We start from the raw sequence: 110000 nt of genomic DNA, 5'->3' as shown, positions 1-110000 counted from the left end.
TGAAGGAATGGCTTTCATTGTAGCCGAGTTCGCCCAGGATCGGCGTCAGTTCCATGGCGCGCTCGAGCGGTGCCAGGATCTGCTCCATGTCGAGGTCGCGCTGCGATGGCGATAGCCGGGCCTGGTCCTTCTCAAGCAGGTCGCGCGGATGGCAGAGGCGCGGATTGTTTTCTTCGTAATAGCCCCACTCGATCTGGCCGCCCTCGGCGGTCTTGGGATCGCCGGTGTCGCGCATGTAGGCCGAGTTGCCCTGGTCGCGCAGCAGCGGCCAGCCGATCTCCTTGCCGGTGCCGGCGAACTCATTATAGGGACCGAAGAAGGTCAGCGGATGGTCGATTGGCATGACCGGCAGATCCTCGCCGACCATTTCCGCGATCAGACGGCCCCAGATACCGGCGCAGACGATGACATAATCGGCTTCGATGGTGCCGCGATCGGTCACCACGGCGCTGATCCGGCCGTCCTTGACGACGAGCGACCTGGCCGGCGTGTTGGCGAAGGATTTGAGCTTGCCCGAAGCTTCCGCCTGGTCGACCAGCTTGCCGGCGACAGTCTGCGAACGCGGGATCACCAGGCCCGCATCGGGATCCCAGAGCCCGCCCTGCACCATCCCTTCTTCGATCAGCGGGAATTTTTCCTTGATCTCGGCCGGTTCGATCAGGCGTGCACGTGTGCCAAAAGCCTTCGCAGAAGCGATCTTGCGCTTGATCTCGCCCATGCGGCCGTCGTCGCCGACGCGCGCGACTTCAAGGCCGCCGATGCGCGCATAGTGGCCCATCTTCTCGTAGAAATCGATGGAATAAAGCGTCGTCCAGCAGGACAGGAAGTCGTGGCTGGTCGTGTAGCAGAAGTCGGAGGCATGCGCGGTGGAACCGATATCGGTCGGGATGCCCGACTTGTCGATGCCGACGATGTCGTCCCATCCACGCTCGATCAGATGATGGGCGATCGACGCGCCGACGATGCCGCCGAGGCCTATGATGACGACCTTCGCCTTTTTCGGAAACTCTGCCATTGCCCGCGACTCCAAAAGCGTTTGCGGGCAGCGTCGGCGCCCGTTTGATCGGCGCACAATATGCAGGCGACAGCGACCACGCTACCGCCTGTTTGCGACACGCCGCTGGTGCGGCGCGACCCCTACATGATCTGGAGAATCGTGATCCTCAGGCGAAGGCCCAGACATCCTCGGCCTGGAACCCGACCTGGTAGCCCGCCGTCTTCAGCTTGACCACGACCTGGCCGATCTCCGAGGCCGGCAGTGCGCCGACCTCGACCTTGATCATGCCCGGACGATAGCGCTTGAGATCGAGCTGTTCGAAGACGACCCAGTCGGCGCCTTCGCAATCGACGAGGAAGGCGTCGATATGGCTGATGCCGTTGCGATCGAGCAGCGTCTGCAGCGTTTCCGACGGCACCTCGATATCCCGAAGGTGCGGTGCGAACTTGTTGAAGTTGGCGTCGGCCTCGCCCCAGGCATTCTTGCCCGACATCAGATTGGTGTCGGTGACCGACGAGCAGCCGATGAACTCGATCGGCAGCGTGCCGGCTTCGAGCGCCGCGGCATCGAAAGTGTGAACGGTGATCGTGCCCTTGGCTTTTGTGACAGCCACGGGCTCGATGATGAAGCGGCCCGTGTCGGGATAGTTGGCGCGCAGCCGCTTCTGATTGTACGGGATCGGCTCGACCAGCATGGCGCGCGCGCCGGCAATCCTGTGCAGCCAAGGCGTCACGTCATCGAACAGCGCGCCGTCGCAGGCGCCGACATTGACCATCTGGAACGGCCGTCCTGCCCCGCCGAAGCGTGCTTTCAGCGCCGCCTTGGCGAGGAATTTCGTGCCGCGCAGCGACGGTCCGCGATCGAGCAGACCTGCCGGAAGACCGAGCGACAGCGCGATGCGTACCAGGCTGGATAGCGAACTCATGGCTTGTCTCCGGGAACGATTTGCAGCGCCTCGCGATGCTGGCTGCGGGCAATAGCTGCCCACAGTGCCATGAACGGCGTTGCCAGCAGCAGGAATGGCGGGATCAGATGCGGGAAATAGATCCGCGTGTCGTGGATCGGGAAGACGGTGAACTTCGCCAGCGCGCCAAGCACCAGTGCGGCGAACAGGATGCCGGCACGGCGGTCGAGTTGGAAGCCGGCACGGCTCGCCGCATACCAGCCCGCCAGCGCCAGCACCGAAACGCCGACCCAGCTGTTCAAATTGACGGCGCGCAGCAGCGACGCGGCGAACGCCCTGAGATAGGCGATGACCGAGAAGGCCGGCTCGAACCCGTCCATATTATAGTGCTGTTCGATGCTGGAGAACCAAAGATGCGGCCACCAGCCGGGATGATGGGCCCAGTGCGAAATGGCGAAATAGGCAACGAAAGACGCGGCGAAGCCGGCCAGCGCGCCCCATGCCTTCTGCCGGAAGACGACCAGCAGCACCGCGAAAACAGCAAGGAAAACAATATTGTCCGGCCGCACAATGAAGGCGAGAAAGAGCAGGACCGCCGTCGCCGCCTCGCGGCCCCTGATGTAGGCGTAGAGCCCACCGAGCAGCAGCGCCGACGTCAGCAGGTCCGGCGTCGAGGCACGCGCCGCATCGCCGAAATCGGCCATGATCAGCACCGCGCCGACCACCGGCGCCAGGGCCAACGCGTTTTGCGAACGCAGCCAGAGCAGCGTGATCGCGCCGAACAGCAGCACCGAGAACACTTGCACCAGGCGCATCGCCTCGACCGGCGACATCACCGAGCTCAGCGTCGACAGGATCTCGGCATAGAGGAACTTGATCCGGTACATGCCGAGCAGCGAATGGAAGTCGGCGGCATTCTCCGTCATGTGGCTGCGGAAGCCGCCGCCATCGTCGGTCAGCGTCTTGTAGTCGCCGGCCGATACGCCGGATTTGACGGTGCTATAGGCATAGTCATGCAACGCCTGCGCATCGGGATAGGTGCCTTCCTCCGATATTGCGAGATAGGGCAGCATGTCCCAATTGGCGTCGGGCATCACCCATGCCGTGAACGCGGTCAAAAGGATGTAGAGCGCGAAGGCCGCCGCGCCGATCGGGGCTGCGAGCCTTGCATAGGTCCCCTCGCCCCACGCCAGGCCGGCCTCGGTGAGCCGGTCGAGCTGGTTTTGCGGAGCGGGCGACTTGGTCAGCATGGTCTACTCAGCGCGCTTCGTTTTAACGGACTTGGCTTTTGACGAAATCCTTCACGATTCCGGCGATGCCACGCGACAACAGGCTGTCGAAGGCATCGACGAAGCGGTCGACATGCTCGCGCTGGCAGATCAGCGGCGGCTCGAGCCGGATGACGTTACGGTTGTATTCGGTGAAGGCGACGAGCACGTCGTAGTCGCGCAGCAACAGCGCCCCAACGAAACCGGACAGCGAGCCCTTCAGCTTGTCGTCGAGCACGCTGACGATCGGGCGCAGCACCATCGGCAGGGTCTGGGAGAAGTCGTGGAACTCAAGCCCGACCATGAAGCCCTTGCCACGCACATCCTTGATGATCTTGGGATATTTGTCCTTGAGCGCTTGCAGGCGCGTGAGCAAATAATCGCCGGTGATGGCGGCGTTATCGATCAGCCCCTCGTCATAGAGCACGTTGAGGCCCTCGATCGAGGTGACGCAGGCTTCACCCATGCCGCCGAAGGTGGCCATGGCATGGATCATTGCCGTCTTCGGCGTGCCGTAGGCCTTCATGTAAACCTCGCGGCGCGCGATCATGGCGCCGACCGCGGCCTTGCCGCCACCGAGCGACTTGGCCAGTGCCGTCACGTCGGGCACCACGCCGTAATGCTCGAAGGCGTAGAACCGGCCCGAGCGGCCATAGCCGCACTGCACTTCGTCGGCAACCCACAGCACGCCGTACTGGTCGCACAGCGCGCGCAGCTTCTGCCAGTACTCGGCAGGTGCCTGAATGATGCCGCCGCCACCCTGGATGGTTTCGAGCACGATGACGCCGACCTCCGGATCGGAGCGGAACAGGCGCTCGACCGCATCGATGTCGGCAAAGGGAATGCGTACCGTATTGTCCGCCATCTTGAAGTCGGCGCGGTAGAGCTGCCCGTCGGTGATGCCGAGCACGCCCTTGGTCTTGCCGTGGAAGGAATTCTCGGCATAGACGATCTTCGGCCTCTTGGGGCCGGCGGCGCGCTCGGCGAGTTTCACCGCCGCTTCCATGGCCTCCGAGCCGGACGAGCCCAGGAACACCATGTCGAGATCGCCGGGCGAGCATTTGGCGAGGTTGTGCGCCAATGCCGCCGCATACTGCGACATGAAGGCGATGGCGATTTCCTGGCGCTTCTCCTCCTGGAATTTTTTGCGCGCCTCCAGGATGCGCGGATGGTTGTGGCCGAAGGCCAGCGACCCGAAGCCGCCGAAGAAATCGAGAATCTTGCGGCCGTTCTGGTCGATGTAGAACATGCCCTCGGCGCGCTCGATCTTGATCTTGTGGAAGCCGAGCAGCTTCATGAAATGCAGTTGGCCGGGATTGAGATGCGCCTTGAACAGGTCGGTCATTGCCGCGACGTCCATCGCCTTGGCCTGCTCGACGCTGATCAGGTCGGGCTTGGCGATGGTGGCGGGCGACAGCGCCGGCGCGTTGACCATGGTACGCGTGTTCGTCTGTTCGGGCTTGGCCATGACGGTCATTTCAATCTCCTGTCCGCGCTGACGACCATTGTCGTGCGCCATAAAACTGTTCGGCTATTCGGCGGGCACATGGTTGGTGGCGACGGCATGCCCGGCCTTCTTGGCGCGGTACTCGCTGTAGGCGGCGATCAGCATGTCTTCGTCGCGATATTGCGGCACCCAACCGAGTTGCCGCTCGGCCTTGGACACGTCGAGCACGCACTCCTCGTCCGCGATCAGATACTGCTCCGGATCCATGATCGGCATATTCATGAGATCGAGCAGATCGAGCGTGCGCTTGACCGCCCACCCCGGCGTCGGGATCAGGATCGATTTGGAGCCTGCATGCCTGATCAGGTCGCCAAGCAGCTTCTTGACCGGCGGCGGATTGAGCGAGCCGAGATTATAGGCCTCGTTCGGCACGCCGGCTTTCCAGGCCGCGCGGGCAGCTTCCGCGCAATCGAAAACTGAAATGAACTGATAGGGGTTCCTGCCCGAGCCGATCATCGGCACCGGAAAATTCCAGTCGATCAGCTTGAACAGTTTTTCCAGGATGCCGAGCCGGCCAGGCCCGATGATCAGGCGGGGGCGAAACAGCGAGATCGACATGCCGCGCATGCGCCAAACGGCTGCCAGTTCCTCGGTCTTCTGCTTCGACCAGCCATATTCGCCGAGCGGCGCGACCGGATGGTCCTCGGTCATCGGCTGGGTGACCGTGTGGCCGTAGATCATGTCGGTCGTGTAGTGGACGAGCTTGGGCGCGCCGGCTCTGTCCATGGCCTGCATGATGTGTTCGGTGCCGTTGAAATTCACCGGAAAGAAGAAATCGTGCCGCTTGGCGCGCACCTGGATCGGCGACAGCATCTTGGCCGACAGATTGTAGACCATGTCGCCGGCCTTGAGCCCGACAGCAGCGACCGACGCCGGATCGGTGACGTCGCACGTGACGAAGCGGACGTTGCGGTAATGCGCAAGGTCGCTTTTGACGATGTCGGCAACGACAACCTCTTCGCCATCGGCCACAAGCTTGGGCGCAAGGTGGCGGCCAACGAATCCGTCACCACCAAAGATAACATGTCTCATCGAACGGTCTCGCTGTGAATCCTGTCGGACGAAAGGGAAGCCGTTTCCTCTTCGTGCCCGCGACCACTTTGCGCGATCAGCACAGTGCCGACGCAGATGAAGGCGATGCCGGCGATGCGCCAGCCGTTGAGGTCCTCGCGGAAGACGAAATAGGCGAAGATGGCGACGGCGACATAGGCGAGGCTGAGGAAGGGATAAGCAAAGGAAAGCTCGACCTTGGACAGCACATAAAGATGCGAGGCCATGGAAATCACGAAGGTGCAGAGCCCCAGGAACACCCATGGGCTGAAGACGATCTGCAGCAGCTTGACCAGCGGGTTGGCACCCTCGAACGAGATCGGCCCAAGCGACATCATGCCCTGCTTCAGCATGAGCTGCGCAGCGGCATTGGTCATGACCGTAAATAGAATGAAGACGATATATTTCATGTCAGCGCGCCCGCCCCGTGACGTGGAGTAATACAAACCCCAAAAGATTTCGTGAACTCACAAGCATGTTTTGAGTAAATCTTGTCGTTAAGCACTCGATAACCATGAATCATTTCAATTTTAGCTATTCGGCAGCCTCGGCGCCACGCCGCCGCAGGTCGATGCTCCCAGCCGTGCGCGCCCAGAAGTCAGACATGAAGACAGGGTCGCGCAGCGCGTCCAGGCGCGGCCAGTCCGGGAAGGAGGCGGCGAAGGTCGCAGCCGCCATGCGCGCATCCTTGTAAGGATTGACCGCCCCTCCGGCCGCGACGGTGATGCGGTCGAGCTCGCCGAGCAGGGCAAACGTCGCCGCCCCCCTGTTGGGGAAATCCAGCGTCAGCGTATAGCCCGGCCGCGGAAACGACAGCAGTGCCGGCGAGCGGACCGCGCCGAAGCGCTTCAGTACGGTCAGGAAAGATCCCTGCCCGGCCCGCCTGGCGGCGGCGAGCAGTTCCGGCACGACGATGCGCGCAGCCTCCTCCGGCACCACGCTCTGGTGCTGGAACAGTCCATTGGGGCCATAGAGCCGGTTCCAGTCGCGCACGCCGTCGAGGGGGAAGAAGAAACCCTGGTAACCGCTCTGGCGCGGCACTGTCGTCCGACCCTTCTTCCACCGGTAGGCGGCGTTGAAAACGGTCAGGAACGGGCGGTTGAGCACGTTGAAGGGCGGCTGGAACGGCACCGACAGATTGCCGCCGGCCCGCGCGGCCGTATGCGAGCCATGCTCGGCGTGGTTGCCTGTAAACAAAAGGCCGCGCCCGCTGTGGCGACCGCCCGCGAGCTGATCGATCCAGGCCACGGCATATTCATTGGCCTGGTCCGCCGCCTCGGCGATATCGAAGAATTCGCCGAGGTCGCGAAATGGCGTTGCCTTCTCGACGATGTCGAGCGAAGGAACCCGCATCAGCCGGATCGAGGCCGACAGGATCAGGCCGGTCAGCCCCATGCCGCCGAGGGTCGCCGCAAACAGGCGCGGATTGTCGGTGGCCGAGCAGCGATAGGTCTTTCCATCGGACCGCAGCAGCGTGAAACTCTCAACATGGCAGCCGAACGTGCCGCGCCCATGATGGTTCTTGCCATGCACGTCATTGGCGATGGCGCCGCCAAGCGTGACGAATTGCGTTCCCGGAACCACCGCCGGAAAGAAGCCGTGGGGTGCTGCGTGTGCGATAACGTCGGACAACAACACGCCGGCATCCGCTTCGAGCACACCGGTCATGGCATCGAAGCCGCGAATGCGGTTCAGGGATCGCATGTCGACCACCGCGCCGGCCTGGTTCTGGCAGGAATCGCCATAGGAACGGCCATTGCCATAGGCAAGCAACGAGGCTTCCCCGGCCTGACCAGCCTTCAGCAACGCGATAGCATCGTCGGCCTGGATCGCCCTTGGCGCCGGCGGCGTGGCAAGGCCAAAGCTGCGGAAGCGTTCAGCCATGCCTACCAGCCCCCGACGACCAGCAGCACCGCGCCGATCAGCACCACGATCTGGCTGCGCCAGTCGCGGATGATGAAGACGACCGGATCGTCATGCATTTCGTCGCGGCGCGCCAGGATCCAGACCCGCATGGTGAGGTAGAGCACGATCGGCGGCAGCGGCCAGATCAGCCATGGGTGCGGATAGAGTTCGCGCACCGCGACACTGTCCATGTAGAGCGCCAGCACGAGAGCAGAGGAGAAGGCCGAAGCCATGCCGGCCTGGGCGATGATCTCCTGGTCCTCGGTGCGATAACCCCGTCCTGCGATGCGCTCGCCGGGCGGAATGGCGGTGGTGCGCAATTCGACAAAACGCTTCACCAGCGCCAGCGATAGGAAGAAGAAGATCGAGAACGCGAGCAGCCAGAACGAGACGTCGACGCCGGTCGCGGCCGCGCCGGCGAGCACGCGGATCGTGTAGAGGCCGGCAAGCGTCAGCACGTCGACAAGCAGCATGCGTTTGAACGACAGCGAATAGGCCGTCGTGACCACCATGTAGCCGCCAAGCACGGCCAGGAATTCGAGCGACAGAAAGAGCCCGGTGCCGATGCCGATCGCCAGCAGCACCGCGATAGCCCCAAGGCCGAAGGGGATCGACAGCGCGCCGCTGGCGAACGGCCTGTTGCGTTTGGTGACGTGCTTGCGGTCGAGCGCCAGATCGAAGAAATCGTTGAGGATGTAGATCGCCGACGCCACGGCGCTGAACGACACGAACGCCAGCAGGCATTCCCAGATCATGTTGGAATTGAAATATTCGTGCGAGAGCACCATCGGTACGGCGATCAGCGAGTTCTTCAGCCACTGGTGCACGCGCAGCATCTTGACGACGGTCCGCAATGTCGGCTTCGGCGCCGGCATCGTTTCGGCGCCACGCGCCGCCTGCCAGCGCGCGGCATGGCGGTCGGGTGCGACGACAATCGCATTGCGGGCAGCGTCGAAGACCTGGAGGTCATGGCGGCTGTTGCCGGCATAGTCGAAACCGCCGTCGCCATAGGCTGCTATCAGCGAGGCGCGCTTCCTGCCCGCGGTGAGATTGTCGAAACCGTCGGTGGCCAGCACCCGGTCGAAAATGCCGAGATGAGCCGATATGGCGTCGGCGAATTTGCGCGGCGTGCCGGTCGCCAGCACGATCTTGCGGCCCTCGGCATGTTCGGCGCGAAGACGGTTGAGCAATAGCTCGCGATAAGGCAGCGACGCGGGATCGATGTCGATGCGCTGCGCGATCGCCTGCTTCAGCCGCGCCGGTCCGCCAGCCGCCCAGAACGGCACGAGGAAGATATAGAGCGGGTTCTTCTTAAGAAGGATGAATAGTCCTTCCCACAACAGGTCGGTTGCGATCAGCGTGCCGTCGAGATCGACCGCAAGCGGTATTGCGTTCCTGTCCGACCGCGCATCCATGTACGTCCTGCCCCTGCCGCCATTTGATCCGGGAAACCGGAATCTCGTTGAGCGCCGTGTTCCGGCGTCTTGGGGCTGGTATAGCGGGGTATGGCGTAGCGAACGTTAAAACGCACGGTTGTGGGCGGCTGTCGCGGTGGTATTTCCGGCGTCATTGTTAAGCAACCGCTACCGGAAACGATAAAAGGCCGGACAAATGCCCGGCCTCTCCAATCACGCCGCCAGGATTACTTGATGCGGGCGACGCCGCCGGAGATCTCGACGGTTTCCGAACCCGTCAGCGCTTCGAGGTCGCCATTGGGCAAGGTGACGAAGCAGCCATTCTGGCAGAATTCGACGGTTTCACCGCCGGCCAGCGCAAGGTCGGTCTTGCTGCCGCCTTCCGTCACGATCAGCGTGCGGGTCTCGGCGTCCTTGTTGACCGCGCTTGCGGCATGGGCCCAGCCGCTCACGGCGAACAGGGCGACGGCAGCGACGAGAGACTTCCACATTTGCAATATCGGTGTTCCCACCGCCTCTGTTGCATTACGCAAGGCATTTTCGCCTTTGCATGGGAGCTTATATGAGATGGAAGCTGAACCGCAACTGAATGCCGCATTCATGCCGCAATTGGCTTCGGCTTCGCCGGCTTCCGGTCTAATCGGGATCCGGCTTGCGCAGCTTGCGTCCTGATTTGGCGAGCTTTTTCGCCTCGGCCGCGGCCTCCACCTTGGCCTGTTCCTGCTCGGCGAAGTCGGCCTCGATCTTGTCGTCGTCGGTCGGCCAGGCCTTGGGCTTGTGGGCCTCGACGACCGCACGCGGTGTCGAGGGGATTTCGATATGCTCGCCGTTGAATTTTTCCAGCACGGCGAAACGAATGTCGTTCTGCACGGCGCTGCCGTTCATGATATCGGCCAGGAACACCCGGATTTCGAACTCCAGCGCGGCGGCACCGAAGTTGGAAAACAGCACGAAGGGCTCGGGATTCTTGAGCACCAGCGGATGGCTGCGCGCGATTTCCAGCAGGACGGCATGCACCTGCTTGACGTCGCTGCCATAGGCGACACCGACCTTGACCTCGACACGGCCGAGCTTGTTGCGGTGCGTCCAGTTGCCGACGGCGTTGTTGATCAGGTTGGAATTGGGCAGGATCACCGACTGCCGCTGGAAGGTCTCGATCTCGGTGGCGCGCACGCTGATCTTCTTGACGGTGCCGCTGACATCGCCGGCGACGATCCAGTCGCCGACCTTGAACGGCCGCTCGGCCAGCAGGATCAGGCCGGAGACGAAATTGGACACCACATTCTGCAGGCCAAAGCCGATACCGAGGGAAAGCGCACCCGCGACCAGCGCCAGGCTTGAGAGATCGATGCCGGCGGCGGAGATACCGACCAGCGCCGCCAGCGCGACGCCGGCATAGCCGACCGCCAGCCGGATCGAGTTGCGCACCCCGGTATCGACCTTGCCGCGCGCCATGACCGAGCCGTCGAGCCAGCCCTGGAACCAGCGCGTCAGGAAATAGCCGATGACGAAGACGACGATGCCCGAAAGGATGCCGGTGACCGAAATCGTCACCGAGCCGATGTTGATCCCTGTCGCGAGCTTGTAGGCCCAGGCCTGGATGTCGCCGGGCTGGAACCCCCACATCAACAGGATCAGCGGCAGGAACACCAGCACGATCAACAGGTTGATGGCGATGCTGACAACGAGACCGAGCTGGTCGAGCGCGGTGTCGTCGTAGCTGGAATTGGCCGACAGCCAGCGGCCGACGAAGGTGTTGGCGAAAGCGCCTTCCTCGCCGATCGCCTGCGCCGACAGGAAACCGATATAGGCGGTGATCAAGGCTGTGCCGGTGACCACCACCTGCAGTGAGACGAACAGCGCAAGGCCAATATAGCCGAGCAAGGCGGCTATGATGGTGAACAGGCCAAGGCCCAGCGACAGGTAACGCAGCCATGCCGGCCACGGCCGCCAGCTTCCGTCGCGCGCCTTGAACGGCCGCAGCATCGCCATCAGGATCAGGATGATGCCGACGACAATGGTGGCGACAAAACTGCGGGCGATGGTCAGCGACAGCGGCGAGCCCATCTTGTCGTTGATCACCGACAGGAAGGTGTTGACGCTGATGACCACGGCCATGGCGGTGGCCAAGCGCACCAGCCAGCGCGCCGGCCCGGTTTCGACCGGGATCAGGCGCCAGTTCGGCAGCCGCGGCTCCAGCGCCGCGTTGGTCAGGCGGTTGACGCAGAACACCACGCCGATGACGGTCGCCAGCGCGTTGAGGAAGAGCCCAATGTCGCCGCGCAACACATTGTAATAATTGAAAAAGAAAATTGTCGATCCAAGAAAGGCGGCGACCGCCAGCGTCGGCAGCAAGGTCGACCAGAAGGCCACCGACAAGCGACTGAGATAGGATGGGTCCTCATTGGTGGGGTCGGCTTCGAACACCCGCCCGAAAAGACGCCTGCCGCCGACCAGCAGCACCAGCGCCAGGCCGAGCGCCACGAAGGTTGCCGCCAGGATCGCCTGGAACTTGAACTTGAAGGCAAAGCTCAGCCAGGACGACACCGCCTTGTAGAAATTGCCGAACTCGTCGCGGGCGTCGGAAAACACCTGCGGGCTCAGCGCGTCCGACAGCACGTAGCGCTTGGTCAAAAGATTGCGGAACAGCTCGCTGCGCATGTTGCCGATCTTGTCGATCAGCCCGCTGATGCGGATAGACAGGGCCTGGGCCTGCGAGATGACAGCGTTGATCTCGGCCTTTTCGGATGTCAGCGCCTGGCGTTCGGCACTGACGATATCGGGCTCTTCCGGCTGCCCGGCGGCCGGTGCCGGGCCAAGCTGCTCCAGACGGGCGTTGATCTCGCCAAGACGTGTGCGGAAGGCCAGCGCGCTGTTAAGCGATTGCCGTGACAATTCCTCCAGCTGCAGGCGGATATCGACTAGGCTGCTATCGTCCTCGCCATCCTGCTGGGTCTGCTTTTCGAAATTGTCGGCCTTGGTGGTCAGACCCTGGATGATCTTCTGCTGGTCGGCGACCAATCCGGCGGGCGCCTGGCCGACGCCCTGCGCCATCGCCTCAAACGAAGGCGGCGCCGAAACGACCAGCGTGAAGACCATAATGAGGCGAAGCAATCGGAAAAGCATGGTTTGTGGGCGACTCATGGACGGCAAAGGCAATTTGAAAGCCTGTCCTTGATAAAGACGGCCATATCATGGGGCAAGCCGTCGCGTCGGGGCGTTGACAAAGGCGTCGGCCAGTCGAAAGGCCATGGCGCAATATTGGCTTTGCACGTGCGGCCTGCTCTATAGTCTGCCGCATCGCCCGAACCGGACAACTTGCACATGGCAGAGTACTCGGCCCTTTCGCTGCTCGCGAACGCGCTCAAGGGAAACAAGGACTGGAAACCGGCCTGGCGCAAGCCGGACCCGAAGGCGTCCTATGATGTCATCATCATCGGCGGCGGCGGCCATGGGCTGGCAACCGCCTACTACCTTGCCAAGGAGCACGGCATCACCAATGTCGCGGTGCTGGAAAAGGGCTGGCTCGGCTCCGGCAATGTCGGCCGCAACACGACTGCCGTGCGCTCGAACTATCTGCTGCCGGCCAACACCCGTTTCTACGAACATTCGATGAAGCTGTGGGAGAACCTCTCGCACGAACTCAACTACAACGTCATGTTCTCGCAGCGCGGCTGCCTGAACCTGGCGCACACGCCGGCCCAGTTCGACGACTACGCAAGGCGCGGTAACGCCATGCGCCATCTCGGCGTCGATGCGGAGCTGATGACGCCGGCCGAGATCAAGCGCCTGATCCCGGCGCTCGACATCTCCGGCGATGCGCGCTTCCCCGTGGTTGGCGGCCTGATGCAACGGCGCGCCGGCACCGCCCGCCACGATGCCGTCGCCTGGGGCTACGCGCGCGGCGCCGACCGGCGCGGTGTCGACATCATTGAGAATTGCGAGGTCACCGGCTTCCTGCGCGATGGAGACCGCATCATCGGCGTCGCCACCTCGCGCGGCGACATCCGCGCCAAGAAGGTGGCGGTCGCGGTGGCCGGCAGCACGGGCCGGGTCATGCAACTGGCCGGCGTCGAGACGATGCCGATCGAAAGCCATGTGCTGCAGGCCTTCGTCACGGAATCGCTAAAACCCTTTATCGACACCGTCGTGACCTTCGGCATGGGGCATTTCTACATGTCGCAGTCCGACAAGGGCGGCCTTGTCTATGGCGGCGACATCGACGGCTACAACAGCTACGCCCAGCGTGGCAACCTGCCCATCGTCGACGAGGTGATGAGCGAGATGCTGGCGCTGTTCCCGGGCCTTGCGCGCGTGCGCATGCTGCGCTCCTGGGGCGGCGTCTGCGACATGTCGATGGACGGCTCGCCGATCATCACCATCGGCCCGCTGCCCGGCATGTATCTCAACTGCGGCTGGTGCTATGGCGGCTTCAAGGCGACGCCGGCCTCTGGCTGGACCTTTGCCTGGACCATCGCCAAGGATGAGCCGCACGACTTCAACGCGCCGTTCACGCTCGACCGTTTCCATCGTGGCCTCGTCATCGACGACAAGGGCCAGGGCGCGAACCCCAGGCTTCATTGAGCAAGGCTGCATTAGGTAGAATTGAATGCTGATCACCTGCCCCTATTGCGGCCCGCGCGACGTCATCGAGTTCACCTACCAGGGTGATGGCAACCGCGAGCGCCCCGATCCCGCCTCGCAGAATTTCGAGGCGTGGAACGCCTATGTCTACGACCGGCTGAACCCGGCCGGCGACCACAATGAGATCTGGCAGCATTCCGGCGGTTGCCGTGCGCATCTGCGCGTCGTGCGCAACACGCTGACGCATGAGATTTCGAGTGTCGCCTTCGTGCGCGGCGACCACGGCTCGGCCGCCCGCCACAAGGCGGAGGACAAGGCATGAGCCCGCGCCGCACCGACACTGGCGGCCGCATCGACCGGCTGAAGACCATCCGTTTCACCTTCGACGGCGTTGCCTATACCGGCCATGCCGGCGATACGCTGGCTTCCGCACTGCTGGCCAAGGGCGTCACTCTTTTCGGGCGTTCGTTCAAGTATCACCGCCCGCGCGGCCTACTGACCGCCGGTGTCGAGGAGCCCAATGCGCTGGTGACGGTGCTGAAGGGCGAGGTGCGCGAGCCCAACATCCCGGCCACCATGGTCGAGATCCATGACGGCCTGGTCGCCGTCAGCCAGAACCGCTTCCCCTCGCTTGCCTGGGACATCAACGCCGTCAACCAGCTCGGCGGCAAGATCCTGTCGGCCGGCTTCTACTACAAGACCTTCATGGGACCGGTGGTCGGCCCCCTCAAGGGCACGCGCTTCTGGATGTTCTGCGAGCACTTCATCCGCCGTGCCGCCGGCCTCGGCAGCGCCGGATCAGCGAAGGACCCGGCCCGCTACGAACGCATGAACGCCTTTTGCGATGTGCTGGTGGTCGGCTCCGGCCCTGCCGGCCTGATGGCCGCCAAGGCAGCCGCCGATCAGGGCGCCCGTGTCATGCTGGCCGATCTCGAACCACGTTTCGGCGGTTCGGCCAACTGGTCCGACGAAACCGTCGATGGCGCGCCCGCCGCCGATTGGGCGCGCCGCACCGTCGCCCAGCTCGCAGGCCGCGACAATGTCCGGCTTCTGCCGCGCACCACGGTCTGGGGCTATTACGATAACAACACGCTTGCCGCACTCGAACGGGTCAGCGACCACAAGGAGCAGCCCGCCAAGGGCGAGCCGCGCCATCGCTATTGGGCGATCCGCGCCAGGTCCGTCGTGCTGGCCACGGGTTCCTTCGAACGGCCGCTTGTCTTCCCGGGCAATGACAGGCCGGGCGTCATGCTGGCGCATGCGGCCGAGCGCTATGCCAATGAGTTCGGCGTTCTGCCGGGCGAACGGGTCGCCCTGTTCACCAACAATGACAGCGCCTATCGCGCGGCGGTCGCCTTGAAGAAAGCGGGCGCCGCCATCATCGCCATCGCCGACGTCAGGCCCGAGCTTTCGGCCGAGATGCGCAAGCTCGCCGCGGAAGCCGAGGCCGAACTGTTAACGGGCCATGCCGTCGTCGCCACCGAAGGCGGCAAGGCGCTCTCGGGCATCAAGGTTCAACGTTTCGACATGATCACGGGCACGCTGAGCGACGATGCGCGCTCGATCCACGCCGACTGCCTGCTGATGTCGGGCGGCTGGTCGCCGACCATCCATCTCGCCAGCCAAGCCGGCGCCAGGGCGGAATGGAACGCAGCCCGGCAGGCCTTCCTGCCGCCGAAGCCCACACAGAAGGGGCCGGCACAACAATGGCCAACACAACAATGGATCGGTGCCGGCGCCTTTACCGGCAGTTTTTCGACGGCCGAAGCCATCGCCGAAGGCCGCGCTGCCGGGCTCACGGCGGCCGGTGGAACAGCCACGCCGCCGCCGTTGCCCACTGTTGAGGCCGCACCTGGCGATCCCGATCCGGCGCCTGTTTTCGAGATCAGGGCCAAGGGCAAGAGTTTTGTCGACTTCCAGCACGACGTGACCGCGGAGGATGTGCGGCTGGCGCATCGCGAAGGCTTTGTCTCGGTCGAGCACCTCAAGCGCTACACCACGCTTGGCATGGCGACCGACCAGGGCAAGAGCTCCAACGTCCCCGGGCTCGCCATCATGGCCGAGGCGCTGGGCAAGCCGATCCCGGAGGTCGGCACGACACGCTTCCGGCCGCCCTTCGCGCCGGTGTCGATCGGCTCGCTGGCGGCCGAGCGTTTCGGCGACCTGAAGCCTGAACGGCTGACGCCGATGCATGACTGGCACCTCGCCAACGGCGCGACCATGTATTCCGCCGGTCTCTGGTACCGGCCGATGATCTACGGCCATGCCGGCGAGACGGTCGAGCAGGCCTATGTGCGCGAGGCCAAGGCGACGCGCGAAAGCGCCGGCATCGTCGATGTCTCGACGCTGGGCAAGATCGCAGTGCAGGGCCCGGATGCCGCCGCATTCCTCGACCGTGTCTACACCAACATGTTTTCGACGCTCGCCGTCGGCAAGGCCCGCTACGGGCTGATGCTGCGCGAGGACGGCTTTGCCTTCGACGACGGCACCACCTGGCGGCTTGGCGAGCAGGATTTCCTGATGACCACCACCACGGCCAATGCCGGCAAGGTGATGCAGCATCTGGAATATTTCCTCGACATGGTCTGGCCGGAGCTGAAAGTGCACGTCACCTCGGTGACCGATGAATGGGCCGGCGCCGCGATCGGAGGGCCGAAGGCCAGGCAGATCCTTGCCGCTTGCGTCACCGGCACCGCTGTCGACAATGCGACGCTGCCCTTCATGGGCATCGTGCGTGGCGAGGTCGCCGGCGTCCCGGTGATGATCTGCCGGCTGTCCTTCTCCGGCGAAATGGCCTTCGAGGTCTATTCCGGCGCCGGCCATGGCACGCATGTCTGGGAAGCGCTGATCGAGGCTGGCAAGCCGTTCGGGCTGGTCACCTACGGGCTCGAGGCGCTGGGCACAATGCGCATCGAAAAGGGCCATGTCACCGGCGCCGAGATCGACGGCCGCACCACGGCACGCGATCTGCATCTCGACTGGATGCTGTCGAAGAAGAAGCCGTTCATCGGCTCGGCGATGATGGACCGCGAAGGCCTGATCGCGGCCGACCGGCTGGAACTGGTCGGCTTGATCGCGCTGGACAATCGGCCGCTCAATGGCGGTGCGCACATCGTCGAGGAGGTTGACGAGGCCAATCCGCACGGCTCGATCGGCCACATCACCGCCTGCTGCTACTCGCCGGCGCTCGGCAAGCATATCGCGCTGGCGCTGGTCAAGGGCGGCAAGGCAAGGCACGGCACGCGTGCCCATGTCTCCGATCCGCTGCGCAATCGCTTCGGACCGGTCGAGATCGTCTCCAACCATTTCTACGATCCGGAAGGGACCCGCATGCATGGTTGAGCGCCAATCCCCCCTTGAGCCGGAGTTTCACACCGGCTCGCATGGCAATTTCGAGCACGGCGTCGAGATCCTCCTGACCGAGACAAGGCCGGGCTCGATCGTGCAGCTCGCCGCATGGCCAGGCGAGGAGAAGAAGCTGATCGCTGCCATCCGCACGGTCACCGGCCTTGCACTGCCTGACGGTGCCGGCGGCGGCTTGAGCGACGGCGTGAAGTCGGTGTTCGGCTTCGCGCCGGGAAAGTTCACCGTGGCCGACGAAGCCGAAGGGCTGGCCGACGCCTTCGCCAAGGCGGTGACACCGGTCATCGGCACGGTGACGGACCTGTCGCATGGCCGCACCGCCATCCGCATCGCCGGGCCGAAAGCCGAATGGGTGCTGGCGAAATTCTTCGCCATCGACTTCGCGCTGCCGGCCTTTCCCATAGGCGCCGGCCGCTCGACCGCACATCACGATGTCTTCGCCCAGATCCAGCGCACCGGCGCCGACGAGTTCGACATCTATGTCTTTCGCTCGTTCGCCCGCTCGTTCTGGAAGGCGCTCTGCCACGCCAGCGAGGAAGTAGGCTACGAGGTGCAGTAGAGCAATTGCTTCTGGCATCAACGCCAGCCGGTTCTGCCGCTAGAGAATCGCGCCGCCAGCGGCCATGGTAGGAAAAACGTGGTCGCCAGATCGACCCAAGGGATAAAAATCCCGTCTCAGACTCGGCGCATTCGTTTGGTTCGAACATCCCCATGACCGCAGAACTATCCGCCGGCGCCACGGATCGCGCCGATGTGTCGGCCCGGGCCTTGCTCCTGCTACCGCTGACGGTCGCCTGCGGCGTGTTCATGACCAGCCTCGACCAGAATGTCGTGGTGACGGCACTGCCCGGCATCGGCGAAAGCCTCGGTCGTCCACCGAGCCAGCTCGGCCTGCTGATCACCGTCTATGTCGCCAGCCTGATCATCTCCATGCCGCTCGGCGGCTGGGCCGCCGACCGCTTCGGCCTGCGCAACGTCTACTGCTTTGCCTTGCTGGTGTTCGCCACCTCGTCGGCGCTCTGCGGCCTGTCCGATGATATCTGGACACTGGTCGGCGCCCGCGCGCTGCAGGGCTTCGGCGGTGCGCTGATGGGCACGCTCGGCCAGGTCGTCATCCTGTCGAGCTTTCCGCGCAGCCGCACGCTCAAGATCAACATGTACATCTCGCTGGCCAGTCAGTCCGGGCCATTGGTCGGTCCGCTCGTCGGCGGCGCGCTGACCACCTACATTTCCTGGCGCTGGATTTTCTTCATCAATGTGCCGTTCGCGCTGGCGGCGACAATCCTTGCCGCCTCGCTGTTCCCGACAGTGACCAAGCCCGTTCGCACGCGGTTCGATTTTCCCGGCCTTCTGCTGGTCGGCAGCGGCATGATCCTGCTTGTCTTCGGCATGGATGCGCTTGCCGCCAAGGATGCCGCCGGCGGCATGATTGCCGGCGGACTGGCACTGGCGGTCATCATCCTGTCGATCGCCTCGCTCTACTGCCTGCGCGTGCCCAATCCCCTGCTCGACCTCAAGCTGCTGCGCATCCGCACCTTCCGCATCTCGTTTCTCACCGGCGGCGGCCTGGACACGATCGGCCTCAGTTCCGTCGCCTTCCTGCTGCCGCTGATGTTCCAGCTCGGCTTCGGCATGAGCGCTGTGGAGGCGGGATCGCTGACCTTCGTTGCCGCGCTCGGCTCGGTGGTCATGCGTTTCTTCATGCCTCGTGTCCTCAACCGCTTCGGCTTCCGCCGCGTGCTGGTCGTCAACACGCCGATCGTCGCCGCGATGGTTGCGGGCTTCGCCCTGATGCAGGCGGCGACGCCGGTCTGGATCGTGCTTAGCTACATCTTCGTTTTCGGTGTCTTCCGCTCGGTGCAATGGGCCTCGACCGGAAACCTCGCCTATTCCGACATCGCTCCCGACCAACTCGCCCGCTTCAGCGCGCTCTATTACATCCTCTGGCAGTTGGCGGTGGCGATCAGCGTCGGTCTTGCGGCGGCCATGCTATCGTTCCTGGCCGGCGGCGGGTCTGCCGTGACCAGCGATTTCCGGATCCTGTTCGTGATCGAGGGCGTCATCACGCTCTGCGCACTATCAGCCTATCTCAAGCTGACGCCACAGGACGGCGCCCATGTCAGCGGACATGGCGCGCAGATGAATACGGAATAGTGCCGCAGCCCGTCGCGGCCGGCTATTCGCTGAACGTAACCCATTCCTCGAGCGGCACGCGGTCGGTGCGGAAGGCGTTCTCGGGCTTGGAAATGTCCTCATAGCCCAGCGCCATGCCGCAGACGACGATCTCCTCGTCGGGAATGTTGAGCACCGGCCGGATCTGCCGGTGATAGGGCGCGAAGGCCGCCTGCGGACACGTGTGCAGACCCCTGCCCCGCGCCGCGACCATGATGTTCTGCAGGAACATGCCGTAATCGATCCACGAGCCCTGGTTGAGCCGGCGGTCAATGGTGAAGATCATACCGACCGGCGCGTCGAAGAAGACGAAGTTGCGGTCGTGCTGGGCACGCATCTTGTCGACCTCGCGGCGACCGATCCCGAGCGCGCCATAGAGGCCGAACCCGTTGGCGCGCCGGCGGGTGAGATACGGTTCGAAGAACTGCGTGGGATAGTAACGGTACTCGTCCCAATCGGCCTTCTCGGCACGGATGCCGGAATTCAGGATGGCATCCGATATCTGTTGCTTGGTCTTGCCCTTGGTGACGTAGACCCGCCATGGCTGCATGTTGGTGCCGGATGGAGCGCGTGCCGCAACCGTCAGAATGTCCCTGATCGTCTCGTCGTCGATCATGTCGGGCAAAAATGCGCGCACCGAACGGCGCGATAGGATCGCATCGTCGACGATCTCGGCCTCAACCGCGATTCGAGCCTTACTTTCCAGCATGGGCCGTCCCTTAGCCTGTATCTCGATCGGACGTCCCCACTCGCCGCTCGCGGCGGAGCCTTTGCATGAACCGTCAAAGTCCTGCAAGCAAATCTTGAGCATTGGTGAAAATCTACTTGATTTTTTCATGAGCTTGATTTCTCATGAAATTCGGATGGGAATTTTCATGAAGAGCGCTTTGCCCGCCACGGCCGCACGAATATTTCAGGGGTCCGACGAACGCGTGCTGGCCAGCGACATCAGAGCCTTGCGTCGCGTTCGCGGGCTGACGCTGGCCGAGATCGCGCTGAAACTCGGCCGTTCGGTTGGATGGCTCAGCCAGGTCGAACGTGGCCTCTCGACGCCATCGGTCGGCGACCTCAGGGCTTTCGCCGAATTGTTCGGCGTGCCGATCAGCCTGTTCTTCAGCCATGAGGTGCCTGTCGAGAGCGAGCGCGGCGTGGTGGTGCGTGCCGGCAGGCGCCGCTCGCTTGGCACCAGCGAATCCGGCTTGGTGGAAGAACTCCTGTCGCCCGATCTCAGTGGTAGTTTTGAAATGGTGCGCTCGATCTTCGCGGCGGGCGCGGAGATGAAGACCGAGCAGCTGCGGCCGACCGAGGAAGCCGGCTATATCGCCTCGGGCATTTTCGAGATCGAGATAGCGGGCGTCTGGCACCGGCTCGGCGAAGGCGATTCCTTCCGCTTCGAAGGCAAGCCCTATCGCTGGCGCAATCCAGGCACCGAGCCGGCGGTTGTCATCTGGGTGGTTTCGCCACCGGTCTATTAAGTTTCAAGTCGGGAGAAGAACATGGCGGGTTTGCCAAGCACGGCGCGCGTGGTGATCATCGGAGGTGGCGTGGTCGGTACTTCCGCGCTCTATCATCTCGCCAAGGCTGGCTGGACCGACTGCGTGCTCGTGGAGAAGAACGAGCTGACCTCCGGCTCGACATGGCACGCAGCCGGCAATGTGCCGACCTTCTCCTCGTCCTGGTCGCTGATGAACATGCAGCGCTATTCGACCGAGCTTTACCGGGGCCTGGCCGACGCCGTCGACTATCCCATGAACTATCACGTCACCGGCTCGCTGCGGCTCGCCCATTCGAAGGAGCGCATGCAGGAGTTCCAGCGCGCCAAGGGCATGGGCCGCTACCAGGGCATGGACATCGACGTGGTCGGCGTCGACGAGATCAAGCGCCGCTATCCCTTTATCGAAACGCATGACCTGGAAGGCGCGCTCTACGACCCCAGCGACGGCGACATCGACCCGGCGCAGCTGACCCAGGCGTTGGCCAAGGGCGCGCGCGACATGGGGGCCAAAATCATCCGCTTCTGCCCCGTCACCGGCGTGCGCCGCGAGAACGATGAATGGGTGGTCCAGACGGCGCAAGGCGAAATCCGCTGCGAAATCGTCGTCAATGCCGCCGGTTATCGTGCCGCCGAAGTGGGCCGGATGTTCGGCCGCGAGGTGCCGATGATGGTGATGAGCCACCAGTACATCCTGTTCGAGGAAATCCCCGAACTCGCCGCATGGTCCAAGGAACAGGGCAAGAAGCTGCCGCTGCTGCGCGATGTCGACACGTCCTACTATCTGCGCCAGGAAAAGGCCGGCATGAATCTCGGCCCCTATGAGCGCAATTGCCGCGCGCATTGGGCTGATCACAACGATCCGATGCCGGACGATTTCTCTTTCCAGCTTTTCCCCGACGATCTCGACCGGCTGGAACATTATCTGGCCGATGCCGTCGCCCGCGTGCCGATCCTGGGCACCGCCGGCCTGTCCAAGGTCATCAACGGACCGATCCCCTACGCGCCGGACGGCAACCCGCTGATCGGCCCGATGCCAGGCGTTCCCAATGCCTTCGAAGCCTGCGTCTTCACCTTCGGCATTGCCCAGGGCGGCGGCGCCGGCAAGGTGCTCGCCGAATGGGTTACGCAAGGCCAGACCGAATGGGACATGTGGTCGTGCGACCCGCGCCGCTTCACCTCTTTCGCCGCCGCACCCGACTATTGCGTCGCCAAGGGCATGGAAATCTATGGCAATGAATACGCCATCCAGTTTCCGCGCCACGCCTGGCCTGTAGGGCGCGATCGCAAGCTGTCGCCGATCCACGATCGCATCAAGGCGCTGGGTGCCCGCTTCGACGCTTATAATGGCTGGGAGCGCGCCACATGGTACGCGCAGGACGGCGACGACATCTCCGAGGAAGCCACGCTGACCTTCCGCCGCGACGGGCCGTGGCAGCATCGCGTGCGCGAGGAATGTCTCGCCGTGCGCGACGCCGCCGGCATTCTGGACCTGCCCGGTTTCTCCCGCTTCAACCTTGAAGGCCCAGGCGCGGCCGAATGGCTGAGCCTGCAGGTCACCGGACTGGTGCCGAAGCCCGGCCGCATCGGCCTCGTCTATTTCGCCGACGATAAGGGCCGCATCGTCACCGAAATGTCCGTGGTCCGCCACGACGAGAATCTGATGACGCTGATCACCGCAGCGGTGGCGCAGTGGCACGATTTCGAGTGGCTGAAATCGCGTATGCCGGGAGATGCGACCTTCAAGCTGATCGACCGAACCGAGGAATTCTCCACGCAGATCCTGGCCGGACCCAATTCGCGAAAAATCCTCGCAGAAGTTTGCGACGCCGACCTGACGCTGCCATGGCTGACGCATCAGGAAACGAAAATCGCCGGCCGTTGGGCGAAGCTCGTGCGCGTCTCCTTCGCCGGCGAACTCGGCTGGGAAATCCACACCAGGGTCGACGACACGGCCGCCATCTTCGATGCCATCTGCGCGGCAGGACAAAACCATGGGCTGAAACCGTTCGGCATGTACGCGCTGGATTCGCTCAGGCTCGAAAAAGGCTACCGCACCTGGAAAGGTGACCTGTCGACCGACTATTCCATCCTGCAGGGCGGGCTTGAGCGCTTCGTCAAATGGGAAAAGCCAGACTTCCGCGGCAAGGCCGCACTGCAGAACGAGAAGCAGCAAGGCGTGAAGAAGCGCTTCGTCACGCTGGTCGTCGAAAATCCCGGCGATTGCGACGCACCCTACATGTCGACGCTGTGGCACGATGGCCAGATCGTTGGCGAGACCACGTCGGGCGGCTGGGGCCATCGCATCGACAAATCGATCGCGCTCGGCATGCTGCGCGCCGATTTGACCGAACCCGGCACCGCCGTCGAAGTCGAAATCTTCGGTGATCGCGTCAAGGCGATCGTACAGAAGGACGAACCCCTGTGGGATCCGAAGAACGAGAGGCTGCGCGCATGAAGACGGTCATTCTCACCGATGGCGGCATGGGCCAGGAACTGGTGCGGCGCAGCAAGTCCGAGCCGACGCCGCTATGGTCGGCAAGGGTGCTGATCGACGAACCGGACCTCGTGCGCGGCCTGCACGCGGAATTCATCCGCGCCGGCGCGCGCGTCATCACAATCAACACCTATTCGGCGACGCCCGAACGCCTGGCGCGGGAGGGTGCCGAAGACCTGTTCAAGCCACTGCAGAAGCGCGGCATCGAATTGGCCAGGCAGGCCCGCGATGCAGCCGGCGATGCGACCATCGCCGGCTGCCTGTCACCGCTTTTCGGCAGCTACGCCCCGGCGCTGACCATTTCCTATCAGGAAACGCTCGACATCTACCGCCGCATCGTTGCCGAGCAGGCGGATGGCGTCGACCTCTTCCTGTGCGAGACGATGGCCTCGTCCGACGAAGCGCGCGCGGCGGTTACCGCTGCATCGGAAAGCGGCAAGCCCGTGTGGGTGTCATGGACACTTGCCGACCATGGCGCGCCGCGTTTGCGCAGCGGCGAGACGATAGCCGGCGCGTCCAGCGCGCTTGATGGCCTGACCGTCGCGGCGCGGCTGCTCAATTGCTGCCGGCCGGAAGCGATCGCCGCCGCCTTGCCTGAACTGATCGACCTCGGCGGCCCGGTCGGCGCCTATGCCAATGGCTTCACCTCCACCGAAGCGCTCAAGCACGGCGGCACGGTGGATGTTCTGCACGCCCGCCATGACCTTGGCCCTGATGCTTACGCCGACCAAGCGACCGGCTGGGTCGAAGCCGGCGCTACTATCGTCGGCGGTTGCTGCGAAGTCGGGCCACCGCATATCGCCGCCCTGCGCGACCGGCTCGAGCAGGCCGGCTATGAGATTTCGGGAGTTCAATAATGCCAAGACCATCATCGCGCATTTCCGGTATCGTACCTTCCGGCAAGGATGGCTGGGAGGTTCATTTCGCCGCCTGGACACGCAAGGAAGCTGGCGAAGACATCATCATGCTGTCGGTCGGCGATCATGATTTCGACACGCCCTCGGAAACGATCGAAGCCTGCGTGACCGCGGTTCGCGGCAGCAATCACCACTATACCCCGCTGCCCGGCCTGCCGCGCCTGCGCAAGGCGATGGCCGTGGCATCGAGCGCCTGCACGGGCGTGGAGACGGTGCCGGATCAGGTGATCGCCACGCCGGGCGGCCAGGCCGCCCTTTACGCGGCCGTGCAGGCCGTGCTCGACCAGGGCGACCACGCCATCGTCGTGGCGCCTTACTACGCCACCTATCCCAACACATTCAGCGCCGCCGGCGCCAGTTTCACCGTCGTCGAGACGCCGGCCGAGGATGGCTTCCAGCCCCGCGCCGACATGATCCGCGCGGCGATCAGGCCCAACACGCGCGCCATCCTGATCAACACGCCGAACAACCCGACAGGCGCCGTCTATTCGCGCGAACGGTTGGAACAGCTGGCCGAGATTTGCCGCGAGCACGACCTCTGGCTGCTGTCGGACGAGGTCTACTGGACGCTCGGCGGCGGCGAGCACGTCTCGCCGCGCTCGCTGCCCGGTATGGCCGAGCGCACGCTGGTCATCAATTCCATGTCCAAGAGCCATGGCATGACCGGCTGGCGCATGGGCTGGCTGACCGGTCCCAGCGAGATGATCACGCTGCTGATCAACCTCAACCTGGTGACGACCTACGGCCTGCCGGCCTTCATCTCGATCGCTTGCGCAGAGGCGCTGGAGAACCGCTATGGCGTCAAGGACATCGCCGAGCGCTACGCGGCGCGCCGCACCGTCTTCATCGAGGCCGTGCGCGGCATGAACGATGTCACCGTGCGCGGTTCAGAGGGCGGCATGTATGTCATGCTCGACATATCCAATGTCGAACCCGACGACGAGAAATTCGCCTGGGCCTTGCTCGACAAGGAGAATGTCGGCGTGATGCCCGGCTCCAGCTTCGGCGAGGCCGCCGCCGGCCACATCCGCATCAGCCTCTGCCAGCCTGAGCCCGTGCTGCGGGAAGCAGCGCTGCGGCTGCGCCGTTTTGCTTCCAGCTATCGCCGCGAGGCCGCATGACGACCATCCTCACCAAGGCCATCCCTGCCAAGGCAAGGGCGGTCATCATCGGCGGCGGCGTCTCCGGCTGTTCGGTCGCCTATCACCTCGCCAAGCTCGGCTGGACCGATATCGTGCTGCTCGAGCGCAAGCAGTTGACGTCGGGTACGACATGGCACGCCGCTGGCCTGATCGGCCAGTTGCGCGGCTCGCAGAACATGACGCGGCTGGCGAAATATTCGGCCGACCTCTACGTCAAGCTGGAAGCCGAGACCGAGGTCGGCACCGGCATGCGCCAGGTCGGCTCGATCACCGTGGCGCTGACCGAGGAGCGCAAGCACGAGATCTATCGGCAGGCCTCGCTGGCCCGCGCCTTCGATGTCGACGTGCGCGAGATTTCGCCCAGCGAAGTCAGTGAGATGTATCCGCATCTCAATGTCTCCGACGTCGTCGGCGCCGTGCATCTGCCGCTCGACGGCCAGTGCGACCCCGCCAACATCGCCATGGCGCTTGCCAAGGGCGCGCGCCAGCGCGGCGCCACCATCGTTGAGAATGTGAAGGTGACGAAGGTCCACACCAGGGACGGTCGCGTCACCGGCGTATCCTGGGCGCAAGGTGACGAAACAGGCATGATCGAGGCCGACATCGTCGTCAACTGCGCCGGCATGTGGGCGCGTGAACTCGGCGCCCAGAACGGCGTCACCATCCCGCTGCACGCCTGCGAGCATTTTTACCTTGTCACCGAACCCATCCCCGGTCTCGGCCGCCTGCCGGTGCTGCGCGTGCCGGACGAGTGCGCCTACTACAAGGAAGACGCCGGCAAGATGATGCTCGGCGCCTTCGAGCCGATGGCCAAGCCCTGGGGCATGGACGGCATCCGCGAGGATTTCTGCTTCGACCAATTGCCCGAGGACATGGACCATTTCGAACCCATCCTCGAAATGGGCGTCAACCGCATGCCGATGCTGGCCACCGCCGGCATCCACACCTTCTTCAACGGACCCGAGAGTTTTACCCCCGACGACCGCTATTATCTCGGCGAGGCGCCGGAACTGCGCGGCTATTGGATGGCGACCGGCTACAATTCGATCGGCATCGTCTCGTCCGGTGGCGCCGGCATGGCGCTGGCGCAGTGGATCAACGACGGCGAGGCGCCCTTCGACCTGTGGGAAGTCGACATCCGCCGTGCCCAGCCGTTCCAGAAGAACCGCCGCTATCTCAAGGAGCGCGTCTCCGAAACGCTCGGCCTGCTCTACGCCGATCACTTCCCCTATCGGCAGATGGCAACGTCGAGGAATGTCCGGCGCTCGCCGCTGCATGAACACCTGAAGGCGCGCGGCGCGGTGTTCGGCGAGGTCGCGGGCTGGGAGCGGGCCAACTGGTTCGCCCGCGAAGGTCAGGAGCGCGAATACCACTATTCCTGGAAGCGGCAGAACTGGTTCGACAACCAGCGCGAGGAACATCTGGCGGTCCGCGACAAGGTCGGCCTGTTCGACATGACCTCGTTCGGCAAGATCCGCGTCGAGGGCCGCGACGCCTGCGCTTTCCTGCAAAGGCTCTGCGCCAACGACATGGACGTGGCGCCCGGCAAGATCGTCTACACCCAGATGCTCAACAAGCGCGGCGGCATCGAAAGCGATCTCACGGTCTCGCGCCTGTCGGATACCGCCTACTTCCTCGTCGTGCCGGGCGCCACGCTGCAACGCGATCTCGCCTGGCTGCGCCGGCATGTCGGCGAGGAATTCGTCGTCATCACCGATGTGACCGCGGCCGAAAGCGTACTTTGCCTGATGGGTCCGAACGCCCGAAAGCTGATCCAGAACGTCAGCCCCAACGACTTTTCCAACGAGAACAATCCGTTCGGCACGTTCCAGGAGATCGAGATCGGCATGGGCCTCGCCCGCGCCCACCGCGTCACCTATGTCGGCGAACTCGGCTGGGAGCTCTATGTCTCGACCGACCAGGCCGCCCATGTCTTCGAGGCGATCGAGGAGGCCGGTACCGATGTCGGACTGAAACTCTGCGGCCTGCACACGCTGGATTCCTGCCGCATCGAAAAGGCCTTCCGCCATTTCGGCCACGACATCACCGACGAGGACCACGTGCTGGAGGCAGGGCTCGGCTTCGCGGTGAAGACGGCCAAGGGCGACTTCATCGGCCGTGATGCGGTGCTGCGCAAGAAGGAGGCCGGACTCTCACGCCGGCTCGTCCAATTCCGCCTGAAAGACCCGCAGCCGCTGCTCTTCCACAACGAGGCGATCCTGCGCGACGGCAAGATCGTCGGCCCGATCACCTCGGGCAATTACGGCCATCATCTCGGCGGTGCGATCGGGCTCGGCTATGTACCCTGTCCCGGCGAGAGCGAGGCCGATGTGCTGGCCTCGTCCTACGAGATCGAGATCGCCGGCGAACGTTTTGCAGCAGAGGCGTCGTTGAAGCCGATGTATGATCCCAAGGCCGAGCGAACGAAGATGTAGCGCCCTCTTCCTTCTCCCCGTTCCACGGGGAGAAGGTGGCCCGAAGGGCCGGATGAGGGGCGGCGCCAGCATTCGAAAGTTCGCGCTGCCCCTCATCTGCCTGCCGGCATCTTCTCCCCGTGGAACGGGGAGAAGGACGCTAATTCCCTCAAAACCTTTCCAGCTTCGCCCTCACCTTCCCCAGAAACGCCGCCCTCGATTGTGGCGTCGAGGCATCCATCAGATAATGCGCCAGGAAGAACGTCCGGCAGCGCGTCGCGCAGAGCGCCCGCATGCCGCGCAGCAGGGTCTTGCGCCCGGGTTGGCCGACTACGACGCTCCACCAGGTCGGCGCGCCGCAGGTGGTGATGACGCCGACCTTGGTTACATGCGTCATCAGCGATTTGATCCGCCCCTTGCCCACCGGCAGCTTGAAGGCGACATCGGTCGCCCAAACCCGGTCGAGCCAGCCCTTCAGCATCGCCGGCAGCCCGTACCACCAGGTCGGATAGACGAAGAGGATCGCCTCGGCCCAGTTGAGCAGCTCGAAATGCGGCTTCAGCGCCGGGTCCCGCGGCGCCTGGTTATTGTAGCCGCGCCGCTCGTCGCAGCCCATCACCGGATCGAATTTCTCGGCATAGAGGTCGAGCAACCGCACCTCCCAGCCTCTTTGCGTCAACACCTCGACAGCGGCATCGCGGATCGCGGCGCAAAAACTCTCCGGCACCGGATGGCAATAGACGACCAGCGCGCGCATCAGAAGGCATCCATGCTGGCCGCGGTCTTGGCCATGAAGGCCTTGCGGCTGTCGTCGGTCGACAGGTTCATCGCGTAATGCGCGAGGTATGTCACCGGCGCACCAGGTTTCACGGTGGCGCGCAGCATGCGCTTGATCAGCTTGCGCGGCGGATCGCCCATCAGCATGGCGCGGAAGCGGCTGCCGCCATAGGTGGTGACGGCGGCGACCTTCTTGATGTTGTGCAATGACGGCTGCACCTTGCCGTCGACCAGCTTGAACGACACGCCGGGCAGAAAGACGCGATCGAAGAAGCCCTTCAGGATCGCGGGAAAGCCGTAGTTCCAGACCGGATAGGAAAGCACCAGCGCATCGGCCCGCAACAGGCGCTCGACATACGGCGCCACCGCGTCTTCGGGGCCGCGCTGATTGTGATAATCCAGCCTCTCCTGGTGCGTCAGCCGCGGGTCGAAATCCTCGGCGTAGAGATCGCAGTCATCGACCGCATGACCCGCCGCCGTCAGCCGCTCGACGATCACCCGGTGCAGGCCGGCATTGAAGCTGGTCTCGACCGGATGGGCGTAGAGGACGAGGATGTTCACGGTGAAACATCCCCTATGTTAGCGCGAGGCGCCGCCCTCTGCCCTGCCGGGCATCTCCCCCGCAAGGAGGGAGATTGGCAGCTTGGCCGCTGCGGCCAACCTGCCACGCTGCCAATTAGCGAAAGCGTTGCGGCAGCCCGATCTCCCCCCTTGCGGGGGGTGAGGAGTGGTCCGCGCAGCGGACGGGAAGCCAATTGCTTGGCTTTCCTAGCGACGAACGCCCGGAGCGACAGCGAAGGGCCCGGTCCGGCAGGCCAGAGGGGGGTGTTCAAGCGCGAACCTCTCCTCATCCCACCCTCTGCAGCCCCCTGAACAAAAAAGTCCGCCCCGAACGATAGTCATAATCCGGATTTTCCCAGGCGATCATCTTGCCGGGATTGAGCAGCCCCTGTGGGTCGGTCTCGCGCTTGAAGGCGAGCTGCACCGCGTCGGTCTGCTTCATGCCGCCCTCTTCCAGCGTATAGCGGTGCGGGTTGAAGATCGGGCAGCCATTCTCCTCATGCAGGCGGATGATCCCGTCGAGCCGCGCTTCGGTGGTGAACTTGACCAGCGGCAGGCCGAAACAGGTGATGTTGCCGTCCAGCCGCACGAATTCGAGATGCGAAAACACCTCGCCGGGAAACATCGCATCCATTTTCTCGACCAGCGCCAGCTGCTTTGGAAAAGGATAGAGCGATTGCAGATAGGTGATCGAAGGGTCAACCCGCAGCGCTCTCAGCGTGGTGTGGTTCCAAGCCAGCTCATAGGCCGGCGGCAGACCCTTTTTCTCCTCCAGCGTTGCCGTCGCGGCATTGAAGATCAACTCGCCGCCGGCGCGGCGGGTGAAGGCGAGGAAAGCATCCAACCCATGCCGTGCCACCATGACGACGCAGATGCTCTGCCCTTCCCGTAGGAATTTCTGGTGCCGCTTGAAATAGAGCTGCGGCACGGGCGCGGCGATCGGCGTGATCAGCTTGGTCAGGATGCCGTCCTGGCACGCCAGGGCATTGCCGTAGCGCGCCGCGTCCATGAACTTGTCGAAGCCGACGATGACATCGACCCACTCATAGGCAGCGGTCAGCGGCATCTCGACTTCCGAGATGATGCCGTTGGTGCCATAGGCGTGGGTCACCTTGTGCAAATCCTCGCCGGTGAGTTCGAGCGCCTTCGGTTCGGCCTCCATGGTCACCACGCGCAGGCGCAGCACATTGCCGAAATCACGCAGGCCGCCGAAATTGATCGAGCCGACACCGCCCGAGCCTCCGGCGATGAAGCCGCCGATCGAGGCAGTGTTGTAGGTGGAGGGCGACAGCCGCAACTCCTGGCCGGAATGCGCCCGCGTCGCCTTGTCGATATCGGCCAGGATTGCACCCGGTCCCGTCACGACACGGCCCGGCGCGATCGACTTGATCTCGTTCATCTCGGCAAGATTGAGCACCACGCCGCCGGACAGCGGCATCGCCTGGCCGTAATTGCCGGTGCCGCTGCCGCGTGGCGTCACCGGCACGCCATGCCGGTGACAGGCGGCCAGCACGCGGATCAGTTCGGCCTCGTTCTTCGGCGTCACGATGAGATCGCCGGTGACATGGTCGAGCTGCCGCTTGAGCACCGGGCTGTACCAGTAGAAATCGCGGCTCTTCTGCTGGACGATGGCCGGATTGTCGTCGATCTTCAGCCCTACGAGATCGCGTTTGAGCGCCGAGACGTCCATCATTCCACCATCAGTCCATCAAGTTCGGCATAGTCGGGCAACTGCCGGTCGATCGCGCGCCCGCCGCGCACGACGATGCGATCCGATTCGGGCCGCGACAGCAATTCGGTCCAGCTCCTACCTTTGAACAGGATGAAGTCGGCATCGCCACCGTCGGCAAGCGTGCCGAACCCGTCGAGCCGCATCACGTCGGCCGGCGTTGCAGTGACCGTCCGCGGCCAATCCGCGACCGGGTGATCGAAATGCAGGATGCGCGTCGCCATGCGGTAGACCTCCAGCATGTCGAGGTCGCCATAGGCATAGAAGGGATCACGCGTGTTGTCTGAGGCGACGGCCACCGGAATGCCCCTCGCCTTCATCTCGTGCAGCAGCGTCACGCCACGCCAGCGCGGCGTGGTTTGATCCGTGCGTCGATCCTGCAGATAGAGATTGCACATCGGCAGCGACACGACGGCTAAGCCGGCCTTCGCCACCTTGTCCAACGTGTCCAGCACGTCGAGATCGAGCTGCCGCGCCAGCGAACAGCAATGGCCGACAAGGATCTTGCCCTCGAAGCCGTTCCACAGTGCCGCCTCGGCGATCTTCTTCAGCGAGATCGCGGCGGCATCGTCCGTCTCGTCGGCATGGAAATCGAGGTCGAGGCCATGCTTGATCGCTTGCGCGAAGACCTGGTCGAGCAGCTCTTCCAGGTCCGGCACCATATAGGTGACGACGCCAAGCACCCCCTTGGCCGCTGCAACCCGTTTCGCCAGCCTGTCGAACCATTTTCTGTCGCGCACGCCCTCGATGCCGAGCAGGCAGGCGCCCTGCAATTCGATGCGGCCACGCCATGTCTCGCGCATCGTCTCGAATACCGGCCAGGAAATCTCCTCCTGCGGCGCGACGCTGTCGATGTGGGTGCGCAGCGCCCTTGTGCCATGCGCGTAGGCAGAGCGCAGCGAGAAATCCATCCGGCGCGCCACGTCCTCGGCGCTCCAGCGGGCTGTGCGGTCGGCGCCGGTGGCGTTCAGCGCGCCCATGAAGGTGCCATCCGGATTGGGTTTTCGCGGCCAGATATGGCCCTTGTCGATATGAGTATGGCAGTCGACGAAACAGGGCAGGATGATGCGACCGCCGAGATCGACGCCATCGGCTGGTGCCGCTGCCTGGTCATGCGCGGCAATGCCCGCGATCTTGCCATCGGCGACAGTGATGTCGGCCAGCGCAAAGCCATCGCTGTCGAAGACGGCGGCGAAGCCGGGCGTAACAGACTGATGAACACGTGCTTTGGCAAGGTGGTAGGAACCAGAGGCTGGTATCAAGGCCCGCCCCCCTGTGCCCTGCCGGGCATCTCCCCCTCAAGGGGGGAGATTGGCAGCGTCGGCGCCGGCTCATTTTTTTCAATATTGGAGATTGGCGAAGATCGTGACAGCGGCCAATCTCCCCCCTTGAAGGGGAGATGTCCGGTCCACCCTCCGCAGCTGCAGCGCAGCTGCTGCGGAGGACGGGCAGGATAGAGGGGGGCGCCTCGCACCAACATATCAATCACGTCACACACCCTACCGCTCCTGCTTCAGTGCGCTCTCATGCCAGCGCCGCAGAATGAGGTGCGAAATCAGCGACAGCACGAGGAAGATCAGGATGCCGGTCAGCGAGATCAGGAACAGCGCCGCGAACAGCCGCGGCGCGTTGAGCCGGTAGCCGGCCTCGATGATGCGCGAGGCAAGCCCCGACGACTGGCCGGTGGTGCCGGCGACGAACTCGGCCACCACGGCGCCGATCAGCGACAGGCCGCCGGCGATCTTCAGCCCGCCGAGGAAATACGGCATCGCCGCCGGCAGCCTGAGATAGCGCAATTGCTGCCAGCGCGTCGCGCCGTTGAGCTTGAACAGGTCGCGCAGATTGCGGTCGACGGAGTTGAGGCCGAGCGTGGTGTTGGACAGGATCGGGAAGAAGGCGACGATCCAGGCGCACAGCAGAAGCTTGGTCGTCTGGTTGTCGACGTAGATGTTGATCAGCGGAAAGATCGCCACGATCGGCGTCACCTGCAGCACGATGGCGAACGGAAAGAAAGACATCTCGACCCATTTCGACTGCGCGAACAGCACCGACAGGCCGACACCGCCGATAACGGCCAAGGCCAGGCTGAGGAAGGTGATGCGCAAGGTGACCAGCAGCGACGAGAACAGCAGGCCGGCATCGTTGTAGAGCGTCCACAGCACCACGCCGGGACGTGGCAGGATATATTGCGGGATACCGTTCCAGACGCAGATGCGGTCCCAGAGCCAGATCGCCAGGATCATGATCGCCAGCGGCAGCACCCAGCGGCCGATCCGCTCGAACCGCTCCTGGCGCACGCGCCGCGCTTCCTCGGGGTCAAGTTTGAGCTCGTCAATGGCCGTCATGATGCGCGCCTGCTGTTGAATTGATGGCATTGACCAGCACATCGGATGCTTGTCGGCACAGGGCTGCGTAGTCTGGAGAGGTCCGAAACACCTCGTCGCGCGGATAGGCGGCCTCGATGGCGAGTTCGTCGAACACCCTGCCCGGACGTGCCGCCATGACGACGACCCGGTTGGAAAGGAACACGCTCTCAAAGACGCTGTGGGTGACGAAGACGACGGTGAAGCGTTCGTCCTGCCACAGCTCCAGGAGGTCGTTGTTGAGCTTGAAACGTGTGATCTCGTCGAGCGCGGCGAACGGCTCGTCCATCAAAAGCACACGCGGCTTGGTCACCATGGCCCGCGCGATCGAGACGCGCATCTTCATGCCGCCCGACAGTTCGCGCGGCACCGCGTCCTCGAAGCCGGTCAGGTGCACCCGCGCCAGCATCTCCGTTATGGCCGGCGCCGCCTTGCCGCGGGAAATGCCCTTCAGCCTGAGCGGCAGCCAGACATTGTCGAAAACGCTGGCCCAGGGCAGCAATGTCGGCTCCTGAAAGACGAAGCCGATGTTGGCGCGGTCGAGCGAGCCACCGCCACGCCAATCGAGCACGCCGGAAGTCGGCGTCGAGAGGCCAGCGATCAGCCGGAGCGCCGTCGACTTGCCGCAGCCGGACGGTCCGAGCAGGCTGAGAAAATCGCCTTCCCGGATCGTCAGGTCGACATCGCTCAACGCCGTCACGCCGTTGGAAAAGACCTTGCCGACGCCGCGCAGCGCCAGCAAGGTCGGAGCGACGTCCAAGGCCGGCGCTTTCGCCACCTTTTCCCTCATCATTGCCGGGACCGGCCTATTTCTTCAGCTCGAGCCCGACGCCCTTGTTGATGAAGGTCAGCGTATAGGCTTTCGTGATGTCGATGCCGCCGGGCGTGACCTTGGCCTTGACCATCTTGTCGTAGAAACTCTTGATCCGCGCGTCGGTCATGGCGCCGATGCCCAGCTTCTCGGTGTCGCCGGAATCGGCAAGGCCGAACTTCTTCATCTGTTCGATCGAGAAGGCGATCTGCTCGTCGCTCATGTCAGGATTGTCTTTCTTGATCATGTCGTTGGCGGCCTTGTTGTCGCCGTAGAGATATTTGTACCAGCCCTTGGCCGAGCCATCGACGAAGCACTGGACCACCTCCGGCTTCTTGTCGATCGTGTCCTGCATCACCTCGATCGTCGTCGAATACGTATCCCAGCCATAGTCGGCCAGCAGGAACTGGTTCGGCACGAAGCCGCCTTCCTTCTTGACCGCGAACGGTTCCGACGTGACGTAGCCCTGCTGGATCGACTTCTTGTTGGCGAGGAACGGAGCGGTGTTGTAGGTATAAGGCGCGCGCTTGGCGGCGTCGAAGCCGAGCGCCGTGACCATCCACTGGAAGAAGGTCTGCACGCCTTCGTCGCCCAGAATGTACTGGTCGGCGTTCTTCAGATCCTCCCATTTGTCGAGCCCCTCGCCGGGGTGGGACATGATGACCTGCGGATCCTTCTGGAAGTCGGCGGCCACCACGCGCATCGGAATGCCCTGCTGGACGGCATCGAAGGCCGACAGCAGGTTGCCGCCCATGTAGAAATCGATCTTGCCGGCCAGCAGCATCGGCCGGCCGCTGACCTGCGGGCCGCCCTGCATGATGGTGACGTCGAGGCCGCAGGCGGCATAGGTGCCGTCCGCCACGGCCTGGTAGTAGCCGCCATGTTCCGGCTCGGCCAACCAGTTGGTGCCGAAGGTGACTTTTTCATTCGCCGCCGCCCCAAGCGTGCCGGCGGCAAGCAAGGCCACCACCGCCACCGAGATCTTCTGTTTTGCGTACATCGACACCACCCTTTGTTTGCTCCGGCGCGACACGCGCCAGGCTCGACACCGAAGATTCAAGAAGCAAGACACATGCCACCAGCGCCTCGCGCCGAGACCCGCCCGCCTGCACCACAGCCATCTGCGAAAGCCGGAAAGGTCGTGCTGCACTGGAGGCATCGTGCCTATTTTTTGAACGCCTGTCCACAATCGCACCGGCAACATGCACCGCCATCTTGATGCTGCAATGCATCCCGCCTTACGCTGGCGGTATCCAGGAGATTGCCATGTTCAAATTCCTCACCCCGAAGTCGATCAAGCCTCCCTTTGCCCGCTACAGCCACGGCGTCGAGGTGCCCTCGGGCAAGCGGTTGGTGCTGTGCTCGGGCCAGGTTGCGATCACCGCGGATGACCAGATACCCGAAGACGCCGGCGCCCAGGCCGAGCTCTGCTTCCGCAACATCGCGGCGATCCTCGGCGAGGCGGGGCTTGGACTTGGGGATATCGTGCGCATCAACGCCTATGTGACCGACCGCGCGCATCTGCGGCCCTATATGGACGTCCGCGACCGGCTGTTTTCCAGCCCGGCGCCGGCCTCGACGCTGATGATCGTCAGCGGATTTGCGCGGCCCGAATTCAAGGTCGAGATCGAAGCCATCGCGGCCGGGTGATCGACAGGCCGCCCGTCCCGCGCTAGGTCTGGCCGGTTCATCGAAGAGGCATGACATGACCGTTGCAAAAAGACGCGTGTGGTGGGGCGATTACCGGACCACCGAATACGCTTCGATCGATCCCGAGGCGACCATCGCCGTGCTGCCGGTGGCGGCGATCGAGCAGCATGGACCGCATCTGCCTGTGTCGACCGACACCTCGATCATGAACGGCATGCTGGACACCGTCATTTCGCGCCTGCCCGACGATCTCGACATCCGCATACTGCCGGTCCAGGCGGTGGGCAAGTCGAACGAGCATCTGCATGCGCCGGGCACCCTTACGCTGCCGGCAACGACGCTAGTCGAGGCCTGGACCGAGCTTGGCCTGTCGATCGCGCGGGCCGGCGTGCGCAAGCTCATCGTCGTCAACTCGCATGGCGGCAATGAAGAGATCATGGGCATCATCACACGCGAATTGCGGGTGCGCGAGAAGATGCTGGCGGTGAAGACCAGCTGGCAGCGTTTCGGCCGCCCGGCCGGCATGTACACTGAGCTCGAGGACCGCCACGGCATCCACGGCGGCGATGTCGAGACCTCGCTGATGCTGCATTTCCGACCGGATCTCGTCGACATGGGCAAGGCCGACAATTTCGTGTCCAACGTCGCCAAGGCCGAGCAGGAGTTTTCGCTGCTGCGCCACACCGGCACTCACGCCTTCGCCTGGATCGCCAGTGATCTCAACCCGAACGGCGTGGTCGGCGACGCCAGCATCGCAACGGCGGAGAAAGGCCGGCTGACGGCTGAATATCAGGCCGATGGCTTCATCAGCCTGCTCAAGGACGTGCGCAAGGCGAAGTTGGCCGAGTGGCTGAAATAGCCGCCTAAACGTCGATCTTCAGCGCGAATGGCGTGCCTTCGAACGCATCCGCACCGCGCCCGATCGATTCGATCGCCTCGATCATACGGCCATTGCGGTTAAGCAGCGCATCGGCCACCGCGATCAGCCGCGGGTTGGGCGTCGCCGATGGCGACAGGGCACGCAGCGTCTGCGCCAGTTCGGCCTCGTCGCGTTTCGGCGCCAGTGCGGCGGTGATGATGTAGGCCGACGCCGTCGAGCGGCTGATGCCTGCATAACAATGCACGAGCATCGGCCTGGCCCGATCCCAGCAGCGCGCGAAGTCGAGCAGGCTGCGCACATGCTCCTCGCCCGGCATGGTCATGCCGTCCTGCGCCACCGCGATGTCGTGCATGACCAGATGCAGATGGTTTTCCCGCGATATCGAGGACGGCCGAACAACCTCGGTTCCCGCTGCCAACAAGGACAGCATGCGGTCGGCGCCGGTTCTAGCCACAGTTTCCTCGATCTTCGCCAGTGAACAGACATGGATCATCGCGCGATCTCCCTGGCGCCATCGTCGCGCCGCATCGCCCAGCCGGCAAGAGTCGATTCGAGCCGCCGCCACTCTTCCTCGCTTCCCGGCAGGCCGGCACGCAGGACATGCGGCCGGTCGGAGAAATGCCGGAGCAGGATGCCGTGCTCGCCAAGTGCCGAAAACAGGCCGGCGGCATCCGCCAGGCTGAAATAGCGAAACAGCGTGGTGCCGCCGGCGACGGCAACGCCGAAGCGGCCGAACAGGGCGTCCAGCCGCGCGGATGCCTCTATAAGGGAAGCCCGCATATCCTCCTGCCAGCCGATATCGGCAAGCGCGCGAATGCCGTACTCCAGCGCCGGGCCGGCGACAGCCCATGGCCCGAATTGCGTCTCCAGCAATTCCACCGTCAGCGCATCGGAAAGCGCAAACCCGAGCCGTAGGCCGGCCAGGCCAAAGAACTTGCCGAACGAGCGCAAGACGACGATGCCGCCCTGTCCGACATCGCCGGCAAGACTATGTTCGCGCGGACCGACATCCATGAATGCCTCGTCGACGACCAGCAGCCCGCCCTTGGCGCGCAATTGCACTGCCAACGCCAGCAACCGATCGCGCTCGATGATGCGCCCGTCCGGGTTGTTCGGATTGACGATGATGGCAAGGTCAGCTTCGGCCAGCATGGCAAAATCGCTGACTTCGGTCACCTGATGCCCGGCGATCGCTGCTGCGCGGGCATGTTCGGCGTAGGTCGGCCCCAGCACCAAAGCCTTGCCGGGCCTGGCCAGCGCCGCCACCCGCGGCAGCAGGATCTGCGTGCCCGGTGCCGCCATGACATGGGCTGGCGACGGCGCGCCGTAAGTGCTGGCCGCGATCGCTGCCAGTTCGCGCCCGCGCGCGGCCTCCGGCAATCGCGACAGCGAGGTGGCGGGCAGATCGAAAAGCGGGTAGGAGTGCGGATTGATACCGGTCGAGAGGTCGACGAAAGGCAGTACGGCGTTGGGGAAAAGCACCCTCGCCCGGCCAAGACTTCCACCATGGTCCACCGCTCCATCAAGAAGCTTCATGTCAGTCCTGATCGCTTTCCTGTCATTGGTCATCGAATTTTTTCTGGGTTATCCAGACTGGTTGTTTCGCGCCATCGGTCATCCGGTGACGTGGTTCGGCAGGCTGATATCCTTTCTCGACCTAAGGCTCAACCGCGCTACTGATCCCGACGCGCTGCGTCGCCAACGCGGTGTCCAGGCGCTGCTGGTCATCGTGCTGGTGCCGGCGGTGATCGGTCTCTGCGTTCAGATCCTGCTCTGGTTCGTTCCCTTAGGGCTGTTCGTCACCGCGCTCCTGGCGACATCGCTCCTGTCGCAGAAGAGCCTTTACGAACATGTCGAAGCCGTCGCCGATGCGCTGGACTCAGGCGGTCTCGCCATGGGTCGCGTCGCCGTCTCGCGCATCGTCGGCCGCGATCCGGAAACGCTGGACAGGGCCGGTGTCTGCCGTGCGGCGATCGAGAGCCTGGCCGAGAATTTTTCCGATGGCATCGTCGCCCCCGCCTTCTGGACCGGTGTTGGCGGACTCGCCGGCGGCGCCGCCTACAAGGCCGCCAACACCGCCGATTCGATGATTGGCCACCGCACCCCGCGCCACGAAGCCTTCGGCTGGGCGGCGGCGCGCTTCGACGACTGGATCAACTTGCCGGCGTCGCGGCTGACCGCTCTGCTGATCGTGCTGGCGGCTTTCCTGGTCAAGGGAGCCGACCACCGCAATGCCTGGCGCGCTGTGCGGCGCGATGCGAAAAAGCACCGCTCGCCCAATGCCGGCTGGCCGGAAGCGGCTATGGCCGGCGCGCTTGGTCTGGCACTCGCGGGACCGCGCAGCTATGGCGGCGTGCTGGTCGACGATGTCTTCATGGGAGAAGGCGGCCGCCGCGAAGCCGACAGCCTCGACATCAGGCGGGCGCTGAAACTCTACCGCGTCGCCGATTATCTGCTGATCGGGCTGTTCGGGTCGGTCGCGGCGATCGCAATTGTGGCGTGATCTCACCCTCCCCCTTGTGGGGAGGGTAAGGAACATCAGAACTCGATCCCCTGCTGCGCCTTCACACCTGCCGAAAAATGGTGCTTGGTCACGCCCATCTCGGTGACGAGGTCGGCTGCTTCGACAAGCGCCGGCTTGGCGTTACGGCCGGTGACGACGACATGCAGGTCCTCGCGGCGGGCCTTCAGCGCCGCAACCACCTTGCCGAGATCGAGATAGTCGTAGCGCAGCGCGATATTGAGTTCGTCGAGCACGACGAGGCTGATCGACGGATCGGCGAGCAATTCAAGCGCCTTGGCCCAGGCGGCCTCGGCGGCCGCGATATCGCGCTTCAAATCCTGTGTCTCCCAGGTGAACCCTTCACCCATCGCGTGCCAGACGACGCGGTCGCCGAAAGCGGCGAAAGCGTCTTTCTCGCCGGTGTGCCATTTGCCCTTGATGAACTGGACGACGCCGACACGTTTGCCATAGCCGAGCATTCTAAGCGCCAGGCCGAAAGCGGCCGTGGTCTTGCCCTTGCCGGGGCCGGTGTTGACGATCAGCAGGCCCTTCTCGACCGTCTTGCTTGCCACCTCGGCGTCCTGCACCGCCTTGCGCTTGGCCATCTTGGCGCGGTGGCGCTCTTCATTCTTGTCGTCGATGTCAGTCATCTCACTTCACCTTGAGCGGCAGCCCGGCCACCATCAAAAGCACCGTATCGGAAATCGCCGCGACCTGCTGGTTGAGCCGGCCGGCGGCATCGCGGAACCGACGTGCCAGGGCATTGTCCGGCACGATGCCTTGCCCGACTTCGTTGGACACCACGAACCAAGACCCGCGCGGTCGCAACAGCACGTCAGTCAGCCGCCGGCATTCCTGCTCGATATCGTGTTCGGCCAGCATGTGATTGGTCAGCCACAGAGTGAGGCAGTCGACAAGCACCGGCTGATTGTCCGGCAGGGCCTCGAGCGCGCCCGCGAGGTCCAGCGGCGCATCGATGGTCGACCAGCCCTCGCCGCGCCGCGTCCGGTGCAGCGCGATGCGCTCACGCATCTCGTCGTCATAGGCTTCAGCCGTGGCGATATAGGTCCATGGCGAGGGCAATGCCGTCGCCAGGATTTCGGCGTGCGCGCTCTTGCCGGAGCGCGCACCACCAATGATGAAAGTCAGCTTGCCTTGATCAGGCAAAGCTGTCGCGCAGGCTGGTCGCGGTGCCGGTGAAGCGGCCGCGCACCACGCCGACGACCGCGCCGAGCACCAGCCAGAACACCAGATTGGTTACGGTCACCGCCACCACGAACTGATGATGCAGGCCTTCCGGGATCGGCGTCTCGAAACTGTCGGGCTGCGGCGCGCCGACAATATGCGGGGCGACGATCAAAGCCACGCCGAGGATCGCGAGCGGCAGCGATTTGCGGAAGGCGATCAGCCCAAGACCGATCGCCGTGGCCGCCACCGTCGAGACCCACCAAATCTGGCGCGGCAGCAACTCGGCCGCCGGCATCGCCGGCAGTTCCGGCGGCAGGCCGAGGCCAGGCGCCAGCGTGAACACGGCAAAACCTGCCAGGCCCCAGAACACGCCCTGGCGCCAATTGCCGATGCCGCCCGCGAATTCCGAGACCGCGACCAGGACCAGCGCGAAGCCGATGCCGGTGACGATGTTGGCAAGCACGCTGAAGCCGAAACGCTCGAAACCATCGGCCGGCGCCCAGCCTTCGTCTTCCGCCGGAGCGGCGGCTTCGGCCGGTGCAGGCGCGGCGGAACTCATGGCATTCCCCGCCGGTGCGGCGGTGCTCATGGCATTGGTATCCGCGGCAGTGGGCGCGGCATGGTCATGATGATGGCCGCCACCGGCCTGCTCGTAGACTTCGGCCTTGAGGATAAGCGGCACGGTGGCATAGGCCTGCATGCAGGCGAGAACGACGCCGGCCACGAGCCCTGCGATCGCCGCGATGAACACGACGTTGCGAAACAGGTTCATGATGTCAAATCCTCGTCAGTGGCAGGGAAACGCCATCGAATGACGATAGTCGTGGGCGGCATTGTGGACCGCATCGATATGCGAGAAGCCGACAAAGCCGACAACGAAGATGCCGAGCAGCGCGGCGAGCGCGAGCTGCATGAAGCGCGACTGCGAGGAGACCGAGGTGCCGAGGGAGACGGAAGCGGTATTCATGTCTTGTCCTTTCACCCTCCACCCGAGGGCATCGAAGTCAGTTTCCTGTCGCCGGCAGGTCTCCTGGCTCGCGGATAAGCGCCCTTCTCCACCTTCCCGAAGAAAAATCTTCAGTGGCATATGGAGAGGACTACCGCACACAGTTGCGGGGGCAGCCACGGCATTGGGCGACAATTGAGCCCGCACCGCATTCCCTCTTGGCTCCAAAACGGAACCGACGACAGCGTGACTATACGGAAAATCACGACACGCGGCAAACCAAATTCCGCCGGCAACCAGCGCGATTGCGCCATGCCGGCGGCATCGGCCGTTCTCGGCACTACAATTGACAATTATCCCGGCCGGGTGTCGGCTGGCCACTTCACAGGAAGCCAGCCATGCAGCCCCCAGCCCTGCAGCCATCAGTCCTGCAGCCCAATGCCAGCGAGCGCGATCGCTACAACGGCCTGACCCGGGCTGAAGCGACGTTGCCGTCATCGGCCTATTGGGACGGCGAGAGCTATCAGCGCGACCTCGATGCGATCTGGTATCGAAGCTGGCTGCTCGTCTGCCGGGAAGCCGATCTTGCCCAACCGCTGGCTTTCCGCACGTTCCGCGTCGGCACGCAGGAAATCGTCGTGCTGCGCGACGAGACCGGCGAACTGCGCGCCTTCCACAACACCTGCCGGCATCGCGGCTCGCAGCTGTGCCAGGAAAGCGAAGGTCGGCTGAAGGCGCGGCTCATCACCTGCCCCTATCATGCCTGGTCGTATTCGCTGCGCGGCGACCTCGTGCGCGTGCCGTCGAAATCGCTGCCCGAAGGCTTCGACAAGGCCGACCATCCGCTCTACCGCATCGCATTGTCGGTATGGCGCGGCTTCGTGTTCGTCAATTTGCAGGAGGACGCGAATTTGCAGGAGGACGCGGCCGGCTCGGCGCAGGCCTCCTTCGACCCCGCCTCCGGCAATCTCGACAATTGCCGCTGGAAACGCTGGTATCAGGCCATGTGCTGCGCAAGGTGATGAACTGCAACTGGAAGATTTTTTGGGAAAACTTCAACGAATGCCTGCACTGCCCCGGCGTTCACAAGGACCTGTCGCGGCTGGTGCCGATCTATGGCCGCGGCCTGATGAGCCGGCATGACGACCCCGAATGGGTGCGGCACGCCGACAATGACGCGCCGGAATTTTCGGGTAGTTTGCGCGTCGGCGCCGAAACCTGGTCGCGCGACGGCAAGACCCATGCACCGGTCTTCGCGGGCTTGACGCCAGCCGAGCGCGCCGCCGGCCAGACCTACGCCACCAGCATGCCCTCGATGTTCATCGTCGGTCATGTCGACTATGTCAGGACCGTGCGGCTGGTGCCGCTCGGCCCCGAACAGACCGGGCTGGTCGCGGAATGGCTGTTCGCGCCCGAAGCGCTCGATGCCCCGTCGGCCGACATCGACAACATAGTCGCCTTCGGCACGCAGGTGCTGGAGGAGGACGCGGCGATCTGCGAGGTCAACCAGAAGGGCCTGCGCTCCATGCGCCACAAAGCCGGCGTGCTGATGCCCGAGGAATATGATCTGCACCGCTTCCACAACTGGGTGCGCGAGCGCCACTCGGCGCTTTCGCCATGACGTCACAGTGACTTCGGCAGATAGCGCCAGGTCACGAAGCCGCAAACCGCGGCCAGCAGGCTCAGCGTGACGAACACCGAGCCGAGCCCGAAGAAGATCAGCACCACGGAATAGACCAGCGGCGGCGTCAGCTCGGAAAAATCGAGATAGGTGCGGTAGACGGCTGCCATCTGCGCGCGCTCGTAGGAGCGTACCGAGCGCATGAAGGCCGTCGAGCCCAGCGCATCGAGCGCGATGGTGAAGAACGCGCCGCCAAGCAGGAAAGCGCCGGTCACCAGCGGAGCGGTCGCTCCCACCGTGCCCGCGGCCAGCAGCATCGCCGACATGGCGAAATAGGCAAACGTCATGGTGCGCCGGCCGCCAAAGCGTTTTCCAGCCTTGCCCCAGAAGATGGCCATGAACAACAGCGCGTTGCCGGCCGAGACGAGCAGGCCGCCGGCGATATCGCCCTGCCCGGTGATGACCATGAACAGTGGGCCGTACACGAAGAAGGTCGTCCAGAAGCAGGAGCGTCCGAAAGCGATCAGCCAGGCCAGCCTCAGCCTCGGCTGCGCGACGAAGCGGCCGATATTGGCGAGTGGGTTGACCGGTCGTGTCTTGCCCGGCTGGATCGACTGGTTGTCACCAAGCCGATAGAACCAGAACAGCGCCAGCAAGGCCACTGCGAACACCGCCACCGCACCATGCGCGGCCCAGATGCCGAAATGCGCGTAGAGGAAGATGCCGAGCGTCGGCCCGCCGGTCCAGGCAAACATCGACCACGCCATGCGCAGCGATTCGGCCTGCATGAAGTCGGTCTTGCGGATGTGGTCCATGATGTAGAGGTTGAGCGTGATCGACAGCGCACTGGCGCCCATCACCCGGCACAGCATCCCCGCTACTTGTCCGGCAAGCGTGTGGGTGACGAAGAACAGCGAGCCGATGGCGAGCAGGCAAGCCCCTGCGGTATAGACCCAGCGCCGCGCAAAGCGGCGGATCAGCATCGGCATGAACAAGGTCACCGACAGGCCGAGCAGCGCCACGATGGTGTAGAGGATCGAGACCATCTGCTCGTTGTGGAGGATCTCGTATGCCTGGATCGGGATGACGCTCGACACCGTGGCGCGCGCGAAGGATTCGACCGCATAGAGCGAGGCGAAGGTGCGTGCATCCGCGGCCTTGAGGGCCGGGAGCCAGATCGGATGGCGCACATGGGTCGACATTGCTTCCCCAAAGCAGAATCACCGGTCAAATCTGCCTTGGCCGTTTCCAGGCCATTAAGAGGAAACCGACGCGCAGGCGGCGAAAAGCGGGTTGGTCAAAGCCTTTCCGGCGCTGGCCCAAAGCGGCATCCGACGAGGCCTGCGCCCACGCGGCGCCGTGCCGAGGAACCCGGCCTTCTTCTGTCCCGGCCAACCGTGATAGTCCTCTGGTGGGGCTGAATCAGATCGCGAGACCATGACCATCGAAACGCCGACCGCACCCGTCCAGGATCAGCCCAAGCGCATCGTCGCCATAGACATCCTGCGCGGCATCGCGCTGCTGGCCATGGCGAGCTACCACTTCACCTGGGATCTGGAATTCTTCGGCTACACCGACCCCGGCCTCACCGCCTTCGGCTGGTGGAAGATCTACGCACGCTGCATCGCTTCGACCTTCCTGTTCCTGGTCGGCGTCAGCCTGTACCTCGCCCATGGCCGGCAAATCCGCTGGAACGGTTTCTGGAAGCGGTTCGCCATGGTTGCCGGCGCCGCGGTCGCCATCTCGGTCGTCACCCGCATCGCCACGCCGGACGGCTTCATCTTTTTCGGCATCCTGCACGAGATCGCGCTCGCCAGCTTGCTCGGCCTCGCCTTCCTGCGCCTGCCGGCGTTGCTGACCCTGCTTGTGGCGGCACTGGTTATCGCGGCGCCCGTCTATCAGCGCTTCGAGGCCCTGGATCATCCCTGGCTGTGGTGGATAGGCCTGTCGGCGATCAATCCTCGTTCCAACGACTATGTGCCGCTGTTTCCATGGTTCGGCGCGGTGCTTGTCGGCATCGGTGTCGCGAAACTTGCCTCCGCTTCCGGCATGCGGGCGCGCCTGGCAAGCCTGGCGGCCGGCCGCTGGGCCAATCCGCTGGTCTTCATCGGCCGACACAGCCTCGCCTTCTACCTGATCCACCAGCCGCTGCTGATCGGTTGCGTCTGGCTGTTCTCGCAGGTGATGCCAGCCAAGGTCGAAACCCCTCAGGTGAATTTCCTGAAAACCTGCCAGATCTCGTGCGAGCAGTCGCGCGACGCCAAGTTCTGTTCGAGCTATTGTAGCTGCATGCTCGACACGCTGGAGGGTGAATCCTCGCTTGATCGGCTCTACAACAACGATCAGACTGCGCAATGGAAGGCACATCTGGGCGATCTGGCCGGCACCTGCACCGCCCAGACCGACGACAAGATGACCGAGGGGGGACAGCAATGACCGACGCCCAACCGAAGCCAGGGAGGATACCGTGGCCGCCGGTGATCTACACCGCCGCCATCGCCATCAGCATCACTCTCGGCATGCTCTATCCCCTGCCCTGGATCGGCGACCTCCTGGGCGACATCCTGTTCGCCGCCGGCTGGGTGGCGCTGTTCGGCGTCGCGGCACTCTGGTTCACGGCGATCCGCACGATGGTCCGGGCCAAGACGACGCTCAATCCCAACGCGGTGCCCGACCATCTCGTCACGTCAGGCCCCTTCGGCATCACCCGCAACCCGATGTATCTGGCCAACACGCTGCTGTTGATCGGCGTCGCCTTCGTCACAGGCATCGTCTGGTTTCTGCCGATGGCGTTCATCGCGGCTTTCGCCACGCAGAAGGTCGCCATCGAGGGCGAGGAAAAGGTGCTGGCCGCGAAGTTCGGCAAGAAATACCGGGATTACGCAAAGAGAGTGCGACGCTGGATTTGAGCCGGGGCCTGTATTCCGCGGCGCATAGATTTTGACAGCTCTTGTCCGATGGGCGGCATACCTCGGCGATTGGCCGAACGCCTATCCCGTCGTCATTCGCGGGCGGAGCAAGGAGCGCAGCGACGCAGCGCAGACCCGAGGATGACGAAGTTCGAAACGCTCCGGCCAATCACGAACGTTTGTCGCTCAAACGCGCGATAGAATCTGGCCCCTCAGGTATTGACCCCAAGTTCCACCAGCCGCTCCACACAGGACTCCTCGGCCTGGTCGAGTTCGGCCAGCGTCTCCTCGAGATCGCGGCGCTTTTGCCGGAGATCCTCGCGCTTTTCCTCGATCCGCTTGATCATCAGCTTGAGTTGCCCGACCTCGCCTGGTGGCTCCTTGTACATCTGGATGATTTCGCGGATCTCGTTGATCGAGAAGCCGAGCCGTTTTCCCCGCATGATCTGCCGGATGAGGTGGCGGTCGGAGGGACGAAACAGCCGCGTGCGGCCACGCCGCACCGGCTGCACCAGCCCTTCGTCTTCATAGAAACGCAGTGTCCGCGTCGACACGTCGAATTCGCGGGTCAGTTCGGTGATCGAATAATATTCCCGCATTGTCACTCCGTGCCGGAACCCCAGGCGATCGCCGTGCGTCGCCTTTCGTCCGAACCAAACCCTTGCCGCGCCGGAATCGACACGGCACCCCGCGCGAGCGTCGCATGGCATTTACGTAAAAGTCAATTGAGGCCGCCCGGAGCAGTAACGATCCCTCGCCACGCGCAAGCCTCCTTGCTGCACCGTGAAGAGTTCGAAAAACCGGGCATCCGGGCCAGGCACTACAATGCCCGGAACTGCTCCCGGGATCGTTTATTCTTCGTTAGTCACAATTCTAAGTGAGACAAAAACATAACCGGTAAAAAACGATTCCATGGCACCGTGATCTGTGAGACGTGACGGCGGGGGGCCTTTTACCTTGACTGACAATTCTTTCTCTCCGTCCCGCGCCAGCGGCGATGGTTCGGCAACGTCAGTCGGACAGGTTCTGTCCGTGCGCGGATCCGAAGCGCGCATTGGCCTGCCGGTTCCCGCGACGAAGGTCGACAAGCGGACAACCGTCGGCAAGTTTCTCACGATCGATGCCGGATCGAACACGATTGTCGGCATGATTACGGAAGGTTTCGGGAGGTTCGGCCGAACAGACGCATCCGTCGAACCACAAGTCCGTCGCGCGAATTGATCTGGTGGGCGAAATCTGCCGCAACGCCGATGGCATATCGCAATTCAAGCGCGGCGTCCGAGAATACCCGGCAATCGGGGATGCTGCCAGGATTGTATCCAATGAGGAGCTGCGACTGATCTATGCGCCGTCGGATTTGCGCGCGATTTGCATTGGCCAGCTCAACCAGGACCCGACTATCCCCGCCTATGTCGATGTCGACAGCCTCCTGACCAAACATTTCGCGGTTCTCGGATCGACCGGTGTTGGTAAGTCGAGTGGTGTTGCCGTAATTCTCGGCGAGCTCATGAAAGCACGGCCGAATATGCGGGTACTGCTGCTCGACGGTCACAACGAATATAGCAAGTGTTTTGGCGACAAGGCCAACGTGGTCAGTGCCCGGACTCTGAGACTGCCGTTCTGGTTGTTCAATTTTGAAGAGATCACCGACGTTGTCTTTGGCGGCCGGCCGGTTGTTCCCGAACAGGCCGAGATACTCGCCGAACTCATCCCGATGGCAAAGGGCGCATACTCCAACTCCAGAGCGGCCGCGACCCGGTCGACCTTGAAGAGGAAGGATTCGAGGATCTCGGGTTTCACCGTCGATACGCCGGTTCCCTATCTCCTGCAGGATCTCTTGTCGCTCATCGACGAGCGGATGGGAAAGCTGGAGAACCGCTCCTCGCGCATGACCTACAACCGCCTGATGCTGCGCATCGAGAGTATCAGGAATGATCCGCGCTACGCCTTCATGTTCGAGAGAGCGAATGTCGGCGGCGATACGATGGCGGCTTTGCTCAGCGACTTGTTCGGTTTGGAATCACACGACCGTCCGATCACCATCCTTCAGCTTGCGAGTCTTCCGGTGGAGGTCGTGGACGCGGTGGTATGCGTGGTATCCCGGCTGGCTTTCGATTTCGGCTTGTGGAGCGATGGCACGATGCCGTTGCTTTTGGTTTGCGAGGAGGCCCATCGTTACGCATCGGCCGACCATTCGCTGGGTTTTGGTCCGGCACGGCGAGCCTTGTCACGCATTGCCAAGGAAGGGCGCAAATATGGTGTGTGTCTCGGACTCGTGACGCAACGCCCCGCCGAGCTCGATCCGACGATCATCTCCCAGTGCAGCACCTTGTTTGCGATGCGCATGGCGAACGACCAGGACCAAACCTTGCTGCGCTCGGCCGTTTCGGACGCCGCGGCCGATCTGCTTGCTTTCGTTCCGTCTCTGGGAACTGGTGAGGTCGTCGGCTTTGGAGAAGCCGTACCGCTGCCGACCCGTCTGACTTTCAAGGAATTGCCGGAGAGGCTGGTACCGCGCAGCGATTCGGCCAACCCCCTGCGGGACGAAAAATCGAATATGAGCCGTTTCGATTTCGTCAGGTCGGTTGTCGATCGCTGGCGCGAAGCGACGACGAACCGGTCGGCCTGGATGGATGATGCTCCAGCAGCTCTCGAAACGCCCCAACTGCAGTCGGAGTATCCGAACGAACCCCCTCCCGAAGCGCACGCCGCGGGGGAAGCGCACGAGACGCCAGCCTCTGCCGGCTCCCGCCGGATCGAAGAGGCACGCTATCGACTCCTGCGACGCTAGTGCATGGCATCCAAAGCCAAACGGCGGTTTTTGGAAAAACACGTGCATGAAAACGAAGGCTTGAAGTGCATCGACCAATCCCTTGGACGCAACGCACCTTGGAACTACGGACAAGCTATGTCTTCGCCGCGATATTCAAATCGAATTGAAGTGGACTGATTGATGACCGTCGCCGAAAAACAGCCACTGCTCGCCGACCTTCTTCAAGCTGCACCTTTCGGATTGACTGTCCTGTCGCAGGCTGGCGACGTTGTCTACGCAAACCGGGCGGGAACGATCGCGGCGGGCAATATCACGCCGGCAAAGGACCTGATCGTAGATGGCCGGGTTATCCGCACGTTGCGTTTCGACGTTGCCGATCAGGAAGCGCCCCTGACCGTAGCCCTGTCGCTTGACGTTACCGACCAGTGCGAACTTGAGAATGACCTGTTCCAGCAGGCCTTTTTCGACGAGCTGACCGGTCTGCCGAACCGCGCCCTCATGGAGCGCAGTTTTACCGACTTGATCGGCGCGGACAGTGCTCCGTTTGCCTTGGCTTTCATCGATCTCGACGGCTTCAAGCACATCAACGACTATTATGGCCATACGGTTGGAGACTTGCTTCTCGGTAAGATTGCAACGCGTCTCTCGGGATACCTACGCCCGACCGATATGCTCGTGCGCATCGGCGGCGACGAGTTTGTGCTGCTGATATCTCCAGTCGGGGCGATGGAAGAACTGGCGAGCGACATCGAGCGGGTATCGCAGAGCCTCAAGGAACCGTTCTATGCGGATGGCTTCGAAATCTTTTCATCGGCGTCGATCGGCGTCAGCCTTTATCCGAAGGACGGAACGACCTTTGACCTTCTGCGCACGAATGCCGATAGCGCGATGTACCGGAGCAAGGGCAGCGCCAAGGGCAGCGTGAAATTCTTCGATCGGAGCATGGAGCACGCCATTGCCGAGAGAACGCGGCTCGAACAGCGTCTGCGCTTCGCCATTCGCGACAAGCGCCTGTGCTGCGCCTATCAGCCGAAAGTCGATTTCCGTTCTGGAACGACCGTCGGTGTCGAGGTTCTGTTGAGATGGCGCGACGAGGACGGAGTTATCCAGGCGCCGGGAGATTTCATCGAGCTTGCGCTTGAACTGGGGCTCATGAACGAGGTGACGCATCTGATCCTGACCGAGACCATCGACTCGGTCGATCGGATCAATGATGCATTCGGGCATGAGGCGTCGATCAGCATCAACGTAGCGGCAAAACAGGCAGGCGATCCGCGATTCATGCGCTCGCTTATCGATTCCATCGATGCAATCGGATATCCCGATCGCTTCATGCTGGAACTGACCGAGGAAGCCTTTCTCGCAAAGAGCAACTTCCAGGATCGTATCCTGCCGATGATTCGCGAGATAGGCGCCCGGGTTTCGATCGACGATTTCGGCGTCGGCTATTCCTCACTGTCGGCGCTAGCCGACATCACGGCCGACGAAATCAAGGTGGATCGCTCCTTTATTACGGACGTTCATAGGCGCCCGCGAAGCCAATCCATTCTCAAAGCGATTGAATCGCTTGGCCAGTTGCTCGGCATGTCTGTCATAGTGGAGGGGGTCGAGACCTTTGAGGAACTCACCTATCTGCTGGCCGCAACCCGGATAAGCTGCGCGCAAGGCTATTATTTCGGCAAACCGCTGCTGCTGGAGGATTTGAAGCCGGCGTATGGCCTAGGAAACGATTCCAGAGCGATACTTCCTACGCGCGGCACGCCAGTCACGCGAATTGCCAGCGCACGGGCAAGCCATTCGCGATAGGAGGAGATCGGCCGACAGGTCTGCAAGCTGACAGTGCCGGCTGCCTTCTGTTTCGTGGCGACGCGCTTTTAGCGGACGCCGAACCACCAAGTGGCAAGGCCGAGGAAGGCAAAAAAACCAACGACATCGGTGACCGTGGTGACGAAGACCGCCGACGCCACCGCAGGATCGATCTTGAACCGGTCGAGCAGCAGCGGGATCAGGATGCCGGCGAGTGCGGCGACGAACATGTTGATGATCATCGCCGCAGCGATGATGCCGCCCAGATTGGCATCGTGGAACCAGGCGGCCGCGACGATGCCGATCAGGATGGCGAAAACGATGCCGTTGATGAAGCCCACCCCCATTTCGCGGCGGATGATGCGGCCGGCATTGTAGATGTCCAGATCCCTGGTCGCCAGCGCACGCACGGTGACGGTCATGGTCTGCGAACCGGCATTGCCGCCCATGCCGGCCACGATCGGCATCAGCACGGCAAGCGCCACGATCCGCTCGATCGTGTGATCGAACAGGCCGATCACCGAAGCCGCCAGGAATGCGGTCAGGAGGTTGACCAGCAGCCAGGGAACGCGCGACCGCGAGGTCGAAAGGATGCTGTCGGAAAGCTCTTCGTCGCCGACGCCGCCCATGCGCAGCAGATCTTCCTCGGCTTCCTGCTGGATGACGTCGACGACATCGTCGATGGTCAGCACGCCGACCAGCCGCTCGTTTTCGTCGACGACGGCGGCGGACAGAAGGTCGTACTGTTCGAATTCCCGCGCCGCCTCCTCCTGGTCCATGGTGGCCGGGATGGCATGGCGCGTCTCGTGCATCACCTCCTCGACCTTGACCGTGCGCTTGGTGCGCAGGATCTGGTCGAGGTCGATGGCGCCGAGCAGCTTGAAGCTCGGATCGATGACGAAAATCTGGCTGAAGCGGTCGGGAAGGTTCTTATCCTCGCGCATGTAGTCGATGGTCTGGCCGATGGTCCAGAACGGTGGCACCGCGACGAACTCGGTCTGCATGCGCCGCCCGGCGGTCTCCTCCGGATAGTCGAGCGAGCGGCGCAGCCTGATCCGCTCGGTGAACGGCAATTGCGACAGGATCTCGTCCTGGTCTTCCTTCTCGAGGTCTTCGAGAATGTAGACCGCGTCGTCGGAATCGAGTTCCTGCACCGCCTGCGCGATCTGCGCATTGGGCAGCTGATCGACGATCTCCATGCGGATCGCCTCGTCGACCTCGGTCAGCGCGGAAAAGTCGAAATCGGCGCCCAGGAGCTCGACCAGGGTCCGCCGCTGCTCGGGATGCAGCGCCTCGATCAGGTCGCCGAGTTCCGACTGATGCAGGTGGTCGACTTCATGCTTGAGCGTCGGCGTATCGCGGTCGGCGATCGCGGTCCCGATCTGGGCAAGGAAGGACGAAAGCACTGCGCCATCCTCGCCATAGATGTCGGCGTGGATGTCGTCAGCCGCCTTGGCGGAGGTCGTCTGCTTGTCCTCCATCAGCGCCTCCCGCCGTCCCGAAAAATTCTGTCTTAGGTCTAGAGCATCGAACCTTAAAGCGAAAACCGGTTTCGCGGAAATCCGTTGCATCTCGCTTGAAGACGCGATTCGATTTGAGAACTTATCGCCCTAAGGCACGGAATATCAAACGAAACGCTTGTTCCACGCCACCCGGCGAGCACATCGCCGATGCCCGACCTGGCAATGCCTATCCCATCAAAACCAGCGAATCCCGGCTTCAGACGGCGCGACAGCCGATGTCGCTGGGGAAAGAGCACCCCGGCGCGATTGCGGCAGAATTGTCATGATACGGGTCCGGCTTGAAGCCTGGCCTCCGAGTTGCGGCACGATCAGCCCAGGACAAAAACCGCCCTTGAACAGCAAGCCCGGGAAAACGAGCAAGGCAGTTGGCGACCGGCGCGTTCGCGTTGTCGTCGCCGAACGCAATCCGCTCGTCATATCGGCCCTGCGCGAAATGTTGGAATGCGACGGGCGTTTCGAACTCCTGGCATCGGTGCAGAGCGGCAAGCATTTCCTGGAACTGGCGACTGCACACGAATTCGACGTCGCCGTCATCGGCTGGAAGCTCGCCGACATGGACGGCGCCGATGTCCTGGCCGAAATCCAGGCCAGCAAGGTCCCCGTGCGCATCGCTGTGTTTTCAAACGACCATGACATCGGCATCCTGAAGCAGTGCGTGCGGCTCGGGGCGCAGGGCTACTGCTTCCAGTTCGACGATCCGCATATCATCTTCGAGACGATCCTGGCGGTCGCGCATGGACGCATCTGCATCCCTTACATTGACATCAACAAGGTCAACGACACGCCCTTGGCGCAGCTCACGGTCCGCGAGCGCGAGCTGCTGGCGGTGCTTTCCGACGGCTGGACCAATCTGCAGATCGCGACGCGGACCGGCATTTCCGAGAACACGGTGAAGTACCACCTCAAGAATCTCTACGACAAGCTCGACGTCCGCAACCGGGCGATGGCCGTCGCGCTCTATTCACGCGAGAGGCGCACCCAGAAGCAGCCTTTCGGGTAAGGCAAGCGGGTAGGCCAACCGGGTAGGCCGCTCCCACCCGCGCGCGGCGAGATGTTACCCGCCAAGGTGTTGTTGGCATTGGCCGTCGAAACGAAACTCCCCATCACCGCTTTGCTGGATCAGGAGGAGTTCGCACCATGGCCGGTTTCACCCATCTTTTCATTCCCGGGCCGACCAACATTCCTGAACAGGTCCGGCAGGCGATGAACCTGCCGATGGAGGACATGCGCGCCGCGTCCTTCCCCGATCTCACCTTGCCGCTGTTCGAGGATATCAAACACGTCTTCAAGAACGAGACCGGCCGCGTCTTCATCTACCCGTCCTCCGGCACCGGCGCCTGGGAAGCCGCGATGACCAATGTGCTCAGCCCCGGCGACCGCGTGCTGATGTCGCGCTTCGGCCAGTTCTCGCATCTGTGGGTCGACATGGCCGAGCGGCTGGGTTTCGAGGTCGATGTCATCGACTGCGAATGGGGAACCGGCGTCCCGCTCGAACTCTATGCGGAGCGGCTGAAGGCCGACAAGACGCACCGCATCAAGGCGGTCTTCTGCACGCAGAACGAGACGGCTACGGGTGTCACCAGCGACGTCGCCGGCTGCCGCGCCGCGCTCGATGAGGCAAACCACCCTGCCCTGCTCTTCGTCGATGGCGTGTCGTCGATCGGCTCGATCGACTTCCGTCAGGAAGAATGGGGCGTCGACTGCGCCGTCAGCGGCTCGCAGAAGGGTTTCATGCTGCCCGCCGGCCTCGGCTTCCTGTCGGTGAGCAAGAAGGCGCTTGTCGCATCGAGAACTGCGGCCCACCAACGCTGCTTCTTCTCCTTCGAGGACATGATCCGCGCCAACGACGCCGGCTATTTCCCCTACACGCCGGCAACGCAGCTGCTGCGCGGCCTGCGCGCCTCGCTCGACCTGATCGCCGAGGAAGGGCTGGACAACATCTTCGCCCGTCACCATCGCCTTGCCGAAGGCGTGCGCAAGGCGGTTGACGCCTGGGGCCTGAAACTCTGCGCCAAAGCGCCGAAGTGGCATTCCGATACAGTCAGCGCCATCCTGGTGCCGGAAGGCATCGACAGCGGCGACGTCGTCAAGCGTGCCTACCAGACCTACCGGACCTCGCTCGGCGGCGGTCTCAACAAGGTGTTCGGCAAGGTCTTCCGCATCGGCCATCTCGGCTGGCTGAACGAGGTGATGGTGCTGGCCTCGCTGTCGGCGGCCGAAATGGCATTGCTCGATTGCGGCGTGCGGCTGGCGCCGGGCTCCGGCGTCGGCGCGGCCATCCAGCATTTTCGCGCCTCGGCCGCGGTGCCGGTCGCCGAAGCGGCGTGAGAGGGAGCCGACGATGAGCCACACCATCAACCATTTGAAGAAACTGAGGCTGCAGCGCAGCGAGCTGGCGGTTCCCGGCTCCAGCCCCGAGATGATCGACAAGGCGGCCAACAGCGCCGCCGACTTCGTCTTCCTCGACATCGAGGACGCGGTCGCGCCGCCCGACAAGGAACGCGCCCGCAAGAACATCATCCAGGCGCTCAACGACATCGACTGGCGCGCCAAGGGCAAGACCGTCTCGGTGCGCATCAACGGGCTGGATACCCACTATATGTACCGCGACGTGGTCGACGTGATGGAACAGGCCGGCGACCGGCTGGACACCATCTTGGTGCCGAAAGTCGGCGTCCCGGCCGACCTCTATATGGTCGAGGCCATGGTCAACCAGATCGAGATGGCCAAGGGTTTCAAGACCCGCGTCGGCCTCGAAGCGCTGATCGAGACCGCGCTCGGCATGGCCAATGTCGAGGCGATCGCCGCGACGCCTGGCCGGCTGGAAGCCATGCATTTCGGCGTCGCCGACTATGCGGCGAGCTGCAAGGCGCGCACCGTCAATATCGGCGGCCTCAACCCCGACTATCCCGGCGACCAGTGGCATTTCGCGCTGTCGCGGATGACCGTCGCCTGCCGCGCCTATGGGCTTCGCGCCATCGACGGGCCGTTCGGCGATTTCTCCGATCCGCAAGGCTACATAGCTGGGGCCAGGCGCGCCGCGGCACTCGGGATCGAAGGCAAATGGGCGATCCATCCCTCGCAGATCGTACTCGCCAACGACGTCTTCTCGCCGCCGGAAAAAGAGGTCACGCGCGCCAGGCGCATCCTCGAAGTGCTGAAGGAAGCCGAGGCGCAGGGCAAGGGAGCGGCCGCGCTCGACGGCAAGATGATCGACGCCGCCTCGGAGCGCATGGCCAGAAACGTATTGGTGGTCAACGAAGCGATCGAGCGCGCAGGCCAACTTAGCCAACGAGAGCCGCGCGTCGCAGCACTTTGACTTTGACTGTTCAGGGAGGACAAAATGGATATCCACGAATATCAGGCCAAGGAACTGCTGGCACGGTACGGCGTGCATGTGCCGCGCGGCGGGCTGGCCTACAGCCCCGAACAGGCGACCTACCGGGCGCGCGAGATCGGCGGCGGCAAATGGGTGCTGAAGGCGCAGGTGCATTCCGGCGCGCGCGGCAAGGCCGGCGGCATCAAGCTGTGCGCCAATGACGAGGAGATCTCGAGTGCCGCCGAAGCGATGCTTGGGCGCAAGCTGGTGACCCAGCAGACCGGCCCGCGCGGCAAGCTGATCTCCAGGCTCTATCTCGAGGAAGCCGTCGACATCGCGCAGGAACTCTATGTCGGCTTCGTGCTCGACCGCAAGGAAGAGCGCGTCATGATCGTGGCCTCGGCCGCCGGCGGCATGGAGATCGAGGACATCGTCGAGAAGGCCCCCGATTCCATCCTGCGCACATCGGTCGATCCCGGCGTCGGCATGCAGCGTTTTCAGGCGCGCGAGATCGCCTTCGGGCTCGGTCTCGACCATGATTTGATCGGCAAGGCGACCGAGACCATCTTCAGCTGCTACCAGGTGTTTCGCGACTACGACGCTTCCATGCTGGAGATCAATCCGCTGGTGGTGACCCGCGACGGCAGCCTGATCGCTCTCGACGCAAAAATGTCGTTCGACGAGAACGCCCTGTTCCGGCGTCCGGAAATTTCCGAGCTGCGCGACAAGAGCCAGGAAGACCCGCGCGAGACCTTCGCCAGCGACCGCGGCCTCTCCTATGTCGGCCTCGACGGCAACATCGGCTGCATCATCAATGGCGCGGGCCTCGCCATGGCGACGATGGACATGATCAAGATCGCCGGCGGCGAGCCGGCGAACTTCCTCGACATCGGCGGCGGTGCCTCGCCCGAGCGGGTGGCGAAATCGTTCCGCGCCGTGCTCGGCGACAAGAATGTCGAGACCATCCTGGTCAACATCTTCGCCGGCATCAACCGCTGCGACTGGGTCGCCGAAGGCGTCGTCAAGGCGATCCGCGAGGTCGGCGTCAACGTGCCCTTGGTGGTGCGGCTCTCCGGCACCAAGGCCGAGGAAGGACGCCGCATCCTGGCCGATTCCGGCGAGGCGGTGATCGTCGCCGACACGCTGGCCGAAGCCGCCGAAAAAGCCGTCGCCGCATGGCGCGCGGCCGCCAAGAAAAAAGCAGCCTGAGGGAGGTCGAGAAAATGGCAATCCTGCTCAACCGCAGCACCCGCGTCATCGTCCAGGGGTTCACCGGCAAGATCGGCAGCTTCCACGCCGAGGACATGAAACGCTACGGCACCAAGCTGGTCGGCGGCGTCACCCCCGGCAAGGGCGGCCAGAAGCATCTCGGCCTGCCCGTCTTCAACACGGTCAAGGGCGCGGTGCGCGAGACCCGCGCCGAGGCCAGCATCGTCTTCGTGCCGCCGCCCTTCGCCGCCGATTCGATCATGGAAGCAGCAGACGCGGGGATAAAACTCTGCGTCTGCATCACCGACGGCATCCCCTCGCAGGACATGATGCAGGTCAAGCGCTACATGCGCCGCTACCGCTTCGAGGACCGCATGCGGCTCGTCGGCCCGAACTGCGCCGGCGTGATCACGCCCGGACAGGCGCTGATGGGCATCATGCCCGGCAACATCTACCTGCCCGGCCGCATCGGCATCGTCGGACGCTCCGGCACGCTGGGCTACGAGGCGGCCTCGCAGATGAAGGCGCTCGGCATCGGTGTGTCGACCAGCGTCGGCATTGGCGGCGACCCGATCAACGGCTCGTCCTTCAAGGACATTCTGAAGCTGTTCGAGCAGGACGACGAGACCGACGCCGTGGTGATGATCGGCGAGATCGGCGGACCGCAGGAGGCGGAAGCCGCGATCTGGGCGCGCGACAATATGAGGAAGCCGCTGATCGCCTACATTGCCGGACTTTCCGCCCCAAAGGGCCGACGCATGGGCCATGCCGGCGCCATCATCTCCGCCTTCGGCGAGTCGGCGCAGGAGAAGGTCGAAATCCTGAAGGAGGCCGGCGTCATCATCGTGCCGACGCCGTCATCGTTTGGCGAGGTGGTGGCCGATACGCTGGCCAGGATGAAGAAGGCGGCCTGATTTCAGGGTCTCTCCACGCTGGCGGTGTCCTTCACACACGCCCGCGCGATCGTTCCGTGTCATAAGGAGAGTCGGCGATCACCCTTGCCGGGCGCCGCTCGCCGAGAATTGAAACCTCCAGCGCCGTACCGGGCGTTCCAAGCCCAGCGGCAGCAGCGCCAATGCTATGTCATGGCCAAATACGTGGGCGTAACCTGCCGCTTGAAGCGTCACCATGAGCCTAGTGCGCGCATTTGCGCAGCAAGGTTGTGATTTTCGCATCAAGATCGCGAGCGACGGCAAGGGCCTCCAAACTGCCATAAGGGAGCAGACAACTCTCCATTTTGTCGTAGGAGACATGAACGCCATCGAGACGTTCATCAACAAGGACTGTGACTGGAGCGTAAGATCCAGCATCGGGAACGTGCTTGACCATTTCTTTCATGATGAGTGGATTGCCCACCAGGAACCGCATGCTCTTGGGAGTCTCGGTTCCAGTTTCGCGGCGCAGAATGGCGCCCAAGTCGAATTCCCCGAAGAGCATGAGACCTGTTCGGCCGAGGCCGCTTTGCACAACGCGCTCCAAATCCGAGAAGGAATTTGCAGCCCTCGTCGCCTTGAAAAATTCGACCATGTCAGGTTGCCCGACCGCTGACTTGAGCGCGGCCACAACGGCGTCGAATGGTTTGGAACACGTCAGGCTGAAACGCTCAACCTCGACCTTTGCGATTGTCATTTCTTTCTCCGCAACAGCTCTCAGGAATAAAGGGGCGACCGATCGCGCCGTGACCACCGCTGATTACGCTTCCAGGAAGGTCCGGACGTGGCTGACGAACAATTCGTGGTACTGAAACAGGGCGCCGTGGCCGGAATCGGGATAGAGGACCAGCTGAGCGTTGCTTAGAGCCTTGAACATTGCATAGGCGTTGTCCGCCGGCAGCATGGTATCGTGGCTGCCGCTGACCACAAGGGCGGGCTGATGGATGGCGCGCAGAATAGCGTGCTCGGGATCAGGTGTGGCGCACCAGGTAATAAGCGCCTTGGCCTGTGGATCCGTCACCGCGCCGCCATTATCGGTGTCCCGATCTTCCCCGCGCGCCTTCGCCCGCTTCAGGAACGCCAGGCCGGCCGACTGGCTGGCGGACGACTTCGTGAAGAACAGCGGCAGGCGGGGGTCCGGCGCGTCGGTTTGGGAAAACGCGTCCTGCAGAACCGCCAACAGATGTTCCTCTCCGCCTTTCGGAGCGGTGCCGACGAGGATGAGCTTGCGCACCAGCGTTGTGTGCTCGGCGGCGATCTGCTGCGCGATGAAGCCGCCGAGGGAAAAGCCCAGCAAGTCGACTTGGGAGAGGCCGAGCAGGTTGATAAAGGCGACCGCGTCTGCGGCCATCGCCGCGATGTTGTCGGGCGTTTGGCCTGTCGAGCGGCCGACCCCGGCATTGTCGAAAACGACCACCGGTCGATCGGTGGCCAGGGCATTGACGACGGCGGGGTCCCACGCATCGATGTTGCCCGAGAAATGCTGCAGGAGAACCAGCGGCGTTCCGGTCGATGGGCCGAGGCGGCGATAGGCGAAGCGGATTCCGCCGCCTTCGATGTAAAGGGTGGGCGCCGTTTCTAGAGTGGCGGCGTTCTGGCTCGCGGTGTCGAGTTCAGTCATGTCATCCTCCGGATGCTTGGCATAAATAATCGAGTAGCTGGTGCGGTTTTGGCCAAGTTTGAGCCGCTCGCGGCCCAAGGCATTTCGTAGCCGGTCGAGCACGGGTGGTTGCTCCCGGCACGAAAGTGCCGGGAGCGGTATCGTCACTTCACGAGTGCGGCCTTTTCAATCACCGCAGCGACTTCCTTGGCGTGGACGACCAGGGAGGCGTGGCTGCCGGCGACCTCCGTCGTATGGGCCTTCATTCTGGTGGCGAAGATCTTCTGGACCTCGGGTGCAATGACCTTGTCCTTCGTGCTGATCACATAGAATGTCGGCTTGTCGTGCCAGGCTGCCGTATCGACGGGAGCCTCGAACGCCGTGTGGTTCAACGGCAGCTGATGGTTTGCCAGGGATTCGGCGATCTCAGGAGGGAGATCGGCCGCGACTGCCGAAGGAAATACTTTGGGATCGATGTAGAGGTTGCCCTTTTCGTCGGGATGAATCGCCGCGCCGCCTTCGGTTGCCGGACCGCTCTTGGCCAGGCTCGCCAGGGATTCTCCCACGTCGGGCGCGAATGCGGAGACATAGACGAGCGCCGACACCTTGGGATCGTCACCTGCCTGCGTGATGACCACACCGCCCCAGGAGTGGCCAACGAGAACGGTCTTGCCGTCCTCTTTGGCGAGCGCCTGTTTGGTGGCATCGACGTCCGCCGCGAGGGAGGTGAGCGGGTTTTCGACGAGCGTTACGTTGTAGCCCTTCTTCGTGAGGATATCGGCAACCGGCTTCCAACTCGTCTGGTCTACGAAAGCGCCATGGACGAGCACGATATTGTGAGCCGCCCCCTTGGGCAGTTGAGCTGATTGGGCGGGGGCGGCAACTGTTGCTCCGGCCATGAGGACGGTGGCGACCGAGAGGAGAAGATTTCGCATTGGTGCTCCTGTTGAGATACGGACGACGCGGGTCCGGGAAAGGACAGACGTGTCGGCACAAGTCGCGGTTCTTCCCTCTGCCGTTTGCGGGTTTGCCCCGCGACCTGTTGGCTCGACTTGGGATCAGTTAGTACGTGGAGCATTCGGACGTTAGGCATCAATCGTCCGAATATTGTGTCTGACCGTCCGTCGGATTAGCATCGGGGGATGGACATCCTCGCCCAAGTGCTTGATCGCGTCCGCCTCGGTGGCACCCTGCTCTTCCACTTCGAGCTCGGCCATCCATGGAATCTGGCATTGCCAGCGCGCCCATACGCCCTGTTCCATTATCTCAGTCGTGGCTCAGCCACCCTCGCGCTCGATCAGGGGGGAGAACTCCACATGACCGAGGGCGACTTTGTTGTCGTCACGCGTGGCGAGCCTCATGTGATCTACTCGGATAGCCGGACAGAGCCGTTACCGATTGTCGACATCGATCGGCTAGCTGGACGTCTTGGCATCGTTCGTCACGGAGACAGCGCGCAGCCGCTCGCGACGATGATTTGTGGTAATTTTACTGTGGCACGGCCCTCGCGCGGCAGCGTTTTGGAATTGCTTCCGCCCCTGCTTCTGCTGAAACCGACGGAAGACGGTGGATGGCTCGAGGCGATTCTACAACGCATGGTGAGCGAGGCGGCGTTCGAGCGTCCCGGACAAGGCGTCGCGCTCTCACGTCTGACTGAAGTGCTCTTCGTTGAGGTGTTGCGGAGCTGGATCAAGTCGCTCGGCCCCGGAGAAGGCGGGTGGCTGGGGGCGATGGCGGATCCGCACATAGGACCGGCACTTCAGTTGATCCACGAACGACCGGATCGGCTCTGGACGCTTGGCGAGCTCGGGCAAAGCGTGGGACTTGGTCGGTCGGCGTTTTCGGCTCGCTTCACCAAGCTCGTGGGCGAGCCCATGTACCGTTATCTGATCTCACGCCGGATGTCGGAGGCCGCTTTTCTGCTCGAAACCAGCGACGAGGGGATTGCACGGATTGCGGCCCGTGTCGGCTATGAGACCGCGGCCGCGTTTTCGAAGCTGTTCCAGCGACATCACGGCCTATCGCCCGGCCGCTACCGAGCATTTCGCCGCTCTGACGGTGGCCGGAGGCAAGGGGACGATCTGGAAGCAGAAGTCGTCGATTGACCTCCCGCGCTTGGGGATAGTCGAGCGTGCGCGGCAACCAGAGCCGCGCGCATGGAGCCAAGATCAGGCCAAGATTGCGCAACAAAACTTAACATCACTTCACGCATGCAGCCACTTTCATTTGAAATAGTCCGAGCATCAGGGGCACTTACTGCCTCGCTGCTCTGGAGCATGCATGTTCAAAATCGTGTCTGGAATGTTCGCCGGCCGAGCCTCTCTCGCGGCGATGACAATCCTGTTTTCAACGCATCCGGAAATCGTTCTGGCGGCGGACGCTATTGCCGTCGATACCGAAGAAGACTTGACCCCGCCGCCCGAGCCTTCGCGTTTCGGGCGCTTCGAACAGAAACTGGCCGACTGGCATGTCGTCCTTGGCGGCGGCGCCATCATCGTCCCCAAATATGAGGGTAGCAACGAGTTCAAGGTCATGCCGGTGCCCTTCGTATCGGCGACATTCCTCGACACGGTGAGGATCGACCCGACGGGCGCCAACATCGCCCTCTATGAACAAGGGCCGTTCGAATTCAGTGCGCGGCTTGGCTATGACATGGGCCGCAAGGAAGACGATGCCGATCACCTGCGCGGCCTGGGCGATGTCGACATGGGCGCGATCGTCGGCGCGAAGGCCGCGATGAAGTTCGGCCCGGCGGAAATCTTCGCACAGTTGGACAAGACCATCGGCGGCAGCGATGGCATGGAGGGCACGATCGGGATCGAGGTGACCCGGCCGCTGTCGCAATCGTTGATCGTCGGCGCCGGCGCATCGGTCATCTTCGCCGACGAAAAATACATGCAGGCCTACTTTGGCGTCACGCCGGAACAATCGGCCCGCTCGGGGTTGGCGCGCTATGATGCCGGCGCCGGGTTAAAGCGCGCCGATTTTTCGATTTCCGCCACATATATGCTCAATCAGAACTGGATGGTGCGCGGCCAGGCGGGGGTCGGCATTCTCTTGGGTGACGCCGCCGACAGCCCTGTTGTGGTCGAGAAGGTCCAGCCCTCGGGGATGCTTCTCGTCGGATATCGGTTTTGATGCCAACACATGGTGCAATGCAGGCTGCGGCAAACCGGATCGATTTGAACGCAGAGTTCAAATCGCCGAGGCAAGGGTCGCATGTCCTCATTGTCGAAGACGATGTCGAGATCGCGCGTATGCTGGGCGAGACGCTCACCGAAAACGGCATGATCGTGGAAATCGCCGGCAACGGCGCCCGGATGAACGCCGCGCTTCTCAACCAGAAATTCGACCTGATCGTGCTCGATATCATGCTGCCTGGTGAAAACGGCCTCAGCATCTGCCGCCGTCTTCGCGCGCACACGAATGTTCCGCTCCTGATGCTGACGGCGCTTGGCGAGGAAATCGACCGCATCTTCGGACTGGAGATCGGCGCCGACGACTATGTGACGAAACCGTTCAGCGCGCGCGAGCTGACGGCAAGGATACGGGCGTTGCTGCGCCGCACGGCCTACGCTCCCGACGAGCGGGACCGATCGAAAGTGCTTCGCTTCAACGGCTGGCGCCTCGATCCCGTTCGCCGGCAATTGCATGATCCAAGCAATGCGCGGGTTGCGACCACGACGCACGAATTCGATCTGTTGCTTGCGTTCTGCCGCAATCCAGGCCGGGTTCTGTCGCGCGAGGAACTTCTCAGCGTAACCCATGCCGGACTTGCCGGCCCGATCGAGCGAAGCGTCGATGTCCATGTCAGCCGGATCCGCCAGAAGATCGAAAAGGACGCGCGCGATCCGGTGCTTCTGAGGACCGTACGGCTGGGCGGCTACATCTTCACCGCGACTGTGGAGGAAGCGTGAGGGATTTGGCCCGCCGTTTCCTGCCGCAGTCGGTGCGTGGGCAGTTTGCGGCAATCATTTTCACTGCGGTGATTGTGATCATGTCGGTCGGATCGGTCGTCGAAGGTTGGATAGAGAATGTCGACCTTCCCGTTGTGGAAGATTGCGAAAGGCGGGCCGCCATCGTCGCCGCCTTGTTGCGCGAAACACCGAGCGAAGCCCGTGGTGCCCTTCTGGCAACGGCAACGCGGGCAGGCTTCGATTTCAAGATACTGCCCAAGGAACAGACCCACACTATTCCCTTTTCCTATCTGCAATCGCGGAGCATCGAATGGCTCTTCGTCATCGACAGGGGGATGGTTGACGGGCACTGGACAAGGATCGGCGGCCAATACGCGTATGTCGTCGATCTGGACCAGCAGAGCGTCCTGGCCCATTTCGGCATGCCCGATTGCTGGCTGACATCGGGCTTCGTCCGTGCCTTGTTCTACCGATTCATGGCTTTTGTCGCCTTGCCCGTCCTGATCTGGCTGTTTGCGGTATGGGCCGTGACCGACCCATTGAAGCGCATCTCGGCGGCCGTGGGGGAAGCCGAGATCGAGAACGGCAACGAGCTTTTCGCGGAACGCGGCTCGATCGAAATGGTCGGCCTGGCGCGCGCCCTGAACACGATGCGGACGCGTATCCGCACGATGATCGAAAACCGCACGCGCATGCTGCGCAGCGTCAGCCATGATCTGCGCACACCGTTGACGCGGCTGCGGCTTCGCGCCGAGCGCATGGATGATGGGTCGGTCCGAACCGCCATACTGTCCGATGTCCAGCACATAGAAGATCTGATCGACGAGACGCTGATCTATCTGCGCAACGATGTCTCGACGGAGAAACTTCAGCGGGCAGACATTGCCAGCGTGCTGCAAACCGTTTGTGCCGAATTCTCCGATGTCGGGTTCTCGGTTACCTATTCCGGACCGGACAGACTCCTGGGCTGGTGCAAGCCCAATGCGCTGGCGCGTGCGATCACCAATCTGTGCGACAACGGGGTCAAATTCGCCGGCAACGTCACCGTTGCATTGACGCAGGCCGACACAGCGGCGCGCATCGCGGTCGGCGACGACGGGCCGGGCATTTCGATGACGGCACGCTCCAGCGTTTTCGAACCGTTCTTCAAGGAAGACATGTCGCGCGGCGTTGCCTCGAAGCACGGTTTCGGCCTGGGCCTCTCGATCGTGGCGGACATCATCCAGGGCCACGGCGGCAAGATCGAGTTGCATGACAACGAGCCGAACGGCCTCGTTGTTACGATCGATCTGCCGAACGGATCAAACGTCCAGCCCTTATAGGACGGCCACCGTGCCGGGGATTCCCCTACATGCGTCCGCGCGCGCCTTCCGGGTCATAGGGAGAGTCCGCGATCACTTTTGCCGGGCGCCGCTCGCCGAGGATTGAAACCTCCAGCGCGGTGCCTGGCGTGCCAAGCTCCGCCGGCAGCAGCGCCAGGGCTATGTCGTGGCCAAACGTATAGGAGTAACCCGCCGAGGTGACGCGGCCGACAAGCTTGCCGTCGCGATAGACGCCCTCATAGGCAAAGGCGCTTGCCCCATCCGTATCGATGGACAGCGTGACGATCCGGCGCGTCGTGCCCTGCTTTTGCTTCGCGGCCAGGGCGGCACGGCCGATGAAGTCGCCCTTGTCGAGCCTCACGAAGCGGTCGAGGCCGCTTTCCCAGGCCGACAGTTCGAGGTTCATGTCGCGGTACATGGCGCGGTAGGACTTGTCGAGACGCAGCGATTCCAGCGCCTGCAGCCCGACCAGCCTCAGCCCATGCGCCTGTCCCGACGCCAGCAGCGCATCCAGCAAGTGCCGCTGGTAGCAGAGCGGATGATAAAGCTCCCAGCCAAGCTCGCCCGAATAGTTGACGCGCATCAGCCGCACGTCGCTGGCCAGGCCAACGGTCGCCGACCGCACGCTGAACCAGGGGAAAGCCTCGTTCGACAGATCGATCTCGGTCAGCGGTTGCAGCACTTCGCGCGCCTTGGGTCCGACCACGGTGAAGCTGCCGCGATCGTTGGTGACATTGCGCAGGTGCACGCTGCCGTCCATCGGCAGCAGCCGGCTGAGGTCGTCGTGGTTCCAGCGCTCGGCGCGCGGTGTCGAGACGAGGTAGAACAGGTCGCTCCCCAGCCGCGCCACCACATACTCGGCCTGCACGCCGCCGGCCGGCGTCAGGTGATGGGCGAGCGCGATGCGACCGAGTTTCGGCAAGCGATTGGCGAGAATGCCGTCGAGCCAGCGCTCGGCGCCCGGGCCGCTAACCTCGAACTTGGTCATAGGCGTCATTTCGACCAGGCCAACGGCTTGCCGGACGGCCTGGACCTCCTCGCCGACATAGGTACCCTTGGCGGTCCAGCGCCAACTGTACGAGTTGCGGGCCTCGACGCCCGAAGGCGCGAACCAGCTTGGCATTTCCCAGCCGTTCAGCACATCCCACACCGCGCCGAGCTGGCTCAGCCGCTCGTAGGACGGAGCTGTTTTCTGCGGCCGTGCCGCCGGCATGTCCTGGCCGGGATAATACTGTGCCGCATGGGTGCCCCAGGCTTCCCGCACCTTCTCCCGGGTCCAGTTCTTGTTGGCATGGTCGCCAAAGCGTCGCGGATCCAGTTCCGCCGTGTCGATGCTGTTGCCGCCTTCGACAATCCGCTCGGAAAGGTAGTGGCCGATCGCTCCGCCCCACAGGATGCCGCCCGGCACGCCTTCGGCGAGCCAGACATTTTGAAGCCCCCAGGCCGGCCCCATCAGCGGCAGTTCATCGGCCGTCATCTGGAAAGGTCCGCGCACATTCCGCTTGATGCCGGCGCGCCCGAGCGCGGGCACGAGTTCGCTCGCCCGTTCCCAGTTCCAGGAGACGGCGTCGAAATCCTCATCGAGCAGGTCGGCGCCGAACCATTCCGGCACGCCGTTCTCGGCGAACAGTTTGAGCTGTTCGGTGCGCTCGTAGGGGCCGAACATCAGCCCGTCGCCCTCCTCGCGCAGATAACCCTCGTAGCCCTCGTCCCTCAGGATCGGCATTTCCGGAAGGCCAAGCCGCTTGCGTTCCACCACTTCGGGCACCGCCTCGGTGATCCAGTACTGATGCACGATCGGGATGGCCGGAATGTCGAGGCCCAGCATGGCGCCGGTCTGGCGTGCATAATTGCCGGTGGCGAGGATGACGTGTTCGCAGATCATGTCGCCACGCGAAGTTCTGACCTTCCACTCGCCGCCTGGCATCCGCTCGAACCCCGTCACCTCGGTGCCGAGATGGATCTTCGCGCCAAGGTCGCGCGCGCCCTTGGCCATTGCCTGGGTCACGTCGGCGGGCGCGATATGACCGTCATCGGGATGATAGAGCGCGCCCAGCATGTCGCTGTTGTTCAGCAGCGGCCAGATCTCGCGCGCCTCGGCGGGCGATACGATCCGCGCCCGGATCCCCTGGACCTCGGCGACATCCATGTAGCTGCGGTATTCGTCGAGCCGGTCGCGTGTGTTGGCGATGCGCAGCTGGCCGCATTTGTGCCAGCCGACCTTCTGGCCGGTTTCGGCTTCGAGGCCTTCATAGATATCGATGGACTTGGCGATCATGCGGCCGACATTCAGGCTGCGCGCATAGGAGGGTATCAGCCCCGCCGCATGCCATGTCGAACCGGCGGTAAGCTGCGTTCGCTCGAGCAGCGCGACATCGCTCCAGCCGCGCTTCGCCAGGCCGTAAAGAATGCCTGCGCCGACACAGCCGCCACCAACGACCACGGCCCGAAAATTGCCCAACATACGCGATGCCCCGGATGGAGTTGTCACGGGCACTATAGGCAAGCGCGATCTCGTCGGTCACGCCATTTGCGACGCTGGCGTGGCGAATGGCGATTGGTGCACCATTGCGTGCTGGCGCGCACTGGCGCCGAGGCAATTCGGATCGGGAAGAGAATGGTGCGGTCGAGATGCACCCGCACCTTTGTGTGCTTTTGAAAACACTGCGCAATTCGGCACGGTCGCTGATTTTGTGGCACAATAGGTGGCACAATTGGGGGTACGCGAAGGTGCGGCGACAAATCGGCATGAGCACCGGCTTAGAAGGCCGGGAGAAATGCAGGCGCGCCAGCGATGGTTCCAACTCCTGGCGGGTGCTAGCATGCGGAACATTTGGTGAAACTTGGAACCGCAAACCGTGCTGATCCAGAAAGAGGAGACGTGTGATGGGGCAATGGGGCGATAGCGAAATCAAAATCGGCCGGGCGCGCTTCCTGCGCCATTACACGACTAAGGATTGTTGGGGGCCGATCCAATCAGGCGCCCCCTGCACCTATGTCATGATCGATGATGGTGGCGACCCCGTTGCCGCAGAGGCGGCGCTGGCGCAGCTGGAGGCGGGCGGCAGTGGGATGGACTGGATGCCGCCAGAAACCGCACCGAAGGACGGCAGCGTCTTCGAGATTACCACTGCCGGGCCACAACAGGATCTGAGCTTCTGGCACGAACAGGACGGCGTTTTTCGCGATTACTACCACAAGCAGGCGATCCCGAACAAATGGCCCTATATGGTTGCGTGGCGTCCACTGCGCCCACCGGCCGAGGTGGGCAATTCGGTGGAAGAGTCCCGCATGAAGAACGGATGGAAAGTGCCTGCCGGGACCTAACGCCCTTCCCTGATCGCCCGTTCGGTGCCGTATTTGCCGGTCGGCGTGGTGTCTGGCGTATAGATCAAGCCGACTGCCCTGCCGCCGCACTTGCCGCATTTGAGCTTCGGCACCAGGTCGTCGGCCATTGCCGGCGCATCCGGGCCAAGCCTGTCCTTCAGCACGGAGAGATCGAGCCGCTCACTGTGCTGGCAACGCCAATTGTTGCAGTACGCGTTCAGCGTCATGCGCTCGTCGATCAGGCTTTGTATCGTCCAGGCCATCGCGCCGATATAGTGGTCATTCCTTCTCGCGAAAACCCTGCAAGGTGGCGTGGCGCAGCTTGGGCTCGCCGCGCAGCGTGCGCACCGTGCCGACGAGGCCGGGCTGGAGCCATTCGACATCGTCGCCGGCGATCGCGTTCGGCACCCCCTGCGGCACCCCTTGCGGCAGGCCAGGAGGCGACTTGCCAGCCTTGACGCGTTGCCACAGCCGCTCGCGCAACCCCTTCGGCAGGGCCGCCGAGCCGGCATAGCGGCCGTCGCGGCCCATCAGCGCCCGGGTTTCCGCGCCGGCCTGGCGCTTGATGCCCCACAGGTCGAAATCCGACACGTCCCAGCATTTCACCTTGACCCAGGCATCGGTCTTGCCGGCGCGATAGGGGCTGGCGCGCCGCTTCGAGACCATGCCCTCGAGGCCCATCGCGTCGGCCGCCGCATGGAATTCCGCGCCGCCGCCCTCGACATGCTGGCTGTACTGGATGATGCCCTTTGCCGGCTTGACCAGGTCCCACAGCAGCGCCTTGCGTTCGACCGCCGGCAGCACGCGGAGATCCGCGCCGTCGAGATAGAGGATGTCGAAGGCGACGAAGGCGAGCAGCTCGGCGTTCCAGCTCATGCGCGAATGCATGGCGTGAAAATTCGGCCGCCCGTCCGGCTCCGGCGCGATCATCTCGCCGTCGAGGATGAAGGATTTTGCCTTGAGCTTTTCGGCGGCGGCGACCACCGGCCAGAAACGTTTGGACCAGTCGTGCCCGTTCCTGGTGAAGGCGCGTGCGCCGGCCCAGTCGAGGATGAGCTGGACGCGGAAGCCATCGTATTTGATCTCGTGCAGCCAGTCGTCGCTGAGCGGCGGCTCCAGCACCAGGACCGGTTCCATGGGTTTGATGAACTTCAGTCGCGGTTCCGCGTTACGCATGCACAAACTCCAGACGCCACCTCAAGGCGCGCGAGGCCGATTTGGTTGCATTTTAGCGAAATTGAATGTGGAAATCGTTGATGAAGATCGAGGCTGATGAATGCCGGGCGGCGCTGACGCTGATCCGGCGCGCGATCGAGGAGCACTGCCCGCCGGGCGTGCTGCCCAGCGAAGAGATGGTCAACGGGCTGTACGGCCCGGAGCTGATCGGCGAGGCGCAAGCCATCGCGGCGGCGATCGTGGCGACGGTGGAGCGGCTCGAAACGCAAAAATCCCGCGCATCCAAAGGACACGCGGGATAATAACATTATATTGCCTTTATAAATGGCCGCGTTCACATGCCGCGCAGCGCGCGCCAGATGTCGGTCCAGAAATAGGTCAGCAGCGAGCCCATCGAGGCGAAGGCGATGCCGGTGACACCGAGCGCGCCCATGCCCATCAGCTTCCAGCGCGTCACTTCGGCCGTCACCGCCTTGACCTCGGTCATGTCCTCGGTAAGCGTCCTGACCGCGGCCTCCGTCTCGGCCAGCCGGTCGACGAGTTCGTCGGTCTTGGCATACATCTTCGAGCGGCTGGCGGCGGCGCGATGTTCGGACTGTTCATAGCTTAGCGCGGCGCGGGCATCGGATTCCTTGATGTCACGACGGATCTCGGTGACGTCGCGCTGGACACCCTCCATGGCGGCGACGAGGCCGCCAACCATCATCTCCAGGCTTTGCGACGATGCGGCCATTTGGCTTCCCCTGCCCCGATGCGATTTCAGATGCCATTGTCGAATTCCGCCTTTGCGCCGGCGAGGATGACGCAAGCGCCCTTGCCGTCGCCGAGCAGCACGGTGAATGTGCCGGCATCCGAGCGCGTGACCAGCACCTTCTGGCCGTCGGCATTGTCGCCGCTCATCACCACGAATTCGTGGTAACGATCGGCCAGTTGCTTGAGCAGGATGGGCACAGGGCCGCAGGCGAGCTGCACCGCATACGCCGGCCGGGCGGCGAGGAAGGTGAGCGCGGCAAGCAGCAGGAAGCGCCTCATTTCACCAGCGCCTTGATGGTCTTGATGGCGGCGCGCTTGCCGCGACGGCAATCGCCGGAGTTCAGCCGGTCGATCGCCCATAGGTCGGCCATCTCACCGTAGGGAATGAAGCGATGCGGCACGTCGACGACTTCCGCGCAGTCCTGCAGAAGGCTGGGGTCGACATGCAAGGCCGGCTTCGGCATCAGGCTATCGACCGATGGCGTCGAGCCGTGTTGACACCCCTGCGGAGATGCCAGCAGGCTTGCAAACAGCAGGCTTCGTAGGATCTGGCGGAACATTGTCTTCATCCTTCTGGGCGCGGTGCAACTCGGCGATGCGGCCTGCGTCACTATGCTGCTTGTCGATGTATTCCTGTGCCGCGGCGTCGATGTCCTGCTGGCGTGTCTTGGTGTCGGCAGCCTGGGCGATCGCGGCGAGACGTAGTCTCTCCTGCCACAGTGCAGCCTCGGCCCGGCCGCCGGCGGCGTACTGGCGATCAACACGGCCGTCGACCAGCGAGGCGAGCCTTGGGCCTGCCCACGGAATATCGCGCAGCGGCCCGATCGGCACGCCCTCGTAGAACAAGATGACGCCGCCGGCGACGATGATCGGCAGGCCGAAGCGAGAGGTGGCAAAGCCCAGAAAGGGGCCGACATAGGGAATGGCATAGAGGCTGCCCATCAGCAGCTCTCCCAAACGCCGTCGGTGAGGTAGCCGTGCCAGTGATGGCTCATGTCGGCATTGTGGAGCAGGACAGAAGCCCGCACTGTCGGCTGGTCCCGGCTGCCATTCCACGTCCAGGCGCCGGGGCCGGCCACCTTCACGCCGCCGACGGATCGGCAACCGCACGGGCACTGGAAATGGAAACCGGCTGGCTTATTCTCGGCCGTCTCGTAGAACTTGATGGCGCCAGCCGGAGCGCTGTCCGCGACGATACTCTCGACCAGAGTCGCCTTGACCGGCGATGTCTTGACCTCGCTCATGCCCACCTCCAGTACACGCCGGCCGCGATGCCGATCACGGCGACGCAGATGAGCACCCGGCGATGGCAGAGGATCGCCAGGACGAGGCTGGCCCAGAAGTCCGGAGGATTGCCGCCGCCGCCCATCACGCCGTCCCCATCGCTTCGGCCAGGCGCTTGGCCTTGCGGCGGGCATACCAGCTCCAGGCGAAGCCGCCGGCCGCGAGCAGCGCGCTAACGATTGCGAGCACGACCACGATCTTGGTGATCCACTCGCTGGCGTAGGAGAACGGCACCAGCTGGTCCTGGAGACCGGCCAGCGTGCCGGCGACGCCCATGCCGCCGACGCCGGCACCGGTGGCAGCATCGGCCGGAGCGGTCATCGGTGCCAAATTGGCATCCTCGGCAAAGGCCTTGGCGCCGGCACCGTCATAGAAATTGGCGACATGCGGCGTCTCGCTGGCGGCCCAGGCGCGGCCGATCGAGCGCACCTCGGCGACGCGCGCCGACCAGCCGCGACCGAACACCGGCCAGGTGCTGAGATGCCGCATGAAGGCGAGGCGCTGATCGCAGATGCGGTCGACCAGCGCGTCGAGGTCGTTCACCGCGTTGACGGCCTCGACGGTGGTGAGGCCCATGGTGCCGTCGACACGGCCCTTATAGGCGGAGCCGAGCGCCCGCTGCAGCCAAATGACCGACTGTTTCGGGCCGGAATTGACCGCGCCGTCGAACAGCACGTAATCGATGCCGGCCGGCAGGTCGTCGCCCTTGACGGCATCCCAGTATTGCCGGTCGTAGATGTCGGCGACCTCCCTGGTGGAGATCTGCTGCACAGACTGCGCGCCAAGCCCCTTGCCGCGCCGGTAGGCGTCATAGACGCGCTGGGTGACGCCCTTGTTGGTCGGGCCGCCCGGATCCCTGGGATGGTTCACATAGCCGCCCTCGTGCGCGAGCACGCGGGCCAGCGCTTCCTTTTCGCGGGAGCTCGCCATGGTCATTCCTTTCCGCCCTCTCGGGCAGGTTGCGAAATAGCGGGATATGTCGAAAGCTGACGGCGCTTCCGGGAAATTAACCGCTTGTTTGCCAACCGCTTGCGCCGTCAGGTCTGTTGATGCTTGAATGGGTTTTTTCCAAGAATTGCTGGAAAGCCGGGATGGAGTATTTGCTCTTCAACCTAAAAGCGGTGCTGATCAGCGCCCTGATCTTCATTCCGGTGGAGCAATTGCTTGCCGCGCGGCGGCAGAAGATTCTCCGCAAAGGCATTGGCAACGACGCGATCTATGCCATCGTCAACAGCATATTCACCAAAGTGTTCATGATCCTGGTCGCGGCCGCGGCATTGGCGGCAGCGTCAATGATCGTTCCTCACGGGGTGCTGCGGATGGTCAGCGGGCAAGCCATATGGCTGCAAGTCGTGGAGATCATCATTGTCGGCGACCTTGGCGTCTACATCGCGCACCGCGCGTTTCATGAAATCCCGGCGCTCTGGAAGTTCCATGCCATCCATCACGGGATCGAGGAACTGGACTGGCTTGCCACCTTTCGCTCCCATCCGGTCGATGTCATCGCCACCAAGGCGGTGTCGCTGGCGCCGGTCTATTTCCTCGGCTTCTCCGGCGAAGCGATCGGCGTCTATTTCCTGATTTATCACTGGCACTCGCTGTTGCTGCACGCCAATGTCCGGATCAATGTCGGCCCGCTAAAATGGCTGATCGCCACGCCGCAGTTCCATCATTGGCACCATGCCAATCAGCGCGAGGCCTATGACAAGAACTTTGCCAGCCAGCTGTCGATCATCGACGCGGTGTTCGGCACCTTTCAGGTCCAGGGCACCGCCCTGCCGGAAAAGTACGGCGTCGATGATGCGATCCCATCCAGCTACCTTGGCCAGCACGGCTATCCGTTCCTGCCAAAGACCAAGGCCGCGCCCTACGACCTCGGGAAGGCCACTGCCGGCACCGACATGCCGGCATCCGATGCGTAGCGGGCCGTGCCGACGGTGACCCGCACCTCGTCGACCCAGCCGTTGAGGTCATAGGTGGTGAAGCCGCCCGGCCGCAGGCTGCCGATCGCCAGCACTGCGGCCGAATTGGGAATCGAATAGGTGTAGCCGGTGGTTTTTGCCACCATGACGCCGTCGACATAGATGCGCAGCACGTTGGAAGCATCGCGGTCCATGGCGATATAATACTGCGTGTTGAGCGACGGCGACCATGTGTAGGCGTTGGAATTGTGGCTGGCGCCGTCGGTGAACAGCAAGGTGCCGCCGGAAAACCAGAACGCCCAGCCTGCCGTCCATTGCGCCAGAAGGATGGCGTTGGTCGGCGCGGCACCGAAACGGAAGAAGCCTTCGATTGTGAACTCAGAAAACCCAAAGGCCCAGTCGGTGGAATCGGGGAAGGTAATGTAGTCGCCATTGCCATCGAGCAGCAGCGAGGCCGAACCGAATTTCTTCTGGCTTGTGTCCAGCTGCGCATTGCCGACGAAGGTCGCGGCGCCGTGGGCGGCACCGCTTTCATCCGACGTCGCGGCGGCGCCGTTGACCCCGTCGAAGCCGAGCAGCAGCTTGACGTTGGCGAAGAACGCGTCGGTGCCAGTCACCGCCGAGGTGCCGGAACTGGTCGCCGTCGCGTTGCCGGCCGCATTGGTCGCGGTGACGGCGCAGGTGATGACCTTGCCGACTTCCGAAGCGGTCAGCAGATAGGTCGAGGCGGTCGCGCCGGAGATGTTGGTGCCGTCGGCCTTCCATTGATAGGTGTAGGCGATCGAGCCGCCGCCGGTCCATGTCCCGGTGGAACAGGACAGCGTCTGCGCCTGCGAGGCGACGCCGGAGATCGCCGGCAGCACGGTGTTGGCCGGCGCGATAACGGGCGCGCTGCCGCCGCCGCCAGCCTGCAGGCCGAGCCCCAGTCCCAGGCGCAGGCCGCCCATGTCAGGCCGCCTCGACGGCGACTTTCTCGCCGTCCTGGATGCCGAACTGATAGGGCACGTTGGCTTTCAACTTGCGCGCGGATCCGGTGCCGTCGGTCAGGATGGTCGAATGCGGGACGGTGCCGATCGCGACCCAGCAATCGGCGTCCGCCAGCAGCTCGACGATCTCCTCGCCATCGGCGGTGTAATTGCCGCTGCCGGGCATGGTGACGGTCTCGGTGCGGCAGGCCGCCCCCTGCGCCACCGGCGCGACAGCGGTGCGGCGGGCATTGAGGCGCGACAAGGTAACGATCAGCGTCGACATGGAAAAGCTCCTTTCAAGAGACATCGAAAAGCCGGGCATTCCGGCCGCAGGGCCGACCGGGCGTCGGCGCCTTTGCGCCGCCCAGCCGGAGGGCCAGCCGCCAGCAGGCGGCGGTGCGGGGCGTGAGGCATCAGGAAGTCAGCGCCGGCAAATCCGCCGGCGCGACGGCCGGATAGAGCGTGATCGACCTGAAATAGACGTGGTCCATCAGCTGGTCGTTGCCGCTGCCGTCGGAGCCGATCCATGCGGTGTTCAGCGCCCAGCCGATGGCGTAGGAAACCGTCTGGGTGTCGGCGCTGGCGCCATCGGCGCACCATGCATATTCGAAATCGCCGCCGCCGACATCGCGGTTCAGCGTCACCGCCAGCCTGTGGACACCGGTGCCCGACAAGGCGTGGCCGACGCCCAGCGACACCGCGTCATAGGTGTTGTCGTCGGCGGCAATGGTGATGCCGTCGACCGAGGTGTCCCAGTTGGTGTTGTCGCCGAGCAGCATCACCCAGCCATAGGGCGGGTTGACGAAATCCATGTCGAAGACAAGCGTGCAGCCCACGGGCAGCGCCGCCACCAGGTCGGACAGCAAGGCGCCGGCGGCGGAGGGCTGGTTGCCGTTGCCGTCGAAGATCAGCATGCCCGAGCCGGATATCTCGCCGGCATCGAAACCGCCGCCAAGCAAGGTGCCGACGGCTTGCACCGCGCCGCCCGCGTAATAGGTGCCGTTGACGAAATCGAGGAAGGCGGTGGCGCCGGCCGGCAGCCAGGGCGGCAAGGCCGCGCCGCCGGCCAGCGTCGGCGAGAGAAGCGCGATCATCATGACACACACTCCATCGGACGCGCGCCCAACGACGAACCCTGGCGGGTTCGCGCCGTCATGCGGTGACATCCTCGGCGAAGGTGCCGATGCCGACCCACAGGCCGGCCGCCAGCTTCTTGAAGCCGGCGGTGAAGCCGTTGCCCTTGACCTGCGGCAGGTAACCCGGCGGCACGCGCAATTGGATATCGGTGGTGCTGTCGAAGGTGACCGGGCCGTCGGTGTCGGCATAGATGGTCACTTCGGAATCGACGGCGAAGCTGTCGTCATCGAACGTCCACGCGCAGCCTGCGGCGTTGGTGCAGCGCTTGAAGCCGTTGAGATCGCCCGAGACGACGGTGTGCGTCGTCGTCGAGATCACACCGACCACGGATGGTCGGAAGTTGGCTTGTGGCAGCGTGAACGGGCCGAAGACGGTGGCATCTGCCAGATAGATCGTCATCCGCGTGCCGGTGACGGTGATGTTCGAAATGTTCACCGGTTCTGGGATGCCGGCGATGATCGCTGCAATCTGGGCAACGAGGTCGCTGAAATTGCCGTCGACTTCGGCGGCGGTGAGGTTCGATCCCTTCACCGAGCGGAGTACAATTGCCATTTGAGAATCCCGTCAGGTTTGCCGGTGGCACAGCACCCAGAAGGTGCCGGGGTTGATCGGGTTGGCGGCGATGTCCGACATGCCGGTGGTGCGGATGCCGATCGGCGCCCACATCTTGTCCTTGTAGGTCACCGTCACGCCGGCGACGCTGATGGTGTTCTGGGTGCCCGACAGCGCCTCCCTGGCGCTGACCGGCGCCACCGGCTGGTAGAGGCCGGGCGTCGTCAGGCTTTCGTAGCAGCTCGGCCCGCCGCTGAAGGACTGGCCGATCAGTTCGAACACCGCCGATGTCGCTTCGCGAAAATTGCCGCCATCGGGCGTCGACTGCGGCAGGTCCGAGCCGGTCACCTCCTGCCAGCGGCCGAAGGGGGTGCGCGTGTTCAGCCCGTCATTCGTAGCCGGGTTGTTGTCGTGCGAGGTGGCGAAGACCGACCAGGCCGCCGGGGCAAACGCCGCCGGCAGCGACGGCAGGCCTGATATCGCGATCTCGCTTGGAGCGATCGGCTGCCATCCGGTGCCGGACAGGATTTTTGCTTCGTTGAAATCGCCATGCGCGTTGAGGCTCATATAGTCGAGCCCGGTCAGGTAGACGCCTTCATAGTCGACCGGCGCCGGCGGGCCGAAATCGCAGAACTCCTGCGCCCAGGTGAATTCCGGGTTGCGGTTGATCCGGAAGCTGAAGGTCAGCAGCCGCGGCGACCAGTGCACCGCGACGACCTGCTGGAACGGATCGAGCGCGACGGGCTTCGCCTTGCTGCCATAGCCGTCAGCCACCGGTGTTGTCCGTGGTTTCCGACGGCTTCTTCGACCAGTCGAAATTGAAGCGCTTGTAGCGGCCGGTCGTGCGGTCGACGAACATCACCTTCAGGATGCGCTCGACGATCACGTACTGCTCGGCATCATCCGGGTTGACGACCTTGATCTTCTCGACGCTGCGGTCGACATAATCGAAGTCGTCTATGACGATGCCGTCCTTGGGATCGTTCGACGGGTCATCCGGCGGCCAGGTCACCGTCATGCCGGGATTGGTCTTCTGGTCCGGCGTCGTCAGCGTGAAGCGCGAGGCCTTGCCGAATCGGAAATCGGCATCGCCGGAATTGTCTTCCTTTGGCACCTTCGCCAAGGCGCGGTTGAGGACATCCTGCCCGGCGCCGGTGCGGTTGATAATCTCCAGGCTGCCGAGCCGATTGCCGCCGGTGCGAAACCCCTGCACTTGAACCGAAGACCCGGAGCGGCCCAGGCTGTCGCCGGAACCCCATGGATTGGAAAGACCGCCGATCGTTGGCATGATCAAGCTGCCTCGAGGTTGATCGTCTTCGGCACCATCAACTGGCTGACCGTGATCGGGTAAAGCGTCAGAAACGGCGGGTCATCGCGGCCGATGGTCAATTTCTTCAAATCGCCATCGACTTCGGTAAAGACCTGGTTGAGCGCATCGATCGCCGCCTGGAGATCCGGCTTGAAGGCATCGAGCACTTCCTGCTGCGTCGGCAGCGGGTTGATGATGGTGATCTGCTCGACCATGTCGGCCGGGCGCATGTCGAAGAAATCGACACCGTCATCGACCGGCGGAATGTTGGAGAAATCGCCGTAGGTGACCGCGCCCGCGATCGGCATCAACGTCTGCCCGGTATAGGTCTGGTAGCCGGCGTCGACATAGCCGTCCTCGACATAGTCGGGCGTGCCGGTCGAAATCGTCACCGTGTTGCCCTTGCCGATCGTGCAGCCGATGGTCACCGTGGCCAGCAGTTTCCCGCCATCGGCGGTGAGCGAATAGCCGATGATCTTGCCGGTAGCCTCGCCGCCAGGAATGAGCGCATGGACGATGCGCGCATTCTTGCGGCAGGTCAGATCGACGCCGGCGGCGAAACTGTTCAATGAGACCGTCACCTCGACCGCGCGCGAGCGCTCGAGGATGTTGCCGCGGGCCAGCGCGATCAGATAGTCGAGGCTGCGCAGGCCGCGCTCGGTTGGGAAATAGGCGCGGCGCCTGACATCGCCGATCGGCGCGGTGCCGGCGGGATGATCGGTATCGGCAGGGTCGACCAGTTCGTCGGCATTTCCCGACGCCTTGATGGCGATCACTTCCTCGTCGCCGGGCTCGGTCAGCAGCGCCTGGACGTCGGCCTCCAGCGTGAAGGACAACACCTCTTCCTTCGGGCGGGACACGTCATAGGCGGCCTGCAGCAGCGGCTTGATGGTCCAGATCGGAAACTGGCCGTTGCCGTTGGTCATGATGACCGTCGAATAATCCTGCGGCACCACGGTGCCATCCGACCGCGTCGCCTTGCAAGGCCCCCAGGCCCAGCCGCCGCCGATGTTCTTTTCCTCGACCGGCCAGTCGAGCATCAACCCATCGCCGGTCAGCGTGCGGATATTCGATTTCGAGCCGCTGCCGGCGGCACGGAACGCATCGAGCAGCGGCTTGGTGATGTCGACGACACCGGTGGCGATCTGGTCCCATTTCACCGAAGCCTCGACCGTGACGGTGCGCACCGGGGGGCTGGAAAAAGCGATGTCGAAGGAGTCGGCCAGGAAATCGCCGCCGAAATCCAGGAGGCCATCCTCGCCGATCAGCATGTCGGACACCGTCACCTCATGGCTGACGCGGTCGGTATGGTAAAGCTGCGTGCGCGCCTCCAGCACGGTGTCGGGATCGTCGCGGCTGTCCGGCTGTATCCACATCGGATCCCAATAGGGCGCGACCTTCAGCGTCTCGGCGAGCGCCAGCTTCTGCGCGTCATAGTCGGCCGGCCGAGCGATGAACTGCAGCGTCACCGCATTGCCTTGCGGCTCGGAGGGAACGCCGACGATGCGGCCGAAGAACAGGGCTTGCGCGCCGGCTGTCGGGTTGGCGGCGTCGAACCAGGACAGCCACATCCATTGCTTGCGGCCTGGTGCCAAAAGGCCAGTGCGCGGGTTGCGCACTGATATCGACAGTGACGCGAGCTCGCCCTCCTTCTGCTCGAGCGCGATCGACAGGACCTGTTCGTCCTCGACCTCATGCTCGGAACCGAAGATGGTGTCGGTGGCGTTGACCCAGGCGAAGTAAAACATCAGTGCGGCGCGCCATATGGGGCATCAAAGACCAAACCGCCTGGCAAGATGGCGATGCGCCTCTCGACAAGGACGTACTGTTCCGGGTCGTCGGGGTTTTCGACGCGGGTTGTTTGCTTGCCATAGGCGATGCCGTCATCGTCGATAAAATCGATCCTAATGTCTTTCCGCTCCATTCAGCCGACCTCCTCTAAATCCATGCTCCAGCCGCTTTCGGCTCCCCATTCGTCGAAGGTTTTGGAGTAGCCGACCACCATCATGGTCAGGCGCGGCCGGTAGAAGGTGAAATCGCCTTCGGTGCGCGTGGCCGGGTCATCCGTGGTCGAGGCCACCGTGCGCGCCGGTGAGCCGCCCATGGTCCGGTAGGACAGTTCCTGCACGCAATCGACGGTGAGGACATCGCCCGGCCAGACGCCATCGAGCGCGGGCTGATCCTGATCGGTGCAGGCGATCGTCGACTTGTATTTGCGAAAGGCCGGGTCCGACAGGTCGATCAGCACGCCGTTGACGGTGCGCGCGAGCTGGGCGGCGCCGTCGATCGGATCGAGCGATTGCGTGATGCCGCGTGCCGAATAGGGCGGCACGCCGATCGGATCGAGGCGCAGCAGGGTGAGGTCGGTCATTTGCCGCGCCTCGGCTTGCGGCCGGTGGAGAGCAGGCCGGCCTGGATGGCGAAGCGCTGCAACTGCGACACCGCACTTTCCTCGATCGTGCCGCGCGCCGTGCTGCCGTCGGGCAGTTGCAGGAACAGTGGCCGGCCCGATGAGCCGCCGCGACCGGCCGGGATCGGCACCATGCCGCCCGTAGCAAGGCGAGGAATGGACATCGAGCGATTGAAGCTCTCGACAATACCGCCGATGTTGAAGCCCTTGAGCGAATTGATCGACGGCAGCACGCCGTTGTTGATGGCGTTCAGGAACCCGACGCCGAACCGTTTCACTGCAGCCGCCTGAATGACGAACTCGCCATTGGAGAGCATAGCCAGGATGCTGTCGCTCTTTGGCCCGCCAGCGCCAAGCACATGGCCGCCAGACGCAAACCCGCCTTGCGAACCGCCGCCGGATGAGGAGGAGGACGAAGATGCCGCCTGCGACCGCAAGGCCTGTGCAGCAGCGGCAGCCTCACGCAGCGCCGACAGGATACTGGCAATCTGCGAATTGATCTGCGCCGCCAGGCTGGTGACGATCGACGACAGGCTCGCAAATCCGCCCTGGATCAGGCTGTTGATCCCACCGAGAATCGATCCGATTGTGCCGGGCAGGCCTTGGAAAGGTGTGACCAAGGCCGTGGCGGCCTGTTCGGCACCACTGGTATCGATGCCTGACAGCGCGCTATTGAGACCGCCGACGGCGTCATCCGCCGCAGGTGCCAGTTTGCTTAGGTTGGTGACGACGCCGTCGACACCATCGGAGATGGCGGAGTTGAGACCGCCGGCGACATCACCATCTGGATTGAAGGCGTCCTTGAGGCCAGTCGCCGCCTCGTCGGCCGCCGGCTTGATCTTCTGAACGTCCGACACGACGCTGTCGACAGCCCGCGACGCGGCATCCGATTTGATCGCGTCAGGAACAGCGGCGACGGAACTGGCCACCTCGTTGGCGACGGTGCGGACATGGTCGCCGGCTGCTTGCGCGCTGGCGGCCACGCCATCCAGCGCCGCCTTCGACTGGTCTGCGCGACGGGCAACGCCATCGACGACGTCGAAGACTTCCTTTGTGATCTGGCCACCCGAACCGCCGCCGCGAATAACCGTGATCTGATGATCGAGGTTTTCGACCTTGGCCGCGGCGGTGTCGGAGACATTGCCGAGATCCTTGACGCTGGTCGCGGCATTCTGGAGACCCGTCGCGCTCGCATCCGCCTTGGTGCGAATATCCTCGATGTTGCCGACGACTTTGCCATCGAGCGTCTTCTGGACGTCGTCGAGCTCTCGGGTGCGCTTGGCGAGATTGATGTTTGCCCGCAGCAACGCTTCGGTCTGGGTGTCGATATCGGCACCCAGCGGTGCGGCGAAATCGCCGCCGGCCTTCATGGCGTCGACGATTTGCTGTTGCTGCGCGACCTGCGCCTTGGCATCCTCCAGCGCCGCGCGCGCGGAATCGAGGTGCGCCTGCGCCAGGCGCTTGAGATTTTCCTCGGCACCCGGGACGCCCGCCTTAACGGCATCGATAGCGGCCTTCAGCTCATTGAGAGCTTTTGTGTGGGCGTCGGTCGAACTGATCCACGCCTGCTGCCTGGCCCGTTCCCGTTCCCAAACAGCAATCACAATCTCCAAGGCCGCGGCGATGGCCAGGATCACCCGGCCGGCCGGGGTGGCCAGCAACGCTGTGCTGAGGAAGGAAATCGCCTCGACGACGAGCAGGATCGACGAGCGAAGCAGGCCGAATCCGCCAATCAGCTTGAAGATCGTGGCACCGATCAGCACCTCACCCGAGGTGATGTTGGTGCCGAAAATGCCATTGATCGCGGTGATGGTGAGATCGGCCGCGGCGCGCAGTTTCGCCATTGCCGGGATAACGACGCCGGAGGCGACATGTTCGAAATCCTGGCCGAAGCCGACGATGTTGTCGCGCCAGGTGATCAGCCATTTGTTGCTGGTCACATCGGCATCGCGGCCGGCAAGCGTAGCGAAGAAATCCTTGACGAAGACCGTTGCGGCCTGAACGCCGTTCTTGACGAAATCAAGGATGGCGGCACGGTTGCGCGCGATCGCCTCCTTGAAGGCATTCGCCCCGGCTGTCAGCGCCGGCGCGAAGATCAGCCCGATCTGGCGCAGCACGCCGCCGGTGGTCTTCTTCAGATCGTCGAGCGCGGTGTTGAAGGCCTCGGCGGCCTTGATCTGCTCGTCGCTGAAGACGATGCCGAGCCGGGCGGCCTCGTCCTCCAGCGCCTGGATGCCCTTTGCCCCCTCGTTGAGGAACGGGATTAGCTTCGCCCCTTCGAGGCCGAACAGCTTGAGCGCGATGGCGGACTTGCGCGCCCCGTCAGGCATTTTCTGAAAGGCGTTCGCCACCTCAAGCAGAAGCTTCTCGCCATCCTTTAATTTCCCGCTGGCGTCCTTGACCTTGATGCCAAGGTCATCGAATCCGGTCTTCGCCTGTACCGTGCCGGCCTTGACCTTGGACGCGGCCGCGCCGAAGCGCGTCACCTCGACGTTGATATCCTTGAACGCCTGGACCGTGTAGCCAGCGCCCTGCGTGATGTCAGCGGCGGTTTGCTTGCCGTCGGCGCCGAACCGCTTCAGCGCGGTGCTCATCTTGCCGGCGCTTTTCACCGTCTCGTCGGCGGTCTTGACGATCTGCTTGTTGAAAGCATTCATCGCGATGTTGAAATTGGCCTGGCTGACATTCGCCTCACCGGCCGCGAAGGCCAGTTTCTGGTAGGCTTCCACCTGCAGGCCCGTCGATTGCGCGGCCTCCTTGGCTTGCTGAGCGGCCTCCGCGCCGGACTTCGCCAGCAGCAGGATGACGGGAGCGACCGCCGAGACGCCGGCGGCGATGCCGGAGATGGCGAGCGCGGTGCGCTCGGCCACAGTCGTCAGGTCGCGGCCGAAGGCATTGACGGCGTTGCCGAGATTGGCCAGCGATACGCCCTTGGCAGCGGTGTCGATCTTCTTGATCGCGGCTTCGCCCGACGTGCCGAGCTGCTTCAGCTCGGCCGTCATCTCGGCGCCGCCGAGAAGCTTGATCAGCACGTTGATCGCGTTGCGAGTGGTTGCCATGCTGCGCCTCAGTGGACAAAGCCGAAAAACCCTGCTTCGCTAAGCAATGCAGGGGGAATTTCAAATGATCAGGTTCTGGACAAAGGTAATGGCGGCCGCTTTTGTTGCCTTGCTGCCGACACAGAAGGCCATCTCGGGCGGCAGCGATGACGTGCGGGCCAACTGCGCCGATGATTGGCCGAACAACTACCAGATGCAGGAGTTCTGCATCCAGCAGCAGCAAGGCGCCGCCGCGACAGTGTCAAGGTATATCAGCCAGCCATTGGCCGGGGCCGAGAAGGACGTAATGCTGCAGTGCGCGAATGACTGGCAATTGCAGCGCGGCTACAATTGGCAGATGGTTCTCTTCTGTTTCGAGCAACAGAACGCGGCGCGCAAGCGGTTGGGTAAATAAGCCCGAGATGCTTAGCCGCCGTCGAACTCCGCCGCGAATATTCCGGGCAACTGGTCGGCCACCTGGTCCGCAATCTCGCGAATGTGAAACCGATCCTTTAGCGTGACCTCGTCGATGCCGACAAACATCGGCACCGTTTCCATCTCCGCCACGCCCTGCTTGTTGCGACGGCCGGTTTTCACCCTGGCCGCCAGCAAGGGCGCCTTCCCTGCCCTGTAGATCGGAAACAGCGGCCCGATGTTCTTGACATAGAAGGATGGCGTCACCCGGTGAAGTCCCTGCCGTGTCGGCAGGTTCTTTTCGATCGGCAGCCACAGCAACGGCTTGCCGAAGATCGATCCGCCTTCCTCGAAAATCTCGGAATAGCCGATCTTGTGATAGGTCTGGATCGTCGGTTGGATGGATTCCGCGTTCTTGGGATAGACGACAACCCTGAGCGCGTTCTGCCATTTTGGGCCGAAACCGGCGGCTGCGATATCGGCGCGGCCGTCGCGTTTCATGATGTCCGCGGCCTTGTGCGCGGCGCCCATCGACGCTTTCTTCACGTCGCTGGTTGCATCCTCCATGGCCTTGTCGAACTGGCCAGAGGCGGCTTCAAGGAAGATCAAAAGACCGCTCATTCGCCAGACATGTCCTCGACTGTTTGCACGACGGCCTTGCGCGATCCCTGTGCGGCGATGGCGGCGGCGGCGAATTCCTCGGCATCGAGCTTGCGGCGCACGTTCTTCGCCGCCGCCAGTTGCCGCGGCGTCCAGCCCATCAATTCGTGGACTGTGCCGACGTTCTTTCCGGCGAGGTAGATGATCGCTTGCGCAATTTTATCGGTTGCACTGGCGGCATCTTCGCCAGCGTCGGATTGATGGCGGCGTCGCCCCTCATGGCCCTTACCTTTTCGACGAGAGGGGCTAGGCCGTTTGGGAAGGTGACGCGCACGATCGCCTCGACCAGGTCGAACTGTTCGCCGGCGACAAGGTCCGCCGCCACCTTTTCGCGCTTCTCGTCGCCGGGATAGCCGAGCCCGGCCGCGATGATGGCGCCGACGAGATCGCCGCCGATGGCGACAACCAGGCCGGCCAGTTTTTCGACATTGGAGGCGCTGCTTTCGCCGGTGAAGATGTCGGACATGGCCGGGAAACGGCGCAGCAGGGCGATGATGCCCTTCGACGAGATGCCGCTGACCGACAGCTTCTTGCCCCGGATCGGCACGACTTCCGCCGCCGGGGCAAGGTCGAGAAGGTCGTCGCTCAAGCGGTCACCCCATCCTGCTGGCGAATGGTGAAGACACCGAACTTGCCGTCCGACTTGTTGACGTCGGCATCGAGCGGGATCTGCGCCCAATCGTCATTGTCGGCCATCAGGTTGAGATCTCCCGACGGCGAGAAGGTCACGTTGGCCTCGAAATCGATCATCGGGCCGACCGAGTTGACGCCGGTCACCTTGATGTCGGCGGTCAGGTTCGGGTTGGACAGCGGCGTGATGACCAGATTGCCGTCGGTGTCGGTGCTGGCGTCGCCGAGCAGGAACATCGAAAGATTGCGCGCCGTGGCCTCGTCGACCGTGAACTTGATCGCGGCAGCGACTTCGGTGACGACGGTCTTGTCCTTGGCGCGCAGGCCGGTGCGAGCCGAGAAATGCTCTTTCTTAGTCACCGTCGGCGTGTAGACGAAGTCGACCAGGTTGCCGGCGTCGACATAATCGCCATCGTCGGGAAACTTGATGGCCAGCGTCGCCGCCGGGATGCGGTAATTGTTGGTGCTCGGGGAAGCGGACATTTAGGCGGTCCTTTCGGTGAAGTGCCCGTCCCAATCACGCGGGGAAAATGGGCGGTTGAGAACGACAAAGGCGCCGCGTGGACAGGCGTCCGACGATTTGGGACGGCGCGGAAACGGTGTTGATCAGCCGGCGATCGATCCGGGGAAAAGGATGTACGGAATGGCGAAGGGGATACCCATTTCGCCCAGCATCGAGCGGCCCCAGGCGAGCTGGGTTTCCGATGCCGCAAGTCGGGCGCCCTGACGGTTGGTCGTCAAACCGACAAGCGTATCGTCATTGGCAACGGCATCGATCAGCAGAGCGCGGAATCCATTCAGGGCGGTTCCCACCGCACTGCTGGCCTCGGGGAGCATGATGAGCAGTTGCGGCATCATGATCATGCGGCGCGGCGCCTTCGGTCCCCGGCCTTCCGGATCGGTCGGGTCTGCCTTTTCATTGGCATCGAGCACGATGATCGCCGGCAGATCGGTTTCGTTGGTCGCGAGCTCGTTGCGGAACACCTTCTTTATTCCTGTCACGTCGCCAGCGATGACCACCAGGCGGGCAAGGATGGCTTCTCGGGTATCCATCAAGCCTTCTCCGTGAGCATCAACAGCACCTCGCCATAGGCTTCGCCCCGTGGCGACGTCTTGAGCGCGTGGTTGCGGACGTTCCAGTCCTTGTCGTTGAAGCGCAGCGTTGCACCGCGCAGATTCTCAAGATCGATGCCGGCCAGGTCCGGCGCGCGCAGGATGGCGACCGGCTCGACCGTCTCGATGGCGGAGGCGAAGCGGCCGCCACCGCCGACCGCCATGCCGGATGTCTTGTCGATCGCTTGCAGCGGGCCGCCGTCGGCGCCGATGTCGATCACCGCGCCATCGGTGCCGGCGAGCGTCAGGACGGCCGGAACGCCGAAGCCGACAGAGCCGAACATCGGACCATAAAGCAGCGACAGATCGTACATCTCACCAGATCCTGTCTGCGTCGGCGACGCGCACGAAGATCATGTTCGAGCCGCACCAGGAATGCAGCGTGAAGCCCTTGGCATGCATCAGCGCGTCGAGTTCGTGGCTGGTGTCGCCGCTGCCATTGTCGGCCTCGACGATGACGACACGCGGCGGATTGTCGCCGAAGTCGGCATCCTGCAACACGTCGATGTCTAGGCCTTCGATGTCGATGGTGAGCAGGTCCGGCCAGATGCCTTTGCACCAGCAGTCGACGATCTGGTTGAGCGTCATCACCGGCATGTCGACGCTATGCACAATGCCCAGCGTTTTCGCGGTCGCCAGGTCGAAGGTGAAACGACCAGGGTCGGCGGCGACGTGATGGAACGGCAGCCGGCCGCAGATCGGCGCGACGCCGGAAAGGATGTTGGCATCTTCCGGCCGCGCCTTCACAAATTCCGCGAATAGAGTCTCGTTCGGCTCGACATTGATGCCGCGCGAACCACGCTCGTAGAGCAGCGCGGTGTTCGACAGCGTGAACGGATGATAGGCGCCGACGTCGAGATAGGACGGTTTTTCGATGCCGAGCCTATGGAAGATGTTCAGCACGGCGAGATCGTCGCCATGCTGCGCATAGGTGCGACCGCCGAACCATTGATCGCGGTGGCCGGTCATTTGGAGACTACCGCGCCGCGCGCGAGCAGATACGCAAACCAGCAGGGCCAGAATAGCGGCCACAGAAAGATGCACCACAAATCGAGCCAGTAGTCGCCGGAAAAGCAATCACCAATTGTTTGCGGATTTGCCGCTCCGAGGCGCGCGAGCGCGCCGGATGAGAGCGAACAGCCAAGCATCCAACACCCGACCAGACCCATAATTCCAAAGATCATTTCCGCCCCTCGGCAATCGCGCTTTCGATCCAGTTGAACTTTTCGCCGATGACGCGGTGGTGGCCTTCGACATCGATCAGGCCCGCATGGCTGGAGCAATGCTGTTCGGCTGGCACGACATCCTCGAAGCCCGCGAAATACAGACAGGCCTCGAGCAGGCCTTGCGACCAGATCGCCTTGTGGCCGTGGGCGAAGATGATGGCATGCATGGCGCCGCGCATATCGGCAGACGGTCCCCATTTGCGCGTGAAGTCGAAATACGCCTGGTCGCCGCGCAGGCGGATGTTTTCCAGGCTCGGGACACAGATGCGGATGACGCCGCCTGGCTTCAGCACCCGCCGGCATTCGGCGAAGAATTTCAGGGCCTGGGTGTAGTCGACGTGCTCGACGACATGCTCGGCATAGATGAAATCGGCATGGTTTTCGGGGAACGGCAGCGGCCTGGTGATGTCGATCTCGGCGTCGAAATTCTGCCAGCCGTCCAGCTTATTGGTGCCGCAGCCGAAGTTGAGCTTGACCAGCGGCACATCAGGCGCGGCCGGGGTTTCGGCCTCGACCGGCTCCGGCGGCATGGCGAATTCAACGAAAGCGTCCAGCGCTTCCGGCGCGCAATGCGTGATCCAGTCGAGGCCGGCCGCGTTTTCCGCTGTGATCTGCCCCCTGTCGCCGCGCTCGGCCTTGAGCGGCAGCATGCGCAGGTCTTCGCCGATCAGGTCGAAGATGACCTTTTCCGGCGTCGGGCTCCTGGTGCGGTTCCACCAGTCGTAGCGCTCGATGAACTTCGTCTGCCACAGATAGTCGACGCTGAAGAACATCAGGCCGGTCTCGACCCAGCCGTGTTCATTCCGCTTCGTGCCCGCGACCGGGACTGATGCAGCGGGAACGCCACCTGCCATCATCTTGCGGATGATCGGCAGCACCGGCTTGGAAAACAGGCTGTCGCCTTCGATGTGGACAACGTAATCGTATTGGCCGTCGATCGCCATCTCCAGGCCCTTGCAGAAGGCCCTGCCCCAGCCGTCCTTCCCGCCGCGCGCGAGGTGGCCGATGTTGTCGGGAAACGAATAGATCTGGCAGCCGGGCATCGTGTCGTCGGGCTTCGGCGAACCATCCTCGCACCACCATTCCGGTGATGCGCTGTCGACCAGCAACAAATGAGCGCCGGGGTTGAGATCCTCGTGCAGCGCCTGCCATTGTTCGGCGAGCTTTGCCTTGTCCGGCGTGTCGACATAGGTCGTGCCGAACACAAGGATGCGCGGTGTCGCGCCGTGCTCGATTGCGAAGGTCTCGACCAGCGGCACAGCCTTGGCCAGGTCGATGGTCTTGTCGCATTTGTGGTGGCGGTCGAAACACTCGCACGGCTTGACCGGTTCGATCGGCAGCGTCGGCGCCAGGTGCGCGCCGCAGACGTTGGTGAAGCGGTAGCTTTCATTGCCGCCATAGACGCAGATGTTCGGTGTCCCCACCGCCTGCGCCATGATCGGCGTGAACCCGGCATTGCCAAAGACAAGCGCAGCCTCGGCGAACAGCCCGGCCAGCGTCTCGAAATCGGCCTCGCCGCGGTGCAGTTTCAGGTCGGCATCCTGTTCCTCGCCGACGATCTCCTCGCCCTTTTGCGTCAGGTCGCAGACCGAGACGGTGAAGAACCGATCCTTGATCGAGCGATAGAGCGCCGCATAGGCTTCAGGATCCGGCGAGCGCGATGGGCATGGCCAAGTCGCATTGATGACGATCGGCCGATAGATCATCCACGGCTTCGCCATGGATGATTCCTTTGCTTCCCTGTTCGCGCCTTCGGCGTTCACCGCCTCTTGAACCAGCTTGCGCGCCCTGTCGCGCCACTCCGGCTTGACGGGAAGGCTGAAATCCGGCCGCTCGGGAACCTGCATCCCGACAGAACCGAACATGCCGTCGAGTAGTGTGCCGTGCCGCTTTGTCTGGGCATGGTCATAGCCGATCTTGATGTCGTGCGGCCTCAGCTTCGCCGGCGCCGCCTGCGCTCGCGACACGGGTTGCGCGGCGTTGCCGGCATCGCGGATGCGCGGCGGAAGGTTCGGCCGATCGACCATCGTGACCCGCAGCCCTTCGGCTTCCAGGTCATGGAACATCGACGTGTAATAGGTCTGGAGCTCGACGTCGTTCGTCTTCATCAGTTCGCGCACGACCGCGCGCTCATGGATGCAGTCCCCCATGCCGTACATGCTCATGACGACGAGCGAAGGCTTTAGGGGCAGGCGTTGCAGCATGGAAACCACATCTCCAAAAGACAGTTTCGGCCAGACGTCTATCGCGCTGTTCGGGTTGGCGTTGATGACCTCGACGCCAAGCTTTGCCAGCGACGGGGCGATCGCTTTGAATTCGGCGGCGTGCTTGTCGAAGCAGCCCTTCACCAGCGGCCATGGATAGGCCTCGTCGTGATGATGCCTGCGGCCTTGCACGATCTGCCCGTCGACGCCGAGCAGGACGATCCTCGCGGCGCCGAAATGCACCGCCAGATTGATGGCGCCGGTGACGCTGGTCGTCTGAAGCGCCAGCCGGTCAGGGCTTTCCGCAAGACCCTTGCCAGGCGCGATCTTCTTCAGGTTCCTGATGCGCTTGTCCGACCATTCACATGTGGTGACGATCAGCCCGGCGAAATCCGGATGGAACTTCGTCCACCATCGGCTGTCGGCGAAGAACAGCACATCGGCATGAGGGTATGTCCGCCAGGCCGAATTGATGGCGATGACATGGCTGCCCGCGAGAGCCGAGAGATCCTGGCCGAGGACCGACGCGCCGCCGGCCAGGATGAAGACGGTCTCGCCCCGCCACAGCGGCGGGACGGACCAGAGTTTCGCCGACATTGGATCAGGCGGTGCGCTTGCCCTGCATCAGGGTCTTCGGCCGTGTGCAGATCGACAGGATGTTCGACTGGCTGTCGAGGTTGACGCCCTTGCCGTTGTCCATCAGATATTGCTTGGCGTACATGCGCTGGCCGATGGTGTTGACGGTTTCCATATAGTCGCCCGGCGCGAAATAGGAGCGGAACAGGTTGGGCACGCCGACCGGGAAGAGATGGCACTTGTCGGTGTTGACGAAGGCGGTGGCGTCGACCTGGCCGCGATAGTTTTCCCATGTGATGCCGCCGAACTCGAAAATGCCAAACGACTGGCCGCCGGAGACATAGCCGCTGCGCAGCTGCGAGGCTTCCGCCTGGGCGAGATAAGAAGCGCGGACTTCCGGATGCGCGATCAAATCGTCGAAGAAGGCGTCGCCGCATTCGGCGCGCACGCTGGAAAACACCGTGCCCGCGAGATTGTTGGCAATGGTGCGGATGATGCCAGCGCATTTCTTGCGCAGCACGCCGGATGCCGGATTGGCGTTGGCCAGGTCGAAAGCGACCTCGGCTTCCTGCGACACGCCGAATTCGGTGAACAGGTTGAGCGTCGTCGAATCGGCATAGGTGACGATGCCCTTGATGGCGCCGATGCGGGCGTATTCGATGGTCGCTTCCATCGACTGCGTGTGCGTGGTCAGCCGCTCGCCGACCTTGCCCATCACCGTGTCGAGTTCGGTCATCGAGCCCCAGGCGCGGACGTTCTGAACTTCCTCGGCATAGACGGCGTCGTTGATCTCGAAATGCGGCACGAGGAACGGACGGGCGCTGCGCAGCGTCTTGTCGAGCGTGGTGCCAGGGCCGCCGCGCGCCGTCGGCGCGATCAGCTTGAGGACGCCGTCGCGCTCCTCGATGGCGACCGTCGTCGTGGTCACGCCGCTTTCCTGGAACAGGCCGAGCTGGCCGAGGCGGCCGGGCACGAACTTCAGCTTGTTGATGGAATCGGTGAGCGAGACGACGCTGAAGGCATCGTCATTGAAGATGTCGAGCATGGGCATGATGGTGTTCCTTCGGATCGCCGCTCTTCAAGCGGGCGGTTGTGGGGAAAGAATGCCCGCTGTCAGCGGACGATGATGTGCAGCGTGGCGAGGCCGGCGAGCGCGCCGGCATCGAGCAGGCCGTCGGTGGCCTCGGTCGAGGTCAGCATGTTGCCGTTGACCTCGGCCAGACGGGCGACATAGGCGACCAGGTCGCCGTCTTCGGCGGCGTTGATGGCAACGCCGACGACGGTGCCGGTGCCGTTGTAGGAGACCAGCGCGTTGGAGGTGATCTTGACGACCTCGCCGGCCTTCAGCGTGCCGCCGGCGGGAAGGCTTTCGCGCGAGATGTGGCCGTCGTCTTCCGAGATAATGAATTCAGCCGTGTGACGGGCTTCGTTGAGAGCGGTCATGGGGGAATTTCCTTTGATTGAGAGGAGCGCCGCCAGCGGCGCGGTTGAAGATCGGGCCGGCTATTTGAAGCGGGCGTTGATCTTGTCGATGGTCTTGTCCCAGGCGTTGCCGTCGCCGGCATTGCCGCCGGTGCTTTGCGGCTTGATCTCGCGGCCGGAGCCGTCGACCCTGCCGGCGAGCAGCGTGGCCACGACTTCGGCGTGCGGCTTGCCGTCCTTGATGAAGCCCGAGGCTTTCACCGACTGGCCGGCCAGATGGCAGGCGGCGGCGATGTTGGCATCGGCTTCGCGGGTCGCCGTGATCGCCAGGGTCACCGCCGCGGCAACCGCGTCGGCCTTGGCCTTCTCCGGATCATCCGGCAGGGTGCCTGCGAATGCTTCGAGGTCGGCGACGACCTTGCCGCCATCCTCGTGCAGCGCCTTTAGCCGCACTTCCTGTTCGGCGGTAATTTCTCCGTCCGCCTTTTCGATCGCGGAGTTGATAGCGTCTGATTCCGTCTTCAGCGCGCGCCTCTTGTCGAGCAGCGCCATAAGCACTTTCTTCATGTCTGCGGTCCTTTCCACAATTGTCCGGGATGCGATACGTTCGTGATGCCGTACCGCGCCCGGAGCGCCGACGGCCGAAACGGTCAGATGAACTGGCGCTGCGTCGCCGAGGCCGACATGCCGGAGCGCTTGCCGCCCTTGGCCAGCCTGGCGACGGTCTCTTCCAGCGTCGCGACACGGTCGACCATGCCGAGCTTCAGCGCTTCCTGGGCGAGCACCGCGCGGCCACCGCCGAAATTCTTGTCGCTGGATTCCGGGTCGGCCTTGACCACCGACACCGGCACCCCACGGCCCTTGGCGACATCGCCGGCGAACATGCCGTAGAAGGTGGTGACGTTGCCGAGCAGCGACGCAAGGCCAGCCTCGTCGAGCGGCTGGAACGGATTGCCCTCGACCTTGCGCGGGCCGGCCGAGATCATCGTCACCTTGACGCCCTCGGCCTCGAGCGCGGCCGACATGTCTTCATGCACGGTGTAGACGCCGATCGAGCCGACGGCGCCGGAGGGCGAAACGACGATCTCGTCTGCGGCGCTGGCGATCCAGTAGGCGGCCGACAGCGCGATGGTGTTGGCGACGGCGACAATCGGCCGGCCGTCGCGGCGGGCCGAGCGGATCATGGCGGCGGTTTCCGGGACCAGGTCGACGCGCCCCCCGGGCGAATCGATGTCGATGACGATCGCCGAGACGCCTGCATCGTTGGCGACCTGGCTGAAGGCGCGGCGGAAGTCGGTCATCAGCGCCGCCGGCTGCGACACGTCGACGACGGCTTCGGCGCGCGGCAGGATCGGCCCGACGATGCGCAGCACGGCGACGCTGCCGCGCTGGTCGAGCGACGCCGGCCGGTCGGCGGGCGCGGCGCGAAACGGCTCGCTGCGCGGGCCGTTCTGGTTGCGGAACAGTAGCATCGCCGCCAGCTGGTCGGCCTTGCGCGGATCGATGAACCAGGCGTCGCTGGCGAAGGCGCGCAGCACGCGGTCGATTTCATGCGCCATTTTGGGGTGCTCCTGGCGGCTGATCCGGGGGTGGCGGCGTGTCCGCATTGTTGGGCTTTTGCGGGGAGGCTGGCGCAAAAGCGCTTGGCATGCGGATCAGCTTCTGTTCGCGTTGCCGGTCGGCGGCGATGCGCTTGTCGTTTTCCTCGGGATCGACGCCCATCGCCTCGACGACGTCCGAGCGCGACTTGAAGCCGGCATCGACCGCCAGCTTTTCGGCCTGCAGATCCTTGAGCGGGTCGATCCAGTCCCATTTCGGCGGGATATACTTGGCCTTCTGGAACGACGGCTCGGAGCCGACATAGGCAGATGGTGCGATCGGCACCGCGCCGACCAGCACCGCGTCACCCAGCCAGCGCTGCCAGACCCGACGGCAGAGCTGGAAAATCAGCGAATGGTTCTGCGTGGCGCCGATCTCGCGGCGGAATTTCAACATGCCGGCGCGCTGCGAGCCGTAAGAGGCCTGGCGCAGATCGCCGGTCATGTCGGCATACGGCACGCCGGCGCCGGCCGAGACCTGTAGGTTGGCGCGATACTGATAGGCCTCGTAATTGCCGCCGACATCGGCCGGTTCGGAAATGGTGATCTCTTCGCCATCGGCCAGCGTCACCACCGAGCCCGGCTCGAAGGCCAACCCCTGGTCGACGCCGGCGGCCGCGGCTTCCGTCTCGCCGGTGGCCAGGACCGGGTCCGCATCTTCCGGAAGCGGCTTGGTGATGAAGGCGTTGAAGGCCGAGGCGAATGCCTTTCGCTCGGACTCGTTGTCGTCGTAATTGTCTAGCTTTGCCGCGCGCAGTATCGCCGAAAGCGTGTGCGGGATGCCCCTGACCTGGCCGGCCTCGAGCTGCCGGAAGACGTGCATCACCTCGGAAGCCGGCACGGTGGTGATCTCGCCGGTGAAGTTTATGTCGCCGGGCCGCTCGCGATAGAAGCGATAGCCGAGACGCTTGTTGATCGGGCTGAAGACGACGCCGTTGCGCACGATCAACCCGTTGGGGAGGTTGAGATTGTCGGCATGGTTGAGCATTTCCGACGGCAGCAATTGCAGTTGCAGAGGCACCGAAAGGCCGTCCTCCGGCAGGCGCGGCCGGAAGCGGACGAAGCATTCGCCGGCATCGAACATCTCGCCGCCGATGATCGACTGCTGGCCGTAGAAATCGGTCAGCCCGTCGGCGTCGCTCTCGTCCGTCCATTCCAGCCATGCCTGCATGATCAGGTCGCGCAGCGCGGGATCGGTGATCAGTGACGACGGCTTGATGCCGTCGCCGATCAGCGCCGCGATGTAGGAGCGCTTGGCGGACGAGATCTGCGGGTTGTTGCGGGCGAGATAGCGCGAGCGCGCCACCACGGTGCGGCCATAGGACCGCATCAGCATGTTGATGTCCTGCACCGCTGTCGGCAGCGCCTTCATGCGGCGACCGGACTGGCCGGCGTCGAAGGCCTGCATCTGCTGCGGCTTCATCAGCCGCGGCGTGCCGACCAGGCCTTCGGCGCCGACAGCGATGCGGTAGCGCGGCTTCTGCACGGCGTTCATCAAAGCCCCTTCGACGACTGATAGGCCCGGCGCAGGCGCGGCCGGCTGGTGCCGTTGGCGAGCGCGATCTGCTTTTCCAGCGCGTTTTCGGCTGCCTGCATGTCGGCGTCGGACTTGTAGTCGACGCGCTCGTCGCCGTGCCGGATCATCAGCACGCCGGAAGAACGGGCGCGGCGCAGCGTGTCCAGCATGGCCTGCAATTCGCTGGTCGCGATGCTCATTGCGTTCTCCGGATGGTTCTGACGATGCGACGCGTGGCGATCGGCGCAGGCGCGGCTGGCTTCGGTTTCGGCGGCGGAGGCGGAAGGTCCGGCAGGCCGGGCGCCATCAGATCCTCGAGATCGTACTGCTGTGCCGCCGGCGGCCGTTCGCGGTCGGCCTCGTATTTGTCCCAGGCCGCATCGGGCATAACGCGGATGCCGAGCTTTATTGCAGCGGCTTCCGCCTGCAGATGCGTGTCGAGGCCCTCATTCGCCTGCGCCGGATCCTTGACCCATTCATAGGCGATGAAGCCGGTCTTCAGCCGCTTGGCGCGCCTTGTCTCGGCGGTCAGCTGCTTGAAATACTCGTCGTCGAGGCCGCGCGGCAGGGCGATGTAGCCGCGCTCCAGCGGATCGTCCTTCACCAGGTTGCGGTAGAGGCCCATCTTCAGGACCGACGTCGCGAAATTGTAGAACCGCTTGGAGTAGGAGAGCAGCTTGCCGGAGCGGCTGCGTTCCTTCTTCACCCTGGCCAGCAGCGGCGCCGATTCCGAGCCGACGCCGCGCAGCATGATGACCTTCGAGGCCAGGTGCCGCTTTGCCCAGCCCCAGACGTCCTCGGTCCAGGCATTGCCGTCGATGCCCAGCATGTCGATGCCGATGCGGCGGCCATAGCCGTTGACGAACTCCTGCTTGACCAGCGCGTCGAGAAACGCCCAGCATTCCTTCGACGAGATGTGGCCGGGGAACACGCCATAGTCGACGACGGCGCGGCGATAGTCCCTGCCCCAGGCCACCACCTGGTATTCGATGCGGTCGCCCTGGCAGTCGACGCCGACGGTGACCAGCGGGAAGCCGACCGGGATCGTCTTGCGCGGATAGGGCGACTGTGCCGCCCGGTCGCGCAACGCTTCCCAGGGCGGCGCCTCGCCGAGCGTCTTGTAGGCGCGGCCGACGACGTCGTTGAAGAACGTCTGTTCCGAGGCCGGGTCGCCTCGGGCATTGATCCAAGAGCGGGCGATGCGCTCGAAGGATTGCAGCAGCGAATAGGCCGACCACAGGTGGAACGAGCGGTGGAAGCGCTTGGCCTTGGCGTTCTCGGCGCGCCAGGCCTCGATGCCCTGCTTTTCCAGTTCGCGAGCGGCGCGAAACATCGCCGGGCGGTGGTGCTCCTCGATGACACCGCCGCATTCGGGGCAGGAGAAATGCGAGTTTTCCGGCTTTTCCTCGTCGAGGTTGGCGAGGAAATTTTCCCATTCCAGCGTCTGCGGATGGCCGCAGTGCGGGCACGGCAACCAGAGCTTTTCCTGGCTCCCGTCCTCGAAATTCTTCGTAATGCGGCAGCCCGGGTCGACGAGCGGCGTCGACACCTTCAGGATTTTCGCGAACTCATGCGCCTGGCTGCGGCTGTCGGCCTGCGTCTCCGGGTCGCCTGCATTGTTCATTTCCCATTTGGCGAGGTCGTCCTGGACCTGCCGCTTCATCGTCACCTGGGAGAGTGACGCCGGCGAGTTGGCGCCGGAGATCTGGATGGCGCCCTTGCCGTCGATGCGCTCCTTGTAGAGCACCGAATCGGAGCCGTCGCGGGCCTTCATCGGGAACAGTCTGGCGAGCGCCGTAGTGCCCTTCAGCATCGGCACCAGCTTCATCTTCGACCAGCGCTGGGCGTTGTTCTCGGTCGGATGGACGTAGAGGAAGTCGCCGGGGTCCATGGCGAGCGAGCCGCCGGTGAAGATGTTGGCCAGCACCGTGCCGCCGAGCTGCGCCGACTTGTGGACGCTGACGACGCGGCAGGGATCGTCGGGCGACAGCGCCCGCAGGATCTCGTCGAAGTAGAAGAACAGGTCCCGGTTGTATGGGCCGGGCAGCGGGCTTTCGCGCTGCGTGAAGACGATGTTGTCTTCCGCCCAGCGCAGATAATCGACCGGCGGCGGCGGCGTCATCACCTCGGCCAGCACGTCGGCCGCGATGCGCTCGGCGTTGGCGACCTGGACGAAGTGGGCGGTCATTCAGGCCTGCGGCGGCCAGGTATGGCTCTTGCGCACCTTGGCCCAGGCGACGCTATCGGCCTTGACGGGATGACAGCCCTTGCGGACGTAGTGCGCCATCCAGGCCTCGGCGCGAGGGCGAAGGTTCACGAACTCGCTAGATCCGAAGCCAGGCATCAGGCTGCTGTCTCCTCAATGATCGTCTCGACGAATTCCGGCAGGCTGCCGGCGCGGCGGCGGGCACGTTCTGCGGCGCTCGCCTTCTTCTCGTTGCGGATCCGGCGCAACAGGTGCAGCACGTCGCGCTGCGGCATGTGGTATTCGGCAGCCACCGCGGTGGCGAAGTCGGTCAGCATGCCGGCGTTCTCGTCATCGATCGCCTGCGCCAGCTTGGTCATCTCGGCGCGTACCTGGCCGGCATCGATCAGGCGTCCGGAGCGCAGCGCCTCTTCCTGGGCGGCGATGCGGTTGCGGCGGCGCTCGGCCTCGAGCCGCTGCTGCTTGAGCTCGTCGTCAACGTTCGGTGTGCGCAGCGGTGCGTCGGCCGGTGGGCGAGACGGTTCCGGCTGATCGTCGGGCTCAAGCTCCAGCCGCGTCGAGATGCCGTTGCCCAGCGCCTGGCCGATGTCGCGCTTGGCGCGGATCTGCTCGACCGCCCTGGCAACGATCACCTTGGCGTTGCGGCCCTGCCCGTCCAGGGCGTCGGGACCGATCATGCCGGCCGCTATGTACTGGCTGACCCGCCCGGCGCTCACGCCAATGTGCGCCGCGAAGTCGCCCTTCGACAGGGTCTGCATGTTTAGCGCTCTTTAGGCTGCTGTTTAGGCGCCTCTTTAGGCTCCGAAAAACGCGTCAGACTGGACACATCCCGCGCTACGCCGTCCCGCATACGGTTTTGGGGGCGGGAGGACCCGTGGTTTGGTGCGGCGCGGCGTGGGCGGCGCTGCATTGCAGCGTCGCGTGGTGCGGTGCACCTGAAACGCAAAACCCCGCCTCGTTGCCGAAGCGGGGTTGCCAATCTGTTTATCCGTGACAAGACATCCTCCAAATCTCTGCACGCGTCAAGCGGGTGCCGCCGCCTTTTTGTTGAACAGCTTGAACCATTGGGGATAGCGCAGCTTCATGGCTGCATCGGCCTTGTCCTGCTGCGCCTTGAGCAGCACCGCATTGCCGACGAGATCGGGCAGCACGCGCGACGTGGGCATGGGTGTGAGCCATGGTGCCACGGGTATGGTGGTGGGCAGCATGGCCACGTCCTGCATCTTGTGCGCCACCGCCTCGAACACCATGGCCAAGGCCGACAGCCAGATCTCATGCTCGGCCCTGGCGATGATGGCGTTGACCGGATCGGGGTCGAGGTAGGGCTTGGTGTAGGCGCCAGGCAGCGCATCGCCGCGCTTGTCGACACCCTTGACCTCGATCATGCGCGCCACCGTCTCGTCGACACCGTCGACCTTCCTGCCCGTCAGCTGGTCCTGCGTGACCTGCAGATAGTAGCGCGGCTTGCCATTTCCGTGGCGCTCGATCTCCTGGCAGACATCGTCGAGCTGCATGCCATCCGCATCCCAGCCCATCACCGCACGCCGGATGATCAGCTCGGATGGCTTCAGCCGCAGTGTCACCCTACCCTGCCCGTCCTCATGGGTCATGCGCCGCCATGCATCGCTGACCGCCTTGGCGCCAAGACCAGCGAAGCGATCAAGCTCGGGCGCCGGGCGCCAGTCCTCGGGCAGGTCGAGCGCCAAGTCGTCGAGATCCATCACAGCAGCGCCGATCACCTGCGCATCCTCGCACGGCCAGCTGTCCGCCGAGAAGTCCGGCACCGCACCGAAGGCGTTGACGCCGAAAGCATCGACCAGCGACAGCAGTTCGGCGAAACGCCCGGTGCTGTCCCATCCGCCAGCCATCGCCATCGGCTTGTCCTGCCGTCTCGGCACCTTAGGCAACTCGTCGCGCCATGCCCATGCGATGACATCCTCGACCGGCCCGCTGCGCTTTCCCGCCGCATTTCGGCTCAACGGGCGGTTTCTGCTGGTGACAAAGCCCAGATCAGCACCATCTGCACCCATTTTCATTATCTGCACCCTTTCCTCAAGTGGCTAAACTCTTGCTTTCGCAAGCAAAACAACAATAGAAAAACGCGATGGTGCAGATGGTGAGGGTAATCTGAGATAACGCATATGACAGGCAGAACAGCCGCCCTATCCCCTTGCCGAGACATCACATGCGTACCCGGAAATAACCGGCACCATCGGCACCATCTGCACAACCGATTGATTTCCCTATCCCTTTCACGGTGCCGGTGCGGCGACATGGCGGACGGATCGGCACCACCGGCACCGCAGAGGGTGCAGACAGACGCGATGCCAAGCCTCGCAGCGCGAAGCCTGACCAAGGGGAGAAGGGAAAAGCGTTCACCGGATCTTGCCCTCGCGCGCCAAGCGTTCGATCAGATCGATGCGCATGCCGATCCAGCGCATGAACGGGATCGCCATGGAATTGCCGTAAGCCTTGTACTGCGGCCCATCAGGGCACTTCTCCGCAGGCCTGCCCTTCCACGGGATGCGGCAGCGATCGTCGTCGAAGCCCTGCAGGCGAGCGCATTCGTGCGGCATCAGGCGGCGAACAGCAGCGCCTGCTATGGCCGGCGGGTGCGCTTGCGCCGATAGCGCATGCATCGGATCACCATCCTGCGGGTTGCTGCCATTTTTCGGGCTGGTCATTTGCGTGGTGTCGAACGGTATCGCGACGGCACCGACACCGATGCCTGCGCGACCGCCACTCGGCGTCAGAACCGCATTGGCGGTTCCGTCCTGGCGATATTCGAGATCGTGTCCATCACCCCGGCCGCGCACCGCAAGCGTGTAAGGCTCTTCTGCGATGGCAGGCTGCATCGTTGTTTTGAGTGGAGGGGAAAGGCCCTCCATCGTAGGCATTGACTGCGATTCCGACGCATACCAGTCGAAGGCCAGCGGAATACCCCGGCCGGTGCCGTCTTCGCTTGCATCGAAACCCTCGCCGCGCAGCGTGTGCGCCACGTAGGTTTCCTTGCTGTCGTCGTGGCTGGAATTGCCCTTTGCGAGCAACGGCAGCGCGACGAGGTTCTGCACCTCGTCACCGGCCGGGCCGCCTGTCCCTTTCGACCACTTGGCCGAGACGGTGCCGGCTACGAGGTTTTCGGTAGTATCGGCGTCGTTACGGTAGCCGCTGCCATCTGGAGAGCCTGCCGTAATTGGGGCGGCAATTCCTTGCCCCGCTTTTCGGCGCGGCGCAGGATGCCCCTGCATGCCTTCGGGCTCAAGAAGTACCGCCGCGGCACGTCGCCAGTCTCCAAGATATCCGACAACGACGACACGTCGCCGTCGCTGGGGGACGGCACGAGCGTAGCCGTCCACTCGGATATATTGAGCGTCAAGCACGCGCCACGCGATCCCGTAGGATGCAGCGCTTCCCGCAACGATGCCGGCACCTCGCCAGCCGCCGACGGGCACGCCGACGACCCGTCCGGTGAGGAAGCCCAGAAAGTCAAGCAAAGTCTCGTCCACCGGCGCTGGAGAAGACGCCGGGCACATTTTCCCAGACGACCCAGCGGGCGCCAAGGCGCTTAGCCAGGCGGACATACTCAAGGGCAAGGTTGCCGCGCGGATCATCCAGGCCGAGACGCTTTCCGGCGACGGAGAAGGATTGGCAGGGCGTCCCGCCGACGAGAAGGTCGACAGGTCCAGCGTCGCCTGGGATGGATGTGAAATCGCCATAGTTCGGCACTCCGTTCTTGGAAAGCGGTTCGCCCGGCAGATTCGAGCCGTAGTGATGCGCAAGCACGGCGGACGGGAACGCCTCGATCTCGGAAAAGAATTTCGGCCGCCAGCCAAGCGGCTCCCATGCCACCGAAGCCGCCTCGATGCCGGAACAGACCGAGCCATAGGTCAGCATGAAGACCTCTTGAAACTTAGGGCCAATGGTCCTATATAAGCGAGATCGAAAAGGAGATTGCCATGGACGTTGTCGCCCGCCTCGAAGCCCTCGCCGCCGCACCGAAGGTTTGGCGCTGCATATCGATCTTCAGCGACGGCAAGGTCCGCACCCATGACCAGCCGACGAAGGCAATGGCCGAGGGACACGCAACGCGCCAGCGCCGTTTCCTCGACAAGGTGGTTGCCACGGTCGACGGCAAGAACATCACGCTCGACATTGTCGAGGTTCAGTACATCGGCAACGATTGGGCGGTGGCGGCCGAGCATCTCGGTTGCACGGTCGCCGAACTGAAAGCCTACGCTTGACCCCATCCGAGCTCGAAACGCGCGCCAAGGCGCTCTATGGCGATGACTGGCAGTCGCCATTGGCGCGGCGCGTGCGCGTCGACGCGCGCACCATGCGAAGATGGAAAGCGGGCGAGCGGCAGATACCGGAATGGCTTGAAGCCTTCCTTGATCTGCTGGCGAAATATCCTGACGACCGCTGATCACCGCCCATCCTCCCCATAGCCGCCATGCCCCGGATCGCCGCCACCCTGGCTTTGCCATTCCGGCCGAATGCCGATGCCGCGATAGAAGGTTTCGCCGTGCGAGCGCTGGCGCTGGAACTGCCTCATCTGCCCGTCTGGCCCCTCAAAACTGCGCTCAGCCGACTTGGCGAAGCGCTTTTCGAAGGTCGAGCGGTTGAAGGCGAACACGCCTTCCGAAGCCGCGAATTTCTCGAAGGCGTGATAGAGGTCGATCGGCTTTTCCTTGTCGTCGGGATTGCCGGTGACATGGCAGGCCATGCGGATGAAGGTGCCGATGGCGTCGCTTTCCTGGCGGTATTCGTTCGACGCCGCGCGCACGCCCTCGGGGATCTCCAGCCCGTGGTTGAGATAGTCGACGGCGCCCTCGACCATCCAGGCGAACACCGCACCGGCCTCTGCCCTTAGCTTCCTGGGCAGTGCCCGGTCGGTGTCGCCTTCGGCGATCTGCACCGTCCACGGCACCAAGAGCAGGCGGCGCCAGATGCCGTCGGAATCATCATCGATGCGCGGCTTGTGGTTGCCCGACAGCACGATCTTGAAATGCGGGTCGACCTCGAAGAAATCCTTGTGCAGGCGCCGCACCGGGATTTTTTCGCCGCCGGTCAGCGTCTTGATCAGCGCGTCCTTGAGCTTGACGCCGGCTTCCGGTTCCGAAGCCGCAACCAGCCGCGCGCCAGGCAGCCGGGCGAGATCCGGCGTCGCCTCGCCACCGCCGCGCTTGTTGTCGCCGGAAAAGCTGTCGATCGACAGCGTCACCGCATAGTCGCCCATGATAAAGCAGAGCAGGTCGACGAAGGTCGACTTGCCGTTCCGGCCGGCGCCATAGAAGAACAGCATCACCTGCTCGATCGTCAGCCCGGTCAGGAGATAGCCGCAGAAGCGTTTCAAGAAGGCGCGGATCGCCGGGTCCGGCTGCACCTTGATCAGGAACTTCTTGAACTCGGGCATGGCTTTCTCCCCCCTTGAGGGGGAGATGGCCGGCAGGCCAGAGGGGGTCGGTTCGACTGGGTGAGGGCCAGATGGCGCCAGCGCTTCATGTCTGGCGACCCCCTCTGTCGGCTTTGCCGACATCTCCCCCTCAAGGGGGGAGAACCATTCGGCCTCGACCATCTTGGTGATGAAATCGCCCTGCCGGTGCTCGCGCAGCCGCGCGGTCCAGACGAAGCGAGGATCCTCCGGGTCGCTTTCCTGATCCTCGACCTGGACGAAGTCGATCGTGCCGGCGCGGCAGTTGACGCTGTAGCGGTCGGTGTTGAGATCCCCGACCTTGCGCGCCATGTAGGGCTGGCCCTCGGCGAGCAGATTGTTGAGTTTTGACGATCCCGCCGTCGACTTGGCGTGGCGGCGGCGCGAACCGATGCGGGCGCCGAGCTGCTCGGCGACGCGTTTTGCGGCCTCGACCGCCATCTCGTAACCGCGCTTGCGGGCGAGTGCCGCGATGTCGGGCAGGCGCTTGCCCTTGTCGGCTTCCATGCGCGCCAGCGCGTCGAGCGCCACCTCGCCGGCAGCCATCGTCGCCTGCTCGTCGTCGCTCGGATCGATGGCGCCGGCTTCCTTGCGGATCGCCTCGGCGGTGCGATGCGCCAGGCGCCGGATCAGCGAGCCGTCCTCGTCTTCCTTCCAGCGCTTGCCGTCGAACACATGCCAGCCGATATGCGCCACGCAGATGGCGATGTGGCTCGCCGCACCCGCATGCTCGCTGGCGAGATCGCCGAAGCGACGGCGCAACCTGCGGCCGTTGCCGATGTCGGTTTCCGGCTCGGCCGCGCAGGCGGCGAGCAGAAGCCGTTCGGGCGAAGGCTCGTCGCCTTCTGGCGGCGGCGCGTCATCGTCCGGCAAATCCGGTGAAAAGTCGTCGTCGTCTTCATGCATGGCGCTATATGGCCACCAGGTTCTTGCGCCAGTCGAAGAAGCCCAGCGCGCCCTTTACGGGGATGAATGGCAGCGGGCGCTGGTTGGCGAGCACAAATCCATAACGGCCGACAAACCATGGGCTATTGGACGCAGCGACGCAGTCGACGACATCGGCCACGCCGACAATTCCGCCTCTTTGGTCTGCCCATGCAGGCGGGCTGAATTCCTCCATAAATCCCGCCTTGCCGACCAATCTCGAACCGGTATCGATCCGGTAAGGCTCGCCGGTGACAGGGTGGAACGGGCCACTGTGGTGCGTCAGCGAATGGACGCAATCCATGTCCTCTTTCTTTCCGGCATGGATACAGACAGGGCCACGGAACCTCGTCGGCCAATCCCTATTTTCAATCGCCTTGTGGCGATTGACGATAAGCCAGGCCCACGGCTGCATGATCGAAAGCGCTTTCAGCGGAAGATGTTCCATGCCCTACCCCATCCGCCCCATGCGCACGCGTGTCGTCACGCTGCGCAGATAGGGGCGCTCCTCCAGCACCGCCGCCGGTCGCCGCCACGATTGCCGGCCGGCGCGCTCGGCCTTGTCTTCAAGCCGGAAATTCGACGCCATGCGGTTGATCGCCTGGAACACCCGCAATTCCTTGGCGGTCGCGCGATCGAAACGGTGCGCCATGTAGAGATCGTAAAGCTCCGCGCCGCGCTTCATGCGCCGGTTGTTCCAGTCCTTGCGGCATTTCGGCGTGCAGAACTCACGGCTCGTCGCCCGCTCGAACGGCTCATCGCATTCCAGGCAGGCGTCTAGGCGCGCCATCAGGAAGCGGGCTCCAGTTCGTTAACCATGCTTTCAGCGGCCACTGGCGCATCGTCGGCCTCTTCCTCGCTGTCCTGAGGCTCCAGCGCGGTCAGCGCGTCGGCCGAAACTGCCGCCGTTTCGCGCGTCATGTTGATGCGCGCCTGGCGGAAATATTTGTCCTTCAGCTCGAAGCCGAGGCCGCGCCGGCCGGACTGCACCGCCGCCCAGACTTCCGAGCCGATGCCGAGGAACGGCGTGAAGACGATGTCGCCGGGATTGGACCACAGATCGATGCAGCGATCGATGACGTCGAGCTGCAGCGGCGAGATGTGCGCCTCGTCATTGCCGTCGCGCGCGGTCAGGTATTGCAGGGTGCGGGTTTGCCGAATATCCATCCACACCGGTGAGGCGTAGCGCTGCCAGACCTCGATCGAGAACCAGTTGCGGCTGTCGTTGTCGGTGGTGAATTTTTGGAAATCCGGCCCCTCGCCCTCGCCGACATAGCGCTTCAGCGCGCCGCTGACCGGCTCGGGATTGTCGCCCGGCTTGCGGAAGGCGACGATGTAGTCGGCCAGCGCCTGGCCCGAAATGGTCGAGTCCTTCACCACCTGCTTGTGGTTCAGCCGGTGCGATTTCGACCGCGCCTGCGCCACCACGGCATCCTTCCAGATGCAGACTTCGGAATGGAACTGCCAGCCGGCATCCTGCCAGGCCCGGATCACCTCGCCGCGGAAGTCGCGCATGCCAATAAAGCCGTCGCGCCGCTTCGAGGTCGGCAGCTGCATGACATGCACCGCCTGGATGCGGCCGGGCATGGTGATGCGCAGCATTTCCGAGATCAGGAACTGGTAATGCTGCCAGAAGGTTTTGCCTTCGGAATTCGACAGGTCGCGATCCGAGCCGGAGAATTTGTACAGCCCCTCGAAAGGCGGCGAATGCACGCCAAAATGCACACTGTCGCCCGGCACCGCCCGGATCAGCTCGCAGCTGTCGCCCTGATAGATCGCGTAGCGGTCGGTGACGTCCTGGTCGACGGCCTTTATCGCGGGGAGTTTTTTCACGACGCCTTCGCCTCATATCGCTTAGCCACAAAGGCGCATGCCGCTTGGTTGCCGCCGATGCAGTCGAGCGATCGGCAGATGTCCTGGGAGATCAGCCCCATCCCGATGAAGATGAGCAACGCAGCGACGACGTTCACGCGAATTCCTCCCAAGCCGGCAACCGCAATTTCTGTTTCGGCTGATAATCGTGCCGCTCAAGTGCTGCACCGCGCACCGCGACCGACGACAAATCGGCCATATGCCGCACCATCGCCGCCGCCATGCGCTCGGCGTCCTGCTCCTTGCGGTCGAGATTGGCGATGATCGCGCCTTCGGTGTCGGCGGCGATGAAGTCGGCCGTCACTTCGCTGCCCTGGCCGAACCGCCAGAAGCGGCGGATCGCCTGGTAGACCTGCTCGAAACTGTCGTTGAGGCCGACGAAGCCGGTGCGGTGGCAGTGCTGCCAGTTCATGCCGAAACCGCAGATCGACGGCTTGGTCACCAGCACGCGGATCTTGCCCTGGCTGAACGCCTTCAGCTTTTCTTCCTTGTAGTCGTCGTGGTCGCTGCCGCGCACCTCGACCGCGCCGGGTATGGCCTTGGTCACGCCCTCGGTTTCGGCGTTGAGGTTGCCCCACCAGACGTAATGGCCATCGGCAGGCGTCAGCGCCACCGCGCGCGCGATGCGATGTTCGATCGTCGATTTTCTCGCGTGGTTGCGTTCCTGCAGGGTTTTCGCCTGCACCGGCAGCAGCGAGAACTGCCCGCCATCATCCCAATGCGAGCCGGTCTCGACCACATGCAGGCGCTTGGTCAGCGGCGGCAGCTCATATCCGTCGTCGCTGTAGCCGAGGTCGGACGGCTTGCGCAGCATCACCGCCCACGACGCCATCCAGCGCCAGAACTCGTTTTCGGCATGGCCCTTCAGCCGCCAGCTTTTCGTCTCCGACCCGTCATGGGTGAAGAATGTGGCGAGCATCGAGAAATAGCTCATCACGCCGAGGAACTCGGCGTGGCTGCCGAGCTCCATGAAGTCGTTCGGCGCCGGCGTCGCCGTGGCCGCCAGCCGGAACGGGATCGGCCTGGCGATCTCGATCAGCCGGTTGCGGTAGTGGCCGTCGAAGCTTTTCAGGATCGAGCTTTCGTCGAGCGCGATGCCGCCATAGCGCGAGAGGTCGAACAGATCGAGCTTCTGGTAATTGGTGATGGCGGTCTCGTCGACGACGCCGTCACGGGTGACGACGCGCGCCAGCAGATCGTATGTACGCGCCTCGTCCTCATGCTGCGGCCCGACCGCCAGCGGCGCGAACAGCAGCACCGGCTTGCCGGTATGGTTGGACACCACGCGCGCCCAGACCAGCTCCATCAGCGTCTTGCCGAGTCCGGTGCCTGCGAACACCGCCGCGCGTCCACGCCTGAGTGACCAGCGCACGATGTCGCGTTGGTGCGGGAACAGGAACGCCGGCAGGTCCGGCAGATCGATCAACCCGCTGGCGACATCGGCGACGCGCTTCTGCGCAAGGAAATCGTGGTAGGATTGCAGGGTCATGCCGGCACCACCTCTCCGATTGGACGGACATCAGCCGGATGCGAATAGAAGACACCCTCGGAATCTTCGCGCGCGAAACGCGTGTATTGGTTATGGCTAGGCAGGCAGAGATAGGCCACCTCGCCGGAAACCAGCACCTTCTCGCCGAACCGTGGCGGGTCTGGAATTCGGCGAACCGTCGAGCGGATGAGAAAATCGTGAAAGCTGCAATCATGCGCCGAAGTGAAATCACGCCACGCCTTGGCCCTGGCCTTCGCAGGCGACGCCGCCTCATATTGCACTTCGTTGTAGCCGTAGACCGCCACGGCGTAGGGTTTGAGCAGGAAACTCATGCCTGCACCCGCTCGCGCGTCGAGCTGCCGTAATGCCTCCGGCAATAGGGCACCGTGCCCGCCGCTTCCGAGCGGTCGGCACCGCAGACCGGCATGTCCGGCCCGTCAGGGCCGAAGGGATCGCCGACGAAATGCAGACACTTTTTCGCGGTGACGGCGTCGAGAAAGGCGACCGGCAGCGTCGCCGGCAGGTTGGCGACGGGCACATAGGGCTGCGGGCGCTCGAACACCGGCTTGGCGGCGACGAAAGCCAGCTTCGGTGGCCGTGGCCGGCATGGCGCCGGGCGCCGCACGGGCCTGCCGTCGCCAGCCTTGATCGGCCGAACGGTGAGATGGCCGCCAGCACCGTTCAGACGCAGGATCTTGCCGATGATGGCATTGCGGCTGCGCCCCATCCTGGCGCCGATCTGGCTGGCCGTCAGGCCCTCGCCGGTCAGCTTGCGCAAGGTATGGATTTCGTCCTGCGTCCACTCGCTCATGGTTCGTCCCCTATGGAAAAGACGTGGTAGCGGGTCGCGGCGCGACGGCTGTCGCGCTCGATCCGCACCAGGCGCTTGGCGGTGAGCTGCGCGACCAGGCCCGGCACACGCGGTCGTGCCGTGCCGGCCGCGTCGGCCAGATCGGAATTGGTGATCGCGACATTGCGCGACCGGTCGACCCGTTCGTCCAGCGCCCGGTAGAGGCGCAGCGCCGTCAACGTGACGCCAAGGCTTTTGGCGATGTCGACATCGGCGCGCGCGCTTGCCGCCGGGCGCGCGGCCGGCGTTTGCGGATCGCCAAGAATGGCCTCGAAATGCTTCTGCACGAAGCTGGTCGGGCTGATGCCGGCAGCCTTCGCCGCTTTCTCGATGGCGGCATTGGTCGGCCGGTCGCACTTGACCGAGAAGCGATACCAGATGCCGGCCGGTTCCGGCGCTGACAGCGACCCACCCATCAAGCCGCCCTCCCGGTCTTGGCGCCGGCATCGATGCAATCAGTCTCCCCCCTTGAGGGGGAGATGCCCGGCAGGGCAGAAGGGGTCGGTTCGACCGGTTGAGGGCCAGATGGCGCCAGCGCTTGATGTCCGGCGACCCCCTCTGTCGGCTTTGCCGACATCTCCCCCTCGAGTGGGGAGATCAGTCGCGCCCGGTCCCGCAGCACATCGTTGAAATCCATGCCGTCCGGCGCCCAGTCGATCACGGCGTCGTGGCCGGTCAGCTCGAAGCGGTTGCGGGCGCGCATCATGGCGGCCTGCGTGGTGAAACGGTCGCTGTCGCCGTCGCCGAGCAGGATCAGACGCTCGAAATCATCGGCCGGGATCTGCAGGCAGTCGGTATCAGTCAGGTCCGGCTCATGGCCGCCGACCTTCTGCCGCCGCTTGCGGCCGATGCGGTCGGTCATCGTCAGCGACGGGTGCGGGATCTGCTCGGCCGCCTTGCCGGCGATGTTGCCGATGTTCAGTCCGCACCAAAGCGCGCAGTCGCCATTTTGGGAGCGGTGGAGCGACGCCCAGGACAGTACCGTTTCGATACCCTCGCCGAGCACGCAGCCGCCGCCAGGCTGGCCCTCGAACAGAACGATCTTGCCGCCTTTTTGGCTGCCCTCGACCTTCTTGGCATCGAGCAGGTCGCCGGTCGCCGGGTCCGATATCGCCGCCTTGCCGTTGGCCCGCGACAGGTCGAGCCAGGTGCGATGCACGCCGATGAAATGGCCCGTTGGGTATTCAGGAGTGGCCGGCCCGGTGATCGCCGCCAGCATCGCCGGCCCGGTGTGGATCACCTTGAACTCGTCGCCGGTCTTGGCGCGATGCCAATAGGCAAGGCTCGACATTTCGCGCAGCGCCCTGATCCGCCAGGAGGGGAAAGGGATCGCGCGCAGCGCAAAATAGTCGCGCAGCCAGTGGCCGCCGCGTTCCGGCTCGATCGGCGTCCCGTTCTGCCAGATCTTCCAGGCCCGCCGCCGCGCTTTTTCGCGCCACTCGTTCTTGTCGTCGTCGCTCTGCGCCGGCGCCCGTCTGGCGGCGGCGATCGGCTTCTCGCCGGTCAGCTGCTCGATCGCCTCGGCAAAGCTGCATTGGTGCACGTGCTGCACCAGCGCGATCGGGTCGCCGCCGGCGCTGGAGGCGCGGCACAGGAACACGTTCTTGCCCTTGTCGAGCGAAAACCGGTCGCGCCCGCCGCAGCACGGGCACGGCACGCCGCGCTCGTCGATCTTGCAGCCCTCCGCCGCCCCAAGCGCCAGCGCCACGTCGACGATCGACATGTCACGCGCACGGGAGACGATCTCGGCTGGGATCATTGCATCGTTCCCGGAAAGCGCATCTGCAGGCCGATCCGCAGGTCGCCGATGACCGCATCAAGGCCGCGATTGGCATCGTCGAGATCGCGAGCAAAATCCGCGACCATGTTCATGACGACGGTTTCCAGCGCGGCCATCGCATCGACCGGATGCATGCCCTCGACAGCCCTCAGAATGCGCTTGGAGGCTTTGCGGATTTCGGCGCGATCTGCGTCCATCACATCCCCCTCGGCGGCACGAACAGGCAGATGGTGCGGCTGTCGTCGCGGCCCATGACGCTGCACCAGTGGAAGCGGCCGTCGGGGCTCGGCTTGATCTTGGCGTCGCTCATCGGGATCAGTTCGCCGGTCTTGCGGATCTCGTAGCCGCGCGCGCCCTCGACGATGTCGGCGTCGGCGACCTCGCGGCAGTCGACGCCGGAACAGCAACTGAAGGGATAGGTCCAGCCAGACGGCGCATCATGCGGCCAGGCGCGGCCATGGGTGCCGGCGAGCACCAGGCCGGCGAGCATGGTGGACACCGCCAAGGCGCCAGTAAAAGAATGCAGCGGGCGGCGGGTCATGGCCGAACCTCGTCACCTTCGCGGCTGATGGTCCCGATTTCAACGGACTGTCCAGTCTCGGAGATATCCGCTTCGCGCAAGTGATAGGGCCGAGGGTCGCCTTCCCTGCAAAGGATGTAGCTGACCACGCGCAGCGGCTTGCTGATCATCAGGGGGCGCGGTTCACCAATCAGATCGGAAAGCGCATATTCCCCCGGGAAACCCGGAGGAATGGCAGTCAAGACGACAAGCGATTCAGGGACGTGCCTGACATGCTTGCGGCGCGACACCGCCACGACGTCGCCAGACTTGAATTTCGCCTGCGCGCATGGCGGAGTGATGCCGCGCCCTGCGTCCTTGACCATCAAGAGAACACCCATCACGCGCCTCCAGCCATCTTCATCGCATCAGCAAACGAGACGGTGCGCGCTCCTGGCGCATGCGCTTCATCGATGGTCAGCGCGAGGCTGTTTTCAGGCAGGCGTTTTCGGCCATCCCATTCATCGACAACCCGATCGCAGCCGAAATGCCTGCGCAATGCCTCAGCATTGCGGGTCTTGCCGCAGGCCATCGGGCCGAAGACGATTGTCGTGCTCACTTCGCGCCTCCGACCACCGACAGTCCGCCGACGCGCGCGGATGCGGCGGCGAGCCGCAGTTCAGAAACGGCGCGCTCCAGCACCGAGCACTGGCGGTCGATGCCGGCTGCCTCGGCGGGCGTCAGGCGGCCGTCCGCGAAGGCCAGCGCGCCCTTGGCCATCAGTTCGCCGGCCTGCACGACCACCTCGGCGTGGCTCGCCATCATCGAGGCGTTGGCGAGTTCGCCGGCATCGACCGTGTCGGCCAGCCGCCGTCCGTTGAGTTCGGCGAGCACCGCCGTCACCAGCGGCATCGAGCAGTCGGCTTCGAGTTGTATGACCGCCGACAGCGGCATCAGGTCGGGATAGCCGTCATTGTTCCAGCGGCCGACCTCGGTTTTCGAGGCCGAGCACTTTTCGCCGGCGCGAATGATGCCGCCGCAGCGTTCGATCAGGTCGCGCTGCGCCGCCTTCAGTCGGTAGAACCAGGCACTGGGCATGGTCGTCTCCATGAATGTCCCCCTCGCAAAGGCATTGTTGTTTTTCCCCAACCGGGAAATCCCGGCCGGGTTTCCCGTGGCGGGAAGGCTGCGGTGGTGGTGATCTGGGCGAAGTCAAACGCCGCTATGGAGGCAACAGTGCCCTGCTCATTCCGCCATCTCCTGATTTCGCTGATTGGAAAGGCCGGCCCCGGCTTGGGAGGCGTCGGGACCGGCCGCGACGCCCGGGGGCGTGGCGTCGAAATCGTTGCAGTGCCCGGCGGCGGGCCGCTGCGGCTCACCGACCGGTTCAGCCGCCACCGCCTCGCCGGGAACGGCGAAAAACCAGGCATCGTCCCAGGCGATGCCACGTGCGATCGCCGCCTCGCGGATCGCCCGCATGTCGTCGAGTGACGGCGCCACACCGGCTTCCCACCGCGACACGCTGGCCTGCGTCACGCCGGCCAGGGCTGCGAATTCAGCCTGGGTCACCCCGAATATATGGAGGCGAATATGTCTGATGGCGCTCATGGCAACGCATATTATGCGCAAACGGATAACATGCAAGCCGAAAAATATGCGCATGCGGATTTTTCTTTATCCGCCGCCCGTGGCAGCGTCCGCGCCATGAAGATCGAGGAGAAGATCCGCGCCATCATGGCGACGACGGA

The 110000-nt window shown here is 63.8% G+C and carries 120 protein-coding genes, 1 pseudogene and 1 riboswitch (2 of these 122 only partly in view); of the genes and pseudogenes, 35 read left to right on the top strand and 86 right to left on the bottom strand.

What is annotated here, in order from left to right:
- From MESOP_RS18990 to MESOP_RS18945, 10 genes are all read right to left on the bottom strand, one after another.
- A protein-coding gene (locus MESOP_RS18990) for a GcvT family protein (protein WP_013894961.1) crosses the window boundary here: on the bottom strand, positions 1-1015 show its start. 1547 nt of this gene lie to the left of the window's left edge; only the first 1015 of its 2562 coding nucleotides appear in the window; it begins with the start codon at positions 1013-1015; the stop codon falls past the left edge of the window.
- Positions 1016-1163: 148 nt separating this feature from the next.
- On the bottom strand, positions 1164-1922 hold the full coding sequence (locus MESOP_RS18985; protein WP_013894960.1) for an FkbM family methyltransferase: 759 nt from the start codon (positions 1920-1922) through the stop codon (positions 1164-1166).
- The gene (locus MESOP_RS18980) at positions 1919-3151 is read right to left on the bottom strand and encodes a DUF2029 domain-containing protein (RefSeq protein ID WP_013894959.1); all 1233 of its coding nucleotides are present in this window, start codon (positions 3149-3151) and stop codon (positions 1919-1921) included. Before MESOP_RS18980 ends, MESOP_RS18985 begins: the two co-directional genes overlap by 4 nt.
- Before the next feature lie 22 nt (positions 3152-3173).
- Positions 3174-4604 carry an aspartate aminotransferase family protein gene (locus MESOP_RS18975; protein WP_174324800.1) on the bottom strand — a complete coding sequence of 477 codons (1431 nt, stop codon included), beginning with the start codon at positions 4602-4604 and terminating at the stop codon, positions 3174-3176.
- A 96-nt stretch (positions 4605-4700) separates the two neighbouring features.
- Entirely contained in the window at positions 4701-5708 is a 1008-nt protein-coding gene (locus MESOP_RS18970) for an NAD-dependent epimerase/dehydratase family protein (protein WP_013894957.1), read from the bottom strand.
- Positions 5705-6172, bottom strand: coding sequence for an EamA family transporter (locus MESOP_RS18965; protein ID WP_083833268.1), 468 nt, complete (start codon positions 6170-6172; stop codon positions 5705-5707). Before MESOP_RS18965 ends, MESOP_RS18970 begins: the two co-directional genes overlap by 4 nt.
- 88 nt (positions 6173-6260) lie before the next feature.
- Positions 6261-7610, bottom strand: coding sequence for an FAD-binding oxidoreductase (locus tag MESOP_RS18960; RefSeq protein WP_013894955.1), 1350 nt, complete (start codon positions 7608-7610; stop codon positions 6261-6263).
- Positions 7611-7612: 2 nt separating this feature from the next.
- Positions 7613-9046 carry a UbiA family prenyltransferase gene (locus MESOP_RS18955; protein WP_013894954.1) on the bottom strand — a complete coding sequence of 478 codons (1434 nt, stop codon included), beginning with the start codon at positions 9044-9046 and terminating at the stop codon, positions 7613-7615.
- 227 nt (positions 9047-9273) lie between these two features.
- Complete coding sequence (locus MESOP_RS18950; protein WP_013894953.1) at positions 9274-9537, bottom strand: hypothetical protein; 264 nt, start codon at positions 9535-9537, stop codon at positions 9274-9276.
- A 145-nt stretch (positions 9538-9682) separates the two neighbouring features.
- On the bottom strand, positions 9683-12172 hold the full coding sequence (locus MESOP_RS18945) for a mechanosensitive ion channel family protein (protein WP_013894952.1): 2490 nt from the start codon (positions 12170-12172) through the stop codon (positions 9683-9685).
- A gap of 198 nt (positions 12173-12370) precedes the next feature.
- Between MESOP_RS18945 and MESOP_RS18940 the strand changes: the two genes are divergently transcribed.
- The 5 genes from MESOP_RS18940 to MESOP_RS18920 all read left to right on the top strand — a co-directional run bounded on the left by MESOP_RS18940 (position 12371) and on the right by MESOP_RS18920 (position 19147).
- The gene (locus MESOP_RS18940; protein ID WP_013894951.1) at positions 12371-13630 is read left to right on the top strand and encodes a sarcosine oxidase subunit beta; all 1260 of its coding nucleotides are present in this window, start codon (positions 12371-12373) and stop codon (positions 13628-13630) included.
- A 25-nt stretch (positions 13631-13655) separates the two neighbouring features.
- Positions 13656-13952: a sarcosine oxidase subunit delta gene (locus MESOP_RS18935; RefSeq protein WP_013894950.1), complete on the top strand. Its 297-nt coding sequence runs from the start codon at positions 13656-13658 to the stop codon at positions 13950-13952.
- Entirely contained in the window at positions 13949-16972 is a 3024-nt protein-coding gene (locus MESOP_RS18930; RefSeq protein ID WP_013894949.1) for a sarcosine oxidase subunit alpha, read from the top strand. Before MESOP_RS18935 ends, MESOP_RS18930 begins: the two co-directional genes overlap by 4 nt.
- Positions 16965-17552: a sarcosine oxidase subunit gamma gene (locus tag MESOP_RS18925; RefSeq protein WP_013894948.1), complete on the top strand. Its 588-nt coding sequence runs from the start codon at positions 16965-16967 to the stop codon at positions 17550-17552. Before MESOP_RS18930 ends, MESOP_RS18925 begins: the two co-directional genes overlap by 8 nt.
- 152 nt (positions 17553-17704) lie before the next feature.
- Positions 17705-19147, top strand: a complete 1443-nt coding sequence (locus MESOP_RS18920) for an MFS transporter (protein ID WP_013894947.1) — start codon at positions 17705-17707, stop codon at positions 19145-19147.
- 22 nt (positions 19148-19169) lie between these two features.
- Here the strand turns inward: MESOP_RS18920 and MESOP_RS18915 are convergent, their stop codons facing one another.
- Positions 19170-19874 (bottom strand): nitroreductase, encoded by a 705-nt coding sequence (locus MESOP_RS18915; RefSeq protein WP_041164821.1) that lies wholly within the window; start codon positions 19872-19874, stop codon positions 19170-19172.
- 166 nt (positions 19875-20040) lie between these two features.
- Here MESOP_RS18915 and MESOP_RS18910 point away from each other — a divergent pair, with 166 nt between their 5' ends.
- Genes MESOP_RS18910 through MESOP_RS18890 form a run of 5 tightly spaced genes read left to right on the top strand, consistent with a single transcriptional unit; the run spans position 20041 to position 27648 of the window.
- Positions 20041-20640: a helix-turn-helix domain-containing protein gene (locus MESOP_RS18910; RefSeq protein WP_013894945.1), complete on the top strand. Its 600-nt coding sequence runs from the start codon at positions 20041-20043 to the stop codon at positions 20638-20640.
- Between the two features lie 21 nt (positions 20641-20661).
- The gene (locus tag MESOP_RS18905; protein ID WP_013894944.1) at positions 20662-23115 is read left to right on the top strand and encodes a GcvT family protein; all 2454 of its coding nucleotides are present in this window, start codon (positions 20662-20664) and stop codon (positions 23113-23115) included.
- Positions 23112-24011, top strand: coding sequence for a homocysteine S-methyltransferase family protein (locus MESOP_RS18900; RefSeq protein WP_013894943.1), 900 nt, complete (start codon positions 23112-23114; stop codon positions 24009-24011). Before MESOP_RS18905 ends, MESOP_RS18900 begins: the two co-directional genes overlap by 4 nt.
- On the top strand, positions 24011-25192 hold the full coding sequence (locus tag MESOP_RS18895) for a pyridoxal phosphate-dependent aminotransferase (RefSeq protein WP_013894942.1): 1182 nt from the start codon (positions 24011-24013) through the stop codon (positions 25190-25192). Before MESOP_RS18900 ends, MESOP_RS18895 begins: the two co-directional genes overlap by 1 nt.
- On the top strand, positions 25189-27648 hold the full coding sequence (locus tag MESOP_RS18890; protein WP_013894941.1) for a GcvT family protein: 2460 nt from the start codon (positions 25189-25191) through the stop codon (positions 27646-27648). Before MESOP_RS18895 ends, MESOP_RS18890 begins: the two co-directional genes overlap by 4 nt.
- A 148-nt stretch (positions 27649-27796) precedes the next feature.
- Here the strand turns inward: MESOP_RS18890 and MESOP_RS18885 are convergent, their stop codons facing one another.
- The 7 genes from MESOP_RS18885 to MESOP_RS18855 all read right to left on the bottom strand — a co-directional run bounded on the left by MESOP_RS18885 (position 27797) and on the right by MESOP_RS18855 (position 34868).
- Complete coding sequence (locus MESOP_RS18885; RefSeq protein WP_013894940.1) at positions 27797-28384, bottom strand: NAD(P)H-dependent oxidoreductase; 588 nt, start codon at positions 28382-28384, stop codon at positions 27797-27799.
- On the bottom strand, positions 28384-28965 hold the full coding sequence (locus tag MESOP_RS18880) for an NAD(P)H-dependent oxidoreductase (protein ID WP_013894939.1): 582 nt from the start codon (positions 28963-28965) through the stop codon (positions 28384-28386). Before MESOP_RS18880 ends, MESOP_RS18885 begins: the two co-directional genes overlap by 1 nt.
- 286 nt (positions 28966-29251) lie before the next feature.
- A complete protein-coding gene (locus MESOP_RS18875; protein WP_013894938.1) occupies positions 29252-30655 on the bottom strand; it encodes an FAD-binding oxidoreductase in 1404 nt (467 codons plus the stop codon).
- Positions 30655-31956, bottom strand: coding sequence for a cytosine deaminase (locus MESOP_RS18870; RefSeq protein WP_013894937.1), 1302 nt, complete (start codon positions 31954-31956; stop codon positions 30655-30657). Before MESOP_RS18870 ends, MESOP_RS18875 begins: the two co-directional genes overlap by 1 nt.
- Positions 31957-32193: 237 nt before the next feature.
- Positions 32194-33039: an ABC transporter permease gene (locus tag MESOP_RS18865; RefSeq protein ID WP_013894936.1), complete on the bottom strand. Its 846-nt coding sequence runs from the start codon at positions 33037-33039 to the stop codon at positions 32194-32196.
- On the bottom strand, positions 33026-33850 hold the full coding sequence (locus MESOP_RS18860; protein WP_013894935.1) for an ABC transporter ATP-binding protein: 825 nt from the start codon (positions 33848-33850) through the stop codon (positions 33026-33028). Before MESOP_RS18860 ends, MESOP_RS18865 begins: the two co-directional genes overlap by 14 nt.
- Before the next feature lie 13 nt (positions 33851-33863).
- Positions 33864-34868, bottom strand: coding sequence for an ABC transporter substrate-binding protein (locus MESOP_RS18855; RefSeq protein WP_013894934.1), 1005 nt, complete (start codon positions 34866-34868; stop codon positions 33864-33866).
- Between the two features lie 266 nt (positions 34869-35134).
- Between MESOP_RS18855 and MESOP_RS18850 the strand changes: the two genes are divergently transcribed.
- Together MESOP_RS18850 and MESOP_RS18845 are read left to right on the top strand one after the other, a co-directional pair.
- The gene (locus MESOP_RS18850) at positions 35135-35518 is read left to right on the top strand and encodes a RidA family protein (RefSeq protein ID WP_013894933.1); all 384 of its coding nucleotides are present in this window, start codon (positions 35135-35137) and stop codon (positions 35516-35518) included.
- Between the two features lie 55 nt (positions 35519-35573).
- On the top strand, positions 35574-36377 hold the full coding sequence (locus MESOP_RS18845) for a creatininase family protein (protein ID WP_013894932.1): 804 nt from the start codon (positions 35574-35576) through the stop codon (positions 36375-36377).
- Between the two features lie 4 nt (positions 36378-36381).
- Here the strand turns inward: MESOP_RS18845 and MESOP_RS18840 are convergent, their stop codons facing one another.
- Both MESOP_RS18840 and cobD read right to left on the bottom strand, forming a co-directional pair.
- On the bottom strand, positions 36382-36891 hold the full coding sequence (locus MESOP_RS18840) for a tyrosine phosphatase family protein (protein WP_013894931.1): 510 nt from the start codon (positions 36889-36891) through the stop codon (positions 36382-36384).
- Positions 36888-37934, bottom strand: coding sequence for a threonine-phosphate decarboxylase CobD (gene cobD, locus MESOP_RS18835; RefSeq protein ID WP_013894930.1), 1047 nt, complete (start codon positions 37932-37934; stop codon positions 36888-36890). Before cobD ends, MESOP_RS18840 begins: the two co-directional genes overlap by 4 nt.
- Here cobD and cbiB point away from each other — a divergent pair.
- Entirely contained in the window at positions 37933-38901 is a 969-nt protein-coding gene (gene cbiB / locus MESOP_RS18830) for an adenosylcobinamide-phosphate synthase CbiB (protein ID WP_013894929.1), read from the top strand. The two genes, cobD and cbiB, sit on opposite strands and share 2 nt — an antisense overlap.
- A 35-nt stretch (positions 38902-38936) precedes the next feature.
- Here cbiB and cobO read toward each other — a convergent pair whose 3' ends face one another.
- The 4 genes from cobO to MESOP_RS18810 are packed head-to-tail and all read right to left on the bottom strand — an operon-like array spanning position 38937 to position 41056.
- Positions 38937-39551 (bottom strand): cob(I)yrinic acid a,c-diamide adenosyltransferase, encoded by a 615-nt coding sequence (gene cobO, locus MESOP_RS18825; protein WP_013894928.1) that lies wholly within the window; start codon positions 39549-39551, stop codon positions 38937-38939.
- 1 nt (position 39552) lies between these two features.
- Positions 39553-40068, bottom strand: coding sequence for a bifunctional adenosylcobinamide kinase/adenosylcobinamide-phosphate guanylyltransferase (cobU, locus tag MESOP_RS18820; protein WP_013894927.1), 516 nt, complete (start codon positions 40066-40068; stop codon positions 39553-39555).
- Positions 40061-40861: a CbtA family protein gene (locus MESOP_RS18815; RefSeq protein ID WP_013894926.1), complete on the bottom strand. Its 801-nt coding sequence runs from the start codon at positions 40859-40861 to the stop codon at positions 40061-40063. Before MESOP_RS18815 ends, cobU begins: the two co-directional genes overlap by 8 nt.
- 15 nt (positions 40862-40876) lie before the next feature.
- A complete protein-coding gene (locus tag MESOP_RS18810; RefSeq protein ID WP_013894925.1) occupies positions 40877-41056 on the bottom strand; it encodes a CbtB domain-containing protein in 180 nt (59 codons plus the stop codon).
- A 36-nt stretch (positions 41057-41092) separates the two neighbouring features.
- Positions 41093-41290: riboswitch (cobalamin riboswitch) on the bottom strand.
- Between the two features lie 143 nt (positions 41291-41433).
- Here MESOP_RS18810 and MESOP_RS36230 point away from each other — a divergent pair.
- Complete coding sequence (locus MESOP_RS36230; protein WP_245264907.1) at positions 41434-42057, top strand: aromatic ring-hydroxylating oxygenase subunit alpha; 624 nt, start codon at positions 41434-41436, stop codon at positions 42055-42057.
- Positions 42012-42656: an SRPBCC family protein gene (locus tag MESOP_RS36225; protein ID WP_245264904.1), complete on the top strand. Its 645-nt coding sequence runs from the start codon at positions 42012-42014 to the stop codon at positions 42654-42656. The genes MESOP_RS36230 and MESOP_RS36225 overlap by 46 nt, the downstream gene beginning before the upstream one ends.
- A 2-nt stretch (positions 42657-42658) precedes the next feature.
- Here MESOP_RS36225 and MESOP_RS18800 read toward each other — a convergent pair whose 3' ends face one another.
- Entirely contained in the window at positions 42659-43858 is a 1200-nt protein-coding gene (locus tag MESOP_RS18800) for an MFS transporter (protein ID WP_013894924.1), read from the bottom strand.
- Between the two features lie 235 nt (positions 43859-44093).
- Between MESOP_RS18800 and MESOP_RS18795 the strand changes: the two genes are divergently transcribed.
- Both MESOP_RS18795 and MESOP_RS18790 read left to right on the top strand, forming a co-directional pair.
- Positions 44094-45092 (top strand): heparan-alpha-glucosaminide N-acetyltransferase, encoded by a 999-nt coding sequence (locus tag MESOP_RS18795; protein ID WP_013894923.1) that lies wholly within the window; start codon positions 44094-44096, stop codon positions 45090-45092.
- Positions 45089-45565, top strand: a complete 477-nt coding sequence (locus tag MESOP_RS18790; RefSeq protein WP_013894922.1) for a methyltransferase family protein — start codon at positions 45089-45091, stop codon at positions 45563-45565. Before MESOP_RS18795 ends, MESOP_RS18790 begins: the two co-directional genes overlap by 4 nt.
- Positions 45566-45777: 212 nt before the next feature.
- Here MESOP_RS18790 and MESOP_RS18785 read toward each other — a convergent pair whose 3' ends face one another.
- Positions 45778-46164, bottom strand: a complete 387-nt coding sequence (locus MESOP_RS18785) for a MerR family transcriptional regulator (RefSeq protein ID WP_006203215.1) — start codon at positions 46162-46164, stop codon at positions 45778-45780.
- A gap of 358 nt (positions 46165-46522) precedes the next feature.
- Between MESOP_RS18785 and MESOP_RS18780 the strand changes: the two are divergent.
- Together MESOP_RS18780 and MESOP_RS18775 are read left to right on the top strand one after the other, a co-directional pair.
- A pseudogene (locus tag MESOP_RS18780) lies at positions 46523-48356 on the top strand (ATP-binding protein).
- Positions 48357-48518: 162 nt separating this feature from the next.
- Positions 48519-50144, top strand: a complete 1626-nt coding sequence (locus tag MESOP_RS18775) for a putative bifunctional diguanylate cyclase/phosphodiesterase (protein ID WP_013894921.1) — start codon at positions 48519-48521, stop codon at positions 50142-50144.
- 68 nt (positions 50145-50212) lie between these two features.
- On the opposite strand, the gene mgtE is transcribed toward MESOP_RS18775, so the two are convergent.
- Positions 50213-51625, bottom strand: coding sequence for a magnesium transporter (mgtE, locus tag MESOP_RS18770; RefSeq protein WP_013894920.1), 1413 nt, complete (start codon positions 51623-51625; stop codon positions 50213-50215).
- A 373-nt stretch (positions 51626-51998) separates the two neighbouring features.
- On the opposite strand from mgtE, the gene MESOP_RS18765 reads away from it, so the two are divergent.
- The 5 genes from MESOP_RS18765 to sucD all read left to right on the top strand — a co-directional run bounded on the left by MESOP_RS18765 (position 51999) and on the right by sucD (position 57109).
- Entirely contained in the window at positions 51999-52667 is a 669-nt protein-coding gene (locus MESOP_RS18765; RefSeq protein WP_013894919.1) for a LuxR C-terminal-related transcriptional regulator, read from the top strand.
- Positions 52668-52804: 137 nt separating this feature from the next.
- The gene (locus tag MESOP_RS18760) at positions 52805-53995 is read left to right on the top strand and encodes an aminotransferase class V-fold PLP-dependent enzyme (protein WP_013894918.1); all 1191 of its coding nucleotides are present in this window, start codon (positions 52805-52807) and stop codon (positions 53993-53995) included.
- A 13-nt stretch (positions 53996-54008) separates the two neighbouring features.
- Positions 54009-54986 carry an HpcH/HpaI aldolase/citrate lyase family protein gene (locus MESOP_RS18755; protein ID WP_013894917.1) on the top strand — a complete coding sequence of 326 codons (978 nt, stop codon included), beginning with the start codon at positions 54009-54011 and terminating at the stop codon, positions 54984-54986.
- Between the two features lie 24 nt (positions 54987-55010).
- A complete protein-coding gene (locus MESOP_RS18750) occupies positions 55011-56195 on the top strand; it encodes a malate--CoA ligase subunit beta (RefSeq protein ID WP_013894916.1) in 1185 nt (394 codons plus the stop codon).
- 14 nt (positions 56196-56209) lie between these two features.
- Positions 56210-57109: a succinate--CoA ligase subunit alpha gene (gene sucD, locus MESOP_RS18745; protein ID WP_013894915.1), complete on the top strand. Its 900-nt coding sequence runs from the start codon at positions 56210-56212 to the stop codon at positions 57107-57109.
- Positions 57110-57329: 220 nt separating this feature from the next.
- Here the strand turns inward: sucD and MESOP_RS18740 are convergent, their stop codons facing one another.
- From MESOP_RS18740 to MESOP_RS18730, 3 genes are all read right to left on the bottom strand, one after another.
- Positions 57330-57824, bottom strand: a complete 495-nt coding sequence (locus tag MESOP_RS18740) for a DUF302 domain-containing protein (protein WP_013894914.1) — start codon at positions 57822-57824, stop codon at positions 57330-57332.
- Between the two features lie 63 nt (positions 57825-57887).
- Positions 57888-58748, bottom strand: coding sequence for an alpha/beta fold hydrolase (locus MESOP_RS18735; protein ID WP_041164816.1), 861 nt, complete (start codon positions 58746-58748; stop codon positions 57888-57890).
- Between the two features lie 143 nt (positions 58749-58891).
- Positions 58892-59662, bottom strand: coding sequence for an alpha/beta hydrolase (locus MESOP_RS18730; RefSeq protein ID WP_013894912.1), 771 nt, complete (start codon positions 59660-59662; stop codon positions 58892-58894).
- Positions 59663-59869: 207 nt separating this feature from the next.
- Between MESOP_RS18730 and MESOP_RS18725 the strand changes: the two genes are divergently transcribed.
- The 4 genes from MESOP_RS18725 to MESOP_RS18710 all read left to right on the top strand — a co-directional run bounded on the left by MESOP_RS18725 (position 59870) and on the right by MESOP_RS18710 (position 63966).
- Positions 59870-60832 (top strand): AraC family transcriptional regulator, encoded by a 963-nt coding sequence (locus tag MESOP_RS18725; RefSeq protein WP_013894911.1) that lies wholly within the window; start codon positions 59870-59872, stop codon positions 60830-60832.
- 175 nt (positions 60833-61007) lie between these two features.
- The gene (locus MESOP_RS18720) at positions 61008-61865 is read left to right on the top strand and encodes a MipA/OmpV family protein (protein ID WP_013894910.1); all 858 of its coding nucleotides are present in this window, start codon (positions 61008-61010) and stop codon (positions 61863-61865) included.
- A gap of 17 nt (positions 61866-61882) precedes the next feature.
- A complete protein-coding gene (locus MESOP_RS18715; RefSeq protein WP_041164188.1) occupies positions 61883-62644 on the top strand; it encodes a response regulator in 762 nt (253 codons plus the stop codon).
- The gene (locus tag MESOP_RS18710; protein ID WP_013894908.1) at positions 62641-63966 is read left to right on the top strand and encodes a HAMP domain-containing sensor histidine kinase; all 1326 of its coding nucleotides are present in this window, start codon (positions 62641-62643) and stop codon (positions 63964-63966) included. Before MESOP_RS18715 ends, MESOP_RS18710 begins: the two co-directional genes overlap by 4 nt.
- 25 nt (positions 63967-63991) lie before the next feature.
- On the opposite strand, the gene MESOP_RS18705 is transcribed toward MESOP_RS18710, so the two are convergent.
- Positions 63992-66430, bottom strand: a complete 2439-nt coding sequence (locus MESOP_RS18705) for a GcvT family protein (RefSeq protein ID WP_013894907.1) — start codon at positions 66428-66430, stop codon at positions 63992-63994.
- A 422-nt stretch (positions 66431-66852) separates the two neighbouring features.
- Here MESOP_RS18705 and MESOP_RS18700 point away from each other — a divergent pair, with 422 nt between their 5' ends.
- Positions 66853-67293: a hypothetical protein gene (locus tag MESOP_RS18700; protein ID WP_013894906.1), complete on the top strand. Its 441-nt coding sequence runs from the start codon at positions 66853-66855 to the stop codon at positions 67291-67293.
- Here MESOP_RS18700 and MESOP_RS18695 read toward each other — a convergent pair.
- Both MESOP_RS18695 and MESOP_RS18690 read right to left on the bottom strand, forming a co-directional pair.
- Positions 67290-67556, bottom strand: coding sequence for a hypothetical protein (locus MESOP_RS18695; RefSeq protein ID WP_013894905.1), 267 nt, complete (start codon positions 67554-67556; stop codon positions 67290-67292). The genes MESOP_RS18700 and MESOP_RS18695 overlap by 4 nt on opposite strands.
- A gap of 16 nt (positions 67557-67572) precedes the next feature.
- Entirely contained in the window at positions 67573-68469 is an 897-nt protein-coding gene (locus MESOP_RS18690) for an ATP-dependent DNA ligase (RefSeq protein WP_013894904.1), read from the bottom strand.
- A gap of 80 nt (positions 68470-68549) precedes the next feature.
- Between MESOP_RS18690 and MESOP_RS18685 the strand changes: the two genes are divergently transcribed.
- Positions 68550-68771: a hypothetical protein gene (locus MESOP_RS18685; protein ID WP_013894903.1), complete on the top strand. Its 222-nt coding sequence runs from the start codon at positions 68550-68552 to the stop codon at positions 68769-68771.
- A gap of 32 nt (positions 68772-68803) precedes the next feature.
- On the opposite strand, the gene MESOP_RS18680 is transcribed toward MESOP_RS18685, so the two are convergent.
- From MESOP_RS18680 to MESOP_RS18655, 7 genes are read right to left on the bottom strand one after another with little or no spacing between them, the layout of a single operon-like run.
- On the bottom strand, positions 68804-69202 hold the full coding sequence (locus MESOP_RS18680) for a DUF1515 family protein (protein WP_013894902.1): 399 nt from the start codon (positions 69200-69202) through the stop codon (positions 68804-68806).
- 26 nt (positions 69203-69228) lie between these two features.
- Positions 69229-69501, bottom strand: coding sequence for a hypothetical protein (locus tag MESOP_RS18675; protein ID WP_013894901.1), 273 nt, complete (start codon positions 69499-69501; stop codon positions 69229-69231).
- Entirely contained in the window at positions 69498-69686 is a 189-nt protein-coding gene (locus MESOP_RS18670) for a hypothetical protein (protein ID WP_013894900.1), read from the bottom strand. Before MESOP_RS18670 ends, MESOP_RS18675 begins: the two co-directional genes overlap by 4 nt.
- Positions 69687-69690: 4 nt before the next feature.
- On the bottom strand, positions 69691-70164 hold the full coding sequence (locus tag MESOP_RS18665) for a hypothetical protein (RefSeq protein WP_013894899.1): 474 nt from the start codon (positions 70162-70164) through the stop codon (positions 69691-69693).
- Positions 70164-70466: a ubiquitination-like system serine protease family protein gene (locus tag MESOP_RS18660; RefSeq protein WP_013894898.1), complete on the bottom strand. Its 303-nt coding sequence runs from the start codon at positions 70464-70466 to the stop codon at positions 70164-70166. Before MESOP_RS18660 ends, MESOP_RS18665 begins: the two co-directional genes overlap by 1 nt.
- Positions 70463-70591, bottom strand: a complete 129-nt coding sequence (locus MESOP_RS36590; RefSeq protein WP_013894897.1) for a hypothetical protein — start codon at positions 70589-70591, stop codon at positions 70463-70465. The genes MESOP_RS18660 and MESOP_RS36590 overlap by 4 nt, the downstream gene beginning before the upstream one ends.
- A complete protein-coding gene (locus MESOP_RS18655) occupies positions 70591-71436 on the bottom strand; it encodes a glycoside hydrolase family 108 protein (protein WP_041164814.1) in 846 nt (281 codons plus the stop codon). Before MESOP_RS18655 ends, MESOP_RS36590 begins: the two co-directional genes overlap by 1 nt.
- Before the next feature lie 161 nt (positions 71437-71597).
- On the opposite strand from MESOP_RS18655, the gene MESOP_RS18650 reads away from it, so the two are divergent.
- Positions 71598-72428, top strand: coding sequence for a sterol desaturase family protein (locus tag MESOP_RS18650; RefSeq protein ID WP_150111213.1), 831 nt, complete (start codon positions 71598-71600; stop codon positions 72426-72428).
- On the opposite strand, the gene MESOP_RS33030 is transcribed toward MESOP_RS18650, so the two are convergent.
- The 10 genes from MESOP_RS33030 to MESOP_RS18605 all read right to left on the bottom strand — a co-directional run bounded on the left by MESOP_RS33030 (position 72374) and on the right by MESOP_RS18605 (position 81863).
- Positions 72374-73375, bottom strand: a complete 1002-nt coding sequence (locus tag MESOP_RS33030) for a LamG-like jellyroll fold domain-containing protein (protein ID WP_013894894.1) — start codon at positions 73373-73375, stop codon at positions 72374-72376. The two genes, MESOP_RS18650 and MESOP_RS33030, sit on opposite strands and share 55 nt — an antisense overlap.
- A gap of 1 nt (position 73376) precedes the next feature.
- Positions 73377-73679, bottom strand: coding sequence for a hypothetical protein (locus MESOP_RS18640; RefSeq protein WP_013894893.1), 303 nt, complete (start codon positions 73677-73679; stop codon positions 73377-73379).
- 130 nt (positions 73680-73809) lie between these two features.
- A complete protein-coding gene (locus MESOP_RS18635; RefSeq protein WP_013894892.1) occupies positions 73810-74493 on the bottom strand; it encodes a hypothetical protein in 684 nt (227 codons plus the stop codon).
- A gap of 55 nt (positions 74494-74548) precedes the next feature.
- Positions 74549-75085: a hypothetical protein gene (locus MESOP_RS18630; RefSeq protein WP_013894891.1), complete on the bottom strand. Its 537-nt coding sequence runs from the start codon at positions 75083-75085 to the stop codon at positions 74549-74551.
- Positions 75086-75097: 12 nt separating this feature from the next.
- On the bottom strand, positions 75098-75859 hold the full coding sequence (locus MESOP_RS18625) for a hypothetical protein (RefSeq protein ID WP_013894890.1): 762 nt from the start codon (positions 75857-75859) through the stop codon (positions 75098-75100).
- Entirely contained in the window at positions 75852-76373 is a 522-nt protein-coding gene (locus tag MESOP_RS18620; protein WP_013894889.1) for a hypothetical protein, read from the bottom strand. The genes MESOP_RS18625 and MESOP_RS18620 overlap by 8 nt, the downstream gene beginning before the upstream one ends.
- A gap of 2 nt (positions 76374-76375) precedes the next feature.
- Positions 76376-78142, bottom strand: coding sequence for a hypothetical protein (locus tag MESOP_RS18615; RefSeq protein WP_013894888.1), 1767 nt, complete (start codon positions 78140-78142; stop codon positions 76376-76378).
- Complete coding sequence (locus tag MESOP_RS35710; protein ID WP_013894887.1) at positions 78142-78318, bottom strand: hypothetical protein; 177 nt, start codon at positions 78316-78318, stop codon at positions 78142-78144. The genes MESOP_RS18615 and MESOP_RS35710 overlap by 1 nt, the downstream gene beginning before the upstream one ends.
- Positions 78319-78765: a hypothetical protein gene (locus MESOP_RS18610; protein ID WP_013894886.1), complete on the bottom strand. Its 447-nt coding sequence runs from the start codon at positions 78763-78765 to the stop codon at positions 78319-78321.
- Positions 78762-81863 (bottom strand): phage tail tape measure protein, encoded by a 3102-nt coding sequence (locus tag MESOP_RS18605; RefSeq protein WP_013894885.1) that lies wholly within the window; start codon positions 81861-81863, stop codon positions 78762-78764. Before MESOP_RS18605 ends, MESOP_RS18610 begins: the two co-directional genes overlap by 4 nt.
- 64 nt (positions 81864-81927) lie before the next feature.
- Between MESOP_RS18605 and MESOP_RS18600 the strand changes: the two genes are divergently transcribed.
- Entirely contained in the window at positions 81928-82257 is a 330-nt protein-coding gene (locus tag MESOP_RS18600; RefSeq protein ID WP_013894884.1) for a hypothetical protein, read from the top strand.
- Between the two features lie 11 nt (positions 82258-82268).
- On the opposite strand, the gene MESOP_RS18595 is transcribed toward MESOP_RS18600, so the two are convergent.
- The 20 genes from MESOP_RS18595 to MESOP_RS36580 form a co-directional block, all read right to left on the bottom strand.
- Positions 82269-82877, bottom strand: coding sequence for a DUF6441 family protein (locus tag MESOP_RS18595; protein WP_013894883.1), 609 nt, complete (start codon positions 82875-82877; stop codon positions 82269-82271).
- On the bottom strand, positions 82874-83017 hold the full coding sequence (locus MESOP_RS35705) for a hypothetical protein (RefSeq protein ID WP_013894882.1): 144 nt from the start codon (positions 83015-83017) through the stop codon (positions 82874-82876). Before MESOP_RS35705 ends, MESOP_RS18595 begins: the two co-directional genes overlap by 4 nt.
- Complete coding sequence (locus MESOP_RS18590) at positions 83017-83505, bottom strand: phage pre-tape measure protein (RefSeq protein ID WP_013894881.1); 489 nt, start codon at positions 83503-83505, stop codon at positions 83017-83019. Before MESOP_RS18590 ends, MESOP_RS35705 begins: the two co-directional genes overlap by 1 nt.
- Positions 83502-84029: a hypothetical protein gene (locus MESOP_RS18585; protein ID WP_013894880.1), complete on the bottom strand. Its 528-nt coding sequence runs from the start codon at positions 84027-84029 to the stop codon at positions 83502-83504. The genes MESOP_RS18590 and MESOP_RS18585 overlap by 4 nt, the downstream gene beginning before the upstream one ends.
- Before the next feature lie 123 nt (positions 84030-84152).
- Positions 84153-84599: a hypothetical protein gene (locus tag MESOP_RS18580; protein ID WP_013894879.1), complete on the bottom strand. Its 447-nt coding sequence runs from the start codon at positions 84597-84599 to the stop codon at positions 84153-84155.
- Positions 84599-84973: a hypothetical protein gene (locus MESOP_RS18575; RefSeq protein ID WP_013894878.1), complete on the bottom strand. Its 375-nt coding sequence runs from the start codon at positions 84971-84973 to the stop codon at positions 84599-84601. The genes MESOP_RS18580 and MESOP_RS18575 overlap by 1 nt, the downstream gene beginning before the upstream one ends.
- Position 84974: 1 nt before the next feature.
- Positions 84975-85628, bottom strand: a complete 654-nt coding sequence (locus tag MESOP_RS18570; RefSeq protein ID WP_013894877.1) for an FkbM family methyltransferase — start codon at positions 85626-85628, stop codon at positions 84975-84977.
- Positions 85629-85839: 211 nt separating this feature from the next.
- Positions 85840-88686 carry a methyltransferase domain-containing protein gene (locus MESOP_RS33025; RefSeq protein WP_013894875.1) on the bottom strand — a complete coding sequence of 949 codons (2847 nt, stop codon included), beginning with the start codon at positions 88684-88686 and terminating at the stop codon, positions 85840-85842.
- A 4-nt stretch (positions 88687-88690) separates the two neighbouring features.
- The gene (locus tag MESOP_RS18555) at positions 88691-89716 is read right to left on the bottom strand and encodes a major capsid protein (protein WP_013894874.1); all 1026 of its coding nucleotides are present in this window, start codon (positions 89714-89716) and stop codon (positions 88691-88693) included.
- A 62-nt stretch (positions 89717-89778) separates the two neighbouring features.
- Entirely contained in the window at positions 89779-90108 is a 330-nt protein-coding gene (locus MESOP_RS18550) for a head decoration protein (RefSeq protein ID WP_013894873.1), read from the bottom strand.
- A 60-nt stretch (positions 90109-90168) separates the two neighbouring features.
- Positions 90169-90654: a hypothetical protein gene (locus MESOP_RS18545; protein ID WP_013894872.1), complete on the bottom strand. Its 486-nt coding sequence runs from the start codon at positions 90652-90654 to the stop codon at positions 90169-90171.
- An 83-nt stretch (positions 90655-90737) separates the two neighbouring features.
- A complete protein-coding gene (locus tag MESOP_RS18540) occupies positions 90738-91646 on the bottom strand; it encodes a S49 family peptidase (protein WP_013894871.1) in 909 nt (302 codons plus the stop codon).
- Positions 91636-93180 (bottom strand): phage portal protein, encoded by a 1545-nt coding sequence (locus tag MESOP_RS18535; protein WP_013894870.1) that lies wholly within the window; start codon positions 93178-93180, stop codon positions 91636-91638. The genes MESOP_RS18540 and MESOP_RS18535 overlap by 11 nt, the downstream gene beginning before the upstream one ends.
- The gene (locus MESOP_RS18530; protein WP_013894869.1) at positions 93180-93401 is read right to left on the bottom strand and encodes a phage head-tail joining protein; all 222 of its coding nucleotides are present in this window, start codon (positions 93399-93401) and stop codon (positions 93180-93182) included. Before MESOP_RS18530 ends, MESOP_RS18535 begins: the two co-directional genes overlap by 1 nt.
- Positions 93398-95389: a phage terminase large subunit family protein gene (locus tag MESOP_RS18525; RefSeq protein ID WP_013894868.1), complete on the bottom strand. Its 1992-nt coding sequence runs from the start codon at positions 95387-95389 to the stop codon at positions 93398-93400. Before MESOP_RS18525 ends, MESOP_RS18530 begins: the two co-directional genes overlap by 4 nt.
- Entirely contained in the window at positions 95390-95518 is a 129-nt protein-coding gene (locus MESOP_RS36585; RefSeq protein ID WP_280739546.1) for a hypothetical protein, read from the bottom strand.
- Positions 95519-95544: 26 nt separating this feature from the next.
- Entirely contained in the window at positions 95545-96165 is a 621-nt protein-coding gene (locus MESOP_RS18520; RefSeq protein WP_013894866.1) for a hypothetical protein, read from the bottom strand.
- Between the two features lie 264 nt (positions 96166-96429).
- Positions 96430-97443, bottom strand: a complete 1014-nt coding sequence (locus tag MESOP_RS18515) for a hypothetical protein (RefSeq protein WP_013894865.1) — start codon at positions 97441-97443, stop codon at positions 96430-96432.
- Positions 97444-97782: 339 nt separating this feature from the next.
- Positions 97783-98901 (bottom strand): DNA cytosine methyltransferase, encoded by a 1119-nt coding sequence (locus tag MESOP_RS33805; protein WP_210160824.1) that lies wholly within the window; start codon positions 98899-98901, stop codon positions 97783-97785.
- Positions 98894-99301, bottom strand: a complete 408-nt coding sequence (locus MESOP_RS36580; RefSeq protein ID WP_049802376.1) for a DNA cytosine methyltransferase — start codon at positions 99299-99301, stop codon at positions 98894-98896. Before MESOP_RS36580 ends, MESOP_RS33805 begins: the two co-directional genes overlap by 8 nt.
- Positions 99302-99363: 62 nt before the next feature.
- Here MESOP_RS36580 and MESOP_RS18505 point away from each other — a divergent pair, with 62 nt between their 5' ends.
- Both MESOP_RS18505 and MESOP_RS18500 read left to right on the top strand, forming a co-directional pair.
- Positions 99364-99648 (top strand): hypothetical protein, encoded by a 285-nt coding sequence (locus MESOP_RS18505; RefSeq protein ID WP_013894864.1) that lies wholly within the window; start codon positions 99364-99366, stop codon positions 99646-99648.
- The gene (locus tag MESOP_RS18500) at positions 99645-99830 is read left to right on the top strand and encodes a hypothetical protein (protein ID WP_049802375.1); all 186 of its coding nucleotides are present in this window, start codon (positions 99645-99647) and stop codon (positions 99828-99830) included. The genes MESOP_RS18505 and MESOP_RS18500 overlap by 4 nt, the downstream gene beginning before the upstream one ends.
- On the opposite strand, the gene MESOP_RS33005 is transcribed toward MESOP_RS18500, so the two are convergent.
- The 16 genes from MESOP_RS33005 to MESOP_RS18425 all read right to left on the bottom strand — a co-directional run bounded on the left by MESOP_RS33005 (position 99831) and on the right by MESOP_RS18425 (position 109914).
- Positions 99831-101744, bottom strand: a complete 1914-nt coding sequence (locus MESOP_RS33005) for a phage/plasmid primase, P4 family (RefSeq protein ID WP_013894863.1) — start codon at positions 101742-101744, stop codon at positions 99831-99833. It abuts the gene before it with no gap.
- Positions 101745-101748: 4 nt separating this feature from the next.
- Complete coding sequence (locus tag MESOP_RS18490) at positions 101749-102210, bottom strand: ASCH domain-containing protein (RefSeq protein ID WP_013894862.1); 462 nt, start codon at positions 102208-102210, stop codon at positions 101749-101751.
- Positions 102211-102213: 3 nt separating this feature from the next.
- Positions 102214-102552: an aldo-keto reductase family protein gene (locus MESOP_RS18485; RefSeq protein WP_013894861.1), complete on the bottom strand. Its 339-nt coding sequence runs from the start codon at positions 102550-102552 to the stop codon at positions 102214-102216.
- Positions 102552-103595 carry a DNA-methyltransferase gene (locus tag MESOP_RS18480; RefSeq protein ID WP_013894860.1) on the bottom strand — a complete coding sequence of 348 codons (1044 nt, stop codon included), beginning with the start codon at positions 103593-103595 and terminating at the stop codon, positions 102552-102554. Before MESOP_RS18480 ends, MESOP_RS18485 begins: the two co-directional genes overlap by 1 nt.
- The gene (locus MESOP_RS35700; protein WP_013894859.1) at positions 103592-103732 is read right to left on the bottom strand and encodes a hypothetical protein; all 141 of its coding nucleotides are present in this window, start codon (positions 103730-103732) and stop codon (positions 103592-103594) included. Before MESOP_RS35700 ends, MESOP_RS18480 begins: the two co-directional genes overlap by 4 nt.
- On the bottom strand, positions 103729-105123 hold the full coding sequence (locus MESOP_RS18475) for a DEAD/DEAH box-containing ATP-dependent helicase (RefSeq protein ID WP_013894858.1): 1395 nt from the start codon (positions 105121-105123) through the stop codon (positions 103729-103731). Before MESOP_RS18475 ends, MESOP_RS35700 begins: the two co-directional genes overlap by 4 nt.
- The gene (locus MESOP_RS18470; protein ID WP_013894857.1) at positions 105120-105455 is read right to left on the bottom strand and encodes a hypothetical protein; all 336 of its coding nucleotides are present in this window, start codon (positions 105453-105455) and stop codon (positions 105120-105122) included. Before MESOP_RS18470 ends, MESOP_RS18475 begins: the two co-directional genes overlap by 4 nt.
- Complete coding sequence (locus MESOP_RS35695; protein WP_013894856.1) at positions 105452-105934, bottom strand: GcrA family cell cycle regulator; 483 nt, start codon at positions 105932-105934, stop codon at positions 105452-105454. The genes MESOP_RS18470 and MESOP_RS35695 overlap by 4 nt, the downstream gene beginning before the upstream one ends.
- Positions 105931-106389, bottom strand: a complete 459-nt coding sequence (locus MESOP_RS35690) for a hypothetical protein (protein ID WP_013894855.1) — start codon at positions 106387-106389, stop codon at positions 105931-105933. Before MESOP_RS35690 ends, MESOP_RS35695 begins: the two co-directional genes overlap by 4 nt.
- Positions 106389-107732 carry a DUF7146 domain-containing protein gene (locus tag MESOP_RS36220; RefSeq protein WP_013894854.1) on the bottom strand — a complete coding sequence of 448 codons (1344 nt, stop codon included), beginning with the start codon at positions 107730-107732 and terminating at the stop codon, positions 106389-106391. The genes MESOP_RS35690 and MESOP_RS36220 overlap by 1 nt, the downstream gene beginning before the upstream one ends.
- A complete protein-coding gene (locus MESOP_RS18450) occupies positions 107729-107950 on the bottom strand; it encodes a hypothetical protein (protein WP_013894853.1) in 222 nt (73 codons plus the stop codon). The genes MESOP_RS36220 and MESOP_RS18450 overlap by 4 nt, the downstream gene beginning before the upstream one ends.
- Positions 107950-108294 carry a hypothetical protein gene (locus tag MESOP_RS18445; protein ID WP_013894852.1) on the bottom strand — a complete coding sequence of 115 codons (345 nt, stop codon included), beginning with the start codon at positions 108292-108294 and terminating at the stop codon, positions 107950-107952. Before MESOP_RS18445 ends, MESOP_RS18450 begins: the two co-directional genes overlap by 1 nt.
- On the bottom strand, positions 108291-108653 hold the full coding sequence (locus MESOP_RS18440; RefSeq protein WP_013894851.1) for a hypothetical protein: 363 nt from the start codon (positions 108651-108653) through the stop codon (positions 108291-108293). The genes MESOP_RS18445 and MESOP_RS18440 overlap by 4 nt, the downstream gene beginning before the upstream one ends.
- Positions 108653-108871: a hypothetical protein gene (locus tag MESOP_RS18435; protein WP_013894850.1), complete on the bottom strand. Its 219-nt coding sequence runs from the start codon at positions 108869-108871 to the stop codon at positions 108653-108655. The genes MESOP_RS18440 and MESOP_RS18435 overlap by 1 nt, the downstream gene beginning before the upstream one ends.
- Positions 108868-109350, bottom strand: coding sequence for a hypothetical protein (locus tag MESOP_RS18430; protein WP_245264902.1), 483 nt, complete (start codon positions 109348-109350; stop codon positions 108868-108870). The genes MESOP_RS18435 and MESOP_RS18430 overlap by 4 nt, the downstream gene beginning before the upstream one ends.
- A gap of 147 nt (positions 109351-109497) precedes the next feature.
- Entirely contained in the window at positions 109498-109914 is a 417-nt protein-coding gene (locus MESOP_RS18425) for a helix-turn-helix domain-containing protein (RefSeq protein WP_083833265.1), read from the bottom strand.
- Positions 109915-109956: 42 nt separating this feature from the next.
- Here MESOP_RS18425 and MESOP_RS18420 point away from each other — a divergent pair, with 42 nt between their 5' ends.
- A protein-coding gene (locus MESOP_RS18420) for a helix-turn-helix domain-containing protein (RefSeq protein ID WP_083833264.1) crosses the window boundary here: on the top strand, positions 109957-110000 show its 5' end (the start). Its footprint extends 340 nt past the window's final position; only the first 44 of its 384 coding nucleotides appear in the window; it begins with the start codon at positions 109957-109959; the stop codon falls past the right edge of the window.

This window comes from Mesorhizobium opportunistum WSM2075 (genome assembly GCF_000176035.2).
GTDB lineage: Bacteria > Pseudomonadota > Alphaproteobacteria > Rhizobiales > Rhizobiaceae > Mesorhizobium > Mesorhizobium opportunistum.
This window is presented reverse-complemented; position numbering and strand designations above follow the sequence as displayed.

Excerpts from the sequence above, each read along its gene's own strand:
- MESOP_RS35695 (WP_013894856.1), bottom strand. The coding sequence starts at position 105,934 with ATGAGCGAGTGGACGCAGGACGAAATCCATACCTTGCGCAAGCTGACC.
- MESOP_RS36230 (WP_245264907.1), top strand. The coding sequence starts at position 41,434 with ATGCAGCCCCCAGCCCTGCAGCCATCAGTCCTGCAGCCCAATGCCAGC.
- MESOP_RS18945 (WP_013894952.1), bottom strand. The coding sequence starts at position 12,172 with ATGCTTTTCCGATTGCTTCGCCTCATTATGGTCTTCACGCTGGTCGTT.
- MESOP_RS18725 (WP_013894911.1), top strand. The coding sequence starts at position 59,870 with ATGGACATCCTCGCCCAAGTGCTTGATCGCGTCCGCCTCGGTGGCACC.
- MESOP_RS18910 (WP_013894945.1), top strand. The coding sequence starts at position 20,041 with ATGAAGAGCGCTTTGCCCGCCACGGCCGCACGAATATTTCAGGGGTCC.
- MESOP_RS18650 (WP_150111213.1), top strand. The coding sequence starts at position 71,598 with ATGGAGTATTTGCTCTTCAACCTAAAAGCGGTGCTGATCAGCGCCCTG.
- MESOP_RS18535 (WP_013894870.1), bottom strand. The coding sequence starts at position 93,180 with ATGAACGCCGTGCAGAAGCCGCGCTACCGCATCGCTGTCGGCGCCGAA.
- MESOP_RS35705 (WP_013894882.1), bottom strand. The coding sequence starts at position 83,017 with ATGGGCTGGACGCCGCGGCAACTGGCGGCGGCGAAGAACGTGCGCCGC.
- MESOP_RS18675 (WP_013894901.1), bottom strand. The coding sequence starts at position 69,501 with ATGAGGCGCTTCCTGCTGCTTGCCGCGCTCACCTTCCTCGCCGCCCGG.
- MESOP_RS18550 (WP_013894873.1), bottom strand. The coding sequence starts at position 90,108 with ATGACCGCTCTCAACGAAGCCCGTCACACGGCTGAATTCATTATCTCG.
- MESOP_RS18905 (WP_013894944.1), top strand. The coding sequence starts at position 20,662 with ATGGCGGGTTTGCCAAGCACGGCGCGCGTGGTGATCATCGGAGGTGGC.
- MESOP_RS18915 (WP_041164821.1), bottom strand. The coding sequence starts at position 19,874 with ATGCTGGAAAGTAAGGCTCGAATCGCGGTTGAGGCCGAGATCGTCGAC.
- MESOP_RS18735 (WP_041164816.1), bottom strand. The coding sequence starts at position 58,748 with ATGACTGAACTCGACACCGCGAGCCAGAACGCCGCCACTCTAGAAACG.
- MESOP_RS18865 (WP_013894936.1), bottom strand. The coding sequence starts at position 33,039 with ATGACGGCCATTGACGAGCTCAAACTTGACCCCGAGGAAGCGCGGCGC.
- MESOP_RS18520 (WP_013894866.1), bottom strand. The coding sequence starts at position 96,165 with ATGCAGACCCTGTCGAAGGGCGACTTCGCGGCGCACATTGGCGTGAGC.
- MESOP_RS18720 (WP_013894910.1), top strand. The coding sequence starts at position 61,008 with ATGTTCAAAATCGTGTCTGGAATGTTCGCCGGCCGAGCCTCTCTCGCG.
- MESOP_RS18790 (WP_013894922.1), top strand. The coding sequence starts at position 45,089 with ATGACCGACGCCCAACCGAAGCCAGGGAGGATACCGTGGCCGCCGGTG.
- MESOP_RS18615 (WP_013894888.1), bottom strand. The coding sequence starts at position 78,142 with ATGTTTTACTTCGCCTGGGTCAACGCCACCGACACCATCTTCGGTTCC.
- MESOP_RS18640 (WP_013894893.1), bottom strand. The coding sequence starts at position 73,679 with ATGTCGACGCTGATCGTTACCTTGTCGCGCCTCAATGCCCGCCGCACC.
- MESOP_RS18775 (WP_013894921.1), top strand. The coding sequence starts at position 48,519 with ATGACCGTCGCCGAAAAACAGCCACTGCTCGCCGACCTTCTTCAAGCT.
- MESOP_RS18890 (WP_013894941.1), top strand. The coding sequence starts at position 25,189 with ATGACGACCATCCTCACCAAGGCCATCCCTGCCAAGGCAAGGGCGGTC.
- MESOP_RS18940 (WP_013894951.1), top strand. The coding sequence starts at position 12,371 with ATGGCAGAGTACTCGGCCCTTTCGCTGCTCGCGAACGCGCTCAAGGGA.
- MESOP_RS18740 (WP_013894914.1), bottom strand. The coding sequence starts at position 57,824 with ATGACAATCGCAAAGGTCGAGGTTGAGCGTTTCAGCCTGACGTGTTCC.
- MESOP_RS18660 (WP_013894898.1), bottom strand. The coding sequence starts at position 70,466 with ATGAGCGAGGTCAAGACATCGCCGGTCAAGGCGACTCTGGTCGAGAGT.
- MESOP_RS18760 (WP_013894918.1), top strand. The coding sequence starts at position 52,805 with ATGGCCGGTTTCACCCATCTTTTCATTCCCGGGCCGACCAACATTCCT.
- MESOP_RS18855 (WP_013894934.1), bottom strand. The coding sequence starts at position 34,868 with ATGTACGCAAAACAGAAGATCTCGGTGGCGGTGGTGGCCTTGCTTGCC.
- MESOP_RS18845 (WP_013894932.1), top strand. The coding sequence starts at position 35,574 with ATGACCGTTGCAAAAAGACGCGTGTGGTGGGGCGATTACCGGACCACC.
- MESOP_RS35710 (WP_013894887.1), bottom strand. The coding sequence starts at position 78,318 with ATGGAGCGGAAAGACATTAGGATCGATTTTATCGACGATGACGGCATC.
- MESOP_RS18895 (WP_013894942.1), top strand. The coding sequence starts at position 24,011 with ATGCCAAGACCATCATCGCGCATTTCCGGTATCGTACCTTCCGGCAAG.
- MESOP_RS18700 (WP_013894906.1), top strand. The coding sequence starts at position 66,853 with ATGGGGCAATGGGGCGATAGCGAAATCAAAATCGGCCGGGCGCGCTTC.
- MESOP_RS18595 (WP_013894883.1), bottom strand. The coding sequence starts at position 82,877 with ATGAGCGGTCTTTTGATCTTCCTTGAAGCCGCCTCTGGCCAGTTCGAC.
- MESOP_RS18800 (WP_013894924.1), bottom strand. The coding sequence starts at position 43,858 with ATGTCGACCCATGTGCGCCATCCGATCTGGCTCCCGGCCCTCAAGGCC.
- MESOP_RS18840 (WP_013894931.1), bottom strand. The coding sequence starts at position 36,891 with ATGATCCATGTCTGTTCACTGGCGAAGATCGAGGAAACTGTGGCTAGA.
- MESOP_RS18730 (WP_013894912.1), bottom strand. The coding sequence starts at position 59,662 with ATGCGAAATCTTCTCCTCTCGGTCGCCACCGTCCTCATGGCCGGAGCA.
- MESOP_RS18530 (WP_013894869.1), bottom strand. The coding sequence starts at position 93,401 with ATGAGCATCGCGACCAGCGAATTGCAGGCCATGCTGGACACGCTGCGC.
- MESOP_RS18605 (WP_013894885.1), bottom strand. The coding sequence starts at position 81,863 with ATGGCAACCACTCGCAACGCGATCAACGTGCTGATCAAGCTTCTCGGC.
- MESOP_RS33005 (WP_013894863.1), bottom strand. The coding sequence starts at position 101,744 with ATGCATGAAGACGACGACGACTTTTCACCGGATTTGCCGGACGATGAC.
- MESOP_RS18685 (WP_013894903.1), top strand. The coding sequence starts at position 68,550 with ATGAAGATCGAGGCTGATGAATGCCGGGCGGCGCTGACGCTGATCCGG.
- MESOP_RS18750 (WP_013894916.1), top strand. The coding sequence starts at position 55,011 with ATGGATATCCACGAATATCAGGCCAAGGAACTGCTGGCACGGTACGGC.
- MESOP_RS18970 (WP_013894957.1), bottom strand. The coding sequence starts at position 5,708 with ATGAGACATGTTATCTTTGGTGGTGACGGATTCGTTGGCCGCCACCTT.
- MESOP_RS18715 (WP_041164188.1), top strand. The coding sequence starts at position 61,883 with ATGCAGGCTGCGGCAAACCGGATCGATTTGAACGCAGAGTTCAAATCG.
- MESOP_RS18900 (WP_013894943.1), top strand. The coding sequence starts at position 23,112 with ATGAAGACGGTCATTCTCACCGATGGCGGCATGGGCCAGGAACTGGTG.
- MESOP_RS35690 (WP_013894855.1), bottom strand. The coding sequence starts at position 106,389 with ATGGGTGGGTCGCTGTCAGCGCCGGAACCGGCCGGCATCTGGTATCGC.
- MESOP_RS18585 (WP_013894880.1), bottom strand. The coding sequence starts at position 84,029 with ATGTCCGCTTCCCCGAGCACCAACAATTACCGCATCCCGGCGGCGACG.
- MESOP_RS18815 (WP_013894926.1), bottom strand. The coding sequence starts at position 40,861 with ATGAACCTGTTTCGCAACGTCGTGTTCATCGCGGCGATCGCAGGGCTC.
- cobD (WP_013894930.1), bottom strand. The coding sequence starts at position 37,934 with ATGAAGCTTCTTGATGGAGCGGTGGACCATGGTGGAAGTCTTGGCCGG.
- MESOP_RS18795 (WP_013894923.1), top strand. The coding sequence starts at position 44,094 with ATGACCATCGAAACGCCGACCGCACCCGTCCAGGATCAGCCCAAGCGC.
- MESOP_RS18450 (WP_013894853.1), bottom strand. The coding sequence starts at position 107,950 with ATGGACGCAGATCGCGCCGAAATCCGCAAAGCCTCCAAGCGCATTCTG.
- MESOP_RS18430 (WP_245264902.1), bottom strand. The coding sequence starts at position 109,350 with ATGCCCAGTGCCTGGTTCTACCGACTGAAGGCGGCGCAGCGCGACCTG.
- MESOP_RS36580 (WP_049802376.1), bottom strand. The coding sequence starts at position 99,301 with ATGCTGACCTATGGCTCGGTCTGTTCCGGCATCGAGGCGGCTTCGGTG.
- MESOP_RS18485 (WP_013894861.1), bottom strand. The coding sequence starts at position 102,552 with ATGGCGCGCCTAGACGCCTGCCTGGAATGCGATGAGCCGTTCGAGCGG.
- MESOP_RS18860 (WP_013894935.1), bottom strand. The coding sequence starts at position 33,850 with ATGATGAGGGAAAAGGTGGCGAAAGCGCCGGCCTTGGACGTCGCTCCG.
- MESOP_RS18955 (WP_013894954.1), bottom strand. The coding sequence starts at position 9,046 with ATGGATGCGCGGTCGGACAGGAACGCAATACCGCTTGCGGTCGATCTC.
- MESOP_RS36590 (WP_013894897.1), bottom strand. The coding sequence starts at position 70,591 with ATGGGCGGCGGCGGCAATCCTCCGGACTTCTGGGCCAGCCTCGTCCTG.
- cobO (WP_013894928.1), bottom strand. The coding sequence starts at position 39,551 with ATGACTGACATCGACGACAAGAATGAAGAGCGCCACCGCGCCAAGATG.
- MESOP_RS18635 (WP_013894892.1), bottom strand. The coding sequence starts at position 74,493 with ATGATGATCGCGCTTCTCTCGCCGACGCTGGCCGGCGGCGCGGCCTTG.
- MESOP_RS18445 (WP_013894852.1), bottom strand. The coding sequence starts at position 108,294 with ATGACCCGCCGCCCGCTGCATTCTTTTACTGGCGCCTTGGCGGTGTCC.
- MESOP_RS18960 (WP_013894955.1), bottom strand. The coding sequence starts at position 7,610 with ATGGCTGAACGCTTCCGCAGCTTTGGCCTTGCCACGCCGCCGGCGCCA.
- MESOP_RS18475 (WP_013894858.1), bottom strand. The coding sequence starts at position 105,123 with ATGACCCTGCAATCCTACCACGATTTCCTTGCGCAGAAGCGCGTCGCC.
- MESOP_RS18665 (WP_013894899.1), bottom strand. The coding sequence starts at position 70,164 with ATGGGCAGCCTCTATGCCATTCCCTATGTCGGCCCCTTTCTGGGCTTT.
- MESOP_RS33025 (WP_013894875.1), bottom strand. The coding sequence starts at position 88,686 with ATGTCGGCGAAACTCTGGTCCGTCCCGCCGCTGTGGCGGGGCGAGACC.
- cbiB (WP_013894929.1), top strand. The coding sequence starts at position 37,933 with ATGTCAGTCCTGATCGCTTTCCTGTCATTGGTCATCGAATTTTTTCTG.
- MESOP_RS18980 (WP_013894959.1), bottom strand. The coding sequence starts at position 3,151 with ATGCTGACCAAGTCGCCCGCTCCGCAAAACCAGCTCGACCGGCTCACC.
- MESOP_RS18975 (WP_174324800.1), bottom strand. The coding sequence starts at position 4,604 with ATGGTCAACGCGCCGGCGCTGTCGCCCGCCACCATCGCCAAGCCCGAC.
- MESOP_RS18680 (WP_013894902.1), bottom strand. The coding sequence starts at position 69,202 with ATGGCCGCATCGTCGCAAAGCCTGGAGATGATGGTTGGCGGCCTCGTC.
- MESOP_RS18930 (WP_013894949.1), top strand. The coding sequence starts at position 13,949 with ATGAGCCCGCGCCGCACCGACACTGGCGGCCGCATCGACCGGCTGAAG.
- MESOP_RS18545 (WP_013894872.1), bottom strand. The coding sequence starts at position 90,654 with ATGAAGAAAGTGCTTATGGCGCTGCTCGACAAGAGGCGCGCGCTGAAG.
- MESOP_RS18515 (WP_013894865.1), bottom strand. The coding sequence starts at position 97,443 with ATGAAAATGGGTGCAGATGGTGCTGATCTGGGCTTTGTCACCAGCAGA.
- MESOP_RS33030 (WP_013894894.1), bottom strand. The coding sequence starts at position 73,375 with ATGGGCGGCCTGCGCCTGGGACTGGGGCTCGGCCTGCAGGCTGGCGGC.
- MESOP_RS18655 (WP_041164814.1), bottom strand. The coding sequence starts at position 71,436 with ATGGCGAGCTCCCGCGAAAAGGAAGCGCTGGCCCGCGTGCTCGCGCAC.
- MESOP_RS18540 (WP_013894871.1), bottom strand. The coding sequence starts at position 91,646 with ATGGCGCATGAAATCGACCGCGTGCTGCGCGCCTTCGCCAGCGACGCC.
- MESOP_RS18525 (WP_013894868.1), bottom strand. The coding sequence starts at position 95,389 with ATGACCGCCCACTTCGTCCAGGTCGCCAACGCCGAGCGCATCGCGGCC.
- MESOP_RS18470 (WP_013894857.1), bottom strand. The coding sequence starts at position 105,455 with ATGAGTTTCCTGCTCAAACCCTACGCCGTGGCGGTCTACGGCTACAAC.
- MESOP_RS18575 (WP_013894878.1), bottom strand. The coding sequence starts at position 84,973 with ATGTACGATCTGTCGCTGCTTTATGGTCCGATGTTCGGCTCTGTCGGC.
- MESOP_RS18755 (WP_013894917.1), top strand. The coding sequence starts at position 54,009 with ATGAGCCACACCATCAACCATTTGAAGAAACTGAGGCTGCAGCGCAGC.
- MESOP_RS18985 (WP_013894960.1), bottom strand. The coding sequence starts at position 1,922 with ATGAGTTCGCTATCCAGCCTGGTACGCATCGCGCTGTCGCTCGGTCTT.
- mgtE (WP_013894920.1), bottom strand. The coding sequence starts at position 51,625 with ATGGAGGACAAGCAGACGACCTCCGCCAAGGCGGCTGACGACATCCAC.
- sucD (WP_013894915.1), top strand. The coding sequence starts at position 56,210 with ATGGCAATCCTGCTCAACCGCAGCACCCGCGTCATCGTCCAGGGGTTC.
- MESOP_RS18885 (WP_013894940.1), bottom strand. The coding sequence starts at position 28,384 with ATGCGCGCGCTGGTCGTCTATTGCCATCCGGTGCCGGAGAGTTTTTGC.
- MESOP_RS18425 (WP_083833265.1), bottom strand. The coding sequence starts at position 109,914 with ATGCGCATATTTTTCGGCTTGCATGTTATCCGTTTGCGCATAATATGC.
- MESOP_RS18610 (WP_013894886.1), bottom strand. The coding sequence starts at position 78,765 with ATGACCGACCTCACCCTGCTGCGCCTCGATCCGATCGGCGTGCCGCCC.
- MESOP_RS18505 (WP_013894864.1), top strand. The coding sequence starts at position 99,364 with ATGGACGTTGTCGCCCGCCTCGAAGCCCTCGCCGCCGCACCGAAGGTT.
- MESOP_RS18630 (WP_013894891.1), bottom strand. The coding sequence starts at position 75,085 with ATGGCAATTGTACTCCGCTCGGTGAAGGGATCGAACCTCACCGCCGCC.
- MESOP_RS18875 (WP_013894938.1), bottom strand. The coding sequence starts at position 30,655 with ATGGACGTCTCGGCGCTCAAACGCGATCTCGTAGGGCTGAAGATCGAC.
- MESOP_RS18920 (WP_013894947.1), top strand. The coding sequence starts at position 17,705 with ATGACCGCAGAACTATCCGCCGGCGCCACGGATCGCGCCGATGTGTCG.
- MESOP_RS18850 (WP_013894933.1), top strand. The coding sequence starts at position 35,135 with ATGTTCAAATTCCTCACCCCGAAGTCGATCAAGCCTCCCTTTGCCCGC.
- MESOP_RS18925 (WP_013894948.1), top strand. The coding sequence starts at position 16,965 with ATGGTTGAGCGCCAATCCCCCCTTGAGCCGGAGTTTCACACCGGCTCG.
- MESOP_RS18600 (WP_013894884.1), top strand. The coding sequence starts at position 81,928 with ATGATCAGGTTCTGGACAAAGGTAATGGCGGCCGCTTTTGTTGCCTTG.
- MESOP_RS36220 (WP_013894854.1), bottom strand. The coding sequence starts at position 107,732 with ATGATCCCAGCCGAGATCGTCTCCCGTGCGCGTGACATGTCGATCGTC.
- MESOP_RS18555 (WP_013894874.1), bottom strand. The coding sequence starts at position 89,716 with ATGCCCATGCTCGACATCTTCAATGACGATGCCTTCAGCGTCGTCTCG.
- MESOP_RS18810 (WP_013894925.1), bottom strand. The coding sequence starts at position 41,056 with ATGAATACCGCTTCCGTCTCCCTCGGCACCTCGGTCTCCTCGCAGTCG.
- MESOP_RS18695 (WP_013894905.1), bottom strand. The coding sequence starts at position 67,556 with ATGGCCTGGACGATACAAAGCCTGATCGACGAGCGCATGACGCTGAAC.
- MESOP_RS18440 (WP_013894851.1), bottom strand. The coding sequence starts at position 108,653 with ATGGGTGTTCTCTTGATGGTCAAGGACGCAGGGCGCGGCATCACTCCG.
- MESOP_RS18690 (WP_013894904.1), bottom strand. The coding sequence starts at position 68,469 with ATGCGTAACGCGGAACCGCGACTGAAGTTCATCAAACCCATGGAACCG.
- MESOP_RS18620 (WP_013894889.1), bottom strand. The coding sequence starts at position 76,373 with ATGCCAACGATCGGCGGTCTTTCCAATCCATGGGGTTCCGGCGACAGC.
- MESOP_RS18580 (WP_013894879.1), bottom strand. The coding sequence starts at position 84,599 with ATGGATACCCGAGAAGCCATCCTTGCCCGCCTGGTGGTCATCGCTGGC.
- MESOP_RS18950 (WP_013894953.1), bottom strand. The coding sequence starts at position 9,537 with ATGTGGAAGTCTCTCGTCGCTGCCGTCGCCCTGTTCGCCGTGAGCGGC.
- MESOP_RS18670 (WP_013894900.1), bottom strand. The coding sequence starts at position 69,686 with ATGCCGAAGCCGGCCTTGCATGTCGACCCCAGCCTTCTGCAGGACTGC.
- MESOP_RS18705 (WP_013894907.1), bottom strand. The coding sequence starts at position 66,430 with ATGTTGGGCAATTTTCGGGCCGTGGTCGTTGGTGGCGGCTGTGTCGGC.
- MESOP_RS18785 (WP_006203215.1), bottom strand. The coding sequence starts at position 46,164 with ATGCGGGAATATTATTCGATCACCGAACTGACCCGCGAATTCGACGTG.
- MESOP_RS18490 (WP_013894862.1), bottom strand. The coding sequence starts at position 102,210 with ATGGAACATCTTCCGCTGAAAGCGCTTTCGATCATGCAGCCGTGGGCC.
- MESOP_RS18570 (WP_013894877.1), bottom strand. The coding sequence starts at position 85,628 with ATGACCGGCCACCGCGATCAATGGTTCGGCGGTCGCACCTATGCGCAG.
- MESOP_RS18935 (WP_013894950.1), top strand. The coding sequence starts at position 13,656 with ATGCTGATCACCTGCCCCTATTGCGGCCCGCGCGACGTCATCGAGTTC.